General features: G+C 42.1%; 108 protein-coding genes (1 of these 108 running past the window's edge). 54 read left to right on the forward strand and 54 right to left on the reverse strand.

Features of this window, described 5'->3' with window-relative positions; genetic code table 11:
* Positions 1-326: 326 nt before the first annotated feature.
* Entirely contained in the window at positions 327-1,145 is an 819-nt protein-coding gene (locus M9194_RS03945; RefSeq protein ID WP_250611147.1) for a class I SAM-dependent methyltransferase, read from the forward strand.
* Between the two features lie 56 nt (positions 1,146-1,201).
* Here M9194_RS03945 and cysS read toward each other — a convergent pair whose 3' ends face one another.
* Positions 1,202-2,584, reverse strand: a complete 1,383-nt coding sequence (gene cysS, locus M9194_RS03950; RefSeq protein WP_250611149.1) for a cysteine--tRNA ligase — start codon at positions 2,582-2,584, stop codon at positions 1,202-1,204.
* A gap of 396 nt (positions 2,585-2,980) precedes the next feature.
* Here cysS and M9194_RS03955 point away from each other — a divergent pair, with 396 nt between their 5' ends.
* On the forward strand, positions 2,981-3,331 hold the full coding sequence (locus M9194_RS03955; RefSeq protein ID WP_250611151.1) for a cupin domain-containing protein: 351 nt from the start codon (positions 2,981-2,983) through the stop codon (positions 3,329-3,331).
* A 5-nt stretch (positions 3,332-3,336) separates the two neighbouring features.
* On the opposite strand, the gene M9194_RS03960 is transcribed toward M9194_RS03955, so the two are convergent.
* The gene (locus tag M9194_RS03960; protein WP_250611153.1) at positions 3,337-4,605 is read right to left on the reverse strand and encodes a cytosine deaminase; all 1,269 of its coding nucleotides are present in this window, start codon (positions 4,603-4,605) and stop codon (positions 3,337-3,339) included.
* Positions 4,606-5,163: 558 nt separating this feature from the next.
* Between M9194_RS03960 and M9194_RS03965 the strand changes: the two genes are divergently transcribed.
* The 3 genes from M9194_RS03965 (at position 5,164) to M9194_RS03975 (ending at position 6,938) form a co-directional block, all read left to right on the forward strand.
* The gene (locus tag M9194_RS03965; protein ID WP_250611155.1) at positions 5,164-5,778 is read left to right on the forward strand and encodes a LysE family translocator; all 615 of its coding nucleotides are present in this window, start codon (positions 5,164-5,166) and stop codon (positions 5,776-5,778) included.
* A gap of 57 nt (positions 5,779-5,835) precedes the next feature.
* Positions 5,836-6,234 (forward strand): OsmC family protein, encoded by a 399-nt coding sequence (locus M9194_RS03970; protein ID WP_250611157.1) that lies wholly within the window; start codon positions 5,836-5,838, stop codon positions 6,232-6,234.
* Between the two features lie 83 nt (positions 6,235-6,317).
* Positions 6,318-6,938, forward strand: coding sequence for a DUF1294 domain-containing protein (locus M9194_RS03975; RefSeq protein WP_250611159.1), 621 nt, complete (start codon positions 6,318-6,320; stop codon positions 6,936-6,938).
* Positions 6,939-6,960: 22 nt separating this feature from the next.
* Here M9194_RS03975 and M9194_RS03980 read toward each other — a convergent pair whose 3' ends face one another.
* Both M9194_RS03980 and M9194_RS03985 read right to left on the reverse strand, forming a co-directional pair.
* Positions 6,961-7,443: a L,D-transpeptidase family protein gene (locus M9194_RS03980; protein WP_431769392.1), complete on the reverse strand. Its 483-nt coding sequence runs from the start codon at positions 7,441-7,443 to the stop codon at positions 6,961-6,963.
* Positions 7,444-7,523: 80 nt separating this feature from the next.
* Positions 7,524-8,432, reverse strand: a complete 909-nt coding sequence (locus M9194_RS03985) for a LysR family transcriptional regulator (protein ID WP_250611163.1) — start codon at positions 8,430-8,432, stop codon at positions 7,524-7,526.
* 329 nt (positions 8,433-8,761) lie between these two features.
* Between M9194_RS03985 and M9194_RS03990 the strand changes: the two genes are divergently transcribed.
* Positions 8,762-9,499: a TerC family protein gene (locus M9194_RS03990; RefSeq protein ID WP_250611165.1), complete on the forward strand. Its 738-nt coding sequence runs from the start codon at positions 8,762-8,764 to the stop codon at positions 9,497-9,499.
* Positions 9,500-9,563: 64 nt separating this feature from the next.
* On the opposite strand, the gene M9194_RS03995 is transcribed toward M9194_RS03990, so the two are convergent.
* The 6 genes from M9194_RS03995 to M9194_RS04020 are packed head-to-tail and all read right to left on the reverse strand — an operon-like array spanning position 9,564 to position 16,494.
* Positions 9,564-11,213: a BatD family protein gene (locus M9194_RS03995; protein ID WP_250611167.1), complete on the reverse strand. Its 1,650-nt coding sequence runs from the start codon at positions 11,211-11,213 to the stop codon at positions 9,564-9,566.
* Positions 11,214-11,215: 2 nt separating this feature from the next.
* Positions 11,216-13,165, reverse strand: coding sequence for a vWA domain-containing protein (locus M9194_RS04000; protein ID WP_250611169.1), 1,950 nt, complete (start codon positions 13,163-13,165; stop codon positions 11,216-11,218).
* Positions 13,158-14,126, reverse strand: coding sequence for a vWA domain-containing protein (locus M9194_RS04005; protein ID WP_250611171.1), 969 nt, complete (start codon positions 14,124-14,126; stop codon positions 13,158-13,160). The genes M9194_RS04000 and M9194_RS04005 overlap by 8 nt, the downstream gene beginning before the upstream one ends.
* The gene (locus tag M9194_RS04010) at positions 14,119-14,601 is read right to left on the reverse strand and encodes a DUF4381 domain-containing protein (RefSeq protein ID WP_250611173.1); all 483 of its coding nucleotides are present in this window, start codon (positions 14,599-14,601) and stop codon (positions 14,119-14,121) included. The genes M9194_RS04005 and M9194_RS04010 overlap by 8 nt, the downstream gene beginning before the upstream one ends.
* A 6-nt stretch (positions 14,602-14,607) precedes the next feature.
* Positions 14,608-15,528, reverse strand: a complete 921-nt coding sequence (locus tag M9194_RS04015) for a DUF58 domain-containing protein (RefSeq protein ID WP_250611175.1) — start codon at positions 15,526-15,528, stop codon at positions 14,608-14,610.
* A 9-nt stretch (positions 15,529-15,537) separates the two neighbouring features.
* Positions 15,538-16,494, reverse strand: coding sequence for an AAA family ATPase (locus M9194_RS04020; protein WP_250611177.1), 957 nt, complete (start codon positions 16,492-16,494; stop codon positions 15,538-15,540).
* Between the two features lie 411 nt (positions 16,495-16,905).
* Here M9194_RS04020 and M9194_RS04025 point away from each other — a divergent pair, with 411 nt between their 5' ends.
* Positions 16,906-17,106 (forward strand): restriction endonuclease subunit S, encoded by a 201-nt coding sequence (locus M9194_RS04025; protein WP_250611179.1) that lies wholly within the window; start codon positions 16,906-16,908, stop codon positions 17,104-17,106.
* A 564-nt stretch (positions 17,107-17,670) separates the two neighbouring features.
* Positions 17,671-17,970 carry a hypothetical protein gene (locus M9194_RS04030; protein WP_250611181.1) on the forward strand — a complete coding sequence of 100 codons (300 nt, stop codon included), beginning with the start codon at positions 17,671-17,673 and terminating at the stop codon, positions 17,968-17,970.
* A gap of 63 nt (positions 17,971-18,033) precedes the next feature.
* Here the strand turns inward: M9194_RS04030 and M9194_RS04035 are convergent, their stop codons facing one another.
* Positions 18,034-19,257: a GGDEF domain-containing protein gene (locus M9194_RS04035; RefSeq protein WP_250611183.1), complete on the reverse strand. Its 1,224-nt coding sequence runs from the start codon at positions 19,255-19,257 to the stop codon at positions 18,034-18,036.
* 133 nt (positions 19,258-19,390) lie between these two features.
* Positions 19,391-20,419 carry a dihydroorotase gene (gene pyrC, locus M9194_RS04040; protein WP_250611185.1) on the reverse strand — a complete coding sequence of 343 codons (1,029 nt, stop codon included), beginning with the start codon at positions 20,417-20,419 and terminating at the stop codon, positions 19,391-19,393.
* Positions 20,420-20,645: 226 nt separating this feature from the next.
* On the opposite strand from pyrC, the gene M9194_RS04045 reads away from it, so the two are divergent.
* Positions 20,646-22,463 carry a hybrid-cluster NAD(P)-dependent oxidoreductase gene (locus M9194_RS04045; RefSeq protein ID WP_250611186.1) on the forward strand — a complete coding sequence of 606 codons (1,818 nt, stop codon included), beginning with the start codon at positions 20,646-20,648 and terminating at the stop codon, positions 22,461-22,463.
* 340 nt (positions 22,464-22,803) lie between these two features.
* Here M9194_RS04045 and M9194_RS04050 read toward each other — a convergent pair whose 3' ends face one another.
* The gene (locus tag M9194_RS04050) at positions 22,804-23,565 is read right to left on the reverse strand and encodes a DeoR/GlpR family transcriptional regulator (protein WP_250611188.1); all 762 of its coding nucleotides are present in this window, start codon (positions 23,563-23,565) and stop codon (positions 22,804-22,806) included.
* Between the two features lie 181 nt (positions 23,566-23,746).
* Complete coding sequence (aptA, locus tag M9194_RS04055) at positions 23,747-25,063, reverse strand: omega-aminotransferase AptA (protein ID WP_250611190.1); 1,317 nt, start codon at positions 25,061-25,063, stop codon at positions 23,747-23,749.
* Between the two features lie 164 nt (positions 25,064-25,227).
* Between aptA and M9194_RS04060 the strand changes: the two genes are divergently transcribed.
* The 3 genes from M9194_RS04060 to M9194_RS04070 all read left to right on the forward strand — a co-directional run bounded on the left by M9194_RS04060 (position 25,228) and on the right by M9194_RS04070 (position 27,395).
* The gene (locus M9194_RS04060; RefSeq protein WP_250611192.1) at positions 25,228-26,142 is read left to right on the forward strand and encodes a LysR family transcriptional regulator; all 915 of its coding nucleotides are present in this window, start codon (positions 25,228-25,230) and stop codon (positions 26,140-26,142) included.
* A gap of 32 nt (positions 26,143-26,174) precedes the next feature.
* Positions 26,175-26,501 (forward strand): hypothetical protein, encoded by a 327-nt coding sequence (locus M9194_RS04065; protein ID WP_250611194.1) that lies wholly within the window; start codon positions 26,175-26,177, stop codon positions 26,499-26,501.
* Positions 26,502-26,594: 93 nt separating this feature from the next.
* Positions 26,595-27,395 carry an AraC family transcriptional regulator gene (locus tag M9194_RS04070; protein WP_250611196.1) on the forward strand — a complete coding sequence of 267 codons (801 nt, stop codon included), beginning with the start codon at positions 26,595-26,597 and terminating at the stop codon, positions 27,393-27,395.
* On the opposite strand, the gene M9194_RS04075 is transcribed toward M9194_RS04070, so the two are convergent.
* The gene (locus M9194_RS04075; RefSeq protein ID WP_250611198.1) at positions 27,390-28,304 is read right to left on the reverse strand and encodes a M14 family metallopeptidase; all 915 of its coding nucleotides are present in this window, start codon (positions 28,302-28,304) and stop codon (positions 27,390-27,392) included. The two genes, M9194_RS04070 and M9194_RS04075, sit on opposite strands and share 6 nt — an antisense overlap.
* 151 nt (positions 28,305-28,455) lie before the next feature.
* Between M9194_RS04075 and M9194_RS04080 the strand changes: the two genes are divergently transcribed.
* Positions 28,456-29,376 carry a DUF808 domain-containing protein gene (locus tag M9194_RS04080; RefSeq protein WP_250611200.1) on the forward strand — a complete coding sequence of 307 codons (921 nt, stop codon included), beginning with the start codon at positions 28,456-28,458 and terminating at the stop codon, positions 29,374-29,376.
* Between the two features lie 32 nt (positions 29,377-29,408).
* Here M9194_RS04080 and M9194_RS04085 read toward each other — a convergent pair whose 3' ends face one another.
* A complete protein-coding gene (locus M9194_RS04085; protein WP_250611202.1) occupies positions 29,409-30,050 on the reverse strand; it encodes a DsbA family oxidoreductase in 642 nt (213 codons plus the stop codon).
* A gap of 304 nt (positions 30,051-30,354) precedes the next feature.
* On the opposite strand from M9194_RS04085, the gene M9194_RS04090 reads away from it, so the two are divergent.
* The gene (locus M9194_RS04090) at positions 30,355-31,731 is read left to right on the forward strand and encodes an alpha-amylase family protein (protein WP_431769393.1); all 1,377 of its coding nucleotides are present in this window, start codon (positions 30,355-30,357) and stop codon (positions 31,729-31,731) included.
* On the opposite strand, the gene M9194_RS04095 is transcribed toward M9194_RS04090, so the two are convergent.
* Positions 31,711-32,316 (reverse strand): AraC family transcriptional regulator, encoded by a 606-nt coding sequence (locus M9194_RS04095; protein ID WP_250611204.1) that lies wholly within the window; start codon positions 32,314-32,316, stop codon positions 31,711-31,713. The two genes, M9194_RS04090 and M9194_RS04095, sit on opposite strands and share 21 nt — an antisense overlap.
* Before the next feature lie 179 nt (positions 32,317-32,495).
* On the opposite strand from M9194_RS04095, the gene M9194_RS04100 reads away from it, so the two are divergent.
* Positions 32,496-33,599 (forward strand): 1-acyl-sn-glycerol-3-phosphate acyltransferase, encoded by a 1,104-nt coding sequence (locus tag M9194_RS04100; RefSeq protein ID WP_250611206.1) that lies wholly within the window; start codon positions 32,496-32,498, stop codon positions 33,597-33,599.
* A 73-nt stretch (positions 33,600-33,672) separates the two neighbouring features.
* On the opposite strand, the gene M9194_RS04105 is transcribed toward M9194_RS04100, so the two are convergent.
* The 4 genes from M9194_RS04105 to M9194_RS04120 form a co-directional block, all read right to left on the reverse strand.
* Complete coding sequence (locus M9194_RS04105) at positions 33,673-34,317, reverse strand: L-fuculose-phosphate aldolase (protein WP_250611207.1); 645 nt, start codon at positions 34,315-34,317, stop codon at positions 33,673-33,675.
* An 81-nt stretch (positions 34,318-34,398) separates the two neighbouring features.
* Positions 34,399-35,496 carry an S-methyl-5-thioribose-1-phosphate isomerase gene (gene mtnA, locus M9194_RS04110; protein WP_250611210.1) on the reverse strand — a complete coding sequence of 366 codons (1,098 nt, stop codon included), beginning with the start codon at positions 35,494-35,496 and terminating at the stop codon, positions 34,399-34,401.
* 8 nt (positions 35,497-35,504) lie between these two features.
* Positions 35,505-36,791, reverse strand: a complete 1,287-nt coding sequence (gene mtnK / locus M9194_RS04115) for an S-methyl-5-thioribose kinase (RefSeq protein ID WP_250611212.1) — start codon at positions 36,789-36,791, stop codon at positions 35,505-35,507.
* 156 nt (positions 36,792-36,947) lie between these two features.
* Complete coding sequence (locus tag M9194_RS04120) at positions 36,948-37,562, reverse strand: leucine-rich repeat domain-containing protein (RefSeq protein WP_250611214.1); 615 nt, start codon at positions 37,560-37,562, stop codon at positions 36,948-36,950.
* Between the two features lie 748 nt (positions 37,563-38,310).
* Between M9194_RS04120 and M9194_RS04125 the strand changes: the two genes are divergently transcribed.
* From M9194_RS04125 to M9194_RS04145, 5 genes are all read left to right on the forward strand, one after another.
* Complete coding sequence (locus tag M9194_RS04125; protein ID WP_250611216.1) at positions 38,311-38,778, forward strand: TetR family transcriptional regulator; 468 nt, start codon at positions 38,311-38,313, stop codon at positions 38,776-38,778.
* Positions 38,779-38,988: 210 nt separating this feature from the next.
* Positions 38,989-39,993 (forward strand): response regulator, encoded by a 1,005-nt coding sequence (locus M9194_RS04130; RefSeq protein ID WP_250611218.1) that lies wholly within the window; start codon positions 38,989-38,991, stop codon positions 39,991-39,993.
* A complete protein-coding gene (locus M9194_RS04135) occupies positions 39,993-40,439 on the forward strand; it encodes a PAS domain-containing protein (RefSeq protein WP_250611220.1) in 447 nt (148 codons plus the stop codon). Before M9194_RS04130 ends, M9194_RS04135 begins: the two co-directional genes overlap by 1 nt.
* Before the next feature lie 69 nt (positions 40,440-40,508).
* Positions 40,509-42,014, forward strand: a complete 1,506-nt coding sequence (locus M9194_RS04140) for an NAD(P)H-hydrate dehydratase (RefSeq protein ID WP_250611222.1) — start codon at positions 40,509-40,511, stop codon at positions 42,012-42,014.
* A 265-nt stretch (positions 42,015-42,279) separates the two neighbouring features.
* Positions 42,280-43,323: a GMP reductase gene (locus M9194_RS04145; protein ID WP_250611224.1), complete on the forward strand. Its 1,044-nt coding sequence runs from the start codon at positions 42,280-42,282 to the stop codon at positions 43,321-43,323.
* A 126-nt stretch (positions 43,324-43,449) separates the two neighbouring features.
* Here M9194_RS04145 and M9194_RS04150 read toward each other — a convergent pair whose 3' ends face one another.
* Positions 43,450-44,484, reverse strand: coding sequence for a phage integrase (locus tag M9194_RS04150; protein ID WP_250611226.1), 1,035 nt, complete (start codon positions 44,482-44,484; stop codon positions 43,450-43,452).
* Positions 44,485-44,746: 262 nt separating this feature from the next.
* Between M9194_RS04150 and M9194_RS04155 the strand changes: the two genes are divergently transcribed.
* From M9194_RS04155 to M9194_RS04165, 3 genes are all read left to right on the forward strand, one after another.
* Positions 44,747-45,517, forward strand: a complete 771-nt coding sequence (locus M9194_RS04155) for a substrate-binding periplasmic protein (RefSeq protein ID WP_250611228.1) — start codon at positions 44,747-44,749, stop codon at positions 45,515-45,517.
* Positions 45,518-46,034: 517 nt separating this feature from the next.
* The gene (locus M9194_RS04160) at positions 46,035-46,964 is read left to right on the forward strand and encodes a substrate-binding domain-containing protein (protein ID WP_250611230.1); all 930 of its coding nucleotides are present in this window, start codon (positions 46,035-46,037) and stop codon (positions 46,962-46,964) included.
* Between the two features lie 54 nt (positions 46,965-47,018).
* Entirely contained in the window at positions 47,019-47,333 is a 315-nt protein-coding gene (locus M9194_RS04165; RefSeq protein ID WP_250611232.1) for an SOS response-associated peptidase family protein, read from the forward strand.
* 543 nt (positions 47,334-47,876) lie between these two features.
* Here the strand turns inward: M9194_RS04165 and M9194_RS21760 are convergent.
* The 3 genes from M9194_RS21760 to panB form a co-directional block, all read right to left on the reverse strand.
* Positions 47,877-49,928 carry a diguanylate cyclase domain-containing protein gene (locus M9194_RS21760; protein ID WP_250611234.1) on the reverse strand — a complete coding sequence of 684 codons (2,052 nt, stop codon included), beginning with the start codon at positions 49,926-49,928 and terminating at the stop codon, positions 47,877-47,879.
* Positions 49,929-49,970: 42 nt separating this feature from the next.
* Positions 49,971-50,942: an ABC transporter substrate-binding protein gene (locus M9194_RS04175; RefSeq protein ID WP_250611236.1), complete on the reverse strand. Its 972-nt coding sequence runs from the start codon at positions 50,940-50,942 to the stop codon at positions 49,971-49,973.
* Between the two features lie 214 nt (positions 50,943-51,156).
* Positions 51,157-51,987, reverse strand: a complete 831-nt coding sequence (gene panB, locus M9194_RS04180; protein ID WP_250611238.1) for a 3-methyl-2-oxobutanoate hydroxymethyltransferase — start codon at positions 51,985-51,987, stop codon at positions 51,157-51,159.
* Positions 51,988-52,658: 671 nt separating this feature from the next.
* Here panB and M9194_RS04185 point away from each other — a divergent pair.
* The 3 genes from M9194_RS04185 (at position 52,659) to M9194_RS04195 (ending at position 56,280) form a co-directional block, all read left to right on the forward strand.
* Positions 52,659-53,159 (forward strand): hypothetical protein, encoded by a 501-nt coding sequence (locus tag M9194_RS04185; RefSeq protein WP_250611240.1) that lies wholly within the window; start codon positions 52,659-52,661, stop codon positions 53,157-53,159.
* A 73-nt stretch (positions 53,160-53,232) separates the two neighbouring features.
* A complete protein-coding gene (locus tag M9194_RS04190) occupies positions 53,233-53,700 on the forward strand; it encodes a hypothetical protein (RefSeq protein ID WP_250611242.1) in 468 nt (155 codons plus the stop codon).
* Positions 53,701-53,982: 282 nt separating this feature from the next.
* On the forward strand, positions 53,983-56,280 hold the full coding sequence (locus M9194_RS04195) for a TcfC E-set like domain-containing protein (protein ID WP_250611244.1): 2,298 nt from the start codon (positions 53,983-53,985) through the stop codon (positions 56,278-56,280).
* 58 nt (positions 56,281-56,338) lie between these two features.
* On the opposite strand, the gene M9194_RS04200 is transcribed toward M9194_RS04195, so the two are convergent.
* Entirely contained in the window at positions 56,339-56,800 is a 462-nt protein-coding gene (locus M9194_RS04200; protein ID WP_250611246.1) for an Lrp/AsnC family transcriptional regulator, read from the reverse strand.
* A gap of 152 nt (positions 56,801-56,952) precedes the next feature.
* On the opposite strand from M9194_RS04200, the gene M9194_RS04205 reads away from it, so the two are divergent.
* The 7 genes from M9194_RS04205 to M9194_RS04235 all read left to right on the forward strand — a co-directional run bounded on the left by M9194_RS04205 (position 56,953) and on the right by M9194_RS04235 (position 61,874).
* Positions 56,953-58,140 (forward strand): diaminopropionate ammonia-lyase, encoded by a 1,188-nt coding sequence (locus M9194_RS04205; RefSeq protein WP_250611248.1) that lies wholly within the window; start codon positions 56,953-56,955, stop codon positions 58,138-58,140.
* A 9-nt stretch (positions 58,141-58,149) separates the two neighbouring features.
* On the forward strand, positions 58,150-58,692 hold the full coding sequence (locus M9194_RS04210) for an amidohydrolase (protein ID WP_250611250.1): 543 nt from the start codon (positions 58,150-58,152) through the stop codon (positions 58,690-58,692).
* 18 nt (positions 58,693-58,710) lie between these two features.
* Entirely contained in the window at positions 58,711-59,316 is a 606-nt protein-coding gene (locus M9194_RS04215) for a M20/M25/M40 family metallo-hydrolase (protein WP_348772033.1), read from the forward strand.
* A 102-nt stretch (positions 59,317-59,418) separates the two neighbouring features.
* On the forward strand, positions 59,419-60,090 hold the full coding sequence (locus M9194_RS04220; protein ID WP_250611254.1) for a helix-turn-helix domain-containing protein: 672 nt from the start codon (positions 59,419-59,421) through the stop codon (positions 60,088-60,090).
* A gap of 13 nt (positions 60,091-60,103) precedes the next feature.
* On the forward strand, positions 60,104-60,844 hold the full coding sequence (locus M9194_RS04225) for a VUT family protein (protein WP_250611256.1): 741 nt from the start codon (positions 60,104-60,106) through the stop codon (positions 60,842-60,844).
* 8 nt (positions 60,845-60,852) lie between these two features.
* Entirely contained in the window at positions 60,853-61,353 is a 501-nt protein-coding gene (locus tag M9194_RS04230; RefSeq protein WP_250611258.1) for a hypothetical protein, read from the forward strand.
* Positions 61,350-61,874 carry a hypothetical protein gene (locus M9194_RS04235; protein ID WP_250611260.1) on the forward strand — a complete coding sequence of 175 codons (525 nt, stop codon included), beginning with the start codon at positions 61,350-61,352 and terminating at the stop codon, positions 61,872-61,874. Before M9194_RS04230 ends, M9194_RS04235 begins: the two co-directional genes overlap by 4 nt.
* A gap of 221 nt (positions 61,875-62,095) precedes the next feature.
* On the opposite strand, the gene M9194_RS04240 is transcribed toward M9194_RS04235, so the two are convergent.
* The gene (locus M9194_RS04240; protein ID WP_250611262.1) at positions 62,096-63,061 is read right to left on the reverse strand and encodes an OmpA family protein; all 966 of its coding nucleotides are present in this window, start codon (positions 63,059-63,061) and stop codon (positions 62,096-62,098) included.
* Between the two features lie 366 nt (positions 63,062-63,427).
* Here M9194_RS04240 and M9194_RS04245 point away from each other — a divergent pair, with 366 nt between their 5' ends.
* Positions 63,428-63,943: a VOC family protein gene (locus tag M9194_RS04245; RefSeq protein WP_250611264.1), complete on the forward strand. Its 516-nt coding sequence runs from the start codon at positions 63,428-63,430 to the stop codon at positions 63,941-63,943.
* An 18-nt stretch (positions 63,944-63,961) separates the two neighbouring features.
* Here M9194_RS04245 and M9194_RS04250 read toward each other — a convergent pair whose 3' ends face one another.
* Positions 63,962-64,690 (reverse strand): helix-turn-helix transcriptional regulator, encoded by a 729-nt coding sequence (locus M9194_RS04250; RefSeq protein ID WP_250611266.1) that lies wholly within the window; start codon positions 64,688-64,690, stop codon positions 63,962-63,964.
* A 102-nt stretch (positions 64,691-64,792) separates the two neighbouring features.
* Here M9194_RS04250 and M9194_RS04255 point away from each other — a divergent pair, with 102 nt between their 5' ends.
* Positions 64,793-65,110 carry a DUF7709 family protein gene (locus M9194_RS04255; RefSeq protein ID WP_250611268.1) on the forward strand — a complete coding sequence of 106 codons (318 nt, stop codon included), beginning with the start codon at positions 64,793-64,795 and terminating at the stop codon, positions 65,108-65,110.
* A gap of 120 nt (positions 65,111-65,230) precedes the next feature.
* On the opposite strand, the gene M9194_RS04260 is transcribed toward M9194_RS04255, so the two are convergent.
* The 3 genes from M9194_RS04260 to M9194_RS04270 form a co-directional block, all read right to left on the reverse strand.
* Positions 65,231-65,866 carry an outer membrane beta-barrel protein gene (locus M9194_RS04260; protein ID WP_250611270.1) on the reverse strand — a complete coding sequence of 212 codons (636 nt, stop codon included), beginning with the start codon at positions 65,864-65,866 and terminating at the stop codon, positions 65,231-65,233.
* A gap of 82 nt (positions 65,867-65,948) precedes the next feature.
* Complete coding sequence (locus M9194_RS04265) at positions 65,949-66,587, reverse strand: outer membrane protein (RefSeq protein ID WP_250611272.1); 639 nt, start codon at positions 66,585-66,587, stop codon at positions 65,949-65,951.
* Positions 66,588-66,868: 281 nt separating this feature from the next.
* Positions 66,869-68,449, reverse strand: coding sequence for a S8 family peptidase (locus tag M9194_RS04270; protein WP_250611274.1), 1,581 nt, complete (start codon positions 68,447-68,449; stop codon positions 66,869-66,871).
* A gap of 697 nt (positions 68,450-69,146) precedes the next feature.
* Between M9194_RS04270 and M9194_RS04275 the strand changes: the two genes are divergently transcribed.
* From M9194_RS04275 to M9194_RS04305, 7 genes are all read left to right on the forward strand, one after another.
* Positions 69,147-69,875: a winged helix-turn-helix domain-containing protein gene (locus tag M9194_RS04275; protein WP_250611276.1), complete on the forward strand. Its 729-nt coding sequence runs from the start codon at positions 69,147-69,149 to the stop codon at positions 69,873-69,875.
* Positions 69,876-70,288: 413 nt separating this feature from the next.
* Positions 70,289-71,527: a LysM peptidoglycan-binding domain-containing protein gene (locus M9194_RS04280; RefSeq protein WP_250611278.1), complete on the forward strand. Its 1,239-nt coding sequence runs from the start codon at positions 70,289-70,291 to the stop codon at positions 71,525-71,527.
* 32 nt (positions 71,528-71,559) lie between these two features.
* Positions 71,560-73,050 (forward strand): hypothetical protein, encoded by a 1,491-nt coding sequence (locus M9194_RS04285; RefSeq protein WP_250611280.1) that lies wholly within the window; start codon positions 71,560-71,562, stop codon positions 73,048-73,050.
* 9 nt (positions 73,051-73,059) lie between these two features.
* Positions 73,060-74,370, forward strand: a complete 1,311-nt coding sequence (locus M9194_RS04290; RefSeq protein ID WP_250611282.1) for a hypothetical protein — start codon at positions 73,060-73,062, stop codon at positions 74,368-74,370.
* A gap of 132 nt (positions 74,371-74,502) precedes the next feature.
* On the forward strand, positions 74,503-74,910 hold the full coding sequence (locus M9194_RS04295) for a hypothetical protein (protein WP_250611284.1): 408 nt from the start codon (positions 74,503-74,505) through the stop codon (positions 74,908-74,910).
* Positions 74,911-74,928: 18 nt separating this feature from the next.
* On the forward strand, positions 74,929-76,407 hold the full coding sequence (locus tag M9194_RS04300; RefSeq protein ID WP_250611286.1) for a GspE/PulE family protein: 1,479 nt from the start codon (positions 74,929-74,931) through the stop codon (positions 76,405-76,407).
* 81 nt (positions 76,408-76,488) lie between these two features.
* Positions 76,489-77,742 (forward strand): ATPase, T2SS/T4P/T4SS family, encoded by a 1,254-nt coding sequence (locus tag M9194_RS04305; RefSeq protein WP_250611288.1) that lies wholly within the window; start codon positions 76,489-76,491, stop codon positions 77,740-77,742.
* 78 nt (positions 77,743-77,820) lie between these two features.
* Here the strand turns inward: M9194_RS04305 and M9194_RS04310 are convergent, their stop codons facing one another.
* From M9194_RS04310 to M9194_RS04350, 9 genes are all read right to left on the reverse strand, one after another.
* Positions 77,821-78,894 (reverse strand): hypothetical protein, encoded by a 1,074-nt coding sequence (locus tag M9194_RS04310; RefSeq protein ID WP_250611290.1) that lies wholly within the window; start codon positions 78,892-78,894, stop codon positions 77,821-77,823.
* 24 nt (positions 78,895-78,918) lie between these two features.
* Positions 78,919-79,233, reverse strand: coding sequence for a hypothetical protein (locus tag M9194_RS04315; protein WP_250611292.1), 315 nt, complete (start codon positions 79,231-79,233; stop codon positions 78,919-78,921).
* A complete protein-coding gene (locus M9194_RS04320) occupies positions 79,230-80,051 on the reverse strand; it encodes a prepilin peptidase (RefSeq protein WP_250611294.1) in 822 nt (273 codons plus the stop codon). The genes M9194_RS04315 and M9194_RS04320 overlap by 4 nt, the downstream gene beginning before the upstream one ends.
* Entirely contained in the window at positions 80,045-80,440 is a 396-nt protein-coding gene (locus tag M9194_RS04325; protein WP_250611296.1) for a hypothetical protein, read from the reverse strand. The genes M9194_RS04320 and M9194_RS04325 overlap by 7 nt, the downstream gene beginning before the upstream one ends.
* A gap of 27 nt (positions 80,441-80,467) precedes the next feature.
* A complete protein-coding gene (locus tag M9194_RS04330; protein WP_250611298.1) occupies positions 80,468-81,313 on the reverse strand; it encodes a hypothetical protein in 846 nt (281 codons plus the stop codon).
* Positions 81,307-81,837: a hypothetical protein gene (locus M9194_RS04335; protein WP_250611300.1), complete on the reverse strand. Its 531-nt coding sequence runs from the start codon at positions 81,835-81,837 to the stop codon at positions 81,307-81,309. The genes M9194_RS04330 and M9194_RS04335 overlap by 7 nt, the downstream gene beginning before the upstream one ends.
* A gap of 180 nt (positions 81,838-82,017) precedes the next feature.
* Complete coding sequence (locus M9194_RS04340) at positions 82,018-82,578, reverse strand: hypothetical protein (protein WP_250611302.1); 561 nt, start codon at positions 82,576-82,578, stop codon at positions 82,018-82,020.
* A gap of 105 nt (positions 82,579-82,683) precedes the next feature.
* Positions 82,684-83,736: a type II secretion system F family protein gene (locus M9194_RS04345; protein ID WP_250611304.1), complete on the reverse strand. Its 1,053-nt coding sequence runs from the start codon at positions 83,734-83,736 to the stop codon at positions 82,684-82,686.
* A 485-nt stretch (positions 83,737-84,221) separates the two neighbouring features.
* Positions 84,222-84,872, reverse strand: a complete 651-nt coding sequence (locus tag M9194_RS04350; protein WP_250611306.1) for a LuxR C-terminal-related transcriptional regulator — start codon at positions 84,870-84,872, stop codon at positions 84,222-84,224.
* A 366-nt stretch (positions 84,873-85,238) separates the two neighbouring features.
* Here M9194_RS04350 and M9194_RS04355 point away from each other — a divergent pair, with 366 nt between their 5' ends.
* The 3 genes from M9194_RS04355 to M9194_RS04365 all read left to right on the forward strand — a co-directional run bounded on the left by M9194_RS04355 (position 85,239) and on the right by M9194_RS04365 (position 89,699).
* Positions 85,239-85,721: a type III secretion protein gene (locus M9194_RS04355; protein ID WP_250611308.1), complete on the forward strand. Its 483-nt coding sequence runs from the start codon at positions 85,239-85,241 to the stop codon at positions 85,719-85,721.
* Positions 85,722-85,740: 19 nt separating this feature from the next.
* On the forward strand, positions 85,741-86,664 hold the full coding sequence (locus M9194_RS04360; RefSeq protein WP_250611310.1) for a hypothetical protein: 924 nt from the start codon (positions 85,741-85,743) through the stop codon (positions 86,662-86,664).
* Positions 86,665-86,915: 251 nt separating this feature from the next.
* On the forward strand, positions 86,916-89,699 hold the full coding sequence (locus M9194_RS04365; RefSeq protein ID WP_250611312.1) for a hypothetical protein: 2,784 nt from the start codon (positions 86,916-86,918) through the stop codon (positions 89,697-89,699).
* A gap of 190 nt (positions 89,700-89,889) precedes the next feature.
* On the opposite strand, the gene M9194_RS04370 is transcribed toward M9194_RS04365, so the two are convergent.
* Positions 89,890-90,807 carry a LysR family transcriptional regulator gene (locus tag M9194_RS04370; protein ID WP_250611314.1) on the reverse strand — a complete coding sequence of 306 codons (918 nt, stop codon included), beginning with the start codon at positions 90,805-90,807 and terminating at the stop codon, positions 89,890-89,892.
* A gap of 65 nt (positions 90,808-90,872) precedes the next feature.
* Positions 90,873-91,742 (reverse strand): LysR family transcriptional regulator, encoded by an 870-nt coding sequence (locus M9194_RS04375; protein WP_250611316.1) that lies wholly within the window; start codon positions 91,740-91,742, stop codon positions 90,873-90,875.
* A gap of 569 nt (positions 91,743-92,311) precedes the next feature.
* Here M9194_RS04375 and M9194_RS04380 point away from each other — a divergent pair.
* Positions 92,312-93,004: an SPOR domain-containing protein gene (locus tag M9194_RS04380; RefSeq protein ID WP_250611318.1), complete on the forward strand. Its 693-nt coding sequence runs from the start codon at positions 92,312-92,314 to the stop codon at positions 93,002-93,004.
* A gap of 36 nt (positions 93,005-93,040) precedes the next feature.
* Here M9194_RS04380 and M9194_RS04385 read toward each other — a convergent pair whose 3' ends face one another.
* From M9194_RS04385 to M9194_RS04400, 4 genes are all read right to left on the reverse strand, one after another.
* The gene (locus tag M9194_RS04385; RefSeq protein ID WP_250611320.1) at positions 93,041-93,232 is read right to left on the reverse strand and encodes a hypothetical protein; all 192 of its coding nucleotides are present in this window, start codon (positions 93,230-93,232) and stop codon (positions 93,041-93,043) included.
* A gap of 50 nt (positions 93,233-93,282) precedes the next feature.
* Positions 93,283-94,134 (reverse strand): IS3 family transposase, encoded by an 852-nt coding sequence (locus tag M9194_RS04390; RefSeq protein WP_250611609.1) that lies wholly within the window; start codon positions 94,132-94,134, stop codon positions 93,283-93,285.
* Positions 94,131-94,427, reverse strand: coding sequence for a transposase (locus M9194_RS04395; RefSeq protein ID WP_250611322.1), 297 nt, complete (start codon positions 94,425-94,427; stop codon positions 94,131-94,133). Before M9194_RS04395 ends, M9194_RS04390 begins: the two co-directional genes overlap by 4 nt.
* A gap of 355 nt (positions 94,428-94,782) precedes the next feature.
* Positions 94,783-96,756, reverse strand: a complete 1,974-nt coding sequence (locus tag M9194_RS04400; RefSeq protein WP_250611324.1) for an alkyl/aryl-sulfatase — start codon at positions 96,754-96,756, stop codon at positions 94,783-94,785.
* 671 nt (positions 96,757-97,427) lie between these two features.
* Between M9194_RS04400 and M9194_RS04405 the strand changes: the two genes are divergently transcribed.
* The gene (locus tag M9194_RS04405) at positions 97,428-98,663 is read left to right on the forward strand and encodes an SGNH/GDSL hydrolase family protein (protein ID WP_250611326.1); all 1,236 of its coding nucleotides are present in this window, start codon (positions 97,428-97,430) and stop codon (positions 98,661-98,663) included.
* Positions 98,664-98,718: 55 nt separating this feature from the next.
* Here M9194_RS04405 and M9194_RS04410 read toward each other — a convergent pair whose 3' ends face one another.
* The 4 genes from M9194_RS04410 to M9194_RS04425 all read right to left on the reverse strand — a co-directional run bounded on the left by M9194_RS04410 (position 98,719) and on the right by M9194_RS04425 (position 101,922).
* Positions 98,719-100,263 carry a methyl-accepting chemotaxis protein gene (locus M9194_RS04410; RefSeq protein ID WP_250611328.1) on the reverse strand — a complete coding sequence of 515 codons (1,545 nt, stop codon included), beginning with the start codon at positions 100,261-100,263 and terminating at the stop codon, positions 98,719-98,721.
* A gap of 111 nt (positions 100,264-100,374) precedes the next feature.
* Positions 100,375-100,590 carry a helix-turn-helix domain-containing protein gene (locus tag M9194_RS04415; protein WP_250611330.1) on the reverse strand — a complete coding sequence of 72 codons (216 nt, stop codon included), beginning with the start codon at positions 100,588-100,590 and terminating at the stop codon, positions 100,375-100,377.
* A 9-nt stretch (positions 100,591-100,599) separates the two neighbouring features.
* The gene (locus M9194_RS04420) at positions 100,600-101,148 is read right to left on the reverse strand and encodes a DUF2975 domain-containing protein (protein ID WP_250611332.1); all 549 of its coding nucleotides are present in this window, start codon (positions 101,146-101,148) and stop codon (positions 100,600-100,602) included.
* Positions 101,149-101,313: 165 nt separating this feature from the next.
* Entirely contained in the window at positions 101,314-101,922 is a 609-nt protein-coding gene (locus M9194_RS04425; RefSeq protein ID WP_250611334.1) for a substrate-binding periplasmic protein, read from the reverse strand.
* 401 nt (positions 101,923-102,323) lie between these two features.
* Between M9194_RS04425 and M9194_RS04430 the strand changes: the two genes are divergently transcribed.
* The 5 genes from M9194_RS04430 (at position 102,324) to M9194_RS04450 (ending at position 109,400) form a co-directional block, all read left to right on the forward strand.
* Positions 102,324-103,064 (forward strand): substrate-binding periplasmic protein, encoded by a 741-nt coding sequence (locus M9194_RS04430; protein ID WP_250611336.1) that lies wholly within the window; start codon positions 102,324-102,326, stop codon positions 103,062-103,064.
* Positions 103,065-103,372: 308 nt separating this feature from the next.
* Positions 103,373-104,026 carry a response regulator transcription factor gene (locus tag M9194_RS04435; RefSeq protein ID WP_250611338.1) on the forward strand — a complete coding sequence of 218 codons (654 nt, stop codon included), beginning with the start codon at positions 103,373-103,375 and terminating at the stop codon, positions 104,024-104,026.
* A gap of 3 nt (positions 104,027-104,029) precedes the next feature.
* Positions 104,030-105,445, forward strand: a complete 1,416-nt coding sequence (locus M9194_RS04440) for a sensor histidine kinase (RefSeq protein ID WP_250611340.1) — start codon at positions 104,030-104,032, stop codon at positions 105,443-105,445.
* Between the two features lie 238 nt (positions 105,446-105,683).
* Positions 105,684-108,242 (forward strand): hypothetical protein, encoded by a 2,559-nt coding sequence (locus M9194_RS04445; protein WP_250611342.1) that lies wholly within the window; start codon positions 105,684-105,686, stop codon positions 108,240-108,242.
* A gap of 363 nt (positions 108,243-108,605) precedes the next feature.
* Positions 108,606-109,400: a sulfite exporter TauE/SafE family protein gene (locus M9194_RS04450; protein WP_250611344.1), complete on the forward strand. Its 795-nt coding sequence runs from the start codon at positions 108,606-108,608 to the stop codon at positions 109,398-109,400.
* A gap of 129 nt (positions 109,401-109,529) precedes the next feature.
* On the opposite strand, the gene exaC is transcribed toward M9194_RS04450, so the two are convergent.
* The 4 genes from exaC to M9194_RS04470 all read right to left on the reverse strand — a co-directional run bounded on the left by exaC (position 109,530) and on the right by M9194_RS04470 (position 113,896).
* On the reverse strand, positions 109,530-111,050 hold the full coding sequence (gene exaC / locus M9194_RS04455) for an acetaldehyde dehydrogenase ExaC (RefSeq protein ID WP_250611346.1): 1,521 nt from the start codon (positions 111,048-111,050) through the stop codon (positions 109,530-109,532).
* Positions 111,051-111,223: 173 nt separating this feature from the next.
* Positions 111,224-112,156: an ABC transporter substrate-binding protein gene (locus M9194_RS04460; RefSeq protein ID WP_250611348.1), complete on the reverse strand. Its 933-nt coding sequence runs from the start codon at positions 112,154-112,156 to the stop codon at positions 111,224-111,226.
* A 99-nt stretch (positions 112,157-112,255) separates the two neighbouring features.
* The gene (locus M9194_RS04465) at positions 112,256-113,257 is read right to left on the reverse strand and encodes a DUF2860 family protein (protein WP_250611350.1); all 1,002 of its coding nucleotides are present in this window, start codon (positions 113,255-113,257) and stop codon (positions 112,256-112,258) included.
* Positions 113,258-113,272: 15 nt separating this feature from the next.
* Complete coding sequence (locus M9194_RS04470; protein ID WP_250611352.1) at positions 113,273-113,896, reverse strand: TetR family transcriptional regulator; 624 nt, start codon at positions 113,894-113,896, stop codon at positions 113,273-113,275.
* Between the two features lie 352 nt (positions 113,897-114,248).
* Between M9194_RS04470 and M9194_RS04475 the strand changes: the two genes are divergently transcribed.
* Positions 114,249-114,953 carry a substrate-binding periplasmic protein gene (locus M9194_RS04475; protein WP_250611354.1) on the forward strand — a complete coding sequence of 235 codons (705 nt, stop codon included), beginning with the start codon at positions 114,249-114,251 and terminating at the stop codon, positions 114,951-114,953.
* Positions 114,954-115,130: 177 nt separating this feature from the next.
* On the forward strand, positions 115,131-115,343 hold the start of the coding sequence (locus M9194_RS04480; RefSeq protein ID WP_250611356.1) for an alpha/beta hydrolase. The gene runs 720 nt beyond the window's last position; the window shows 213 of its 933 coding nt (coding positions 1-213); the start codon lies at positions 115,131-115,133; the stop codon falls past the right edge of the window.

The raw sequence follows: 115,343 nt of genomic DNA on the forward strand, positions 1-115,343 counted from the left end.
TTTGTCAGCGACGCATTGATGAGTTGTGCAGAACACTAACGCAAGTGCAATGCTTTACCGTATTGTTGAAACGGTAAAAGTGATTGGCTTTATCCTCTATTATAACACTTCAATCACAGGCTCCTGTAGGGCAAGGGGTCATTGCAAATCGTAAAGAAGAGTAAACTGGGAAGACTCGCCCCCGAAGCTTCAGTTTGGTGAAAGAACCACACCCACTTATTGATACCTGAAGTTATCCGAAACTCACATTCAAAAATGGTTGACCTTACCCTTAGGGGGACCTTTAAGCTACCCATCTCTAGAAACGTGAATTAGAGGTACAAGCAATGTCAAACAAACTTGCAGTTTCAAATACATGGGATATCGTTGCAGAAGGATATACTAGTCTATTCTCGCCGATGTTTGAACGCTGGGCGCGAGACAGTTTTGACAGAGTCAAGCTAAGAAAAGACGATCATGTTATCGATATAGCTTGTGGCCCAGGAACAGTTTCTCTCCTATTGTCAGAATTGGTTGATCGCGTGGACAGCTATGATTTCTCAGAGAATATGCTTTCTATACTAAGAAAATCTATCAAAGACAGGTCTATTTCTAACATTCGCACCGAGCTATGTGATTGCCAGGCACTACACGCGGAAGACAAGACATATGATGTCGCCTTTTCACAGTTTGGGTTAATGTTCTTTCCGGACAGAATTCGAGGCTTTGCGGAGATGTACCGCGTTCTAAAACCGCATGGTAGAGCCGCTGTATACACTTGGGCTCCACATCATACATCGAGTTACAACAGACTCATCGTTGAATCGTTACAAGCAGGGTTCCCTGAATTGTTTGCTCAAAACCAAAGACAGGTGAATACGTCTGTTACTCCATTTGATAACAGCCAGACAATGGTCAGTGAGATGAGTGCAGCCGGATTCGAAAGGGTAACTGTTGAGCCCATCAAGCATTTTTTTCCGAGTACAACGGCTGAGCAATTTTGGCAAGGCATACTCAAGGGCAGCGCTTTTTGCGCAGACTTAAAGGCCAGTACAGACCCGAGGTTTTGGCACAAGAAAGAGAAAATGTGTTTGGAGTATCTGAATACGCATTTACCGGGGCAGGAGCTACATGCTACAGCGCTTTTGGCTATTGGTGAAAAGTAGGTATGCAGCTGAAAAATCAGTGTGAGTCGAAATTATGGATCTCACACTAATACGGCTCACCCACCCGTGTACGGAATGATAGTGCTTGTTCCATCGGCGCTATCATTCACGTCAAACCCTAGTCTTTGAATTTTTAGGCGAGTCTTGTCTGCTTGTGCATAATTTTGCTGACTTTTTAGCTGCTGGCGAAGCTCGACAAGTTGGTAAACTTCATCAGGAATAGACAATTGAGCCTGCTTATCCAACTCTAGCCCCAAGATAGAATCGAAGAACATGAGCGTAGATTTGATGTTAGCAGGCTGCAGGTTACTATTTATCACTTTCCATATTAATGCTAAAGCCTTTGGAGTATTAAGATCATGATTCATATAAGATATAAACTCTGTCTTATAGCGATCATTAACGCTGCCACCTTCAGGTAACTCAGAAACTTTGTTACGTAACCGATGAAGTGCTGTTTGCGCTGCCTTTAAGCCTTCCCAAGTAAAATTTAGATGACTTCGGTAGTGGCAGGTTAAGGTTAGGTATCGGTAAGCTAGCGCTTCAAAGCCTTGCTGTATTAGGCTGTCTAGCCTAAGTGAATGCCCGGATTTAGAAACCTTTTCATTATTCAGTTGTAAAAAGTATCCGTGTAGCCAGTATTTTGCTTGTATTCGGCCATTCTTTGCTTGGCACTGAGCTATCTCATTTGTGTGATGTACGGGTATATGATCTTCTCCGCCAACATGGATATCAAATACCTCTCCTAAGTACTTTTCAGCCATCGCTGAACACTCAATATGCCACCCTGGAAAACCCATTCCCCAAGGGCTCTTCCATTCCATTTGCCGTTCTCTATTTCCGCTGAGTTTCCATAATGCAAAATCTGTGTGGCTCTTTTTCTCTGCCATGGCAACGCGAATACCAGCTTCAAGGCCTTGTTGATTCAGTCGAGCCAAGGCACCGTAGTGTGTAAGCTTGGTCGTGTCGAAATAGATTCCGTCACCAGTCTGATAGGTAAAGCCTTTTTCTTCAAGAGCCTGTATGAACTGAATTTGTTCATCAATGTGTTCGGTCGCCCTACATAAGGTGGATGGTTTGCTTATATTTAGGCGTTGTAGATCTACCAAGAACGCTTTTTCAAAAAAAGTAGCGATCTCCCATGCTGACTTTTGTTGTTTGCGCGCGCCTTTCTCCATTTTATCCTCGCCGCTATCGGCATCGGAGACTAAGTGGCCAACGTCCGTAATGTTCATCACATGATTGACTTTATAACCGTTGAGAGTAAGTGTTCGCTTCAATGTGTCGACGAAAATATAGGTTCTCAAATTCCCAATATGCGCATAGTCATAAACGGTTGGCCCACAAGCATACAGCCCAACTTCTTTTTTATTGATAGCAAAAAATGGCGTGATTTTTCTTTCCATAGTGTCAAATAGCTTTAGATTTGATTCAGTCATTTCTTCCCCTTCAAATACAAAAAGGCCGCGGATGTAAACATCTGCGGCCTTGGTGGTGTTGCGAAAAATTTGTTAACTAATAGCTACACGAAAGCCGCCGTAAATCAAAAGATTACAGCAGCAACAAGGAGTTTGATTAATGGTAGCAATATATGTCATATCTAACATCCTAATCGACGGGCAAAGCAAATTCAATAAGTAACTATTGCTGGTTACCAAAGTTCAGTATTAGAAAAGGGAATCGCCAATTTGTTTGATCTGCAGCGCCGAGAATTTAGCTTAGAAAGAACGTTTGAGCGAGATTGTAGGATAGCCTGAATTATGACACTCTAAGCATAACGAACAGTAACTCGCTGAGCTCTAGATTTGGCGTTATGCGAACAGGATAAATCATCGATGATTCGAAATTTCTTAGAAACACAAAAACAAACTCAGACCTCGGCTCACGGAGGAAGAGGGGATGTTGAACTATATGAAATATGGAGTGGAGACGATTTTTTGAGTAAATGCGATTTTATTGACAGGCAAGTCATTCCCCCGGGTTCAACAGTTGGCTATCACAAGCATGGCAACAATGAAGAAATGTATATCCTTCTAGAAGGAACTGGAACGATGACAATCGATAATCAAACGGTAAAGGTAAAGAAGGGAGACATGATTAAAAACCCACCTTTTGGAGAGCATGGTTTGATCAATGATTCAAGCTCTAATATCGAGATGTTAATCATCCAGATGAGTCTGGACTGATCGCTCTACCGAAAATTGATTGCTTCGCTTTCTTGTAAATAAATTTGGCTTTGGGCCGGCTCCGTTTTCGCAATCACCTTACCTTGCCGAATTGAATAGAGTACCGGCACTTGGCGTCTCACTGCATCAAAACCTGAGTCCGCAGCTAAGATGATTAGGTTGGCGGGTTTGCCAACATCTACACCATAATGTGATTCTACGTTTAATGCTTTGGCTGAATTAGTGGAAATAAGGTCCAAAGATTGATCAATCTGCTCGTATCCCATGAGTTGGCTGGCATGTAAGCCCATATGCAGAACCTGAAGCATATTAGCGGTGCCTAAAGGGTACCAGGGGTCAAATACATCGTCGTGTCCAAAGCACAGGTTTATGCCAGCATCTATCAGCTCTTTTACTCGAGTAAGGCCCCTTCGTTTTGGGTAGTCGTCGAAGCGCCCTTGTAAATGGATATTCACCAGCGGGTTCGACACAAAACTGATGCCAGATAGTTTGAGCAGTCTGAACAAACGGGATGTGTATGCGGAGTTATAAGAGCCCATCGCTGTAGTATGGCTGGCGGTGACTTTTGATCCTATCTTGTGTTCAAGCGCGAGTGTGGCAAGGGTTTCTATGAAGCGAGATTGCTCATCGTCAATCTCATCACAATGAACGTCAACCAGACGGTTGTATTTCATCGCGACATCGAAAGCATAATGGAGGGACTCCACACCATATTCTCGGGTGAATTCGAAGTGGGGTATCGCGCCGACGACGTCTGCGCCAAGTTTTATTGATTCGTCTAATAGAGCTTTACCATTAGGAAATGAAAGGATGCCCTCTTGAGGGAAGGCGACGATTTGCAAGTCAACCCATTGTTTCATTTCGTGCTTTAGCTCAAGCATTGCTTGCAAAGCTACTAAGTTTGGGTCAGATACATCTACGTGGCTGCGTACATATTGAATGCCCTGCGCGATTTGCCATTTCAACGTTTTTTTCGCTCGTGATTTGACGTCTTCATGGTTAAGTTGCGCTTTTCTCTCTGCCCAACGCTCTATGCCTTCAAAAAGAGTGCCTGATTGGTTCCAGCGAGGCTGACCTGCAGTTTGTGTGGTATCTAAGTGAATATGTGGTTCGCAAAATGGCGGAACGGTTAAGTTGAAGCCTGCGTCTATGGTTTCATGTTTCCAGTCAATTGGGTCTTCGTTAGCTACGATGGATTGTATCTGAGCGTTTTCAATCAGTATTTGATAGTAGCCTTCTTTATTTCGTAGTTTTGCATTTTTAATACGCAGCATACTGAATCGTTCCCTTGCAAAGACACTGAAATTAAACGTTACCTTCAAAATAAAGTTGGGCGCAAGGGTTGTCTCAGGATGTTGAGTTACCGAGCAAAAAAAAAGCCAATTGCATGGGTGCAATTGGCTGAATTATAAGGTGAACAAATTGGTTCACTAACAACGTCAGTTGGCTAGGTGACCCTCGGCTTAAAAAGGGTCAATGTAAGTAATGCATCATGTGTGCCAAGTTTAATATGGCGTTTTTAGGGCGATTTATAGGGGTATTCCACTAAATTATTAGCGTTTGATTGCATAATGCAATTGCAATGTGCAAAGCGTTTGAAAAAAGCTAATTGCAATGCTGTTAGTAACAGTGGTGATGTTTTGTCTATTTTCTTCAAATAGGAACAGTCAGTTGACGCCGAATTCTGCATCATGAAGTGACTTGGGAATAAGATACTGTAATAATGTTGCACTAATTTGAAGTTTCGCTTTTTGTCCATTTTGCCTATCTCGTAGACACTCTCCTCAAGAGGTGGCTAGGGATATATTCGTTTTAACTGTCAGGGGAATGCAATGACACTCACTATTTGGTTGTCTTTATTTGTCGTATGTCTGTTGGGTGCCATGTCACCAGGTCCGAGTCTCGCCATGGTTGTTAAGCATAGCTTGGCGGGCAGTCGTAAAAATGGTTTCGCGGTAGCTTGGGCTCATGCTTTTGGGATCGGGGTATACGCATTTATTACTATGATTGGTTTGGCGGTCGTATTGCACAATGCTCCTTTGGTGTTTGAAGGGATCAGTTTAGCAGGGGCGTTGTATCTTGCTTATTTAGGGATAAATGCGTTGCGATCAAAAGGCGGCGTAGCGGCGAAATTAGAGTCGGGTGAGCGAGTGAGTGTCTCACAGTCAGCAAAAGAGGGCATATTGATCTCCATTTTGAACCCCAAGATCGCTATCTTTTTTATCGCACTATTTAGCCAATTTGTGTCAGTAGGACATGGGGTGGCGGACAAATCCATTGTAGTGTTGACGCCATTTGTCGTAGACGGTCTGTGGTATACCTTAATTACGCTGTTACTTTCTAGCCCACTTTTTATTGATAAGATGCGAGCTAAAGCTCAGCTGATCGATCGTTTATCAGGTGTGATCTTAATCTTGTTGGCGATTCGTGTTGTCTTTACCCTTTAAGCTGATATTCGCCGTTGGGTTGGTGTAATATCAGAGGGAACAATTGTTGGAGGCGTTATGCAAGCAGAAGTAAAATGGGTTGATGGGTTTAGGTTTATTGGTCAGTCTGAATCGGGACATTCCGTCGTTATGGATGGTAGCGGTGGTAAAACGGCGCCTAGCCCTATGGAAATGGTATTAATTGCCGCAGGAGGCTGTAGTTCTGTCGATGTGGTCGATGGGTTAAAAGAAGCAGGGCAGCAAGTCGTTGACTGTGTCGCTAAGCTAACGACCGAGAGAAGAGAGACAGCACCGCGTATTTTTACCAAAGTGAATATTCATTTTAAGGTCACAGGCAATCAACTCGACGAGAGCGTTGTTGAACAAGTGACGGCGAATTCTCTGCAAAAGTATTGCTCTGTCTGCTTAATGTTAGGAGAAGGCGTCGAAATGACGCACAGTTGGGAAGTCTGTTAAATTTAGGCAAATTATTTCATAAAGCCAGGCTAGCTGCCTGGTTTTTTTCTATCCTGAAAAGTATGTATTTGGATAGACTCGCTATGAAAGCTATAAAAGGAAAGATAGTTGAGCTTAGCCAGGAAAAGGGATTTGGATATATCGTTCCAACCACTGGTAGGCTTAGGGTGAGGTTCAAATTTGACGACTATATTGAATCGAAAAAGAGTATTGCCGTAGGTGAAGAAGTCTTGTTTCGAATTGTCAAAGATGAGTCTGGTCAGGGGAAGGCAATCGATATTCAGAGAGTTCGTCATTGTCGATTGTCACTTGTGGCGGCTATCTGGTTTGCTTTGGCTATGGTTGGTTGCGTACTCTACTTTCAATATCCTATTGAGGTCTTAGTCTACTACTCGGTAATTAACGTGTTGGTTTGGTTAGTTTGCTGGTTAGATAAGCGCGCAAGCGTAGCGGGCCGTCCAGTAACTGGAGAAAGTGCACTACTATTTTTATCACTTATTGGTGGTTGGGTTGCTGGAGCCATCGCTCCTTATTTCTTTAAATCTGCTCCACGAAGCGCGTTGTACAAAATGTTTTTTGTGCTGGTTATTGCCATGCAGTTTTCTTTTTTCACCTGGTCATTGTCTCCAAAAGGGGAGAGTTGGGTCAATCAGAAGATTACCCACATTTATCAAACTCAGGGCGCAGTATTTAGCAAAAGGTGACTTGGGTGTTGTTAGCTCATTGCTACCATTCAATATGAATAGGTGTGCCGACTTTAACTAAACGAAGAAACTCATCCATTTCTTGGTTAGTGATAGCGATACAGCCATCGGTCCAGTCAAAGCTTTGTACGTACTCTGGAGGCCGCTTATCTCCATTTTTTAAGCCATGGATTTTAATATTACCACCGGGAGACACTCCCAAGCGGTATGCCTTGGCGACATCGTAAATGTTCGGGTAGTTGATGTGGATAGAGCGATAAAAGGCAGACTCTTCTATGATGAAATCAAGCTGATAAAGCCCTTCTGGCGTGCGTTGATCACCCTCATAGAGTTTGTGTCCACGAGGCTGCTTACCCAAAGCAATACGATACTCTCTTACTACCTCATCGTTGTCGATTAAATACATTCTTCGTTTGGACTTATCCACCTTTACGATGTCGACTGCTGCGATGCAAGAAACGGTAAATCCAGAAAAAATCAGAGCCATTATCCAACGTGTAACCATACTTCGATAGCCGTTTTTATTATTAGGTAATCGTAAGTATGGTTGTTGAATTGCGAATAGCAAAGCTAGACGATGTAGATTTATAAAGTCTCGCTAGACGTATGGTCTTTAATGGGTGCTAGTGCCTCTGAGGTCGCCTTTTTGTTGGCAGAAGGTGAGATAAGCAAATGCTCGATTTTTTTGATCGCTTCAATTGAATTGTTCGCCCGACGATAGCTCAAATAGATGGGTTTGCACCATTCATCAATTTCGCTCACTTTGTATAAATCTCCAGAAGCAAGATATGGTTCAATCATACTTTGCGGTAAGTAGGCTGTGCCGCCTTTCTCGACGATGAAATCCAACGCGATTCTGCCTGTTGACGTTCTGAGATAGGGAGCTGAGATAGTGGGGTGACGCTCGGCATGTTCTGAGCTAAACCGCGTTCCCCAATCGACATAAACGTAGTTGTTTTCGAGGGCTTGTTCCACAGAACAGGGCTTAGATGAAACAAGGGTAAGTACTAAACTGGAGACTTTTGTACAGCACAGCTCATCATAGTTAACCGGGTCTAAGGCGAGTGCCATGTCTAGCGTTTTATCCAGCAACTTTTTGTAAATTTGTTCACGAGATAATGCGTTGGCGGTAAATGCATAGCCTTTAAATTTATCCGTAATCAAGCTCAGGCAGCTTTGCAAGTAGGCATCCCAGATATCCGGCGCTCCTCCAATGGTTAGCTGGAGTGCCTGACCGCTCTCTAAAGACAGATCAAACTTAGCCTGTTCTAAGGTATTCACCATAATATCGGCGTAGCTGATTAACCGCTCGCCGGAAGGCGTAAGTCGGATTGCATTTCTGTCTCGAAGAAATAACCGCGCACCAAAGTATGACTCGAGCTGCTTAATACGGGCACTGACTGCCGCTTGTGTAATGTACAAATTTTCTGCGGCTCGGCCGAAATGTCTCTCTTTAGCCACTTCGAGAAAAGTTTTGAAGACCTTTACATCCATAGTTTTTAATTATTGTTTTGCCACGAGCGGAGCATAGCATATTTTATTTGTTCAGCGAGAAGAATAGCAGGCTTTCATGTTAAGACTTAAGTCTATACCCCGTAGGGCTTACCGTTAAAACTCTGCAACACAGTCTGCTTGTTTTCATATTGGACTGATCTTTACCATTTATTACAAATTCCACTGTTGCGAATTGATACATTGAATGATTAACTGACTTCTCTTAAGTAATAGAGGTAACAAATTTAAATGGATGACCCCGACCCCGACCCCGGCCCCTGTCGCCGACCAATCACTACTCCGGCTTCTTCACCCGAGGAGGCTATCTTATGTTAGAGCTATTCATGCAGCCCGAGACTTGGGTTATTTTTACCACTCTTTTCGCACTGGAGATCGTACTCGGTGTTGATAACGTGGTGTTCATTTCTGTGCTTTGTGAACGTTTACCTATCCAGCAAAGAAAGCTGGCCCGTAACTTAGGGATTTCTCTCGCGGTTGCCGCTCGTGTTGTACTGGTATTTTCTATCTCATGGGTCATGTCTTTGACACAGCCTTTAGTGGAAGTGGCGTCGATAAGCTTAACAGGGCGTGATTTGATTATGCTTGCTGGTGGCGCATTCTTGCTGCTTAAAAGCCTTAAAGAGCTTTGGTCATGGTTAACGCATCATGAAACAGTGAATTCTACTCATGTGCGTACTGGCCTTGCGGTGATATTGCTCCAGATAGTGGCAGTGGATGCCGTCTTCTCAATGGATTCAGTCATTACCGCGGTTGGATTGACAAGTGACGTGCCCATCATGGTGGCAGCAATCTTGGCTTCGGCCGTTGTTATGGTGCTAACGGCAGAGAAGATCAATAATTTGGTTAGTCGTTACCCGGGATTTAAAACACTGGCTCTGTTGTTTTTAGTATTACTTGGTGGTCTGTTGATGGCGGAAGGTTTTGCTATCCATATAAACAAAGGGTATGTCTATTTTGCGATGGCATTTGGATTGGTTCTAGAGCTGTGTCATATACAGCTGAAGAAAAAGCAATCTATAGTGTCACCACGTAAAGCACAGCCTTAGCTGAACGATTAAAGAAGCTAGGTATCGAGAGATACCTAGCATGAAATTGGTTGGCGTATATGAACTAGAGCTGGGCTAACTCAGTTTCTTGAGCTTGGATACGGCGCTGTTTCTTCTCAAGTCGATGAATCATGTCTAACAATTCCTTTACGTTGACTTCATCGCCATATTTGTCCGGTTTAAATGCCTGCCTTTGCATGGACTCTAACTCTTGTTTGATTTGTTTCTCCAGCGTCTCATCACGATTATTGAGGCTGTCTAGCCATCGATTAGCAAGAAACTGTGCCTGAATCGCATTACCCGATTTGATAGCAGCAGTTAAATCATCGGTAGGAGAGGTGCTATTCGACTCTCTGTTTGTGCTCTTACGTTGCTGAACTTTCACTTTTACTAGGTATGCCAAGGTAAGTAGCCACAAAAGGCCAAATGTGAGAGTAACATACGGCCAATAGCCAGAATCTTTCACCGTAACGGTTTTTTCGGTCGTGGTTGGTAAAGGACTAGTTGGCGGTGCGACGGCATCTTGGTTGCTACCTGGAGTGACATTCAGCGAAAGGCCTGCAAGCTTAGAGGTTTGCTGTTTTTTCGAATGGCTGTTCCACCAGCGAATATTGATATTTTCTAATTGTATTTTGCCTGGTTGTTGAGGAATTAACACTTGTTTCAGAGTCATGCGAGTGACATGGTTGGGCAAAGTTTCAAATTGTGGTTTGTCGGCATACACCCGAATGGATGAAGGGTAATGGGTGACGATGTTGGGTAGCTGCTCGGCCGTAAGACCATCGACATCCATAGTAATAATTCGCGTGATTGAATCCCCAACTTGCGTATTGTATGCCTGCGCGTCGTTTATCTCGTGACCACTTTCATTTACCCATTTCTGTGTCAAAGTCAATTTCGGAGTAGGCAGCCAATACCCTGAATAGTTAGCGGGCTTTGGCTCTACGGTAAAATCGAACGATTTGGCTTTAGTATTGGCATTCAAAATGGTGGTACTGCCGGTTTTGTTGCTCACATACAGGATATTTCCCCTAAATGACGGACCGTGCAAAACAAAATGACCCGGTTTGTTCGCGGTGACTCGATAGTCTTGGTCTACCACGGTGACACTGACACCTTTGAGAATGCTTTGATATTGCTTTTGCTCTCCAATTGGGGTGAGATTTAAGCCTTTCGCCACTGGCGGAATGATTTGCGGATTTTGTAACGATCTCGGATCCGTTTTAATGATTAGGCGAGTTTTTAGGTAAGCACTTTCTTCTGGATATAAGGTGTGTTTATCCAAAGTAGCTTGCATCTCAACTAAATCTTCGGCTTTGGGAGCACTAGAGTTCATGGTGACGTGGATATTAATCGGCTGTGAGGACTCACCATTAAGCGTGAACTTCGGTATTGTTAACGTTCCCAATCGCTTTGGCGCAAGTGAGATCGTCCATGTTGTTCGCATTGATGTCTTGCCGTTGACGCTATCTTGATAAGTACCAAAGCTAGGTTGGGATAAATAAAAATCTTTGGCCAGTACGTTAAAGTCGATGGCGTTCGATGAGGCTTTCTGATCCGTCGCGATCTGCAACTGAAACATCTCGTTTTTCGCCACTTTATTTGTGTTGACGCTTGCCCAAAGGTTAGCGGCCATCACATTCATACTAGCCAGTGACAGGCATACCATCACCAATGCTGAGAACCGAGAAAGCAAAGAGTTAATAGTTTTCATAGTTACCACTTTTTACCTGTGTATTTGGGCGGTTGTTTATTTTCGGCTTGAAGCAAGATTTCTGCTCTGAGAAGAGTGGCAGGATCGCGAATCGTCTCCACTTGGTCGAGTTTTCGCAATGCTGGGTCGACATGTTGTTGATTGGATTGTGCCGAAGAAGCCTGATCGTTTATCGACGCGTTATCTTGTTGCCGGGGAGTTTGAGCATTCTGCTTAGCTTTCTCACTTGACGCTTGCTCTTGCTTTTGTTGTGAGTGTTTCTCAGTTTGATCGTCGCCTTTTAGGGGGTGTTTTGCAGACTGAGATTGTTCTTTTTGTTTGTCTTCAGGCGAGCCGGAGTCACTTTGCTCGTTTTGGCGAGACTGTTTTTCCCCTGACTTGGTTTGTTGCTGATTTTTACTCGAGTTAGCTTGAGAGCGGTTGTCAGAGGCGCTTTGCTTTGGATCGCTTTTTTGCTTTTGGTCATTGGATGAATTCTTTTGGCTGTGTTGGCCGGAATTTGATTGATTGCTTTGACCTGACTGATTTTTGTCGTCAGACTTTTGTTGCTGTTGCTGTTGCTGTTGCTGTTGCTGTTGCTGTTGCTGTTGCTGTTGCTGTTGCTGTTGCTGTTGCTGTTGCTGTTGCGCTTTTTTTACCACTTCTAGGTTGTACTTTGCATCCGCATTGTTGGGTTGCTGCTTAAGTACTTGGTTATACAATTCAATGGCTTTATCAAACTCCTTATTTTGCGCATAGGCGTTGGCCAAGTTGTATTTACCTTTGGTGGTTTGGGTATGTTTAAGCGCCTCAATGGCTTTTTGGTAATGGCCTGCATCGTATTGGGAAATACCCTGCCACTCTTTGTTCTCAAAGGTTGATGCTGCGCCTTGGTAGTCTTTATCTTGATAAAGCTTCATCGCTTGTTGATCTTGATTTAACCAAGGGCTTGCTTCTGCTGGTTGAGGTGCCATCCAAGGCAACAGAAAAAGCGGAAAGGCAAATAGCACGCCTCTTCGAAACATAAATAAAGTCGGCAGTAAAATGAGTAGCACCAACCAATAACCGTTGTTTAGCGGCTCTTTAACGTCATTGCTCTTATTTTTGTGTGCTTTAGCGTCAACAGATAGGGACTGCTTAGCGATGATATCAACATCACTGCTGTTAAGTTGCATCGGGGTGAAATACCCATGCACGTCTGCTGCAAGCTCGCGCATTTCTTTAAAGTTTGTTTTGGCCACAACGGGTTGGCCAGCGCTGTTTTGTAAGAGGGTGCCATTTTTAGTGGGTATTGGGGCTCCACTTTTGGTACCGACACCGAGAATAGACAAAGACCAATGTGTGCCTTTGAGAATAGGGGCGATTTCATTAATGTCCCTTTGGTCGATATCGTCGGTGATGAGTACGATATTTCCGGAAGACAGGCCCGCATGTTTCATCAGGCTAATGGCTAGCTTTATACCGGATACAGGATTAGAGCCTTGGTATGGCATGAGATCGGGCGATAAATTAGGTAGTAGATTTAATATGGTATTGGTATCGGTGGTCATCGGGCTGATGGTGTAGGCGTCGGCGGCGTACGCGACTAGCCCCGTCGAGCCTTCTTTCCAAAGCTTGAGCAAATCATGGGCTTTGTATCTGGCCTGCGTGAGACGATTAGGCTTGATGTCCGTAGCGTACATGGATTCCGACATATCCATCACCAAAACTCTAGCGTCCGCTAGGTTATAGGTGGGGTGCTCGGTTTTTTCAAAGCTGGGTCCAGCTAACGCCAGCATAGACAGCACCCAACTCAGTAGTACAAGCCTTATCAACCAAACCGATTGCTTGCCATGTTCAATCCCCAATGCTTTGGCAATATGCGGAGCAATAAGGGTTTGATGTTGAGTGCGTAAACGTAACCATAGATATAGACCGGCGACAGGTAATAACCCAAGTAACCATTCAGGATAGAGGAAAGTAAAATTAGACATGATTTCTCCTCAATATCATTAATATGGCAGACAATAACAATGCAACGGCAAGCGGCAATCCAAACCACTCCGTTTGAGGACGCCAGGTTTGACTAGCATTGGTGACGGGTTCTAATTTATTGATGGTATTGTAAATATTTTTGAGTTGTTGATTATCGTGAGCCCGGAAGTATTTACCGCCAGTAATATTGGCGATTTCCTTCAATGTTTTTTCATCCAAATCAGCAGATGTATTAATTTGCTGTTGGCCAAAAAATCCATTGACCGTCATCTCACCAGCGCCAACACCCACGGTATAGATTTTTACGTGATATTTGTGCGCTATCTTGGCCGCTTCAATTGGTCCTAGCACGCCAGAGTTATTGCTCCCGTCGGTAAGTAACACAATCACGCGTTGCGGCGCATCATTATCAATAAAGGTTTTGGTCGCCAGGCCAATGCCCTCACCAATGGCGGTTTGTGTACCAATGAGCTTTAAAACTACCTGTCTTAGCTGCTCAGCAACAATATTTCTATCGAACGTGAGGGGAGTCTGTAAATAGGCATGGTTGGCGAAAAAAATGAGGCCAAGCCGATCGCCTTTTCGTTCCTCGATAAATTTAGACAGCACATTTTTTACCGCCGCTAAGCGGCTGATATAGTGGTTGCCATCCTTCATGTCTTTCTGACTCATCGAATAAGAAAGATCGACGACAAGCATCAAATCCCGATGCTTAGGGTTTACCGTGATTGGTGCACCAAAGTAAACGGGGCGTGCAGCGGCCAAGATGAGACAAACCCAAATCAAACCAGCCAAGATTTTAGAGAGCAGATTTCTCGGCTGTGTTTGAGTAGTTTGGCTGGGTAAGTAGGGTAAATGGATTGCCGTATTTTTTTTAACCGCGGGTACAAGCCAGTAAACGATTAGGGGGAGTGGAAGCAAAAAGAGCATCCACCACCAGACTAATTCGAAGTTAGTCAACTTTTGCTCTCCTTCTTTTTGGCGGAAGCGCATTGTTAACCCACTGATAGCAATCTTCGACCAGTGCATCTGCATTTTGAACGGTTTTTTTCTGGTATAGCGCTTGTTGCCAAAGCTCAGAATTGTTTTCAAACAATGGCTCTTTGATTTGGGAGTCTAAAAACGCATACCAGTCTTTGCCAGTGAGGTTCGCTATCTCATCTCTTGGATAGTAGCAAAGTGCTGCTTGACGCAGCAGCTCAATGGCTTCTGAAGGCTCGACTGGGATAGGTGTGCCAGTAAGAAGTCGCAGCGCTGTTTTTTTAGGGGCAAGGCGCTTTTTCTTCCAGCGAAAAAATAGCCAACAAAACAAGATGATGACAAGTAGGGCACCGATTATTGTCCACCAACCCCAAGCCAGCGGAAACCAAGATGGTAAATCCGGAAGCTGCATGGGTTTTAGTGGCAATTGTGATGTATTGGTTGCTTGTGTCATAGAGTACTATCCTGATATTTGTTGTAGTAGTGGTGAATCACTGGACAGTGAAGAGTATTGGATTGCTAGCGAGTGGCAAAGTGATTTTAACGAGGATTGCCGCTCAGCAAATGCACTTTCTATACGCTGGCGAGTTTTTCTAGAAGAAAAGTCAAGCCATTGAGTGGATTTGCGGTCTGAAACCAGCTCTACACCCCGGTAGTGTGTATTGCCTTGCTCAAGAGGATCAGTAATTTGAATCAGTTTTATCTTGTTATGCCTGTTAAGTTGATTGATGACGCTGGTGTTCTTGGTATCCAAACGAGTGAAGTCACTCATTAGCACGATCTCACTGCCTTTAGGGCTTAGGCGATTTAACGTGCTCAGGCCATCTGCCATCGATATTGAATCGTTTACCCGCTTGATGTTAGATAAGCTGATTTGATGGGCTTCAATCATTTTTTGGATAATTTGTAATGGGCCTTTATTCCTGCTGCTGGGTTTGATTTCGACTAAAGAATGCCCATTGTCGATGACTGCACCGATACGGTCTTTTTGTGCCACTGATAGCCAGCTAATTAAGCTGGCCATATGAGCCATAACGACCGACTTAAGCATCAATGTAGAACCAAACTGCATAGAAGCGCTAAAGTCTAAATACAATAAAACGGGCTTTTCTTTTTCTTCGCAAAAGACTTTGGTATGAGTTTTTCCAGTCCGGGCAGTCACACGCCAATCTATACTGCGAATATCATCGCCAGGTTGATATTGTCTCACTTCTGCAAAATCCATCCCTCGACCAAGTCTTGAGCTATGGTGTTGCCCTTGAATGTGTGACCATAAGCTCTTCGCGGGGGGAAGCCAATGAACCGTATGTTGTTTAAAAAAAATCAACTCATCTAATGATAAGGTGACACCATCACTTGAGGGCGGTTGAATTCGCGCCATACCGTTCCCCTATGCGCTACCAACGAGTGAGAGAATGTGGTTAATCACGCGATTTGGATGAATACCTTCGGCTTGAGCTTGATAACTCAGAAGTAAACGGTGTCTGAGTACAGGGAAAGCCATGGTTTGTACGTCTTCAGGGGACACAAAATCTCTTCCAGATAGCCAGGCATGTGCACGAGCGCAACGATCTAAAGCGATGGTTGCCCGTGGACTCACGCCCATTTCTAGCCACTGGTCGAGTTTGTCGTCGTATTGCTTTGGTTGACGAGTAGACATGACTAAGCGAATGATATAGCGCTCAATGGTATCAGCCATGTGAATATCCAAAACCTGCTGGCGCGCTGCAAAGATATCTTGCTGAGTCAACACTGGTGGCGTTGATTTTTCTTCCCCTTTGGCTTCTCCGCGATTGAGTCGCAAGATCTGCAATTCGCTTTCTTCGTCAGGGTAATTGACATCGAGGTGTAGCAAGAATCGGTCAAGCTGAGCTTCTGGTAGAGGGTAGGTGCCTTCTTGCTCGATTGGGTTTTGTGTTGCCATGACAAGAAATAGCTTGGGTAACGGATAGGTTTGTCTGCCTGCGGTAATTTGTTTTTCCGCCATGGCCTCAAGCATGGCAGCTTGCACTTTAGCCGGAGCGCGGTTGATTTCATCCGCAAGGATCAAGGAATTAAAAATGGGACCTGCTTGAAAAGTAAAGTCACCGGTTTCTGGACGGAAGATATCCGTACCTGTTAAGTCAGCCGGAAGTAGGTCTGGGGTAAACTGGATTCGATGAAAATCGCCTTCTATACACTCGGATAAGCATTTTACCGCTCTTGTTTTAGCGAGGCCTGGAGGCCCTTCAACGAGTATATGGCCATCTGCAAGTAGTGCGACGAGAAGCTGCTTAACAAGGTCACTTTGTCCGATGACTTGGCTATCTAAGTATTTTTGAAGTTGCTGAACCGCTTGTGACTGCATAAATAACCTATCTATTAACAATTTTGTACTTAGAGCTTATAAAACAGAGTAAGTTCCATTTGATGTAACCGTTCAACGTAATTTATATTCATTTTCTGAATGGTTTATGTTGATATTTATTAGCCAGTTACAAAAATTATAGCCCTTTTTTATCGAATACTAATTCCATGCACGAGAATTGCAAATTAACTCGCCTTTATGCCCGTAAAAAACTGTGAACTGAGTATGTTTTGTTACCTGGTTCTCGTAGATTGTTGGTATGTCGTTCTTGTTTGTTGTTACTTATGCTGGCCATTGAAAGGCTCAAACAGGGAGAAGGGAATTACCGCTTTTCTGGCAAGGCGGCTATTGATTGGTATAGACTGTATCCTCTCCCTAAATAGGGACAGTGTTATCTCAAAGGTACAAACCATGACTGAATTCGAAAAAGAGTTGCAAGCGATAAGTGAGCAGGCAGAGAGCGAGCCTGAAGTAAAGCTTCCGACGATGGATGAGCAAAAACAAGTCGTAGCTAAATTGAAGGAGCTCGAAGCCAAAGGGGAGTTAACTCCAGAGGTATTGGAAACGTATTTTGGCAAGTTTTATGCGGATACGGACAAACCTGTTCACTAGGCTAATAGCCCTCGCACACTAAGTGGTGGAGTTCTGTTGGCCATTAAGGCCAGCAGACGTCTATGCACTGCCAGCTTACTAAAAAATCTTTCTTGTCGTACCTCTTATTTTTTTAATTCATTTCGTTTTAAATTTCTCAGTATTTTCATCAAAAATTCATCAATCTGAACAAGTCATCGACAATACTCTGATACTAGGGTGATGTGCTCTTATTGGTTAACTCATTCAGATATATAAAAAACATGGACCGATTGTCATTTTCCTGTATATTAATACAGTATTTTATTGACTGAGATCTAACATACCCCTACTTGAACACAGCCCTTATGAGCCTATTCACTTAGTTGAATATTTTCTGCAAAAAGGTAAGTTAGTGAGTTCAAGGATGTTTTTCGATACACGTTGGCGGAGGTTTATTAGTCCAGCAAGGTAGGGAAGTTAGAACTTGGCCGGGACTTTGCATCTCAATAATAGTCACATACTCGACGATCTTCGATACCCTTTTGGAAAAGGTTATCAAGGCCATGAAACGAGTCTGTGTCTATGTAAGATGGAGGAGTACTTATGAATTTAGACAACTCAAATTTTGAACTAATTGATAACCGCAATGTACTTATTCGCTTAGATTTCGACTATAAAAACTATGATCTTGTGTTAACTCGTGATGATCTTTTCCAGCTTGATTTACTGGATACGCTGACAGAAAAAGCGTTTGTGTCGAAAAAAGGAATATCCTTTAAACTACTCGATAATGCCATGTCTTTTAGTTACTCGGTGCCTAACGGCGAGCGGTTGGATACATATCCGAGCTTTGCAAAATTTAGGAGCTTAGTTTCGGGTGCATTAAGCCGTATGGGGTTGTAAGCTTCTCATTGTGCGCTCTGGTGGAGCGCGCTCCCTACTTGTGAGATTAAGATTCAACTCACATTAGCTGACTGGTTGCTCGGACACATTTCCTCTTGCGGTTAATCTTTCTTCAAATGGGTAGCAATCGCCTGTATCGGCGACAAAAACGGCATTCCTGCCATGATCTTTCGCCATATATAGGGCTTTATCTGCTCGCTCAAGTAGTTTATCCCATCCTTCGTTTAGGCTAAATTGAGCGACGCCAAAGCTGGCTGTACACTTATCAACATGACTTGGTAATAGGCTAGATTTTTCAATTAAGCGCCTGAGTTTCGATGCAACGATTGCTGCTTGATCGATTGACGTGGCGGGTAGAATCACCAAAAACTCTTCCCCGCCATATCGAAAAGAAATGTCTTCCTTACGTGTTGCTTGTAGGATTAATTTTGCCGCTTTTCTTAACACAGAATCACCGACTTGGTGTCCATAGGTGTCGTTGATTTTTTTAAAGGCGTCGATATCAATGAGCACAATGGATAAATGATCGCTGTGCCGTTGAGCTCGTGCCATTTCTTTGGGGGCTAGCTCTTCCAATGCTCTTCGGTTGTATAGCCCTGTCAGTCCATCTCGAATAGAGGAGTCGTACATGGTGGCGACCAATCGGCCTGTTATCATCCAACTAATTGAAAACCCGAATAGAATGATCATGAGAATTATGGAGATAAGTGAGATCTGGTGGATAACTTGAGCGCTAGCTTCGGGGCTTTCTCCTGGTGTAATAATGCGCCAGAATATTTCAAACATCATGAAACACCCTTCAATGGATAGCCCTACGGTCAGGATAAATTTTGCAGGCTTTAGGTCTTCTGCGTTGCCTAAGGTGTTGGCAAAGACGGCAAGCCCAGTACATAGCACAATGTATAAACTGAGCACGACGATACGTGCGCCTTCCGATGGTGATAAGTAAGAAAAATACGCTAATAAGATGACGACAATAGGCAGAATAGCATAGGAAACTTTGGCGCAATCGAAAGGAGTTTGACGAAAACGATGTATGCCATGGACTAACAAGGCGAAGGCCAGACCGACTAAGGAGCTCGCTAGCATTTCAATGAGTGGGGAGCCACTGTTTTCCGTGCCTAGTACTAGAAAACCCAAGCCAATAAAAAATAGCGAAAGGGCAAGTAAATTCAAACCATTAATAGGCTCTTGAATCCGTTGCAACAGCAATAATCCAATAAAGTAGCTAAAAGACAATAAAACCGTTACGACAGATAGCGTTTTCGTATCTAGATAGGCTTCCATACCTAATGTCGTCTTTGTGCTCCATGCATACTTTTCAGTTTAGGCTATAAATCGTATCTTTACATGGTGACTTTACCGCATGCCCGTAATGCCAAGAATCGGAGGCTAACCTCTGATTCTTGGCTACGTGAGATTACTTCACTGTCCAGTGAATCTCCTCTCCACCACGGATAGGGACCACAACTTGTTGGCCAAATGGCATCGTACTAGGAGCTGTCCAGCTTTGTTTTTCCAGTGAAACTGTGTCGCTATTGCGAGGGAGGCCGTAAAAATCCGGCCCGTTATGGCTTGCAAAGGCTTCTAGGTTTTCGAGTTTTCCCTCTTGCTCAAATACTTCAGCATACAACTCAAGAGCGGCATGAGCAGTATACGAGCCCGCACAGCCACACGCGTTTTCTTTTTTGCATTGTGAGTGAGGCGCAGAATCGGTGCCGAGGAAAAACTTCTTACTGCCACTTGTCGCCGCTTCCACCAAAGCTTGCTGGTGGGTGTTACGTTTTAGTATGGGTAAACAGTAGAAATGAGGCTTAATACCGCCTACCAACATGTGGTTGCGGTTATACAATAAGTGGTGGGCAGTAATTGTTGCAGCGACATTGTCACTGGCATTTTTGACAAATTCTACGGCATCGGCAGTGGTGATGTGCTCAAGAACGATTTTTAGATTGGGGAAGTCATTCACGATAGGGCGAAGTACGGTGTCTAGGAAGACTTTTTCGCGGTCAAAAATGTCAATATCATCGGTGGTGACTTCGCCGTGAATAAGTAACAGCATACCCACTTCTTGCATTGCTTTTAGCGCCGGGTAGACATTTTTTGCGTCGGTAACACCAGAATCAGAATTGGTGGTCGCTCCTGCGGGATACAGTTTTGCTGCCGCGATTTTCCCCGTTGCTTTTGCTTTTCTTATTTCGTCAGGGGTAGTGTTGTCGGTAAGGTACAAAGACATGATAGGTTCAAATGGCTTCTGAGGATTCTGCGCCATAATACGGTCTCGGTAAGCGAGAGCTAGCTCGGTATTGGTAACCGGCGGAACGGTGTTCGGCATAATAAGCGCTCGTCCATTGTAACGACTGATATCGCGAACGGTATCTTTTAATACATCACCATCGCGAAGGTGAACGTGCCAGTCGTCTGGTCGAGTTAATGTCATTGTCGTCATTTGAATGCTCCCACCGAAGTTAGTCTGTTTGATTGGAGCCTAAGCTGGGCATGTTTTATCCGAGCTTAGGCGTCAGGATGATAGAGTATATGGGGGAAATTTTCATCCAGTTTTTTGAGATGGGTAGAATCCTTTTGTAGAGCATATTTTGATTTGCTGTCTTTGGGAATATTAGTAACTTACTATATGATTGACACGTATATGATAGTTAACCATTGGTACTTGCATGTCCTCAGCTTCTCTTTCTCAAATTAACATCTATCCGGTCAAGTCAACGGCTGGTATTTCTCTCACGACTTCCTGGGTTGAAAAACAGGGCCTTAGCTTTGATAGGCGGTTTATGTTGGCGCTATCAGATGGAAGCATGGTCACCGCCAGAAAATTTCCCCAAATGGTGTTAGTTCATTCGTGTTTACTGCCGGATGGCATTATGTTCTCTGCAGAGGGCAAAGCGCCGCTAAAGCTTGCGTATTCACAGTTCAAACATCAGCAAACACCAGCTAAAGTCTGGAAGGATGAATTTATTGCCTATACCACAACCGATGAAGCAAACGACTGGTTCAGTAAGATTGTGGGCCAACGTGTTGAGCTGCTCTTCACTGGAGAGCAATCCAATCGAGTGAGAGCAAAGTTCGGGCATAACGTAAGTTTCGCAGATGGCTATCCATTGCTTGTTATCAGTCAAGCATCCTTGGATGAACTCAATCGCCGCAGCAGCGAAACGCACAGCATGGATCAATTTCGCACTAATTTAGTGATCGATAATACTGAGCCATTTGAAGAAGACGGTTGGAAAAAAATTCGCATTGGCGAGGTAGTGTTTGAATCTCTAAAACCGTGTGAACGTTGTATTCTAACTACGGTCGATACCGTTAAAGGTGAGTTTCGTCAAAACAAAGAACCGCTCAAAACCTTATCTCAATTTCGAGCTTTGCCTCAGGGAAGTGTGTTCTTTGGCCAAAATTTAGTTGCGCTGAATGAAGGTATGATTCGTGCTGGCGATAAAGTGGAAGTGTTGGAGTATAAAGATAAAGAGGTGTATCAAGACAATGCGCCACAACAGCAGCTATTGACGTGTGTGGAAGTGGAAGAAATCGCCAGAAACTTCGTTACTTTTTGGTTAGAGCCTCAGCACTCTCACGCGACGCCTTACCGCCCAGGACAGCACTTACCAATTGAAATCAATATGAACGGTAAAGTGATATCACGCCGCTATACGCTGTCATCAAGCCCTAGTCGCCCAGGGCGATTAGCCATTTCGGTGAAAAGAGTCGATGGTGGAGAAGTGTCGAATTGGCTGATAGATAATTTTAAGGTGGGGGACACACTAGATGCGGAAAAACCAGATGGAACATTCCATTTGGGTGAGCACCATGATCAACCGTTATTGCTCTTATCAGCAGGAAGTGGCGTGACTCCTATGTTATCGATGCTGAGGTATTTATCCGATCACGACCAGTTACATGATGTCATTTTTTACCACCAGTGCAGCAGCGTTGAGGATATTCCTTACAAGACTGAATTGGATGAGCTCGAACGCAGGTACGCTGGACTTAAGGTAATGATTGCGCTTACCCAATCCGCCCCATCTTGGTATGGGTTGAAAGGCAGGCTATCACTGACTCATATCAAGCAGATTGCCGATCTTGAGAAAAGGCAGGTTTTTGTCTGTGGCCCTGATGGCTTTATGAAGAAGGCCAAAAACCTAATGCTTAAAAAAGGGCTACCAGAAGATTCGTACCATCAAGAAGTGTTTGGCATTACTCAGGCGACTACGGCTCCAGTTAAAAAATTGCAGTTAAGCCTGAATGGCTTTTTGTTTGAAGGAGATAATCAAACTACCTTGTTAGAGCAGGCTGAAAAGGCAGGTTTATCCATAGCGAACAGCTGCCGCGCAGGGCTGTGCGGAGCATGCAAAGTCACCATAGAATCGGGCAAAGTCAATCAACCAGATGTTCCTGCGTTGCAAGAAGATGAACGGAATATGGGAATGGCATTGGCGTGTTGCTGTGTGCCAGAAACGGATATTGAAGCGATTGACTAATCAAACTTACATTTTTACTCACTAGTAAGGGAAAAAGCCCTCAAACTTAAGTTTGAGGGCCTTCCCTACCAAAAATTTATGATTTTTTCTTGAAGCGATTTTGGTATTTTACCAACTGACGGTTAGTAAACTTATGTTATTGCTCTTTGCAATAACAATAGCTTGGATGCGCTTAGTGTACTACTTCTGCCTATTATGGATTATACATTAGAGTATGTAGCTCGAAAGCGGTAAATTCGCGAACTTATTGAAAAAGTTTTGAATAAGCCTCACATTTTTAAGGAAATAAAATGCAATAATTTTACATGATGATTCATTGCGGTCTGAATTATTGACGCTGCTATACAACTTGTATATTAACGTCATTTTCTTTTGCGTATGCGGCAATATTCTTTGGTGGTAATTCATCGGTCATAATTAAATCGACGTCAGCAATTGTGCCGAGTTTGACCATCGCATTGCGGCCAAATTTGCTGTGGTCGACACCCAAATAGACACAACGGCTATTTTCTATGATGGCCCTTTTAACGCGCACTTCGTGGTAATCAAAATCCAGCAGTGAACCGTCGTAATCAATACCGCTAATCCCTAAAATCCCGAAGTCCAACCGAAATTGAGAAATAAAATCCAGTGTTGCCTCGCCGGTAACCCCACCATCTTTGCTTCTCACTTCTCCGCCAGCAAGAATTACTTTGAATTCTGGTTTAGCCATCAGTATCGTCGCCACGTTAATGTTGTTGGTCACGATTCGGAGCGTTTGATGTTTGACCATCAGAGCACGAGCTACAGCCTCGGGTGTCGTACCGATGTCAATAAACAGCGTCGCACCGTCAGGAATATGCTCAGCAAGGGCTGCCGCAATGCGTTCTTTTTCTCTTTGTTGTGATACTTGCCTTGTGTGGTAGGCGGAATTTTCGGAACTTGTGCTAATTGTAGCGCCACCATGATTGCGTCTTAGTTTATTTGCGTCGGCTAGCTCATTGAGATCACGCCGGATTGTCTGTGGACTGACATTAAAGCGATCAACGAGATCGTCTGTGCTTACAAAACCGTGAGTTTGAACCAATTCGATGATTTCTTGGTGGCGTTTTATCGCTTTCAAATTCCTACCCTTTTGTGACTAATTCGTTAATTTTGTTCAATCCTATACCCAAGTTACTCGGGTATAAGCATTCTACGCCTAGATTATGCTAATTCAATGACGAAACGGATCTAAATCGGAGATATTAGATCCGTATTAGCCTAGCGTTTGAGTCTCGCTATATAGGTAGAGTGAAGTAGTATTACGCTGTTGTATTGATGGCCTCTCCCATCGCATCGATGAGTCGGTTTATTTCGTCTTCTTGTGTCGTAAATGGTAAACCTAGCTGAAGAGTATCCCCGCCGTGACGAACGTAAAATCCCTTATCCCATAGATTCCTAGCAATTTCCGCGGGCCGGATGGTAGCGTCGTCACCACGAGGCGAAAGGCTAATTCCTGCAGCGAAACCATAATTTCGAATATCGTATATATGTTGTGTGCCCTTGAGATCATGAACGGCTCTTTCAAAGACTGGCGCCATGTCGGCAACCCGGCAAATGAGTTGCTCTTTTTCTAATAGGTCGAGAGTAGCCAAGGCTGCTGCGCACGAAACAGGGTGACCTGAGTAAGTATAACCATGAGGAAGTTCGATATTGTGCTGCGCTCCGCCAGCGTGCATAAACACATCGTAAATGTTGTCTTTAGTTAAAACGGCACCTAAAGGAATGACACCATTGGTAATTTGTTTAGCCACGCAGATCATATCGGGTGTAACGCCAAAAGCTTGAGAGCCAAAATAGTGCCCTGTACGGCCAAACGCCGTAATGACTTCATCAAAAATCAATAGGATATTGTGTTGGGCGCAGATTTGCTTTAATCGTTGCAAATAGCCTTCCGGAGGAATAATCACACCTGCTGAGCCTGAAAAGGGCTCTACAATGACAGCGGCGATGTTGCTAGCATCGTGTAGCGCGATAAGTTCTAGTAGTTCATCAGCTAACTCAGCTCCCGTTGGGGACATGCCTTTGGTAAAGGCTGCACTGGCATTCATCGTGTGGGATAGATGATCGGTTTCAAGGGTCGGTCCCCATAGCTTTCGGTTTGCGCCAATCCCGCCAAAACTCACCCCGCCCCAGCTAGCTCCGTGGTAGCCTTTGCTACGACCAATAATGCGCGTTTTACTTGGTTGGCCTTGAAGACGCCAATAGGCTCTAGCGATTTTGGTGGCGGTGTCTGTGGCTTCCGATCCCGAATTAACAAAAAAAGCTTTGTTGATATCCCCAGGCGCCAACTCAGCAAGATTTTCTGCCAGCTCGAACGCTTTCGGATGACCATGTTGAAAGGCAGGAGCATAGTCGAGTTGTTGGAGCTGCTTTGTGACAGCTTGCGTGATTTCTGAGCGATTATGCCCTGCGCCACATGTCCATAAACCCGATAGACCGTCAAAGACTTTGCGATTTTTGTCATCAATATAGTATGAGCCCTGAGCTCCAACTATCATGCGCGGATCAGATTTAAACTGCCGATTCGAAGTATATGGCATCCAGTACGCGTCAGCCCAACGATTCTCATTGTTCATAAGCCATGTTTCTCCTTAGTGCTAGTGATGTGTTGAACCCAGTCCTTTTGCATGCTGCACCTGAAGAAACCTGAGGATAACACTTTGTATTTGCGTACTTTAAGCAAGCTATAAGGTTTGATAAAGTGCAACTAATCGAACTAAAGGTGGGAAGTTAGGAAACAATGAAAGCGTTGTTGGGCCAGCTATCGGATATGGACATACGCCTACTACGAGTGTTCGTTGCTGTCGTCGAAAGTGGCGGACTGAGCGCGGCTGAAATGGAGCTAAATATTGGCCGCTCTACCATCAGTCGTCACCTTAAAGATCTGGAACTAAGACTTGGTTTAGTGCTTTGCCATCGAGGCAGAGCGGGATTCTACTTAACCAGCGAAGGCGAGCAAATCTATTCACTAGCGCAGCAATTGTTAGTGTCCATAGAAGGCTTTCGGCATGAGGTCAACGACTTACACAAAAGCCTGAAAGGCCATCTGGTGATCGCCATATTTGATACCACCATGACCAATCCTCAATGCAAAATTCATGAGGCGATTAGGTATTATTCTCAGCGTGCTCCTGAGGTTGAAATTGATATTCACATTGTGCCTGTCAATGAAATAGAAAAAGGGGTGCTAGACGGTAAATATCATGTTGGCATCATTCCTCCTCTGCGACGCTCTGCCAGCCTTGAGTATATCCCGCTGTTTGGCGAGCAAATGTCCATGTATTGCGGGGAAGGTCACCCGTTTTATATCCGTACTGATACGATAACTGATCAAGAAATAATACAGCAGCCATACGCGGGTTTGAGTTTTAGCAGCCCCAACATGGAGGTGAGCCGCACCTTGAACTTGAAAAAGAGGGCAACGGCGACCAATCAAGAAGGTATCGCGATAATGATTCGATCAGGAAGGTACATTGGATTTTTGCCTGAACACTATGCCGATATGCTGACAATAAATAGTCCAATTAAAAGAATTGATAATACAAAGTATTCTTACCTGTGCGAGTTTACTTCCATTCACCGAAAATCGCCCAAGCCCACTCGTGCGGTGAAAGAATTTTTAAATGCACTTGAGAAGACCAAAGTTTTGCAATAAATTTCACTCATCGCAGCAATTTGAGACCAATGATGCAAACCAAGAAAACTTATACTTTTGAAATTGAAATAACGGGCCGATGTTTAGACACTAATGAAGCCTTGGCTGCTTTTTCTAAAGAGTGTACTGATGCGGGGCTTGACGGGTATGAGCCGTTAATGAAGGATGGCAAAACGTATCTTCGTTGTGTTTATCAAGATGACAATGCCGACGATGCGTTGGCAAAAGTCACTCGCGACATTGAGTCATTGAATGGCGTTCATGTAAAGCGAGATGGCGACTTAAGAATAGACGCTGACGATTGGCAAAACTTGATGGAAAAACTGCAAGGTACGAGTCAAAGTTTCAAAGATAAGTGATGAATTATCGCGCTTAACGCACAGTTAAGCGCTTAAATGATATCTTCATATGTTAGGTGTTGGCCGTTAAATTAAGTGTGTTGGAAAAAGCCGATGAAGAAAAAACACAGCAGTCAATCAAGAAGGTTGCACCCCTCTTTCTCCGTCAATGCGGCCCCATCCGATGTGTTTTTTAACTTTGATGCATTTTTGCCTAATACTGAGACTCGTATCCATAGCCACCCTTGGGCGCAAGTACAGCTTATACGTGGTGGCTCGCTGGAGATTGAAGCTGAGGGAACACGTTTTCTAGCGCCACCTCATTTAGCCATTTGGATTCCGGCGAACGCAACCCATTGCAGTTTCAATCGAAAACCAATTGAATATTGCTCAATTAACATCAAAGATAGCTTAGTCAGACAGTTTCCCCAATCGACCAGCTTATTGAAGGTCACTTCGATTATATTGGCGATTATCGAAGATTTCCGCCAGCGTGATGTCGAGATAGCACAACAGGAGAAAGACAAAAGGCTGGTTCAGGTATTGCTTGATCAGTTGGAGTCGCAACAGGTGGAGCAACATTTTCTTCCGACTACCGACAACAAGTATCTTGCGCCAATACTCTCCGCCATTGAAGAAGATCCCGCCAACCCCACCTCGCTAGGGGATTGGGCTGAGAAAGTGCATACTACCGAACGCACATTAGCTCGATATTGTTTGTCAGAGCTTGGGATGAGCTTTACTGAATGGCGGTTACGTGTTCGCTACCTGCATTCACTGGAATTGTTGCGCACTGGACACTCGGTAAAAGAGGTGGCTTTGACATTAGGCTATCATCAAGCCAGCCCCTTCATTTCCATGTTTAAAAAGTATTCTGGACAAACCCCCGATCAGTATAAGAGCCGTCTTCTATAGTCTTGCTTTGACGTAATTTAGTGCACCGATAATGGCAGCGACTTGCGCATCGTTACATTCATCGTCTGTCACTTTGGGACTGTCAGGATAGACTTCAGTTGTGGTGGTGTAAGCACAGTTTGTCATGCCACCGCAGAGTCCCAACTCTTTCATAGGGTAGTTAATGACGCCGAATTGAACCATCGGGGAGCCGATGAGTTCACCGTTTTCGTCAGCAGGGGCAATATGGGTAACTCGTTTAACCGAATCAATCACGGCCTTTTGAAATTCTGGCACTGGGTTTTGGCTGTCTCCGACCGTATAGAAACCATCGGGTATCGTGCCTTCAATATAGGCTTCACCATCACGAGCTGCTAGGGCTGGGCGGAACTCTGTTTCATCTGTATCAGTGGTCTCGTGCAAGTCAATATGAACAAGTGGGTTGAGCTGATTGACACGAGCCATAAGGTAGGACGCTTCTTCCGAAGGACTGTTGCTGTAGAAAGAGCGGTTAGGATCGACCGCATTTGGATTCCAACGATTTATCGTCTCATACCCCCAAGGGCTGACACACGGTGCAATGACGATATTAAACTCATCCATATAAAGTTCGGCAGAATCTTTTGCAAACTTCAGTGCCCCTTGAACGCCACTGGTTTCGTAGCCATGTACACCGCCAGTGATTAATACTGTTGGCTTACTCTCATCCCAGTTCTTGGAGCTGAGGCAATATAAAGGGTATCTGTCTTTGTCATAAGAGAGCGCTCCATAGCTATCGACGTCAAACTGTTTATCAAGCTGATGTATTTTCTCAACGACTTCTTCTTGATAGCTACGCTTAATCGTGACGCCCTCACGCCATTGTCGTTTCTCATTTTGGCTCCACGGTTTGCCAGCTGTGCCAATAGGGTAGTGTTGTGTTGTTTGCATAGATATCACTCTTATGGGTTAGTTGTTAGGCTATTTTGAGGCACCTTAGGGATATAGGCTTTTAAAAAGTTCAGAATTGCCTGAAATAATATTGTTTTTCTAAATAGCAATGATACATTCCTTTGTGGACGATTTATATTGAGAATAGAAAATGGCTGGCTTAAGCCTGTTAACATTATTGGATGACATTACCACGGTTTTAGACGATGTCGCGCTGATGTCTAAAATGGCAGCAAAGAAAACTTCTGCAGTCTTAGGAGACGATCTGGCGCTTAATGCCCAGCAAGTATCTGGCGTTTCAGCTGAAAGAGAAATCCCGGTTGTACTTGCCGTTGCAAAGGGATCATTTAGAAATAAATTTATCCTTGTTCCTGCGGCACTGTTGATTGGCGCTTTTGTGCCTTGGCTAATTCAACCGCTGCTTCTCATTGGTGGCTTGTATCTCAGTTTTGAGGGTGTTGAGAAGGTACTCGAATCACTTCATTCGAAGTCTGCTGCCCACTCTGGCTCGCAAGCCCGGGTGGAAAGGTTTAATGGCTCGATAGAAGAATACGAGAAGAGAAAAGTGGAAGGGGCAATACGAACGGACTTTATTTTGTCGGCTGAGATTATTGTGATTGCGCTTGGAACGGTGCAAGAGCAGATATTTCCTGTCCAAATAGCTGTCGTAAGTATTATCGCGGTGATCATGACCATTGGTGTATATGGTTTAGTTGCAGGTATCGTTAAACTGGATGATCTCGGCTTTTATTTAAAAAAACGCTTTCCTCGTGAAGGCTTTATGCGCAGTTTGGGGCTTGGTCTTATTGTCTTTGCACCTAAACTCATGAGAGTACTCACCGTGGTGGGTACGTTAGCGATGTTTTTGGTCGGTGGTGGCATAGTGGTTCACAGCTTCCCTCATTTAAAAGAGTTGATAGACCCTGTCGTTATCGAACCAACACAAAAAACACTAATGCACCAAGTTGCGCCTTATATCCTAGGTGGATTGGTCGGTGCCGTTGCTGGGTTGGTTGTCGTGGCGATAAAATCAGCCGCGGAAAAACTAAAAATGCGTTTTTGGCCACGCTAGGTCAAGATACCCAATTTACTTGGGTATCAGTCCTAATGGACTTGAATAGCCACTTCTTTAATAATCGCCATCATTTGTTCACTGCTTTGCGCACCTGATATTACATGATGGCGATTTAAAACTATGGTGGGGACGGCCGTAATTTGTGCATCTAGCCATTGCTTTTCGGTCGATGACACCGTTTTTCCCCAAGATTTTTCATCTAACACTTGATGCGCGAGCTCGGTGTCTAGGCCAAGAGATGCTACGGTATCAAGCAGTACCTTATCATCACTGATATCCAGTCCTTTAGTGAAGTAGGCATCAAAGATGGCCAGCTCCAATTCGGTTTGCTTGGCCTGGCTTAATGACCACATCAGTAGCTGGTGGGCTTTTCGGGTGTTAAAAATCCGCATGTCTTCGAAAAAGTTAAATTCGAAGCCGACTTCTTGACCAAATTGAGTAATCGATTGCTGAGCTTTTATGCTTTCTTCTATTGTTGTGCCGTACTTATTGGCGACATGCTCGCGTAAGTTTTGACCCTCTAGCGGCATAGTTGGGTTGAGCTCAAAAGGATGCCAAAGCAGTTCATAATCGACGGCCATCAGTTGTAGCGCTTTTTCCAAGCGTTTATAAGCGATGATACACCAAGGACACACCACATCTGATACCATGTCAACTCGCAGTTTCAGCATAATCGGCTACTTATTGTTGTCAGCATTTCCACTAAGTATACCCAAGTTCACTTTGTAAGGTAGCGGCGAAATGCACGATTATGCAGCATCACACAAGCCGTTACGCTTTCTCTCACTTAAGCTACTCCCTTTGTCTAATCCTCGAAAAGTTGTAAAAAGGGGGAAGGGGAGCCGTTCTCGTTTATATTACGGTATAGGAAAATTTGAGACAGGCTTGTAAGTGGGCGCATTGACCATCTAAAAAATCGAGTTCAACCCGCCCACAACACGCTGTAGATAGTGGACCAAGTTTAAGGACATACATATGCAATTTAACAACTTGAGTCGTACGAAAAATACGAATGTGATACTGCATGCGTTTGACTGGCCATATCGATTAGTGGCAGAGCATGCAGAAAAAATTGCCCAATCAGGGTATAAATCGGTGCTAATTTCTCCACCAGTTAAATCAATGAAAACCTCTATTGGCACCCCGTGGTGGCAGCGCTATCAACCAACTGACTACCGAGTGATAGAAAATCAGTTAGGCGACACCTTGGATTTAAAGCACATGATTGATGCCTTGCTCCGCGAGGGTGTGTACACGTATGCCGATGTAGTGCTGAACCATATGGCTAATGAGTCGGATATGCGATCTGACCTGACTTACCCAAGCTGCGATGAGCAGCGCGCTTACCAAGATGAAAAAGATTATTACCAATCAATAAAACTGTTTGGTGATCTCAATGAGCCACTCTTTACGGAAACAGATTTTGTTAAAGCATTTGGCATTAAAAATTGGAAAGATAAATGGCAAGTTCAACATGGCCGAATCACTGGGGGTCAACAGGATCCAGGTTTGCCTACTTTGCGAGAATGTGACCATGTGACAGAGCAACAAAGGCTGTATTTGAAAGCGTTAAAGCAATTAGGGGTGAAAGGGTTTCGGATTGACGCGGCTAAACACATCTCATTAAAGCAACTGCTCGATGTTTGGCAGCAAGACATCACTCAAGACACACATATCTTTGGTGAGATCATTACTGACGGGGGGGCTACCAAAGAAGAGTATCAACTCTTTTTACAGCCATATTTGGAAAAAACCAGACTGGGCGCTTACGACTTCCCTTTATTTCAGACGATTTACCAAGCGCTTCAACCAGAAGGGTCGTTGAAATCTCTCGTCAATCCATATTGTTTTGGCCAAGCACTTTCTAAGAACCGAGCGGTGACTTTTGCAATCACACATGACATTCCAAATAATGATGTGTTTCGGGATTTGGTGATGCCCGAAGAGCTTGAATGGCTAGCTTACAGTTATATTTTGGGGCGCGATGGGGGTGTGCCGCTTATTTATACTGACTTAAACCCAAGCGGTATCTTAAATGGGCAACAAAAGCCTAGGTGGCAGGATATGTGGATGGACCCGCGTATGACAGCACGAGTTCATTTTCACAATGCTGTGCATGGCCAACCGATGGCAATGCAGCGAGTGACCGATACACTCATGGTGTTTAGCCGAGGCAATATGGGTTATGTCGCCATCAATAAATCGTGTTCAGACCATGAAATATTGCTGCATAGTCATAGCCCCTTGCTGGAGCTACTGACTGGCGAAACCTATTCTCCCACAGAGGGCCAAATTTACGCTTCTATTCCACCTATGAGCAGTGCTCTGTATCTAGTTTGTTCCGAGAATTAGTGTGTTGAGTGTCGTGAAGTCATCTTTGTTGCCGTCGAACAAATCGTTGATGACGCTTTGTTGGTTTGCTCCAGAAAGCAGGCGCTTTCGGGCTTCACGCACTTTTAATACGAGCTGGAACGGCTTAGGGATCGGGCCCTGTTGGCTTGGGCTCCAGTTGGTAATATGCTCCGATAGTGCGCTTAACGTGAGTTTGGGATCATAGGCGAGTATCTCGTGTTTGAGCACTTGAAGTAGGTGCTCAAGCTGAGCCTGTTCAATTTTTTTATCCGCTAAACGCTTAAAAATTGCACGGCTGAGCTCGGATTCGGTAACGTAGCCCGCGTTTTGAGGAAAGAGTGCTTTCAGACGGCAAGAGAAATCAATACGCTGTGTGACAGATTGAGGAAAAAAGGACAATGAGGACAAGCAATCGAATGGAATCCATATGCTTTGCCCCGGCTCAACCGCGTATTCTTTTTTTCCTAATCGCAACAGCACCAAGCCACTTTCAACTCGTATCAAAGAGTGTTTGAGCACTTTTTTTCGAGGTGTGGTCGTTAAAAATTCGAATGACTGTAGCTGGTGTTGGATAGCGTAATGCATAAGCACTCTCGTTGAAATCACAGGGCGCTAAGGATAGCTTGTGGTGTGGCAAATTCCAACAGGCTGGTAGAAAAACTATTAACTTATGGTCTGACCAGTGACAATGCAACTGCAATAATGCTGCGAACTGGCGCTTCTATGCGTAGAATAGGCCAGCTTTTTATTGTATGTAGTGAAAAATGACTTCTAAGACAGACCCATATATAGAAATACGTCCTTATAATGACGATGAAATCCCAGCGGCGATTGGCCGCCTTATTAACGATGAAGAGTTTATCGACGCGATATTGCAGCATCGATTCTCCAACCATGCGAAATGGTTTAAGGCGTTAATGGCTCCATTTGTCAAAATCTATTTAAAGCTGAAGTGGGCAAAGTTAAACTCAGTGGAATCTATCCAGTTAGAAGTCAAAAAATACCTTGAAGCGACGCTGGATTCGACGACAGATGGCCTAACCTATAGTGGCCTCGAAAAACTCGATAAAGAGACCGCGTATCTTTTCGTCTCCAATCACCGTGATATTGCGATGGACCCAGCCCTGGTAAACTATGGTTTACATATGTCGGGAATGAAAACGGTTAGAATCGCCATCGGTGATAACTTGCTTAAGAAACCGTGTGCCACCGAGCTGATGAAACTGAACAAAAGTTTTATTGTAAAACGTTCATCAAAAGGCCCACGTGAAATGATGAAAGCCTTAGGAACGCTATCCTCTTATATCAAGCACTCTTTAGATACAGGAAACTCCATTTGGATTGCGCAAAGAGAAGGTCGTGCTAAAGATGGCAACGACTTTACCGATCCGGCTATCCTCAAGATGTTCCATGTTGAAGGAAGGCGCGCAAAACTTTCGTTTCCTGAGTACATCAAATCGTTAAAAATCGTGCCTGTTGCTATCTCGTATGAGAACGATCCTTGTGATATGGCGAAAGCACTGGAGCTTTACGAGAAAGCGCATAGTGGCAGTTACGAAAAAAGTGAATTTGAAGATATCGAAAGCATTGTGCAAGGTATCGTTGGTTACAAAGGCCGAGTGCATGTTGCGTTTGGTGATGTTATCGATCAGGATTTCGAGACGCCTGAAGCGTTGGCTGAAGAGCTGGATCGCCAAATTCACGATAAATATAAACTCTTCCCAATCAACTATTTGGCGGCTAAGCAAGAGCAAGACGTTAAAGAGGGCGTCAAAGCCAAATTAGACGCCAAGCTTAAAGAATTGCCAGAAGGCGCGAAGCAATACCTTCTCGATAGCTACGCAAATCCGGTTAAAAACCAAGCTTAAACTTTTTAAATCTGCCCGCTTTTGGGTACGATTACATGTTACGAAGGAGCCAAGTAGCTCCTTCTTTTTTATCTCAGTCTTGCTTTAAGCCATAAGTGGTAAATTTGGCGAGCACGATATCCATTTCTTCTTTAGACAATGTAGGCACTGGGGTTTGAACAGTAGAAACCGTCAAATACATCTTGGCCAGCACTTCCACTTCGTTTGCCAACCACAATGCTTTTTCTAAATTGGCCTCCATTGCGATCATGCCATGATGTTGCATTAAAATCGCTTTGCTTTGCTTCATACCTTCCGCGACATCGCGAGCCAGCTCTGGTGTCCCGAAGGTCGAGTAGGGGATACACGGGATATGATCGCTGCCCGATACCGCAACCATGTAGTGAAGTGGAGGAATCGAGCGATTGAGAATCGCGACTGCCGTTGCGTTAACCGCGTGAGTATGAACCACCGCATTCAGCTCAGGCCTTGATTGATAACAGGCCAAGTGGAAATGCCATTCGCTCGACGGCAACTTGCCAGCTTCCGCATTGCCAAACTCGTCGATGAACACGATGTCATTTGGCGAAAGCTTAGAATAAGCGGCACCACTGGGTGTAATTAGCATGCCATTTTCATATCTAGCGCTCACGTTACCTGAGCTACCATGGTTTATCCCTAGAGCGTTCATTTCTAAGCAGGCATCGATGATTTCCTGCGAAAGTTGTTCTCGGTACATATATCTCCTAGCTTGTGACGCCTTTGGCGTTCATTATGATTAGGTAAAGTGGTGGTCATTCCCTTTTAGAGAATAAGCCTGTCAGCGAATAAATTTATCCGCAAACAAGGTTGCCATCGCATCTTGATTCGCAGCGCATACTCCCCGCTCGGTAATAAGCCCTGTGATGTATTTTGCCGGGGTTACATCAAAGGCGTAATTGCCGCATGGTGTCCCTTCAGGTGCCGTGTTGACCGATATTCGATGACCTTGAGTGTCTAAGCCGTACACATGGGATTGCTCGTCGCCGGATCTTTGCTCTATGGGGATCTCTTTAATGCCATCAGACGTGCTCCAATCTATGGTTGGAGAAGGTAGGGCGACATAAAATGGCACCTTGTTGTCATAGGCTGCCAGTGCTTTTAAGTAAGTACCAATCTTATTGCACACATCGCCTTTGGATGTGGTTCGATCGGATCCCACAATACAGAGATCAACTTCGCCATGCTGCATTAAGTGACCACCAGCATTATCGGCGATTAAGGTGTGTGGGACGCCATGAGCGCCCAGTTCAAATGCCGTCAGTAGACCTTGATTTCTTGGCCGTGTTTCATCGACCCAAACATGAACATTAATACCTGCTTCATGGGCTTTGTAGATGGGAGATAAGGCGGTGCCCCAATCGACGGTTGCGAGCCATCCCGCATTACAATGAGTCAGAATATTGATTGTGCTGCCTGCAGGTTTATTCGCGGCGATATCTTTAATGATATCTAAACCATGCTCGCCAATACGTTCGCACAGTTGGACGTCTTCATCGGCGATGTCTTCTGCTAATTGGTAAGCAACTTCCGTCCTCTGATTTGGCGCGGTGTCTGCCAATAGGTTGCGTACTCTATCCAATGCCCATTTGAGGTTGATGGCTGTGGGCCGAGTTTTTATCAAGGTTTGATAACAAGTGTTGAGGGCGTCATCACTGGCATCTTCTTTCATTCCCAAAGCCATTCCGTAAGCCGCCACCGCTCCGATTAATGGTGCGCCGCGAACCCACATATCTTTAATCGCGGTAGCCGCCATAGACATCGACGTTAGCTGAATGATATTGAATTCAAATGGCAGTTTAGTTTGGTCGAGTATTTCTACACTAAAACCATCTTTCGCCAGCCAAACAGAGCGGTAATGTTTATTGTTAATTATCATCGTAATCCCTAGATACTTTGCGCGAACAGGTGAACTGCATTGAGATCTTGATAGTTTTTCGCATTCACGATTAACTCTCTTGCTAACTTAAGTGCGCGCCGCTCACAGGTAGCTCGCAAATCGGCATTTGGAATGTCGTTGAAATCAGCGACGCCAGCGAAGCCGATGATGCGGCGGTTTATTTCCAAACCAGCATTAACCAAGGTGTCTTCAAATAAGGTTTCTATAAACACAGATTGAGCGTGGTGAAGGGCACGTTGACCTAAGTGGTTTTGATAAATTTCAGTTGGGAAAGCATCACCTTGGGATTTGTTATTCCAAAGTTGAAGAAAGCCCGTTGTAAATACTTTCCAAGTTGTCGAAATTTGCTCAGCCAACCACTGTTGTTCTTGCTCGCATTGTTGAAGGTCTTCTTGCCAGCCAGGACGAGCGAAATAAGCCAAAAATAAGTTGCCTATGTAGTTTCCAATATCAAACGCCATTGGGCCCATAAAGCCAAACTCCGGGTCGATCACTTTGGTATCCGTTTCTGTCACCATGATGGAGCCGGAGTGGAGATCGCCATGCAGTAAGGCCTGAGCTTCGGTCATAAATTTGAATTTATAACGCATCGCCACTTGAATCATCTCTTCATCTTGCCAAATTTGCTTGATATCGTTATCAAGTTGCGGCGATGTCCAATTATTTCTCTCCGCATCGTAATATGGCTCTGTAAAAATCAGGTCTTCAGTAATCTTACACAGTTCATGATTGGGAGCGAACCTAGATACTAGTGCCTTTTTTTCCTGGGCATTCATACCGATATCGGAAGTATGAAACAGCGTTCTCGCGAGAAAAGTGCCTATAGATTCTGCTAAGTTTGGAAATTGCTTCCCGCCAATTAACTCTTTGCGCAAAATAACATGGGGAGTTAAGTATTTCATGACGCATATGGCTTGTTCTTCATCATAGAAATACACCTCTGGCACCAAATCATAGCTGGCAAAACGCGCTGAGGTTTCAAGAGAGTGATATTCAAAATAAGCCCTATCAAGGGAGAGCTGCCAACTTTCCCCAGCCGCTCGTACATAAGGCAATGCTTGTTTTACAACAATGGATTTTTCCAGACCTTGTACGATAAAGACAAGGTTGAGATTTCCATCACCGACTTCTTTGACCGTCCAATCTTCTGGATTTCCACCAAGCTGTATATGAGCAGGAAGATTTTGCTCTAAATATAGAGGTAGGGTTTCGCAGGTTTGAGGCTGATAATTGTGGTTCTTTGAAGGACAAGGTGGAGAAGCCTGATATGACATTTCAATGACCCTTATTCGTTCTATCAATGTGATTCACTCAATACATGTATGTCAGGAGTGTATCGCTAATTGGTTGACTTTAAAGGCAGTCTATCAAATTGTGTCTGACGTTCAACTTGTGGGAGCGACTCTTAGAGTGAAAGCGGATTTACCACTTTAACGAGCCACCGCCCCCCCAAGCGTTAAGTTTGTGGGCCATTTCGATATGGGATTGCCACCTAGATAGATGTTGCCACGTACCGTCATGGTATCTGGAAAAGTGCGGATAGCAGATCCACCAATATATAAATTTCCTTCTACAACGATCCCATTTGGTAGCTCTTTCAACGGCGTTCGTATCACACTTAGATCCCCTTTGACCTGCATGCGAGCGGGTAAGCGCTCTAGTGGCGTGTCGGTAAAGTTGAGAAATCCACCAACTTGTACTCCGCTTTGCCATCGTTTAATTTTGCTTCCCAGTAAATTCGCATAACCCTTGATTTTGACGCCTGCGGGTATAGAACTTAACTCACTATTAGAGGCATTGAGGTTACCTTTGATGTCAATATTGGCGGGAAGTGACTTAATGGGAGTTTCAGATATGTTTAAGTTTCCCTTGACGACTAAGCCATCAGGCAGGGAATCAAATGGCTTGTCTCTAAGATCAAGGTTTCCATAGTTGTCGAGGTAGTTGAGCATCTGGTATTTGTCTATCCCTTGGGCAAAGGATAAAGGAGATAGGAGTGACAAGGAGAAAAAAAGAACAGTGGACAGTCTTAAACGCTTCGCCATAATCCATTACGCAGTAAAAGCCGGGTAAGGTAAGTATACCCAAGTCTGACTTTTATACCCAAAGAATAAGATTCAATGCACTATACCCAGAAGCCTAACATGAAAGATTTGATTGGTTTGCTAGCATGGATGTGTTTCTTTTTTATGACGCATTTATTAAAAAATTAGCTGGTTTGTTTGCTGTTTGACCCACAAAAGTCAAGACTTGAAACGATATCTTCATTTTTTATTACAACGCAAATTTTATTTAGTGTGCTACTAACTTCATACTACACATTGTCGCGTTTGAACATCATCAATATTGATAACCATAATTTCTATAAGGCTACTAATAGACAAAAGGAGAGTGATACTACGGGAAATGGTAAACTGTTAATTTGTTTTAAAATCAATTAGATGTGAATTTTTATTCTGCAGTTTGTTCTGTATGAGGAGCGATGGCTTGAGAGGTTAGATAAGGAATCCCGGAATAAAACTGGCAAAAAATACTCGTCATAAATCCTAAATAGAATTGTCATAATTAATCAGTTGGTTGCTATTTGTTTATTATCCGTACGGTTTCAATAAGTTTTAAAAATGAAAGCACAGATTTACCCCCTGATTCTTGCTCATTGCTAGGTGTACATTGTACGAAAACGTAGTGACTACTCTTGATGTTAAGTCATTTATATGATTCATCCAAGAGACGTCGGTACATAATCAACATCATCTGCATAAAGATGAAAGAAAGTAAAGAAGAGCCAGAACCATGCCAAAACGTAGTAAAGAAGATACCGAAATTACAATTCGGAAGATCACGGATGCGGTTGTGGACCAACTAATCAGATTGGGCTACGACAATATGTCCTACACGACACTGAGTCAGCAAACGGGTGTTTCACGGACAGGTATTAGTCACCACTTTCCCAAGAAAACTGATTTCACGGCAGCTTTAGATGGGCGGATATTCAAAATGTTCGTAGAGCATTTGGATTTTGAAAATACATTACAGGATTTTGCGAAAAGTTGGATGTCGGCTTTGAACAATAATGAGTTTGTAGCACTGCTTAAATTGCTATTCCATCATATTGTTTCAACCGGTCCAGTACACGAATTTGCGGAGAAAGGTGTCGATAGATTATACAAATCAGTACAAACACAATTTGGTGAGTTGAGCGATCAAGAGCTGGATTTGTTGCTTGGCAAGTCGTTAGTGAAGATGAGTCAGCGCTCGTAACGCCTATTACTCTTCGAGATGAAAGCCCATTTAGAGCCGTTCTAGATGGGCTTTTTGTTGTCTTAACTTAGATCTGGAGTGAGAAAACGATAGCCTATCTTTCAATCCCTTCAGAATTAATTTTACCGAATTAATGCATTCAAAAAGCGCATTCTAGCCTTTCTGTTACACTCTATTTAATGGAATGAAAAAATAATAATAGGTGGATGCATGACATACCCGGTTCTCATCTGTGACGATTCTGCACTTGCCAGAAAACAGATGGCTCGTTCTCTCCCCGACGCCTTAGGGGCAGACATCACCTTTGCTGTTCATGGATTGGACGCATTAGAACAGCTAGACAATAACGACTTTAAGCTGATGTTTCTCGACTTAACCATGCCTGAACTGGATGGGTTTGGCACTTTGGAAGAAATGCAAGCGCGTGGAGACCAAACACCTGTGGTGGTCGTGTCAGGGGACATACAACCGAAAGCCAAAGAGCGAGTGTTAGGTTTAGGTGCAAAAGCGTTTATCCAAAAACCTATCGATAAAGCGATACTGAAAGATGTACTGAAACAGTTGGTAGAGCCGCAGTCTGTTCCACAGGCAACGGTCACCCAAACGGTTCAGTTACCTGTGTTACGCAGACGCGATATCTATAAGGAAGTAGCAAACGTCGCCATTGGTCGCGCTGCTGATGCCCTGGCTCGCCACTTTGATGTGTTTGTCCACCTTCCACTCCCGCATGTGAACATCTTCGAAGTCAGTGAACTGCACATGGCGCTGCGTGACTTAGCCGAGAATGATCAAGTATCTGGTGTTTGCCAAGGGTTCAGTGGCGAAGGCATTGCAGGAGAGGCCTTAGTGTTACTCAGTGATTCGAGCGTGGCAGATCTGAAAAGGCTGATGAAAGTGCCTGCTGAAAGTGAAGAACTAGAGGAATTGGAGCTGCTTATGGATGTCTCGAACATTCTTGTTGGCTCGTTTTTAAATGGTCTTGGCGCTCAAGCTGAAGTACGTTTTTTCCAAAGCTCACCAGTGTTGCTTGGACAGCATATTTCGATTGACTCGGTTATCAACTCAACGACAGGATCATTTAAGAAAACCATGACCTTTGAGGTGAGTTATAGCATCGATAAAACGTCCATTCGTTGCGATTTGCTGTTCATGTTTGTTGATGAATCCCTGCCGTTGCTTGACCATAAACTAGAATACTTGATGGAGGAATTCTGATGTTAGATCTTCCTGCAGAATTCGAACAGTTCCACTGGATGGTGGACATGGTACAAAATGTCGATATGGGCCTTGTGGTACTTAATCGTGAATACGAAGTCCAGGTGTGGAACGGGTTTATGACCCATCATAGTGGCGTTCAATCTCACGATGCGATAGATAAAACCTTATTTGAACTGTTTCCTGAGATCCCACAAGACTGGTTTAAGCTGAAAACCAAACCTGTCTATGACTTAGGTTGTCGAAGCTTTATTACTTGGCAACAAAAACCTTATTTATTCAAGTGTCGTAACGTTCGCCCGGTGACTCAACAAGCCGCATTCATGTATCAGAACATCACGTTAAACCCGATGAGAACACCAACGGGGCAGATCAAATCACTGTTTCTATCGATACAAGATGCAACCGCTGAAGCACTGGTATCCCTGGCGGAAAAAGGCGCTTAAATTAAGCTCGCTAGCTCGGCGGTTTTCGAGATATAGTAACTCTAACAATCAATCGGTTATGAGTTAAAAATGAGCGCAGGACACTCTCTTCCGTTATACAGTGCCGAGCAGGTTAAGCAAGGCGAAGTACAGGCGGCGAAACTTGCCAACATTCCCATGTATGATCTGATGGAAAAAGCAGGCGCAGCGGTGTTTGAAACACTTCTCGAGCACTATGGCCAGCCATCCTCTATCGCTGTGTTTTGTGGGGGAGGTAATAATGGTGGAGACGGTTATGTTGTCGCCAGATTAGCCAAGGAGCGAGGCATTCAAGTCTCACTTTATCATTGTGGAGCTATCGATAAGCTTAAAGGTGATGCACTGACGGCTAAAAGAGCGTGGCAAAGCGCAGGCGGCCGTATTGTCGATATTGAACGTATCCTATCTCAACCGGTTTCTCTCACATTAAGCGAACACAATGTTGTGGTTGATGCATTGCTGGGGACGGGCCTTTCTGGTCCCGTTCGGCCACAAGCACGTCAAGTGATTGCGCTCTTGAATCAATTTAATGGCCCAGTGGTTTCAGTTGATATCCCTTCCGGCCTATGTGCCAATACAGGTCAAGTCTTGGGCGATTGCGTTAAAGCTGACCATACGGTCACATTTATTGGCCATAAACAAGGTTTGGTGACAGGTCATGCCCGTGCCTATACTGGCGATCTGCATTTCGCTGGTCTAAGCGTTGAAGAACGCTTAGAGCAAATTTGTGCGACCTCACGCTTTCTCATGGGGCAGGAGGTGTATCAATATTTACCCGAGCGCTCGCCTTTGGCTCATAAGGGAAATAACGGCAAGCTAATATGTATTGGTGGCAACGAAGGCATGGCAGGGGCTATTGTGTTAGCATCTACTGCAGCCGCTCGCTCTGGAGCGGGCCTAGTCGCAACACTGGCTCATTCAGACAGTGTGTTGCCTTTGCAAGTGCATTGCCCTGAGGTAATGGCAAGACAGTGGTGTGGAGATAAAGCCTTTTTATCTCAGCGACTGCGTTGGTCAGATGTGGTGTTAATTGGACCGGGCCTTGGTACCGATGATTGGTCTGAGGAAGCGTATCATGATGTGCTTGGTGTTGATAAAGTGAAGGTATTTGATGCCGATGCCTTAAACCTTCTAGCCCAACGGCCGAATAAAGATCCGCAGCGGATATTGACTCCTCACTCTGGCGAGGCAGCACGTTTGCTGGGTGTATCTATTGAGGAGGTTGAATCTGATCGATACCAATCTGTAATAGAACTTCACCAACGTTATGGCGGCGTGATTGTGTTAAAGGGGCCTGGGACGTTAGTTTTCGATGGTCAAACAACGACTGTTTGTCCAAAAGGCAATTCAGGTATGGCATCTGGCGGTATGGGTGATGTGCTTTCTGGTGTTATTGCCGGGTTGTTAGCTCAAGGCATGTGCCTTTTTGATGCAGCAAAACTTGGCGTGTATTGTCATAGCGAGGCGGCTGATGTTATTGCTTCACAGACGGGCCAACGCGGAATGCTGGCGAGCGATGTAATCCCACAGGTAAGAGCGTTGTTAAACAGACACTAAGTTCTGAAACAATGAGCTACAATTAAGGAAGCAGGCGTGAAGTATTTAGTCTTCGAATTTTCGATATGAATTCTTCGGCAGGATAGCATACTAAAATGACAAAAATGAGTCTTGCATGAAAAAAATCACAACCTATAATGTTGTAAACCGGAGCGTCTGCCAACGCTCCGGTTTTTTTGTGTCCGAAGTTCGAGAATGACGTCTGCCAACGTGATTTATCGAGAATGCTAAGGGCACTGACTGTAGACAATCAAGGAAATGCACAATGCGTATCGAACAAGAACTTAAGCTTGGTTTTAAAGATGTCCTGTTTCGTCCGAAACGTTCAACACTGAAAAGCCGGTCTCAAGTAAATTTAACCCGCGAGTTTACCTTCAAGCACAGTGGGCGTCAATGGTCAGGTGTGCCTGTTATTGCCGCGAACATGGACTCAGTGGGTAGTTTTGCCATGGCTAAAGCGTTGGCAGAACATGGTGTTATGACCGCTGTACACAAACATTATACAGTCGCAGAGTGGGCAGAGTTTGTTAAAGAGGCCGATGCAAAAACGCTGAATAATGTGATGGTGTCAACGGGAACATCCGATGCCGATTTCCAAAAAACACTCGATGTTATGGCGTTAAGTGATGAGTTGCTGTTTATTTGTATCGACATTGCTAACGGTTACTCTGAACACCTAGTCGAATACGTGCAAAAAGTAAGAGAAGCCTTCCCTGACAAAGTGATTTCTGCGGGGAATGTGGTTACGGGTGATATGGTTGAAGAGCTGATCCTAGCTGGCGCAGACATCGTAAAAGTGGGCATTGGCCCTGGTTCGGTATGCACCACTCGAGTAAAAACCGGAGTAGGCTATCCACAACTTTCCGCCATTATAGAATGTGCCGATGCGGCCCACGGCCTAGGCGGCCGAATTATTGGTGATGGCGGCTGCTCTTGCGCTGGTGATGTCGCTAAAGCCTTCGGCGGCGGTGCCGACTTTGTCATGCTTGGTGGCATGCTTGCCGCTCATGAAGAGTCAGGCGGCGAGCTTATCGAGAAAGACGGAAAAACCTTCATGAAATTCTATGGAATGTCTTCACAAAGCGCGATGGACAAGCATTCTGGAGGCGTTGCAGGCTACCGCGCAGCTGAAGGAAAAACCGTACTATTGCCATACCGTGGACCAGTAGATGAGACCATTCAAGACATCCTTGGCGGCGTACGCTCAACCTGCACATACGTAGGCGCGTCGGAGCTTCGCGAGCTAACAAAGAGAGCGACATTTATCCGCGTTCAGGAACAAGAGAACAACGTTTTTGGTAAAGAGTAAAACGTCAACTCTTCGGAAAAACCGAATTAATTTGAGCCGTTTTTAACGGCTCTTTTTTTGCCCAGAAATCAAAAGTGGCGACAAAGTGGCGACACTTGCGGAAAAATTTTTTGCAAAGACGAAAATTTAGAAGCCTGAAATGGGGTTTAGAGTGATTGCTTCGGAGAGGTGATCAGGGGCGAAATGTGCGTACCGCATGGTCATGGAAATATCGGCATGGCCAAGAATGTCTCTTAATACGAGAATATTTCCGCCGTTCATCATAAAGTGACTGGCAAAAGTGTGGCGCAAAACATGCGAAGCTTGTCCTGAAGGCAGCTCAATACCTAATTTGTTTTTTAATATGTAGCAGAACGGCGTATAACACTCTTCAAACAGTTTCCCTGAGGTAGGCTTGTATATTTCCTGATAAAGCGCCTCAGAGATGGGCACGGAGCGATTCTTCTTAGTTTTTGTATTGGTATAGGTCACTTTAAATGGGCTTAGCTGAGTGCCTCTGAGCTGAGCGGCTTCATTCCATCTTGCACCAGTGGCCAAGCATAATTTAACGATCTTTAGCATATCTTCGCGTTCATGTTCCCCAACAATGTTCAAGAGTAGTGCTATTTTTTCAGAAGTGAGGAAAGACATGGCTCTTTCTGACTCTTTAAAAGGTTTAATGTCTATCAATGGGTTGGGCAACGACCATTCACCCATTTCTTTTAGCTTGTTAAAAATGGCCTTAAAGCGAGCAAGTTCAGAATTGAGAGTTGAAATACTAGGTTGGCCTCGGTTCCAGCGTTTTTCGTCGACGAAAATGATTTTTCCAGCCATACGTAATTTCCTAAAATCCGTATAGTGCTTAGCAGTAAAAGTCGAAGAGATAGGGTTGCCCATAGCTTCCACCATATGCTTAAACTTTTGGTATATCACATTCCCGTTTGCAAGCGTTCTTCCATAGTGAGAAAACCAAATTTCGATAATGTCTGAAAGCCTCCGGTGATCAGGCTTATCCCCCATCCATGGTTTTTCGTCTACCTGCTTCATTATGTAGAGCTCAAACGCGCTAACTTCACCTTTGGTGGAAAAGCGTTTACGGACACGTTTGTTTCTTCGGCCGTTTGGATAACACTCACAGAGCCAAGGCCTTTTACTGCCATCTTTTAAGTTGCGAATTGACATATCGAAAATTACTTACTGTTTATTCATACAGTAATATGCTTCATCGGACAGTCAATGTTTGATATCCGTTTCGAGAAACACGAGTGTGCTAACAAATTGTATGATTTGGAGTTAGAAGTTCAGGAAGTTTCGACTTTCCTTAGCTCGTCCTAATGAAAATATGCTGTTGGATTTAAACAGAGTATACGGCCCTCTAATGACAAAATTATAACCTATACTTTTTTGGAACAGCGAGAGCTACATAAAGTAAGGAAGCAACCAGATGGAAATTCAAATGTTTTTTAGGAAAGTAATTAAAGCACTTCTTATGTGTTGTATCTTTTTAAGTCCTACATCTTTTGCACAGAGTCATTTAAATATCATGACTGAAGATTGGCCTCCATTGAACTATCGTGAAGGAAAAGTTGCAGTAGGCCCGGCAGTAGAGTTGGTTGAGCAAGCGCAAAAAATTCTCAAACAAAACTCAAAAATAGCAATCTTGCCTTGGAAGAGAGCTTATCAAGAGGTGTTGAATACAAAAAACACGATGCTATTTTCGATGTCTCGGACAAAGGAAAGAGAAAACTTATTCAAATGGGTAGGACCAATTGCCGCCAAAAAATACGCGTTTTTTGCCAAAGCAGGCTCAAACATCAAATTATCAAACATAGAGAGTGCTAAAGCGTACAGGATAGGAGTTCAAAATGGTGGGGTCACTGAGGAATATATCAAGAGCCAAAATTTTACTAAAGTCGATCCAATTCTCAAGACGAAACAAAACTTAGATAAGCTGCTGAATGGAAGAATTAATCTTTGGTATGAAGGTAGTTCGACAGTTTACGACACACTAAAAAAAGAAGGCCTCCCTGAAAATACGGTTGAAGAAGTACTAGTTGCGAAAACACAGCACCTGTATATGGCTTTTAATAAGGAAACACTGCAAAAAGAAATTGATCAATGGCAGCAGGCATTATTGACGCTTTATAAAAATGGAGAGATGGAGAAAATTTATAAAAAGTACAACGCACTGCACCTTATGCCCAACCTAGATTAATCCGATATTATAAGGCTCTGTTGCTTTTCACAACGGAGCCAACTCTTCAATATTTCAGTTAAGCCAACTGTCGCTGTATAGTATTTTCACTTATTACCCGGAGTGAATTTCGGACAAAAAAATTGCCAAGTGGATGTGTGGACTCGGCAATACACGGCAATCACAAATCAGTTTATACATTTAAAAGTCAAAACCACAATATGGTTTTTACATAAAGAATTCAGTAAGTTTTTTAGTGCAGCTTTGTGGCTTCGAGTGGCTTCATGAATAGTTGTAAATGATACGTTTCATGTTTCTATTTGTCTTGAGTGATAATTTACATTGATATAAGAGAAAACTGTTGCCAGTAACTCCAATTTTATTAAGGCATTCAGATGTGCGTCCTTTTGTTAGCATAAATTAAACTAAACTGATGAGTAGGTAGCAGAACGGATGACTACTTATGAATCTCATAGTAAAAGTTATTTTTTTAACGTTGTTGACCATACCAAACATTATATTTTCTCAAGAGCTCCGCTTGGCTGTAGTTCCAAAAGAAGAAAATAATCCATTTTTCGCGGCGAGCCGAGATGGGTGCGTAGCTGCTGCTAAAGAAATCGGCAATGTTCAATGCGTATTTCGTGGGCCCATCAGTGTTGATGTAAGACAACAAGACAAAATTATCTCAGATTTGATTAATGAGGGTGTAGACGGTATCGCCATTGCTGTCAGTCAGTCTGATTTTCTGGCTTCTAACAGCGTGCAAAAAGCGTTACGACAGGGTATCCCTGTAATTACTTATGATGCAGATTTTTCTCAAGAGTCGCTGAATAAGTATCCCAATTTGAGAGCCGCTTACATAGGAACCAACGATTTTGAACTAGGTAGAGCGTTGGGCGAGCTCTTAAAAGTCTATCGGCCTAATGGTGGAAACATTGTCATTCAAACGGGTAGGCCAGATTCTCCCAATTTGAACTTAAGAGTCATGGGTGTCCGCTCTGCTCTCTCTGGCATAAACTACGACACTCCCCCTGGAGAACGCTTATCGGGAGAACGTGGTTGGAGAGAGTTCAGTGAAAAACCATTGTACAATTTTGGGCAGAATGACCGAGCTGAGCGAGATTTAAAAAATGTCTTATCAACATATAAAAGGAAAGGGATTGATGCATTTGTTGCTGTTGGAGGGTGGACGCAATTTGTTGACTCTTATACAGAAGTTGTAGGCCCTCATAAACAAGCACTATTAAACCAAGATATCATACTTATCATCGCGGATACTGATGATAGACAACTCGATTATCTAAGAGATAATCTAGCACATGGCAATGTTGGCCAGAAACCCTATGAAATGGGTAGGCAAGCAATATTGACATTGCACAACTTGATAATTGGCGAGTCTGTTGATGAAGTTGTGCATGTACCTATGACCATCTGTACACCCAAAAATTATGCAGCCTGCACAAAATAGAAGCACATGCCCTTGTACATCCAGCCAGCAGCTAGACTTAAACCAAGAAGGTAGGTGCTGGTTGAGGTGGATATGTGTGGCAGGCTAAACGTCATTGATGACCCACTGCCGAAGATCGTGAGTGACATGCTTGGGAGCGATTTCTCGGCAGAGACGAATACTGATTTGCGGCCAACACAAAATGTGTCCACAGTGATGTGCTTGAATAATGCGTTGCAGCAAGTGGACTTGCAATGGGGTATAAAACCTGACTGGGCAAAGCGAATTATCGTTAATGCGCAAGCAGAAACTGTAGCCACCAAACCGACTTTTCGTCAGGCATTTCACATAAGTAGGGTAGTTGTCCCTTGTTCTGGCTGGTATGAATAGCGAACAGAATAAGGCAAAAAGCAGAAATATTTATTCATGAATCCTGACCAATCGCCTTTATATATGGTTGCTATAGCTTTAGAAGAGAAGACCACAAAACATACTTACTTGCCATAATTAGCAGCCTTTAAGATCCCATCTTTACCCTTGACAACTTCAACATGATTTTTAATCGTTGTTATTATTTTTGGGGTTTTCGATACTGAAAGCTTCCATAAGCTCATCTTGGAGATTTTTTGATGTCAGTTTGGGAACCAGGCTATAGTTGTGAAAATGGTATTTTTTACTCCACTGGTCTATGTTTCCAACGATTAGAAAGTGCGTAACTTTACCGCTACATTTGCTGGATACCTCTAGTAATGCTTGTAGGGCACCGGCGATATGCATGTGTAACGGGGCACCTGTACAAAACTGGTAACCGTTAGATCAAGTCTGAACTTCTACACGTGGTGCTTCTCCCGAAGGTCGCTCAACGCCTAATTTGTTTTTTAGTATCCAGCAAAACACTGTATAACACTTTTTAAACGTTGGCTCGACTTGGAATCACAACCTATTTGTTGGATTAGTGCAAACCATTTTTTTTCCTAACTTTTTAGCTCGATACATTGCGTCATCTGCTAGCTTGAAAAGTGTCTCTACATCGCGTCCATTATCAGGGTATATTGCAATTCCAATACTGGCAGATACTTGAATATGAATATTTTTTATTGTGACTTCATTAGTAAAGCTGTCCAGTATTTTTTCTGCCACAGATGTGACTTGTTCAGGTGCGGTGATATCGTCCACCAGTAGTGTAAATTCATCACCACCCAGTCGAGCTACAGTATCAGCTTTTCGTACACTTTTAGTTAACCGTAATGCGACTTCCTTCAGCACAGAATCGCCAACATTGTGTCCGTAAGTATCATTAATAAGTTTAAAATCATCTAAGTCAATAAATAACAACCCAATTTTGTTATGGTTTCTCCCTGCGTGAGCTAAGGACTGCTCAATCCTATCGTAAAATAAATTGCGATTGACCAAGTTAGTTAAACTGTCGTAGTTGGCTTGATGCCATATATTGAGTTCATTTTGTTTTTGGACGGTGATATCTTGCACTATCCCTACAACCTTGGATGGAGTAGTGTCTACATACAAGGCTTCGGCTCGGTGGACCACGTACTTGGTTGTTCCATTTTTTAGTCGCAACTTATTAGTCCATTGGATATGCCGACCTGGAAGAGGGATGGTTTTCCAGTTGTTTTCAGCGATATACCTTTCTTGAGGATCGACAAGTGCAATAATCTCACGATGTTTGAGTGTTGTACCGTGCTCTTCCAATTCGAAAATAGTAAACACTTCACTTGATCCAACAATATGATCAGATCTTAAATCCCATTCCCAGCTTCCTAACTGGGCTATTTGTTGTGCATGTTTTAGTAAGTTTTGGCTCTTTCTCAGTTTGCGTTCTGTTATTGCAACCGACTCATATTTAGCCTCTAATTCGTCGTGCATCTGAGACATTTTCTTTGCGTGTTGCTCATCTCGTGCCTTGGCTTTTTGTAAATCGGCAACCATGTTATTGAAGCTGCTCATCACAATATTCACTTCTTCAATATTGGTTTCTTTTAGTGGTTCAGGGTAATAGCCATCACTGATGCTTTTGGATGCATTTGATAATTGACGTAAAGGCATGATTACTCTTCGATTGAAGTACACCCAGGTAAGACTTGCTAATAAGACTCCAACTATCGAGACCACAGTCACTTCAACTAACAGAAATATTAAAGGTTTATAAGCTTCGTGGACTGGCTGCTCTACCCAAACCACAAGATCTAGACGATTTAGTTTCCTAGAGGATGAGTAAATAAGCGAGTGGTGACCAGATAATCCAACATCTTGTGTACGTCTATTGGTATCGATAAATGAGCTTCTCAGTACGACACTGGGGTTTTGGTGTGCGATGACCTTTCCATCAATGTTCGTCACATAGGCTTCGATACTTTTTTCTACACCGATTAAAGCTAAGGTTTCCCATAGAGATTTAAGCCTGAGCTCTGCATACAGTATATTGGTAATATCTGCTCTCCTTGGGTGCCTATAAGGGTAAACAGTCAACGCAATCGGCTCTTTTAATAAGGGATCAAATGACACCTTGCTTATCGTTTGGCTTGATTGGAGTGCGTTAATAAACATGGAGCTGGAGGATAACTTCTCAAATAGGTCAGGAGGAGTCAGTGATGTCCTAGAGACTTGAGTAACGCTAGCTTCGAGTAAATTTACTATTCCAGCCGTTTGGTATAGCGAGTCTCTAAACATTAGGCTTTGTAGTATATCCCTTTGCCCGTTAACGTCAGCTTGAGTAAGTCCAGTATTGACTATAAGCTGAAAGTCTCTTTCTGATTGGCTAAATACACTCAATACTCGATCTTCAATTGAGTTTGCTATTTTTTCGAAATGTTCAAGCCGTTGCTCTTGGAACGAGTGATAGGTTGCATGGCCAGAAATCAGTACGATGATAAGGATTGGACCAACTGTTAAGCCACAAAATAGTAAGAGCAAGTGACGTTTTAAGCTCTTTTTAGGCTTTGGTTTATCTTGTTTATAACGAAACACTGTTTGGTGTACCTTGTATTAACGCATGATTTGAATCGGTACTTAAGGTGAACGAATAACAAGCTTTGCTTGATGTAATACACTGTCTGGGACCTCTAGTCCTATGGCATTTGCCGTCACCAAATTGATACCAAGATAAGACTCGGCGGTTTCAACGGGGAGCTGAGCAACGTTTACTCCTTTTAAGACTTGATTTGCCATTCTTGCTGCCTGTTGCCCCGCTTTATAGTGAATAATTCCATATGCCATCAGAGCGCCTTTTTCGACCTGCAAATTTGTTGGCCCCGACAGTGGCAACTTTTCGTCAATAGACGTTCGTACAATGTCTGTAATTCGTTTATTCACCAGGCTATCAGGTAGGATAAAAATCATATCTGTTGACGGGGGAATATTATTTAAAGTTTTACTGATCGAGTTGTTATTTGGGCACTCAGCCAAAATGAGTTCTACCTTGAGAGCATTGGCACTTGCTTGAAGCTGAGCCAACGCGCTCATTGGTGCGGAATCATTAGGATTAAATAAGACAAGTACTCGCTTAGCATTTGGAACAAGTTGCTTCATTATGTCTAATCGCAGCGCTTGATTATTGCTGATTCGGACACCACTCATATTACCCGCTGGATTGGTAAGATCCGTCATAATACCCGCTCGAATGGGGTCGGCAACTACGCCAAAAATAACGGGGATACTTGTATGTCTAGTCGCGCGATATGCAGCTACACCAGTAGGTGTGCCTGCGGTAAAAATGAGATCCACTTTTTGTTTTACAAATCGATCCAGCTGCTTTTGCAATGCAAGTCCTGTCAACGGTTTTTGCTCGGAAATAAAGATGAGATCATCGCCCTCAACATAACCCATATCCAATAGGCCATCTTTGAAACCCTGGATGTTTCGTAGCCCATTAGGATTATTCGTAACCAGTCCGACAGTGTAGCTCTTTTTTTTGTCGCCACAGCCAACCAACAAGACTATGAGAAAAATAGCAAAAATTTTGAGTCGCATAATTTTCGACATAACCCAACCAGATCCGTAATTCACACTGTTACAGTTTATATTAGTCGCTATTGATAGGATGGACATTAAATATGAGCTATTCCATGTTCTATTTGTTGGGCGTCAATGCATGTGGGTTTGTCTTTCCGCATAAATCGTTGAGTAGTGAAATTGGCCGTGTCTTTAAAAATTTTGTAGAGTGACTAACCATTTTATGGTGGCCAACACTGAGTTTTTAGCACCTCGTTGGGTCACTTAAATAACAGTGATTTTTTGTAGGAAACTGATTGCTTTCAACGTCTCTAGCATAGTCAGTAAAAGCATCACTAATCGATCTGCTCAGATCAGCATATTGTTTGACAAACCTAGGTTTAAAAGCTTTGTTTAAGCCAAGTAAATCTTCAGTAACTAATACTTGACCATCACATTGCATAGAAGCGCCGATCCCTATTGATGGTATTTGTAAAGATTTTGTGATTTCAACAGCTGCGTGCTCATATACACCTTCGATAAGTACAGCAAATGCTCCTGCCTTCTCAAGTGCTTTTGCCTCTTTAACCAGTTTATCTACCTCGTCGTCTGCTTTTCCCTGTGTTTTGAACCCACCAAGAACATTTATTTGCTGGGGTCTAAGGCCTATGTGAGGTAAAACAGGTATCCCTCTTGCTATTAAAAATGAGATGGTATCCAGCGTTTCCGCTCCTACTTCGATTTTGACGGCGTCAGCCCCTGTTTCAGAGATGATTCGACGTGCATTGCGAAAAGCAACCTCTTTTGATTCCTCATGGGTACCAAAAGGCATATCTACTACAACTAACGCTTTGTTTGCTCCTCTCACCACTGCATTTCCATGCGCAATTATCATGTCGATCGTCACCATTAATGTAGAATCATGGCCATACGCAACCATGCCAACAGAATCACCAACAATAATCATATCTACAATAGGATCCATTAGTTCTGCCATATATGATGTGAATGCAGTAAGTGCCACAATCTTTTTATGGTTTTTTAATTTTTTAATAGTGTTGATAGTATATTTTTTATTTTTATAATGGATGCTCATAATTTCCTTCTAAATAAACGCTAGGCAACAGGACCTATGCATTAATCTAGCAGTAATTCGATTTCTTATCGTAACGAAAATCGGACAGCTAATTGATAGAATAAGACAACCACCCTCTAAAACATGGCTCTCGATTCTTATTTAACAAGGAAGAAGCATACCAATGCAATAAAATAAATAGCAATTTTCTACCTGTTTATTAGGGTCTAATTGGAATTCGTATAGTTAAAAAATAATGAAGTGCTGTGTTTACACCACAAGTTTCAATAGTGTTACTAACGAAGTTGTCATTATAATCATATATTTATATTATATATCACCTTTTTATTGTTTACTTTGGTTGATGGTTTTTGATTTTAAATTCATATTTTTTATCGATTTGTAACAATAATGGAAGGTAGGAATACATCTTAGTAATAAATAAAACTAATGATTTCATTTTCCTGGTTATTGTTATATACAGTTTTTCATACTGCAAACATGATGTGCAAGGAAGTTAGATATTTAACCAATTATATACTTTAGTATCATGGCATATTTTTGGGCTTGACAGTTTGATTGAAAATGAATTTCAATACTCTCTAATGGTGCGGTTAATATAAAAACCATAACAACACCATTGATAATAATTTTAAAACCGGATTTATAAATAAAAATGGAGTTAAATAAGAATGAAAAAACTACTCATGACAACGTTAAGTGTTGCTGTCGCGCTATCATCTAGCTCAGTATTTGCGGCTAATGGAACAATTAAGGAAAGCGCAAAATCTAAAGTGATTGTTGAATCAAAAATGATCGTTGGTGATTTAAAAATGGAAGACAGCATTACGATAACATCAGCCATGGTTGCAGAAGGGAAAGATCAAACTTTTCAGATAGCACAATTTTGTACCTACACAAACGATAAAGACGGCAAAGCGAATGTGAATGTCACCACCAATGAAGGTAAATTTGAAGTTGTTGGTACCAATGGAGAAGGAGACTTACCATACTCTTTAGCGATTGCAGGGCAAGGCGTCAAATATGGGGATAATGTCCTGACCGTCGATCCAAATGATTCTCCAGCGGGCTGCAAAACGGTTGAAACTGTATCGATGACATTCACAGGTGACAATATTAGGAACGCCAAAGCGGGCACTTATAACGCATCTTTTAACTTATCTACGAGCTAACGACTCCATTTTCTAACACTTGGCGCCAAGTACACTGGCGCCGCATTGATTTCTTTTTTCTAAGGAGAGTTTTATGATGAAAAAGTTACCTATGTTTTGCGTGGTATGGCTCTATTTTATCGTCTCAAGCTCAGCATTCTCGGCTCCTGTTTTGGATGTGATGGACCCTAGCATTTCAGTGAATGCGAGCAAACCAAGAAATTATATCACCGTACAAAATATAGGGGACAGCGCGGGTATGTTTACTGTATCAGTAAAAAATATCACTGATCCCACTCATCCTATTTTATATACCAACTCTCAATTGAAAACCCTGCCAGTTTTTATTAAGCCGATACTGATTAGAAAGTTTAGAGCTGGGCAGAAAAAGCGTATCACTCTCATACGAAACCCGAAAGCGTCTTTAGCTAAGCCCATGGTTTTAGAGCTAGCTATCAAGGAGTATATTGCACCTACAAAAGGCCAAGATGTATCCCCAAGTGATACGGGTATTCAAGTCAAAGGTTCGATTGTCAGTCGAGCAAAGGTAACGGTGAGTTAAATGTTAAGTCACGAATAATAAGAGGTAGTGTGGTGGCCACCCGCTCTTAGTATTTGTAAAAACTTACTTAAAAGCATAATGAATAACCTAACGAGGCGGTGTGTATATTTATCCGTGAGCCAACGTGTGTAAAGTAAGCGCGGTCTTTAAAGGAAAGGAGCGCCTGCTCATCTTTGTACTTATCTGTTTGTTTTTTTTTATTCCAGGCTTGCTTGCTCAAGTGATTTACTTCCGCCTGGTTTCGAGCACTATACCGAAGAAGATGAGACAACGTTAGTCACCTTGGTATTTGGAAAAGAAAAGCTTGGGGAAGTGCTTGCGACCTTTAATGATGACGAAATCAGCTTTGAAGAGCCAAACCTCGTATTAGACAAACTGAAAAGCTTTATTAAAGCCTCCTCAGAAAAGCGTTTACTCATTGCGCTTAAGAAAATGCATGAGACTCATATCGATCGTGTGTGTAAAAAAGGACCGACCTGTGGATATATTACCCCGAAAGTCTTAGGGGTAATATTTGATAGAGGCAATTACAAAGTGAATGTCTTCATTAATCCTAAATACTTAATAGATCAACAGTCCATTCCGGCCAAATACTTAAAAGATTCAACTTCTGGTTTTTCTTCTTTAAATCTGTTCAACATGGTTGAGTCAAAGGAAAACAAAAACACGCAAGCTCTACTTTTGCATAATGATAGTTACCTAAGCCATGGTAATTGGCACTTGAACTATAAGGGCTCTTACACTCAATCGTCCAATGAAAGCCAAGCCCCGCCCTATATTTTTAATGATATTGATTTGAATTGGCGGCATCACCAGTACTACGTTTCTGTAGGTCTTCAAGATACACCAGGTACACTCATTATCCCTTCTTTTAAAATGTTAGGTGGTAGTTTTACGTCCAATAATCACCTATTGATCAATAGAACAGAACAGATAGCGACGCCTATCGAAGTGAATATTTTGGTGCCAAGCTATGTCAATGTTTATCGAAACCAAGAGCTGATTGACATTCAGTACTTTCCTCCTGGCAATTACTTTCTCAATACGACAAGCTTTCCTAACGGCGCTTACAACTTGAAACTGGTTACAAGCACATTAGGTGGGAAAGAGCTAACCCAGTATGTCTATTTTGTGAAAACCCCCGCGCTTCCCTTACTCACCGTGCCAAACTATTATTTTTCGTATGGGCAGATTGTACAAAGCTCAGGGGAGAGTGTTATCCCCGAATCCGACCATACTCACTTTTTCATGGTACAAGCCAAACAGAGGCTAGCCAAATCATTGGGAACTAGAGAGAGTGTAATAGACATCAATAATGATGAGGTATTTGGAGAGCTGGCGCTGATGACCCAATTTCCACTGGTTAGCGTTAATATATCTGGAGCTGTCAGTAATTTTGGTGATTATGCTGCGTCGTTTTCAGTGCTGGGTCATTATAATGGCGTGAACTTAAATACCTTCTTTCGAGAAGTATGGGTAACTGAAGACAGTGGCCGCTATATCAGCCAGTATATAGAAGACACACAAGACAGTAATTCTGAGATCGGGAGTTCGGTGTCATATCAATGGCATAACTTCTTATTTTCTGATTCCCTTACTGTCTCTCACGTCGATGGTGAAAACTATAAGAGTATGAGTGCGAGTATTGAGAAAGGCTTTCAGCTTAACGCGCACAACCATTTGTCTTTCCTAATGAGCTTTACACACTCTCCCTCTGAGAAAACACTTTCTATGCAACTTCAATGGACATTTGATAATCTTGATGGTTGGAGCAGCAGCATTCAAAGTGATAATCAATATGCCCTTGGTCAGTTTGATGGTACGAATTCCAACCACCTTAAACTTGACTTAGATCGAGCGTCAACAATGGGGGCTGTCCATTATGATGCAGGTCTTGAAGCACTAATGACAGAGACAGGCCGATATTATTCCCAGTCTTTGCGGGCTAAAAGCACACGACTCGCTGGGCAAGAGCAGGTAAGTGCCTCAAAAATTGACCATAACCAAGAGAGCATTAGTCATAGTGTCAAGCTTTCTACCACGCTTGCGTACTCACCGCAGGCATTATGGGATTTCAGCAGCTCAAACAAGTTAAGTGGGGTGTTGGTCAAAGTCCACTCATCGGAGAAAAGCCAATATAGTATTTACGTGGATGGTAAACAGGTGAGTACCATCAATAATGGACAATCGTTATTTGTTCCTCTTACTGCCTATAGGGAGCATAATATACAAATCCAATCGAACGAGTTGACATTGAACGTTCCGAACAACGATATCAATGTTGTGCTATATCCAGGAAACGTGGAATCTGTTTATCGAGAAACCAAGAAGAGCTTGTTACTTATGGGTAATTTTGTGGATGGAAAGAATCACCCTCTTCCTTATTATCAAGTAGTGGGGGGAACAGAAACCACAGAAACCGATGAAGCTGGCTTTGCTCAAGTCGATATTCTGTTAGGCTCTCCTCTAAAACTGATAGATGCATCGGGGCATGAATGTGAAGTCAATACCACACATATTGAGGCAGAAGGAGGAGTGGCGTTCGAAGACCGTATTTTGTGTTTAGCAATAAAAGCCTAACCACTTCCTCACATTGCTCGTCGACTTCGCAATTCAGTGTCTATGATATTTTTGGTAGCTACAACGGCAACTCAAAGCCGACTTTATGTTTTGACAAAGCAACCAGAGTTTTAAAGCGTTTAACATTCGGTTTTTGGAGAAATAATTCTCGCGTCAATTCGTTGTATTGTTCCATACTTTTTACTGCAAAAATCAACACAAAGTCCCATTCTCCAGTGACGTAATAACATTGTTGTACGTACGGGCAATTTTCAAAATCCCGGCGTGTCGAGTCTAGCTCATGGATTTGTTCAGACTCGACTTCAATGTTCACAATAATGGTCAAACCAAAGCCTAAGGCTTCTTGATTGAGTAACGCGGTATATCGCTTGATCACGCCATTAGCCTTAAGTTTCTTTAAGCGTCTATTCACAGCAGCAGTAGACAAATTTACCTCTTCGCCTAATTCGCTTTGGGCGATCCGAGAGTCCTTTTGTATGGCGCTAAGTATTTTTAAGTCAAAACCATCAACGTCAATCATAGAATTTTCCAATTAAATGGCAAAACAACGCAATAAATTTGCGTCTGAAGTGTTCATTTAGATAATTTATACGATCACGCCTACCTATACTAGTCACAGTGGCTGAGTTATTAAGTCCTGCCCAGCAACAATTCGTTTTAAGAGAAGTGACTATGATATTTAAAAATCCCAATGCAACGCATACTCCTTATGATATTGAGCTGGCGAAAGTGCTAAACAAAGAAGCGGCTCAGAAAAGCAAACAGTGGCTATCCAGTTGGCCTTTACTAAATTCGAGTGCCACACCACTCTGGTCATTGGCCGGAACTGCCGATGATTTAGGCATTGAAACGCTTTGGATAAAAGATGAGTCTAAACGCTCTAAACTTGGAAGCTTCAAAGCGTTAGGCGCTCCTAATGCTCTGATAAATTTAGTTCTTAAACATTTCCCAACACTTGAGGCGGAAAAAATCCTACTGGGCGAATATCGAGAACTACTTGCAGACTTTGCTGTGGTCAGTGCTACTGACGGTAATCACGGACGCGCATTAGCAGCAGCGGCGCAATCGAGTGGTTGCCCTTGCACCATTGTGATTCATGCACAGGTAAGCCAAGAAAGGGAAGAGGCCATTGCTGAGTATGGTGCAACCATGGTTCGTATCACTGGGAACTACGATGAGTCGGTAGAAGAAGCCGACCGCATTGCGAAAAATAATGGCTGGATAGTTGTCTCGGATACGTCGTATGACGGATACACGGAAATACCAAGAGATGTTATGCAGGGTTATGGTGTTATGGCAGCGGAAACTGCTGAGCAACTAGGGGCGCTAGAGCAGAAACCAACTCATATTGTTCTTCAAGGGGGCGTTGGCGGCTTAGCAGCTGGTGTGTTCAGTTATTTCTGGGAGCAATACGGAACTGAACGCCCAACATTTATTGTGGTTGAACCAAGCCAAGCAGACTGTTTATACCAAAGTGCTATTCAGGGAAAACCCTCATCAGCAACAGGATCTGTAGATTCCGTGATGGCGGGACTTGCCTGTGGTAAAACCTCAAAAATTGCCTGGGATTTTCTACAGCCAAGCGTGGATTATTTCACTCTTATTGAAGATCAGGAAGCGATCGACAGCATGGTACACCTTGCTCATGGCAAATATGACGACACGCCAATTGTTGGTGGTGAATCCGGGGTGGCAGGGTTAGCACTACTGACCAAGCTGGCAAAGCAGAATCAGCTCGAAGCGCTGGGCCTCGACGCGGACTCGAAAGTTCTAATCGTTAATACAGAAGGTGCCACTGCACCAGGTCTATTCGAAGAACTTACAGATATTACGGTAGAAGAAATTATTGCGAAACAATAAGGAATGGATATGTCATCGAGTGAATCGTTTAAAAATCTGTTGATGGGCTGGCGTCACCATTTACATCAGCACCCTGAGACCGGTTTTGAAGAATATAAGACTGCTGAATTTGTTACTCAAACTCTATTAGATATGGGGCTAGAAGTAACCACGGGAATAGGAGGGACGGGATTAATTGCAAGTATTAGTCGGGGAGCAAGTAACAAAGCTATTGCTATTCGAGCTGATATGGACGCCCTAAATATTTGTGAGGCATCGAATGAGCGTTACTATGCTTCTCAGCATCAGGGTAAGATGCATGCGTGCGGTCACGACGGGCATATGGCTATGGTACTCGGCGCCGCAAAACTACTTACAGATAATCCTGATTTTGATGGCACGGTGCGTTTCTTATTTCAGCCAGCAGAAGAGCATGGTCGAGGAGCGAAAGCAATGATGGCTGATAGAGTGTTCGAGCGCTTTCCAGTGGATGCCATCTTTGGCGGTCACAATATGCCTGGCATCCCCTTAGGGACTATCGCGACTAGACCTGGCGGTATTATGGCGAGCTAGGATAACTTTGAAATAACCATTCAAGGTAGTGGTACTCATGCTGCACGTCCACACATGGGTAATGATCCGATGGTTATCGCGGCAAATATAGTGTTAGCTTTGCAAACAATTGTGTCTCGGAATGTGGACCCAAGCCAGCCGGCAGTTGTGTCCTGTACTGAAATCTTAACAGATGGATTACGTAACGCCATTCCGGGAAATGTGGTCATTAAGGGCGACACTCGTAGCTATTCTAAAGAGATTCAAGCGCTACTTGAAGAGCGTATACGTACGATTGTTAAAGGGGTTTGTGAAGCGCACAATGCGAGTGGAACGGTTTCCTATACTCATGAGTTTGCTCCGACAGTAAACACGCAGGAATACGTCAGCTTAGCGGTAGAGGCGGCAGTACAAGTCGTGGGGAAAGAAAATGTTGAAGACGATATCCAACCCATGATGATTTCAGAAGACTTTGGTGCTTTTCTACAAAAAGTACCAGGTAACTTTGTCTTCTTTGGTAATGGTATTCAAAAAGGCCAGGGCGGTACGCCTCTACATAGCGCTCACTATGATTTCAATGACGAGCTACTCGTTGTCGGAGCAAACTACTTCGCGACTATTGCTAAGGGTGCATTATCTACATAAGGGCTAGAGCGCTACATATGCACATATAAGCACAAAAGTATTGTAGTCGAAAAACACTTTTGTTAGCATAATCAGCCACATTCGAAACTAAGCATGAAATAGATGACCAGGATGTTAGGTGTTATCAAAGGAAAGGCAACGGAAGGATATTGTTCTACCCATGTCGCCTCGTTGCTACGCGGTATCATGCTGCAAAAGCGGATCACTTATGCCCAATTGTCTGAGATGACAGGGTTATCAGATGCTGCCATTCAAAAAATAGTCAAAGGAAAGACCACCAATCCAGGAATTGAAACGCTACTCAAGCTTGTTCACGCGCTGGGATTGAGTTTATCGGATGTAGTAAGTGTATCTACGATGGAGTCTGCTGAGAAAGTGCGCGTTGTTGAGCTCGACCAACTTCTCACCATGAGCAGCCGCCAAGAAGTGGAGGTTTTGGTTAAATCCTCTCCGATTTCAACAGATTTAACGGATGTTGATGTCGTGGCTCCGTTGCAGCATGAACTCTACTTTTCGGCCAGAGTTGATCAACGGCTGTCCGATTTCATAAGAAAAAAACAGGGCTATAGCGCGAGCCTAATGATTTTCTCCTTTACCCAGCAAGAAATAAAGGCTGGTCAGTTTGTATTGCTCCAGCAAAAAGGAAGTTGCGTATTTGCCTATATACTAAAAGTGATGGGTGATAGCTTCATTTTTGAGGAGCCTTTAAATAATGACTATGGATGCTCGGCTGCCGCTGACATCCTAGCTCATTGTGTTTCACTTAAACGTTAAGCGAGTTTGTTAAATGGAGTCTTCTCTCACACCGGATCAGCGTGCCCGTAAGCTGGAAAAAGAGTACAGCATCTACAACCTTCTGGTGGTATTTCTCATTATCCTGCAGTTGGTCTGCGATATCATTATACCAATCACATTGAAAACCCCAGTGTTGATCGCCCCAATTTCTGCGGTGTTCTTTATGTTTTCGTTTTTGGTATCCGACATATTAACGGATAATTTCGGTTTTGAGCGGGCAGTGAAAGCGACATTTTTCTCATGTGTGGCACAAGTGATATTTTGCGTGATACTAGGGCTGGCCATTTATGTGCTGCCAACCGATTTTCACGGAGAACAACACAGGCAAGCTTATCTCTACATATTTAGCTTTGTAAATATCATCGTCGTCAGCTCAATCATTAGTAGTCTTGCGTCTAAAGCACTGAATGACTACCTGATGTCAAAAATGCGTGATTTCTATTTCAACATCCATTTCATTTGGCGCTCCATCATTTCTACAGTAATCGGTGAAACGCTAATGCTTAATATTGCCTACAATATTACCTTCTTCGGCCGATATAGCTTTCTTCATATTCAAGGCATGATCCTATCTTCAATGGCAATTAAATTTGTCGGTGCGGTTATCTTGGCGGTACCTGGATACATGATTTCCAAGTGGTTAAGCCGCCATATCGAGTTACTGAAACCAGAGACCAAGCCTCGCCGATATAACTACTGGGCAGCTCTTGGTCGAGCTGTAACATTAAGGTAGGAACAGGAATGTTTAGGGTGTTGAAGAAGTGGTTAACAGACACAAAGAAAGAGGCCGGTGTTGACGCCGAACTCTACGGTGACCCACTTTTGCAAGATGGTGAACTTTACTTCGAAGTTAAGCTTGCTGGGTTAACGCAGCTACAGCGATACTCTGCAAAAGAGATTCTTACTTCAAGAGCGCGTCACTTCTCAAGGAATGATATTCGACATGCTGCCACCATTTGGGCGAATAAAAATAAACGCTGCACGATCCGAGGGACTAGCAGTGTTGGAGCGATTAAGTGCTTCAATATTTTAGACAACCTAACCGACGAAGTGCATGTTATACCTGAATTTGACCGCGAGGCGATCGATGATCTTGGCGGTATCAACAATTTTTCATCTGAAGATGCATATGCAATTGGTATGGCTCAAGCAAAATTCGAGTTTGAGCAAACTTCTGCGCAGCTTGATGAGATAATTGCGAACATGACACGAAGCAAAACCACACTAAGGATAATCAAATGACGTTTGCGATATGGGCTATCCCATCTGAACCAAGCCTGAGCAGGCTACAATCGATAATCAATCGCCTAGCAAGTGAGATGAATACGCCGTCCTTTTTACCTCATGTCACCATGTTCATCGGTGAAACCGAGCAAGCAGAACTCATAACACGCTTCACAACCGTTGTCGATCAGCTGCCATTATTATTATCTCCCTGTACTCGGGTTGATGGGGACGACTTTATATTCAAATTTCTCTATATGCAGCTGCAAAAAAATGACGCTTTGATATCTGGCAACTCTCGCTTTGCAACATTAGATGCCAATTCGGACTATGCGTTTAATCCGCATCTGAGTTTGGCCTATAACGACAATATTATGTGTGCAAAGCAAGAAAGTATTAATGCTCTAAATCTAGAATTAGAAGGACTGGAGATTGAAATCGATCGTTACCAGTTGATCCGAAGTGGTGACATCAGACCTTGTTTGCAGTCAATAGCCACATGGGATGTGATTGCCGATCAAAAAATAGACGTGATGTAACAGAGGAAGACGTGCGCCGTGGGGTATAGATATGATGAGCTGATGCCCCACGCGTTTTTAGTTTTCATGCTATGCACTTTCTATAGCACAACGTAGGAGAGTGTATAGCGCGACACTTTTGTCAAAGAGTGTCGCTTTTTATAGCCAACTTACAATTATTGCCCTCTTGCTTTTATTGGGCTTTGTCTGCCCACGGTTTCGTGGGCTTTTTTTCGCGCAGCTTACTCCTGATATTCAAATTCAGGTACAGAAATTTCAACCCGGCGGTTTTTTGCACGACCTTCAGGTGTTGCATTGCTTGCTACCGGATCACTTTCTCCTTTACCAATTACCGTTAATCGGCTGGCGTTAATACCGCGTTCGGTAAGTGCTGTTGCCACGGCTTGAGCCCGCTTCTCTGACAATATTTGATTGTAACGCTCTGCGCCTGATGAATCCGTATAGCCAATAATATCGGCTTTAGCTTGGGGGTATTTATTTAGAAGTGACACTAGCTCGTTAAGTTGACCAAGGCTCTCAGGTTTTAGTTGGCTACTATTAGATTCAAACGTGTTATTGCTCAACAAAGTAGTTTTAAAGGTTTTCATTTGCACAGGTTTAGCGGGCACTTCTTGAGCAGGCTTTTCTTTGACCTTTTCTTGGACTACCGCGGCTGGCTGTTGTCCCTCATTACCTCCAAATCGATAAGAAAACCCAACATAGGCAGTATTCGCCGACGCGCGAACAATATCATTATTGATGTCGGTTAACTTTTGATATTCAACTCGTACTGAACCTCTGTCTATGACATTAAACTCGACACCTAGAGCGCCCAAAAACGACTCATCATTTTTGTTGCCATAGTGTACGTAAGCTCCCCCAAGCTTGCCGTATAAGCTGACAGCATCATTAAGGGCGTAGTTCACTTTAGGTGCTAAGGTAAAAGCATAAACGCTATCATCTGGCAGGCCTGCACCAGTAAACTTTCCTAGGTAGTCGTAACCTGCTTCCAAGGCTAGATACTTATTAAGTTCGTATCCACCAAAAATACCCAGAGACGCTGAATTGTCGTCATCACATGTATAGCCAGTTGTGCATTCATCATTTAGCCAACTGTATCCAAGCTTGGCACCTACATATGGTAAGGCATTGGCCGTACCGCTCAAGATGACAAATGATGTAGACACTACCATTGCTAGCTTTTTCATTATCAATTCCTTTTACCAATTGTTTTTGTTTTTTGAAATCCACATTGTAATCAATTAGTTGTGCACGATACGTCGTATAGGTCTCAATTATCGTTCATGATGCTGCTGCAGTAAATCCAATTTACTTCAATTAGCTCCAGTACCTCATATCTTCTAATACGGCGATATCTTTCTCATATCAGGTCTTATCTCCAAAAAGAAAAATTTATCAAGCTGAGGGGCGTTATTACGTTGGCGTATAAACAAAGCCAGTTGGCATAATACAGGAATAACGAACAAAAAAATCCTTTTAATATAACCGCATACCAAGGTGATGGTCACTTTGGTATTCATTAAAGACCGTTTATATATTAGGAGAGAGAAAATATGGAAGCACTTTTCCACTATGCACTTCGCCCCGTTGTTGATATTGAGCCTTTGTTAGCGTTTTATAGAGATAAGCTTAAGATGGATTGCAAACTGGTCACTGTGAATGGTGATGAAAAACAGCTATATGTGGATTTTTTTGGTCATAACTTAGCGTTTGCTGAGAACAAAAAGCATGAAGTTAAGACAGCAAAATACAGTGCCGATGAACTACAACGAATGCGAAAGGAAAATTTCGTTCCTGATACGCACTTTGGTGTCTTTTTTCAAGATAACGGCTATTCACAGTTCAAAGAAATCATTCGAACTGTGGAAAGTTCGGGTATTAAATATTTGGTTCACCCAACGGTTTGTGAGCAAGGTACATCGAGTGAACAAGCATTTTTCTTCATTCAAGATCCGGAGCTGAACATCATTGAAATCAGAGCACTCACTAAACAATTTGACTTAAACAATGTGGAGAATAATTTACAAAATGATAAGACAAAACGTAATGTGCTTTTCTCTCCAAGTTAGCGGTTCCAACTAACTTCATCATTCAAAATATTGGCTGGGGGTGCTCCCAAAGCGTTTCTTAAATGCGGTGATGTAGCTGCTTGTATTATCGTAGCCGCATTCGAGAGCAACACTTGTTACTGGGTTGCCTTTAGCTAATAAGGGCAGTGAGCTAATGAGTTTAGCTTGCTGCCTCCATGCCCCAAAACTCATGCCGGTTTGCGACTTGAATAATCGACTTAACGTTCGTGTACTCAAGCCATATTCATGGGCTAACTCGGGCTGAAGGCGCTCATCATCTGGAAACGTGAGTAAAAGATCCGCGATTTTTCTCACTCGTTTATCTTCAGGAAGAGGCAAGAATAGATCGCAAGAAGGGGAATCATGTATCTCATCCAAAAGCACTTGAAATCGACGCTGCTGCGCGGTGTCGGCGATCGTAAAATCTGACAAGAGTAGCCGATTGAGTAAAGCGTGGATGAGCTCATTTGTTCGTACCAACTTGGATGAAGTTGGCAGCCCCGAAAAATGTTCAGTTTGTATGTAGAGGATGTTGACGTCCACACTGGAAATGATGCGAGCACTATGTTCAACCGATGGAGATATCCAGCCCAAGCAACCATTGGTCACTGTCCACTGTTCACTTTTTGTTTCTACTTCAACGCAGCCACGGCATACCCAATAGACTTGGGCATAATCATGTTGATGCCAATCCGCGTTTGTGGCGGAACCGTGATGTGACTTTATCCATCTTATGGGGTTCGTCATGGCGTAATATCTAAATAAGTTGTCTTGATTTGTATATTAAGCCACTCGTAAGCAAAAGTATACTAACCCCTCAATTGCATAAACGAAGTATGAGGTATTAGTATGAAAGACAAAATGAAAGTAGAGCAGCTATCATCCGTTAATCAAAAGATCGTTGCTGATGGTGAATCTCTCCCGATTGTCATGTTTAAAGATGGGACCAAACTACCCACAGGCACGGTTGCAACCATGATCCACAATATTGATCGATACAATTCAGGAGAGCGAGCAGACGTTGAACAAGAACTAGAGCTGGCTATCCCCGTCTTATATAAACTTGGATTATTCGACTTATTTAAACCGGATGAGTGGCTATCGCAGGATAATCTGGGGCGTAATTACATTGGAAAGTTAGCAAAAACTTACGCTAATGAGGCTTAATTGAGCCACGTCTTTATGTGGGCATTGCAGAAGTTCTTCAACGTAAGTGTTGAGATATGTTAAGCCAATGCCCATTGTTTCAGCTATTTGATGAAGGCGGAAATACCTTAATAGCTTCGCCTATGAAAACGTATATTGTAAACCCAGTAAAAAGCTGCTTACCACGGGCACCGTGCTGGTACCGTTGCTGTAATGAGTATCGCCAAAGTAGTGGGTATAAGTCGCTTGTAGACTCGTCTGTGAATTAAATCGATATAGAGCACCAATACCGACGAGTGGCTTGATAGCCTCATTTTTTTGGCTTGGTTTTGTGTTCGACTGAAGGTTCGCTTTCAGCAATGCCATGCCGCCTTTCCCCATGATAGACCATCGATTATTTAAGTGGTAAGAGCCTATCTCTGCTAGATCAATGGAAGTGGTGCTTGTTTTCGAAGTATTACTGGAGCTAGAACTCCCAAAATAATTGTATGAAAGTTCGCCTAAAATATCCCAAGACTGGTTGTATTGCTGCGTGTACCCCAAACTAAGGCTACTGGCCAGGCTGTTCGAGCTTTCACCCGCTTTGAAGTCTGGAGAGGTCGGCATCTTAGTTGAAGCGACACCGAAGCTTGTTGCAACATAAACATGGCCTTTGTTACTAAATGGGGCAATTGTGCCTGCTGCACCGGGAAATGTGCTGGCGTGAGCCATCTCTATACAAGAAGTATTGAAAGCAGCTGCTAGGGCAAGCAATGGGAAATATTTTGATCTTTTCATTGGACTAACTGGGTAAAGGAAATGCTAGAAAAATTGCTTTTGGCTAAAAGTGTAAATAGCCAAAAGCAACCATGTTTATACGTTAAAATTTATAGTGGACACCAACCAGAACGTTATCGATAATTGGAATCATATAAGGAGCGGATTCGTCAAACTTTTTGTCTCCAAAATAGTGAGAATAAGTCGCCTGTAGGCTCAGGTTGTCGTTAATGCTATATCTGGCACCTACACCCATAAAAGGCTTGACATTGGATATAGCAGGAGTATCTGCATCATATTTGCTTGTCATCAGTGCGGCCCCACCTTTACCAAAAATAGACCAACGGTTGTCTATATGGTAGGAGGCTAATGTAGCAATATCGATACTAGAAGTTGTGATTGTTATACCATTTCCAAAATCGCTGTCTCCAAGGAAGTTATAGCCCACTTCTCCCCCGATGTCCCATGAGTCGTTAACTGCTTGGCTATAGCCGACGGCAAATCCAAGAGAGGTAGCGTCACTATTTTTAGGTACACCATCACCAAAATTTCGAGGAACTGATGTTGTCGCTCGACCCACACCGGCATCGAAATAAAATCGACCGACTTGAGGGCTTTGGAGTTGAGGAACATTACAATTCGTTTCTGGAGTAGAACAGTTTGAAACTCCACCAGCATAGGCGGATGTTGCAGATAAAATAGATACAAAAGCAAGGCTTTTAAAGATAAGTGTTTTTTTCATATTAGTTCTCTATATAAAATATTTTTTCTATAAAAGGAAGAATATAAGTGTTAATTGTTTTTATATTGGTTATCTCTAGTCATCGATACCTAAAATAAATTTAACTTTTAGTTCTATCAACTTAATTTAATATTAAGTTCTGCTTATTATTAGTTTGAGTAGAAGTGACTAATTTCTTTAGAGAGGGACAGGGAAGGGTTATGAAAAAAGCTAACCAATATATTTTGGTTAGCTTTTAAATTTTAAAATCTAAAATATTTGTTATGAAGTTGCATTATTTGTTAATACTTTGCTTCCAATGAAACGCCACTGTAGGAACTATATCCATCAAGCATGACATAATAGCGGCCGGCGTTGGTGCTTTCGATAGTACACACTTCGTTGTTGCCATTTAAATAAGGCCGACAATCCCAAGAAGTCTTGCTAGGTTTGGTGCCAAAACGTACATATAAATCGGCGTCACCGAAGCCACCATGAATACGAACCGTTAAGCTTTTATTGGCAGGTACATCGATATAGTAGTGCTGTTGCTCATTTTTGTTGGCGCTTAAATCAGGTTTGGGAACGCCGTTGCTAAGCTCGTCATCGGGAGCTGGGTTGCCACAGTCAGGCTCACAACTACTATCGGCTAAACTAAATAGGAGCTTATTGGCGGTGCCTCTTGTATCCGTGACCTTATCGATGCTTGCCCGAGTATCAATAAGAGAGGCAAGTTGGCTGGGGGTTAATGTACTGTCTTCTTGCAAATATAATGCAGCGACACCTGCGACATGGGGAGTGGCCATCGATGTACCACTGATTGTACGATACCCGCCATCATACCAGGCGGATTTTATGCTTGACCCCGGTGCAAAGATATCAACACAGCTGCCCCAATTGGAAAAGCTTGAGCGGCCATCATTACTCATTGTAGATCCTACCGTGACACCAGTAGGTTCACGTGCAGGAGAATAATTACAGGCACTAGCATTAGAATTCCCCGCCGCTAACATAAAGCTCACGCCAGATTTTACGGCATTGGCCACCGCAATATCTAAGGCATTGGAAGCGCCTCCGCCCAAGCTCATATTTGCAACTGCTGGCTTGTTGGCGTTTGAGGCCACCCAGTCGACACCACTGATCACGCCAGAAGTGGTACCTGAGCCATTACAGCCTAATACCCGGACACCCACAATATCGACTTTTTTGGCAACGCCGTACAGCTGTCCACCAATCGTGCCTGCGACATGGGTGCCATGTCCATTACAGTCAGTAGAGTCATAATCATTGTCGACGAAATCATAGCCATTATGAGCACGCCCTCCAAACTCTGTGTGAGTTGTAGTAACACCAGTATCAATAACATAGGCCGTTACTCCAGTGCCGTCATAGCTATAGTGGTAATTGTTATTAAGTGGTAGCGATCTTTGATCGATTCGGTCTAAACCCCAGACAGGGTTAGATTGATCTGATTCAATTGCAGAGATGGGGTCGAGCGAAATGATTTGGTCTTGTTCAATAAACTCGACCATATCGTCCGAGCGAAGCATTTTGAGTTGTTCTTTTGTTAATGTAGCGACAAATCCGCTTAAAGAATGATGAAACATCTTGCCGACTTCAAAGGCATATTGGTTCGACAAGTTTGCCGCCGCTTTCTGAGTAAACAGTTGTAATGATTGCTGATCATTTTTCAGCATGGCTGGCGTTTTAAGAACGATAATATACGTGTTTTTTATCCCTATATTGGTTGGTGCGATGAACAGTGGGGCTAGCGTCGGAGCGTTCGACGCTATGCGCTCTTTCTCGTTTTGCTGTGCTAACGTCAAGGTTGAAACTAATGAAAGCGTTGAAGCGATATAGCAGGTGAGTATTGGCCTAAACATATCGATTTCCTTTTAATAGTTAAATCTTGCAAAAGTAGCTTACGACAAACAACAAGCATGGCTTTGTGAGTCACATGGGCTTCACAGTGCAAAATGTACAACAATATGAAACCCGTTTCTTAGTGATGGTTAAGTAAATAGAGTGTTTTGGGACGAGATTGCAATTCGCTGGAACAAGTAGAGCGATATCGCATTACAGATGGAACGAAAATCAAGGTTTGTATTGTACTTTAGATAAAAACTCGGTGTTACAATATTGAATATGCCCACTGATGATTACTTTTTACTTATGAATGTTACTTTAGTGTGACAATATTATTATTGATTCATATAAAATATTGCCACAAAATATCAGAGCCTTATCAATAATTATCAAATCAAGGATTATGAGATATAAAATTGATTAAATATCGAACATTGTGATGTGAGGAAGAAATTCAAGCCTCAACGTTATTTATTGATATTTGGTGAGTTTTGCATATGGACTGGAAATTAAAATGCATCAATTTAAATAAAAATAGATACCTATCATTATTTAATTAATTTTATTGATGCAAGCCAAAATACCTTGTAAAAAATTAATATGTCACTGCTTTATTATGAGATTTATTTCGTATTTTACGCTTAGTGGTGGCATGGTTTATATAGGATGAAGTCCATTAGTAATTAACTATTGCATACAAATATAGGTATTAGCATGGATAGAAAGAAAATAAAAAAAATGATGATTGTTAATAATGATGTCAGTTTAATTGATGAACTAACTGAGGTTCTCAACGCTAGACATAACGTTAACGTTGCTAGATATACGTCAGGTGAATCGGCATTAAAAGCTCTGGAAAGATACCACTTCGATTACGCGTTAATTAGCTTGACACTACCAGATACAGACGGACATCAGTTATGTAAAGAAATGCGCAAGGTGTCTTGCATTCCACTTATCATGACAACAGATATCGATGACATGTCGGAGAAGCTGTTAGCTTTTCATGTGGGCTGTGACGACTATATGGTGAAACCGATCAATGTCAATGAACTTGTTGCTAGATATAAAGTGATAGAAAATAGAATGTACCACTTTGAAACTAAGGTAAAGCATCGTAATGACATCTTCGTTTTTTCTGATTGGGAGTTAAATACAGCAACATATATGTTGAAATCTCAACTAAGTCAGACAGAAGAATCCATCTCTTCTGCCGATTTTAAGTTACTTAAAGCATTTATTGACCATTCTGGCCGAGTGTTAAGTAGAGATTTTCTTATTGAGTGTACTAAAAACCGTTCCAGAGATGTATTTGATCGTTCAATCGATGTCAGAGTAAGCTTGCTGAGAAAACGCTTAGAAATCAACCCTTCTTCACCTAAAATCATCAAAACCGTTCATAATCAAGGGTATATGTTTTTGCCCAAAGTAGAGAAAATGTAATTGAATAATAATCGTCTTGTAGTTTTGGACTTAACCCCGTCTTTTCAAATTTCAAAAGCATAAATCACGTTATTTTATCCCTTTTTGGTTGGGCTTTGTCGGTTATCGTCATTCACCCACTGAATGCTTTTGTTGTGACTGTACTAAAATATAGAAAACTCTTAATGAACAGGGCGCTTTCGCGTGCTGTTCATCTTATCTATCTCTCTAAAATTTGCATATAGTCGTAGCTTGGGTCCCTCAGACACTGGAAGTTTACATTCTGAGTTAGTCAATAAACAACTCAGTAACAATTATAAAAATTCACTTTACGCTGACTTTCTAATATCGCTGACAAATCACCAAAATAGAGTTAGTGAATAATGAAACTAAAGCACATTGTTTTCTCTATAGGGTTGGGTTCTTGCACTTGTATGGCGAACCCAGTAACCCCGCCTACTAGTGAAACGACACCCTTAACAAACAACCAGCAACCAGATAACGCTGGGTTAAGTAGCTACGATCTAATAAAGCAACAATACCAAACCTCTCAGCTTGATTATCAAAAAGCGCAACAAGAAAGTTTAACGGCTTATCAAAATGCGGAAAAAGCGCGAACCAAATATAAACAGATACAGCAGAAATATAGGCAGGCGGAAAGCGCAGAAAATGCTCGAGCCTATCAACAAGCTCAGCAGCAGTTTTTGCTCGCGCAAAAGAAATTTGCTAGTGCTAAGCAAAAGTATGAACAAGAACAAAATGTCGTAGGAGCTCAACCTAGATCGGCAACCGCAACCAACGAAGTGAGCGCTTCCTTGCAACCTTCACAGTCCTACAATTCGCCCCAACTCAGTACCGTGGCACGGAAAGTGGTAAATTTGCCTCCGTCATCACAAGCTCAAGTGAATACCTATGCTTCAGCAAGCCCAAACCCTCAGCAGCAGGTACCCCAACCATACATTGCTACAGGCATTCGATATTACCCCATTACTAACGTCCCTCGTGTTGTTGAGACGAGCCAAGTATTGGGTGATATGCCCACAACAAACAGCCGCAACGAAGGTTGTTTACTCTACCCAATGGCGGGTTCAAATGGGCAAATTGTTTACTCTATGAGGTGTAATGGGGGGCAACATCACAACCTAAAGCCAGAAAAACCAATACGCAAGCGTCATTTCAGTCAACGAATTAGCGATGATCAAATCGTTGTTCAAGCAGGTGATACGGCGGTAGGTTTGGCGTATAAATACAACATATCCTTTTCTAAGTTAATTAAACTCAATGATCTAACGCCACCGTATGATATTTATACGGGAGAGAAGCTCTATATTCGAGGGCATAAGAAAAAAAGTACGCCATTAAAAAAGCCGTCGGTATATCAAAGGAAAGACAAACAGATAGTACCTTTACAGAAGCTTACAAAACCCATTAACACTTTCTCAAAAGATCACATAGCGAGAAAAGGCAGTAGTCTTCTATACAACATCAATCAAATAGCAAAGCTTTACGGTTGGACGGTTATCCCATCAGGAAACAAAGACATTATTCTGTTTGAAGATGAAAAAATAACAGGCAATGACTTTAGCTCAGATCTAAAGCAGCTCATTAAAAATTACCCTGTATCAGTCGACCTCTATAACGGGAATAAAGTTGTAAAGGTGTCCATTCAATAAAATTACTCCAATAACTGAGAATAGATGAAAGTATGTTTAATAGAAAATGGTCTTTTTTTTGTATTTCATTGGTCGTGATGTTGTCGGGATGCTCTGAAGTACAGCAAAAGCAAAAAATCGACAATCAAGTCAATAAAGCGGTAGACAAAATCAATATGAATTTTGATAAAACGCTAAAGACAGGCGACAAGTACAATACCCATAACGGATTTTATATCGAAAAGGTAATCAGAACACCTTGGTGGCTTCAATCTCATGTTGATATTAATGGGGTGTTTTCCATTGGAGATATTCTCAATCAAATATTAGCGGGGACTGAAGTCGCCGCCCAATTCCATGGTGGGGCAAACAAAAATAAAACAATAAAATTCAGTTTTTCTGGCTCTACGAGCGAAGCCTTATCCTATTTAAGCAAAAAATCGGGTTATCAAATCCTACCTAAAAATAACAGCGTGGTCATTTCTGATGTTACGACTGAAAGCTTTAGCATTAGCTCCATTCCTGGTGATTCTGACTTTGCCATCGGTAAATCTGATGATCAGTCGATAGGCAAGATATCTAGCAGCCTTGATGATAGTGGTGGGGATGGCTCTTCAGATCAATACAGTAAAGAAGCTGGGACAGTAAGCCCATGGAAAGATCTCTCAGTAGCGATAAAAACATTGTTGTCCAGCCAAGGCACATTAGCAATTTCTGAGTCGTCGTCACAAATCACGGTGACTGACCATTATGTAAACGTCAAGAAAGTGGCCGAATATTTAAAAAGCTATAACAAAGTGTTAAGCCAGCAGGTGAGTTACAAAGTTCAACTGATTACCGTCAGCATGGACGGTAGCCATCAGCGAGGGATCAACTGGAATGAGATTTTCAAAGGTACAACCTTTAAGCAGGATGGTATTCTATCTGGCATTAACCTCAGTAATCTAAATGATCAAGCGGCGTCAAGCAATACGGCTGCCTTTACTATTAGCGGAGGGAAAGCCAACAGCTTAGTACTCACTTTCCTATCTAAGCAAGGCAAAGTGTTGGAAAAAAATGAGCCTATCATGACGACACTGAACAATCGCATGGCAGAGCTTAACGAAACCACGTCGATTGCTTACGTTCAACAGATTACCAGCAATATGATGTCAGGTGGAAGTAGCACGTCGGACAGTAGTTCCATGACACCCGGTTCAATTACCGTGGGGATGCAAGCATTTATTATTCCTCATATCCAGAATAACCGTGTCTACACTAAAATTTCACTTTCTATCGCGTCGTTAGATGCCATGCCGATGGCGACAGATAATAAGTCGGGCAATAAGATGCAGCTTCCGGTCGTGAGCACCAAGAAATTTAATCAAGATGCGATTTTGTCTAACGGCGAGACTCTGGTGTTAGGTGGGTTCAAATTCAATCGAGACGCGTACAACGCAATGAAAAACTTTGGTTCAGATGCACTTGGTGCGTTTGCAAAAGCCCACGATAACCAACAATTAGTGCTGCTGATTACGCCTTATATTACACAACACCAAGGCTAGGAGAGGATAATGGAATTTAAAAACAGTCTTTTCCGAACAAAAATGAGAACAAAGGAAAAATCGAACAAGAAAGGAAATAAAAAGGACAACAAATTTATACTCGCGAGCCACAGACTTGATTTATCCAATGAAGATATCAACACAAAGTCCATCAACCAAATGGCACGAGGCAATAGAAACCATGGAAGGTTCTATTGCGTCAACGAAAAAGAGAAACAATTAGTTTTTACCAAAGAGAAAGGTTTTCTATTAGCAGAGTCTATCGCTGAGTATAAACAGCATCCACACAAGTTTATGTACATTGAAAAAAATGAAGACACGTACACTTTAGTCTCTATCTATAATGGGAATGTGTTCTTTGATGGCGAGTTAGATCAAGAAAGCCAAATTATAGGCCAGATTGAGATATTGGAAAATTTGGATGAGATCCCAATGACCATCTCGATATTTGGCATTGAAGATGTTTCCTTTATTGATGTGGATAGTCACACCATTTCAATTGATGTGCTTGATAGTTCAATTTGCTCTTCACTTAAAGGTAATAAGCTATATCTCTCGCAAGATCCTGCGGAACGGAATAAACGAAAACGAGTGATACTGCTGCTATTTATAACGGTTGTTCTCTCAATCGTGGTTTGCGTGATCTTCTATTTACACATGAAAAAAGTAGAAAGAGAGCAAGAGCTAATGCGGCAAAATATGAAGAAAGTGGACATCTATCAAGCCTACAAAAGTGCCATGGATGACTACAGTGCAACTTATATCATCACTAACTTAAGTAAGGAGTTCACTCAGTTAAACTCACAAATACACAGTGCTTGGTCGATAGGAAGAATTCAATACCAAGGTCATAAGTTCATATTTAGTGTAATGCCCAAAAAAAGTGACAGTGTTCAAATATCCATGCTTCTACACTGTGTTAAAAGCTTAGGTGGGGTTCTTTCTTGGAATCAAAGCGACTTTGGTAAGTCTGGTGCGGTGATTACCTTCTCTCCCAATCATAAGGAAAAGAAACATAAGCTGTACTACATCACACCAATTAAACCTCAAGTTATTCATTACTTTCAAAGTATGCAAATGCTATTAAAAGGGAAGATAACGGATAGTAATTATATAACTAGAAAGTTATCAAGTTATAAAAATGTTGAGATTGATACTAGCTTCAATGATCTATCTCTGAATGTGCTGAATTACATGATAACAAACCTGGACCATTATCCAGCAAAAATATCTTCGTTAGATATAACGCCAAATAACGACAATGGATCTAACTATATTAACTTTAACGTGAAATTAGTGATTAACTTTTACGGTGAGTAGTGGATTATGAAACATAACAAATTTTTCTTGGGATTGAGTATGCTTTTCGCTTCTTCTTCATTCGCAAATAACGTCGACCACGTAAAGTCATGGCCGATAAATAATAGTGTTCAGAATACATTTGATAGTCACATGCTAACTGAACGTGCAAATAAAATCGATCAGCTTCAATATAATATTAACGTGATGACACTTGAGAATAAACTATTGAAGCTTAAGTCAGAAAAACAAAATATGTTAGATAAAAACAACGATGCTAATAATAACAACTTACAACAGATGATAGACAATGCTGTGCTAGAAAAAATGCATACCCCTCAAGCCAATCATTATGTCCCTAAAAAAATCGCTAAACCTACACATATAAAGCTACTTGGCACCATTATAAATAATCAACATAGAGCAGCGAAAATCGACCTGAATGGAAAAAGCTTGCTAGTCCAACAGGGCGGGCATTTTGATGGTTACACCGTGCGGGTGGTACGAAGAAATAGCATCAGACTATCCGGAAAAAGAGCAATGACATTATCGATTAACTAACCTTAGGTGATTACGACTATGGCTTCAGAAGAACAGTATATTGACTCCTATGAAGATATTGAATTCAGCACAGAAGTGTTTTTGCCTCTCACTTCTTGGTGCATCGACAACACCAAATCTGGAGTGGTGATATTTTCTTGTGGTAACGTCATTATTTCTGAAAATAATAGACAGCAAAAAGACATGGTCATACGTGTGATGGCCAGACACTTTCTGCCCGTAAAGAGGATTTTTTTTACCAAGAACCAAGATATTTTGGATAGCTTCTTTGATGTTATGTCAGAATTTCAAGACGACAAGGTAGAAGACAAAAACACTGATAAGTCAGAGATGACAGAAGCGCAAGAGGATTTGCGCTCCATTATAAAAAGTGCCTTTGATCTTAATGTCAGTGATATTCATATTGAAGTACGCAAGAAAATAGCGAAAATCAAATTTCGTAAAGATGGCAGTATGTTTACCTTTCGTGAATGGTCAGCATCTCGGGCCACACGGATTACCTTTGTCGCGTTCAATAAAGAAAGTGACGATGTGAAAAAACACTTTAGCAGCTCGATTCCACATGATGCTTCGATGGAAATTGTCATTCAAGGGCAGCCCATCCGAGTTAGGCTAGCTAGTATTCCTGCTTATCCATATCCTGGGTTTGATATTGTGATGCGTATCTTAACGGTGCAAAACAGTATCACGGAATTGTCGGGTTTAGGCTACACGGACAACCAACTGAATCTTCTTAAAAGGAACATGAAGCGCAAAAGTGGTGCAATCATAATTGCTGGTGCCACCGGATCAGGAAAAACCACCACACTTGCCGCTTTGATCAGCAAAATACCCAAAGATAAAAAAATATACACCATTGAAGACCCAGTTGAAAAACGTTTGGCCAACGCCACACAGATCCCTACCAATAGCGATAACAGCTTGTGTACCTTCGCAGCATTAACACGGCAAACCATGAGGATGGACCCTGACTGCATTGTGATCGGTGAGGTGAGGGATGAAGACACCGCCAGCATGATGTCGAGAGCATCAATCACCGGGCACTTGGTGTTAACCACATTACATGCCAACTCGGCGATCAATATTGTATTACGTCTGAAAGATTTGGGGCTTGATACCAGTACGTTGACCGATCCCAGCTTCTTGTCAGTGCTAGGCTATCAAACCTTAGTTAAGAAGCTATGCAGTGTGTGCAAAGTTCCAGATGATGACAGTGAGGTCATAGAGAAATTTGGCAAAAACGTATACAAAAAATCAACTGGTACGCGATGTAAGCAATGTAACGGCAGCGGAATAGATGGTCGGCTGGTGATTGCAGAGCTGATTCAATTAGGCGAACAAGAATTTCAGCATATTAACAACAATACATGGTTTGAATGGCACAAACAGCTCAAACAAAGTGGCCTTACGGTGCAAGCTCAAGCGAAGAGCTATATTTCTAGTGGTGTGATCAGCCTGCACGACGCTGAGTCTTCAGTTGGCCTGCTTGATTCCTAATATTTAAATAGTTTTCATTAATCCACATTCTAAATTTTATCCGTACCCATACTTTTTCCAACCTTTAATGGGAGCATTCCTATGCAAAAAAAATTAATGGTCAACACCAGTGGTGCGCCATTACCTGAGTTTATTCGTGTCGTAGAATACGCTTTAAATAGTAACGCCTCTGATATTCATATTCATATTGGTGAGTCGGTCAGTACGATCTACTTCCGTATTTATGGCAAGATAATAAAAGCAGCGGTGGTTCATGCTGAGTACATTAATAAAATGATTGCTTCGTCGTTCAATAAACTCTCAATATCCGGCACCACCGACGGAGTATTTAACTCCACCGTAATGCAACAGGCGATTTTAAACCTTGAGCAATGCAGCTTAAGGGTGCAAACGGTCAATAATTACCCCAATGGCTATTCGGTGTTCTATCGAATTGTTCATCATGAAATGCAATATTTCTCATCTGGGGTGTCAGGGCTAGGGTATAGCCAAGAGATAGACTATGCGTTAAAAAAAGCGCTTATCAGTAACGGCGGACTTATCGCCTTTTCTGGTACCATGAACGCCGGTAAATCCACCGCGCTTCAAGCTTGTATTCATGAGATATTAGAACACTCAGAGTCGAACAATATTCTCACCATTGAATCTCCACCTGAAAGGGTGATTGAAGGCGTGACGCAAATCCCGATTCATGAGTCTGCCAAAGATACCGAAGAACAAATTGATGCCCATTATAATAGTGTGTTCAAAAGCCTACTTAGGGTCGATGCTCAAGTCATCATCCCAACAGAGGTGCGTAACAGAACCTCACTGATGTTACTGGAAAAGGCAGTAACTACAGGAAGTAAGGCCATCACCACTATTCACTCAATGGGTGTAGTTAATACCATTTCGAGAATCATTAATATGGGCGTTCACCCTAAAAACTTGGGCTCTCCAGGCTTTTTGAGCTTACTGGTTCACCAAAAACTGGCACCTAAGGTCTGTTCACACTGCGCACTGCCAATAGATGCGGAAGACAAAAGTGATATGGTGTTAGCATTGCTTGATGAAGCATTGTCGATAAGCCGCCAGTATAGTAATACAGATAAGGTCAGGTTTATTAATCCAGAAGGCTGTGAACATTGTTTGTATATGGGAATTGGTGGCCGAGCTCTGAATGCGGAATATTTAGAGCCAGATGAAGATATATTACGATCAATATTTTTACACGGTGCAGATGAGCTTTTACAACTGTGGCAAGATAAAGGCTATAAAACCATTCGAGAAAATGCGATTGACAATATGCTGTCTGGGTTGATTTCACCAGAAGTGGTGTTGGCAAACTTTCCTTAGAATAAATCAATTAAAGAAAAACCTCGCATTATATAGGCGAGGTTTTTCTGTGTATTAGGCTAAAGGGCTTCTTTATTTTTAAAAGTGAGCAAGTCGGTACAAAGTCATTTGACTACTGTCAGATAATGCACCACCGCCAGTTTTATCGCTTACAGTTTCCGTTGCAACAAAATGTTGCCCTCGATTACCAGTATCGAATTTGTGTGGGAATGTATTCGCGTCTAATTCTATGTTTCTTGGTTGGGGTTTAGTCCCTTTTATTAGAACCGAATTATCGTATTTCTTGACTAGAGTTCCATTCCGCCATACGCTGACCTCAACATTTATATTAAAAAAGCTCTGATAGAAATAACCTGGATCCCAGTACGTTAGAGTAACTTTGTTTTGAGGATATCGAAGTATGGGCATGTCATTCTTATCGTGGGGCAGATATAGCCTATAGAAAGGGTTGTTAGTATTTGGATCCAAATGTTCCGTATCTTTTCCTGAACCATATACGTATTCGGCACTAGTCATTTGGATTCCGTTTTCATCGTACGCTCGATATCCAAGTTGTTTTTTGCTGTATATTTTTAAAGAGACTTTAAGATGCCCTTCTACGAAGCATATAAGGGGTTTTGGTGGGCCTACACACCTTCTATGTTTCTTTAAGGGACCTGCTGGGTAGCTGTCAAGAAGCTTAAATGCGCCATTTATCCCCATTGTATTTCCTGGGGTTATCCAGTTTGAACCAAGAGTATTATTTTGAATGCTTGGTTTACTTCCATCAGTGCTATTAGCCATAATACCATATACGTCTCTATTGCCAAATTCAACACCCTCTTTTAGCGGTATTTTCGGATTATGATATTTAGTATCGTCTTTAATATTTTGAATATAGCGGCAATACTTAAGGGGAGCAAGACCATTGATGCCCTCGCTATATGATTTTATCATAAATATTCCTCCTTTAGGTATGGTCATGTTTTGAAGCCCATCCTGGAGTTGAAACGTTTTACCATGTTGAGCACCGCATAGGGTATTCCTCCAGTAAATCCTGGTTGTAAATGGTGCAGTTTTCCTCGCTCCATAATAAAGGTTTCCAGAAAAAGCAAAACTTGGCTGAATAAAATAAAATAAAATAGTAAGAAATAAGTATTTCTTTCGATTCATATATAATTTCCTAATATAAAGTGTTTATTTAAACCTATAGAATTTTTTTTCTAGATTTCCATCAGAGGAATAAGTGCACTTGATCTGAGCACACTCTATCTCAATAGGAGAGCCTTGATTGGATTTAATACCGATCAGCACTTCATCTTTGTCAGAGCAACTTGCTTTGCCATCTACGAACTTAGGATTGCTTTCCTTCCCGTATTGATTGCAAACTATGTTTAGATCATGAGTTGTATCTAAGGAGCCCCCAGTAGAGTCTGTGTGGCTAGCAGTGGGAGCTGCGAATGAGGCGGTGACGCTACATAGACATAGAGCTATAAATATAATAACACTCATAATGTTGCGTGTCCTATAAAAGTGAGTAGATTGGAAAGTGTGATAACAGAAAAACTTACAAATAATAAAAATGGACCAAAAGGAACTTTAATGTTGAGTGCTCTTTTCTTACTATTCATTGTGTATAGATGTGAGTATATTACTAATACTATAGATGAAATAAATAGAACAACTATGATGCCTCTTAATCCACAAAATAGCCCTAGCACACCGATAAGTTTTATATCACCAAAGCCAATGCCATTTTTTTTCATATAGATCTCATAAATAAAGTTGACAACGTATAAATAGCTTGGCGCTATAACCATACCTAATACGGCCTCTTTGGCTGAGACAAACACTCCAAAATAAGATGAGGCTATACCGACAATAAACAAAAAAAGGACTAGGAGATTGGGAAGTAAAAAGAAATAGGCATCGATTACAGATAGTGCAATTGCGAGAAAGCTAAATAGAGCTAATATCACAAACTTAATAGTTAAACCATAATAAAGAAACAGAGCAGTAGTTAATAGGGTATAGCCAATTTCAATGCTAGGATAAAGGCGATGGATCGTTTGCCCACAAAATAGGCACTCTCCTTTTGAGATAAAGTAACCTAAAATAGGTAGCTTGTTTTTCCATGGAATCGTTTCAAGGCAGTTCGTACAGTGCGAAGGTGGTGAATACAGCGTATATTTAGTTGTGGTTTTTAATCTACTCATCATTATTGGTAGGCGTGTGATCACCACACAAAGTAGGCCACTGGCAATCGCACTGCTATAGATAACCGATATCAGTATTAGGATAAATGGAATAGAATGATGCATAGTTAACATGAGGCTCCAGTAACGAGTTCTTTTCCGCAGTTTTTTTTCCATACTTGAAACTGGGAAGGAAATTTGATGTTATTGTTCATCTCATAATAACTTTTAGGGTTAATGGCTATACCAGTGGGCAGAGGTACCGGGTCTTGAGTGTCAGCGTTGTTTTCAATGCTAATGCTCGAGTTATTACGATAGTCTCCAAAACCGTTAGCGGTTCTTGCTTTCCCCTCATGATATATGCCAATCGGAAGTGTTGCCTTACTTTTGGAGAGACTCAAATTTGGTTGAGTACTACTGTCAACGTCGCCACATTGAAACTCTCCATCTGAACACCCCGCCCAAGCGAAATGACAAGTGGTCAGTAATACAATGGGTACTAAGAGATACTTGTATACATACATGTAATAATACCTTAATTAAGGAATAGTCTATTGAGCTTTGCAATCACGAATAGCAATCACTGAAGCATGTGCTAATGCAAGATCTGGTTTTTTTGTTGGGTCAGCTGTATCAGTCATAATGCCTTTACTCGTAACGGCTTGAATATGTGCAATCCAGCCACTACCATCTGAGGTAGCCTTCGCGTAAGCGGATACTCCACTAACAGCGTAACCATCGGTATCATAGACGGCAGGCATCACATAAACAGTAGGTATGTTTCTCGGATAGGTACACTTAGGCTTAGGGATTTCGGCAATGCCTTGGCCGCGGGTTGTCATCGAATAAATACCAATATCAAAGGTGAAACGTTTATCTCCTGATGCAGTAGTGATCCGAGTTGCGATAGCTTGGTAATCTCTAGGACAAGTGAGAAGGTTTTGGGCTTTTTCGCCATATGGAACGAGAGTTTGTAGCTTGTGTGCAACATAATCGGGCACGCAAGTTGCTACCTCAAAATCCGGTTGACTTTGGTGCATACCGGGAACAGATTCTGCTTTATATAGTTTACCCCAAGGGTTAATACCGTCACTTTTTGAAACACCTGGTTGGCCAACGATATATCCATCCTCAATAAGTTTTTTTATGGCTCCAGTGGGGCCGCTATCGTCGGGCCACTTTTCGTCATGATCATGATAATAAGAGACCGCCGCGGCCAATAACCCATTCATTTCCTGCGCGGTACGCTGCGCCAGGTTTTTCTCCTGTATCTGATTAGAAATCATAACGTAGGTGGTTATCAGCAATATGACAATCGCACTGGTCAATGCCATTTCTACCATGGCCCAGCCTGCTTGCGACGAGTGGCGATGATTTAGGCGTGTTTCTACTAACATGTGATGCCTCCGGCTGGTGGGGAGTAAGGCGTAATAAAAACGGTATTATTGGTCGATAAATCCACATTGTTGACGGCATAGGTAGGGTAGAGTACGCGTCGTTGTATCGTGAATTTATCAGAACTGGAATACTGAGCATGGATGCCATGGCGTAAGCGTTGATTTTTTCGGCTGTTAGGATTACCTTTCAGCTGACCACTAAGGGTGACTTGTACAGATTTTGTTGTCGTTCCCTGCCCAGAGTGACTGAAATCATTGTTAAATCTAATGCGGATATTTTGTATATCAATGTCTTTTTGAGCGCTTTGCATTTGGTCAGAATCTGTTTTCACATTGAAAAAATGTTTATTCTGTAATCGAGAAAAATTAACATTGCCATTACTTGTTGTTTTACAATAATAAGCATAACGAGCCGCCGCGTTAAATAGGTCATTCAGTGTGGATTGGTCATAATTAAGAGCAATCTCATTTTTTGCATGGTGGTATTGCTCGGTAATAAATATAATGGCGGCGCTTGTTATCACTACTGAAATGGCTAGTGATAAGGAAAAGGAAATTAGGGAAGAGCCTTTTTGATGGGATCTAATTGATAAATATGTGTTGAGATTTCTTATCATGATATATTACACATAGAACAAATATACGACGGGCATATTGCCCTGCGAGGAAATTTCACCAGAGCAATATGATGTGGTACTGAATATTTACAGGTCTATTTTTATAGAGAAAGAAGTTTTGCCTTTACAGTCTGCGTAGTTTTTCGTTGCCGGTGGAGTATCATTACCGCTCGCTTGCACATTAGAAGTGCCTACTGCTCCAAGTTTGCCCGCAAAACCATTCAACGAACCGCAAAGAGCACTGTCATCGGGCATGCTGCCTCCTATAGTTATTGTTGCAGGAGTAGTAGCAGTACCTTTCTTTGTGGTTATTCCATATGGGCCTCCAAACGGGTCGGTCATATTTGTAGGTAACCCTAAGGCATCTAAACCAACTGCACCATCCACAATAATTGAGGGATCGTTTACATTGGCTGCTTTGGCTGCTGAAAGAATACTGGAGATGTCACTTTGTACCGCTGCGAGGTTCGTATTTTTGCTGCTGACATTATAAGCGGTAAATACAGCTGAAAGAATAATTACGCCTAACACCACGGCCATACCAACTTCCGCAATGGTTAAACCTCGTTCATGTTTACGTTGCTTAACGCTAAAAATACGTCTTTGCCACGATAATGACTTATCAAGTTGAATAATAGAATTCGACATTTTATTTCCTTAATGTGTTTTATGTCTTAAAAAATATATTATTGGGAACTAGAACTTAATAGTTGTCGATATTGTTAACTCCTTAAAAATGCTTTTATAAATCGTCTATGACATTAGTGTGGTTTGTACAAAACCAATAGTGGCGTACATGGATTCGATTGACCAAGCAATATTCATTGCGCCATAAAACAACAAAATTAAGCCCACAAGTTTGCCTGATTTTGCTACAGTTTCTACCACTTCTTTGGTTAATAAAATGGAATAACTGGCACAGTTATCTTCAATTTTATTTACCTTACCCATGGCTTTCATTACCGACATCACTGAGTTATCGAGCAGACCCGTATCGAACGCATAGGCCACATTACTGACACCATCTTCAATATTGCTCATCATTTTATTGCAATGCATGGACACGTATCGCGATGGCGATGCATCGAGGATATTTTGTAGTGCGGCATCCAGTAAGATATTGGATTTAAAATAAAACCCAAGTTGCCCAAGTAAATAGGCACCAGCCGACTTTCTATAAATAGCAAATATAGGCAGCTTATCGAGGCTGGGCCTTAACGCTCCTGTATAATTATGTACCACCAGAGTAATGGCTATGCCGATTAATAGAATGAATAGAGCTAGAAGAATAAACCCAAATCCTGTCATAAATTTTGCGTAGGACAGATAGTTGGCAATATTCGGTGGAAGTGGGGTGGATTTTAATAATGTTAATATGCTTGGAAAGAGCTTTATTTTCATCATTTCAATCACCACTAACGACATCATAATGGCCACGATTGGGTAAATCAGTTTGTTGGCAAAAATGGGCAGTAGACTGGCTTCTTTTGCCGTAGATTCAGCGGCAATTTTTAACGCCGAATAGAGTGAATCAGACGCTTCGCCACTTTTTACTGTGGCTGAAACCTTTTTGCCAAACCAAGGGAGCAATGCATCGGACAAATAAGCACCATCAGAAATCCTCTCGAAGATATCATCAATAACAAAACGCACACCGCCTTTGGGGTACATCTCAGGCAACAGTTCGCTAAATATCGCGTGCATAGAAATGCCGTATTCTAAAAACTCGCTAATGGAGTCGAGTAATTGCCTTTTTTGTTGAGCTCCTAACTCCATTTTCGCTAGGAAGGTTTGTAGACGGCTCATTGGTACCACTTAAAACACTGATTAAGATTGATGGGGAAATCATAGGTTAAGGGTGCTTGACGGGAATGTAGTTTTGTTATGAATTTGTTTCGATTTGTCTATATACGTATCTATTAAAAAGTAGAACAAGATGTTTTTTGAATTGAATTCAAGAGGTGAAAGAATGCCGATTAAATAATGCAGGAAATAGGGAATTGATATTGGGGAAAAAACCCCACAATCCGTTGTGGGATCTCAAATGAGATTGATGAATAAAGTTCGATTGCTGGACTATAAAATAGTGGATGTCGTCTTTCAAAAATGAGTAAAGATACCAATGAAGGTGTGGATGTAGGGCACCTTACTCTTATGAAAGATAACGGAGTACTAGTATGTTGACCTCCTCATTTAGCTCTGAACACGTAGTTAGCCTAACTAATGAATGTTATCGATATATTGATAATTATTAATTTATCACTAAGATATGTTTAATTCTGTTAAATGGGTTAATGTAAACCAATCCTTCTTGCCCAATGCACCAGTTGTGCTGCATTGTGAGCTTCTAGCTTTTTCATTAAGTTAAGTCGATGTGTTTGCACGGTTTTTAGGCTAATTGTTAGAAGGTCAGCTATTTGCTTATTTTTGAAACCTTCGCTAATCAGCTTTAATATTTGAATTTCTCGTGGAGTTAGACCTGAAGGACGCAGGGCTTGCCGAAGTGATGTGGTGGTTACTGCATTTAGTTTAACTGATGGGTCAATAAATCGTTTGTTTTTTAACACTGAATGTAATGCTTCGAGGATAACGCTAGGGCTGCTGGTTTTGAGTATATAGCCTTTGGCACCAGCGCTCATCGCTTCAATAATTTTGTATTCTTCAAATATAGCCGTGTGGCAAAGGAAAATCGTGTTGGGCCAGCGGCTCAAAATAGTTTTTATAACATCGATGCCCCGCATTCCGGGAAGCTGTAAATCGATCAAAATGACGTCTGGCTGATAGGTTCGGTAGCTGGAGCACGCGTCTAAACCACTTTTTACTAGGCCGATGACTTCAATCTGCTGAAATGTAGAAAGTAGGCTTTTTATTCCGTGATAGTTTAGTGGTTGTTCATCCATGACTAGAAGCCTGACTTTTTTGGTTTTATTTACCAATGACATGAGTAGCCTCTTTGTCAAGTTGCTTTGGGGTTAGAGAGTGGAGCGCATAAGTATTATCTTTCTCTCCATACTTTAGAAAGATGAATATTATTCAAACGAGTTAATGTAAATAATGAAACTTTACTTATTGTTTAAATCTTCTTTTATTATGTAATGGTTTATTTAATGATGTTTCTTGTTTCCATGATGGATTATAGATGTCAACGAGTATTCTTTATTTAAGGTATACATATTATAAAGTGACACTTGCTTGCTAACTAATGTAAGTTTACCTAGCGTCTTGACTATTAATTGTTCGTTTTAGTCTTAGGCGAATACATTAGCCCTAGTTTCAAAAATCACAATATTAGTAGGGAGTCATGCAGTATGAAAACTGAAAACAGCGTACCTATAGATTTAGAAACCTTGCAAACGTTAATTCATGAAGTGTTGATTGAGCATAAGACGCTGGCACAATTTAAGCAGATGTCTTCTTTTGAGTTGGATGATACTTATCGGCAAGCGCTCATTTACTACCAAAATCACGACATGCCTGAAGCTTTGAGCCATTTTACCTATCTAGTGATGCATGACCCATGGCAGTTTGAATTTATGTTTGGACTTGCATCCACGCTGCATGCGCTAAACCAGTTTGAGAGCGCACTGGTTTTTTATGGCTACGCGACGTTGATGAACGCCTGTGACGCGGGGGTGACGTTTAGAATTGGCCAATGTTATTTATCACTTGGTAAAACAGAGCCGTCAATAAGCGCCTTGCAAACCAGCATAGAGCAGAGCTATCTGCCTCCAATACAGCTTGACGTTCGAGTACTCGCACAGTCTTTATTAGACGAAATAGTTCAATACTAGTGACGATGGAGGAATGCTTATGTCTTCGCAACTATCTATAAACGCAAGCAAAAGATTAGATTATTTGGATATTGCTCAGCCTAAAGGTACGGAAAAGGAAAGTTCAGCGGACTTTGCCATCTCTCAGGTGCCTCTAGTTAGCCCAAAAGAGGCGACTCAACTTTGGGATGATCCGCTCAAGAAGGCTCAAGATAAACAGACTGAACGAATTAATGAGCTACAAGATAAAGCGAAACAAGCGGGTATCATTCTGGCCAAACGTACGTTTTTTAAAGAAATTTTTAATGTTGGGATTGCGACACTAGGCTTTGGGCTTTCGATTGCAGCCAGTGTTCTTACAGGAGGAGCAGGGCTTCCACTCGCAGCCGCAAGTGGTGTTGCTTTTGTGTTAGCCGTGTCTGATGCAGGTTGCGCCTACATGGATTGGCAGGATAGAAAACACGGAGGAGAAGGGCTTAAAATGGGCAGTGATAGCATCTCAAACGTGGTTTACCAAACATTATCGAAGATGGGGCTAAGGGATAGCCGAGCCCAATGGTGGGCAAAAGCCACATCAGTGATATCACGAGTCGGTCTCACTATCGGCACGCTCTACTCCGGCACTGTACATCCTGCTTCGTTAACTGGTGCGGTTGGGAGTGCACTCGCTACCGCTAAAATGGTCAAACTCGACTTAAGTTCAGCAGGTGACAAAGCGTTTGGTTTCGTGTTGGGCAACACTCAGGAGGCGAAAGAACGAACAGAAAAAAAAGCTGACCAAAGCAAACATAATCTCGACAAGCTAATAGCGAACAAATTGCAAGCAGATAAGATGCGCTTGATAGAAGAAAAACAAAAAACTCAGCAAAGCATGGAGCAATTTACCCGAAATTTTGAAGAATTGATTCGCTCTGGACAAGTGGGAGAAGAGCTTAAACAGCTTGGAGATTGTACACCTTTGTGAAGTTTTCTCTGACTACAGAGAGAATAGTTATGTTCGGGCGTATAACAAACAGATTTAGCCTTATTTTAGATTAAGTATTAGTTAATTTGTATGTAACTTGATATTAATACTTCATTTGGATAGTTTGTGAAAACTACGACTGAAAGTTAAATGTTTTAGTCTGAGGCTATTTATAGAATATTAAAAATAAATTATTCACCAGAAACTTTAGGTAGTGTCCAGAGTTATATAATTTTTTTAAAGAGGTCATTATGTTTCTTGATAACAATCGATTTGTTAAAGGGGTGACTATTAGTATGTTATTCCCTTTAGGAGTAACGTTCTCAGCAGGGAGCTTTGCTCAGACTGTACCATACCCGACTTCATCGACTTTTGTTTTCCCATTTGAAGGTTACAGTGATTGGACACAAAAAGTAGATGATTTTAAAGATCCTAACGCATATGCGTTATTGGATGCAGCTCAAGTTAAATATGCAATACGGGTGTTCGATAATGAGAACGCTAAGGTGAAAGACGGTTGGTCAATCGATTTGGACGAAAGTAAATGGACAGGAAATGGAGTGCCTATATATAACAAAGACACAGGTAATATAGAGTACGAAGCCTCTTCAGATTTTAACTTAAGACATATCTCATATTTATTCGATGTTATGAATAAAGCTAAAAGTGTATTTAATTCTACGTTTGACGTTACTAGTGATAATGATAACGTGCAGTTCAAAACACCAGACAATGTAACAAATAGTGAACTTTCTGATGCCTTTTATTTACTAGGTGTTATGGGTTATATGAATAACTCTGCGTCTATCAATTTTGAACAAGTAAGTAGAACGATTTTAGGGATTACTGGAAGTACTACTTGGGAAATTGAGAGTAAGTTATTCGGAAAAATTAGTGATGTTGTAGCTGCTGCAATGCGCTTGCAGTGGGGGAATGGAGAGGCTGCCGCCTTTAATGCGTTCATGGGTAACGCCGTGTTCTGCGGAAAGTTATTCTTATATGGCCTTTCAGTATACGATAGTGTGGATAAGTTAAAAGGAAACCTCTCTCCTGAAGAGCGAGCTAAAATAGAAGCCACGTTAGCGTCTAAGTCGTTAAATGTATTAATGGGAATCGCTAAGGGCTCCCTTGGTTCTGGAGCTAAATTGTTAAACAAGCTTGGTGTTATTTCTATGGAGACTGAAGAGCTGGATGCAGCAGTAAGTGAATTTAGCTCCATTTTTGGAGGGATAGCGGGAGCAATAGGTGCGATTGCTAGTGCCGTTATTCCTTTGGCTGAAAATCTTGTTCATAATCATCAAGTCGTTAAAGATTCTGGGTTATATTTTCAAAAAGATCTAGACAACTTTAATTACCGCAATGTTTCTTCCTCAAATGGCATTACAGTGGATTACTCTGCCGCTGATAAAGTTGTTTCAAGCATAGACTTGAATAACTATGACTCCTATACCTTAGGTGATTATTATATATGGGGACAGTCGAGGCCTTCGCATATAAGCCCTAGTCAGCCAGACCCGAATCAAGAAATACAAGTGTATAATGCTTATGTGGCAGAGAAGTATTTAGTACCAGCTGATTTTACTGATCAAACTACTCTTTGGAGGAACGGCTATTTAACTATAAATCCTAACGCCAAGTCAGTTGACGCCATGATACTGCCGTTTCATGATAAGACACATTTAATTTTACACATGATTGAAGATGCCACAGCGCCAAGTTCGTCTTGGGATCGAGGTTATGAGGCGATTCATCGTTACACATATAATGTTTCTTCCGATAGTGGAATAAAACATTGGGATTATCATCAGGAACCCTTTGGATCTGGTTTTAGACCAGGCTTCAATATTGTGGATGGTTCAATACCTTATCAGTTCTACCCAACAAATGTTGATATAAAGCCTGCGTCAATGTCTATAGAGAAATCCCCGGTTCTTGTTGTACCGAGTGCAGGTAGTAACCCCGGACAAGGTGTGGAGAGCTTTATACAAACTCAGCTTAACAACATTACATATAAATTACACACAAGTGATCAAACTGGAACACTAAAATACCATACTCAAAGAACTATACTACTAGGAAAGGATGGTGGAAATTTTGAATTGAATAAAGATCAAGCGTCGGATGATGTGCAATGGACATTTATTCTTCCCAGTGAATATACAAGTGTAAGTTATACCGATTCACACTTTACTGTAAAGTATAACACAGGGGTATCGAGTAGTATTAGCCTTAATGGTGTATCAGAGAATAACGTACGGTTTTTATATGAAGCGTCTCCATCGAAAGGTGATGAAGAAAATTACTATGTCGCTAGTGTGGTAGGTGATTCGGAAAATAAACATTTCTCTATAAGTGCAGCCTATTATAACGAAACAATAGACAGCATTAGATCCGATGCGGATTCAATTATGGGCAAGTTTAGTTATAACGGTAACTCTCAAGACAATGCTTTGACATTTACAAGGAATGGAAGTGATGAACATTCATTTAGTGGATATCTAAGTACAAACACTGCTCTTACTATTACATCTGAAACAAATCGATTGAAGCCAAATAAATCAGGCGCGTGCTCTTTACTTGTAACAACACTCCCTGGAAGTAATGATCATTCAAGCTTAAAATATGTTTCATATGATCCTAAGAATGATGTTGGAACTGCAGGTTGTTCCATGGTTATTGCAGATAAAGACTTGTCTCAAGTTGGGACAGACGTTGAGAATACAACAGGCCCTGACTTTAATGTTGTAGTTGACGCCACTCATAAAGAGATTAATGATCTTGAGTATGATTTTACCTTGAAGAATGTTTCATATCTTGCAGTGCTGTCTAATACGGATAATCTTACTGTCAAGTATCCGGCTGGCTTTATAACCAATCCTAGCTCGGAAAAGGAATTTCTTGATGATTCAATTGAAGCGAGTGATCTAAACAGACAAGACGGGTATTTACACATGTTTGTTTTTCCAACAGACACTTATGGTAGAGATTTCAGATACCATCAAGCACACTTTATTCCTGACGGGAGTATAGAATAACGAATACCCCACGGTTAGTTCGGGGCTGACCTATCTAAGGTACGGCCCCCATTACGCCTAACACTCAACGATTTGTCGGTGAAAAATTACCTTAAACGCGCTTCTTATCGACTTGTTGCCCTCATCTAAAGGCCAAAAATTGACAACTTGAATCAGAATAAATTTTTGGCGTAGAGTTCATCTAGTATAGCTACTCACCCAAAGTGGATGATAGCTGACCAGAGATGATAATCAACTGCTGCTTTAACCATAAAAATCCAGGATCTTGTTCCATGGCTTGGTGCCATGTGAGATAGATGGGCAATTGTTCGGTTTTAAATGGAATTGGCGAAAAGCACAAGTGTTTTGATTCTAGATAGGGTTTAGCATGAAGCATTGTGGTGACACAAAGCCAGTTACTATCACGGCAAAGTGTTAGCGATGTTGCCATGGAGCTTGAATCATACACGCAGTGGCGCTCTGGTAGCACCTCTTCGGTTAGTGATTGCAGTACAGAGCGAGTGTAACGCTTGGGTTGCCATAAAATATGTTGTTCAGAGAAAAATTGCTCCACACTGATGCTTTTGCTGTCTTGCAGGCGCGGATGATCTGGGCGATATGTTACAACGAGAGGAAGTCGGCATAGCTCTATTGAACGCAGGCTTGGATCCGGCTCAGGAGCGATAGATAGCATAGCCTCATATTGCCTAAGGCGCAGGTTAACCAACTGCGCCTCTTGTTGGCATGAGTCAAAGCAGACTTTGACTCCGGGTGCGATGACGTTGACATGCTTTACCAATGGCGCAAATAGCAATAGATCGATGTCAGCATGACTGGCCAATCGAAAGGTACGGTTGCTGTTTTGTGGTTCAAACTCTTCGTCTCGGTTGAGTAGGCTAAGCACTTGGGCTAAAGAAGGCTCCATTGAACGGTATAACTCTTCTGCCACTTGAGTTGGCACCATGATGGCTCCTTGGCGCACGAACATATGATCGTTGAAATGCTCTCTTAGTCGATTCAAAGATTGGCTGACTGCCGATGGGGTCATACCTAGTATTTCTGCGGTTTGACTTACTTTTCGGGTATGCATCATTAGGGAAAAGGTACGCAATAAGTTCAAATCAAACATAGTGATCCTATTTTAAGGAATTTCAGTCGTGGCTGAGCCATTTATGATTCAAGATAGCAAACAACCTAACACAACGCACTTTGGTTGATATTACCCACAATGGTTTCCGTTAGATTAGCCGAGACTTTTTTATCTAACCCTACTTTGTTGAGTAGGACTATACGAGCATTAAATAAACCTTGCTCTAATGGTATCGATTCAAAGATTGAATTGAGATAATTGCTTTCTGGTTGGATAAATACCCCTTTGCCATTTCGAGCATTCATTAGCACTCGATCAAAATCCGCGTCGCTTACCATCTGAAGCTGTGATTTCCATTTAATGACTTTATGATATTCGTCTTTAAAGATCCCACCTTTAATGGTAGGTACATACAAGTTGACGTTTCTCTTGTTTAACAGACTGATATCTTTTGCATAGATTTTCATTTTTAGCGCACTGGTGTAAGCGATTTCTGTTTGTTTGGGAAGCGCATATTTTTTGGGTGTATGAATTAAGGCGCAGTCTATTTCGCCGTTGATCAATTTGACTATCTGGCACTCTGAATTGTCGTGGCACACCTCATAGAAGAGGTTTTCTGGAAGGTAGTGGTAGTCTTCAAAATGAATGAACGAAATATTGTAAGGAATGCCTATTTGTATGGCTGTTTCCTCACTGATATATGTTGAGAAAAACTGCTCAATCAAGTAATTACATTCACGATATAAACTATACAGCTCATCCCCGAGTGCGGTGAGTTCGATTATTCCATCGACCACATGATATAGCTTGGTCCCAATCCTACTTTCTAAAGCCGATAAATGATTACTAATGTTAGATTGCACCGTGTTCATTTTTTTAGCGGCCAAGACAATCTTGCGCTCTTCAGCGACGGCGGCGAACGCCAAAAGTTGTTTCGACAATAGTGTTTTTGCAAATGTATTTTTATTGATCATATGTTGTGCTGCTTAATACTGGTTACTAAATTCGGTTGGTTACGACGATACTATGCCTGGTTTTTATTGTGAGGGGAGTAGTACGAGTAGCCGGATGGGTGGTTGAGTGTAGAGTCGACGTTAGAACGGCTCGGATGTTTGATCAACTGAATTGCCCATTAAGTATCACTTAATGGGGTCTACAATAGTTGAATGTCGTGTCGAGTTTGAAAAAGAGCCACGACGTCCGTGGCTATCCAAATACGCTGGATAAAATAACATTGCTATACCTGTTAACGTTCGACCTATTTTATTGATGAGTGACACGCAAAGTTGCGCATTGTACATTCAAAGAACGGTCATGAGTGTGTAACTACATGCTTGCCTCCAGCTTGTTTTTTTATCAGCGTAATGTATTTAATTATTGTTAATAAAACGTGTATTTTTGTGTTTTGAATAATAAGTTTCGTATTGGATTATTAAATATGATAAATGGCGATATTTAAATAAACGACTTCTTGATTGTTACCCTATTTACTATGGCATAATGAGAACAACTAACGTTAGATCTATAGTCTTAGAGTAATTAGATGAAAGCAAGATTAAGTAAACGAAATACAGCATTAATATCAGCATGTTGTTTGCTTGTTTTTTCCGTTGTTTTAATTGGAGTTTCTCTCACTAATATGTCAGCCGGTGCGAAAACTCACTATGAAACCTTGTTGCTTCATTTACATGTTGTATCCAACAAACCCACGGTCAACAGCAAAGTGACGGTGAAAAATACAGAACATTCAAACTTTGCGTTGAAGGGAACTAAGATCACCAGTGTTGCAGCTCATCTTGAAAGTAAAGTTAAACCTACCTTGATTGATTCTTCTACAGAAAAGCTTAAATCGTATTCTTTGGATAGCTATACTGTTCAATTGGCTGCGTTGCCTACACTCGATAAAGTCACTCAATTTATTCAGCGCTATAGTTTGGCCAATAAAGTTTTGGTTTACAGAGGGTGGGCTGATCATCATCTGCGCTATATCGTTACTTATGGAAACTATTCGACGTTTCAACAAGCTAATAGTGCCAGAGCATTAATGGAACAACAGCTAAAACACGTAAAGCCATGGGTTAAGCCGGCTAGCTGGGTAATGAAAGAGCTACAAGGTAAGCCTAAATCAAGCGATGCAGCCACATCTAAAGTGGAGCCGTTGCCGAGTGTACCTAAGTCAAAAGATATGCCTGTAGCGCAGGTTCACTACCATTCAGGCAGTTATATTGAGAACTAAAGGCATATCAATACTGAGCAAGTTATATCATTCTTATCAAGCAAACTTTGAGAATGCGATAGGCTTTTTCACTCCATAATTGAGTAGATGGCTGTTGTCTTGCTGGTCATGTGGCTGGTAAAAATAGAACGCATCGCCTCCATCTGGAAGCTGTTTATGCATCATTTGTATCCCGATGCCATTCATGAGAATGCTAGACTCCATTAGCACTTTACGAGCGTCTTCCACATTGTCACATTTAAAAAAGGTGTAACGATCAACTAAAATTGGATACTGTTTTAGGCACTTTTGAGTAATTCCATCTCGTATTGTGCAGGAGAGATGTTTCCCAATTTGTAATGTCGCCGTTTTTGGTTATAAAACGGTTCAATATAGTCAATGATATCGGAAATAGCTTGCTGCCGACTTTCGTATCGGCGGTAGTGCACTCGTTCCGATTTCAAGCTTCTAAAAAATCGTTCGGTTACCGCATTATCTAAGCAGTTTCCTGCTCGACTCATGCTTGCTTCAATACCAAATGCTTTCAGTGAACGTTGGTAAGATTCACTGGTGTATTGACTACCTTGGTCGGAATGAAAAGTAACTCCACTAAGAGTTTTCCGTTTTTGTACCGCCAAGCGTAGCGCTCGAGTCGTTAATTCACTATTGGGCTTATCAGAGAACGCCCAACTAATAACACGGCGTGAGCATAAATCCATAATAACAGCGAGATATAACCAACCTTGTTGCGTTCGGATATAGGTAATGTCACCGGTCCAATATTGATTAAGTTGGTCTGGATTAAACTGACGGTTAAGTTTATTCGGTGCGATAACCGACGCCATACCTCCTGATGGGTAGCGATGCTGTTTTGGACGCTTGGCGACTAAGTTAAGCTGCTTCATCCAACGGCGAACCTTATCAATACCAATAGTAAATCCCATGTCCAGTAATTCAGAGAGCATTCTACGCTTACCATAAGTGGCATGCATATCATGATGAATTTGCTTCATAGCCGCTCTTAGCCGTACACTTTCCACATCGATAATTTTGGGCTTTAAGCGATAGTAAAACGAGCTAGCAGCGAGCTTTAAGCAACGGCAAATCTGCTGTACTGGGTAGCCTCTCTTCTTTAGATTTACCGCAACTATTTGTTTTTGTTCATTTCCATAGCGAAGAAGGCCGAAGCTTTTTTTAACAGTTCATTGTCACTTTGCAGCTGTTTGACTTGTTTTTCCAGCGCTTGAATACGTTGCTGCTCTGCAGTAAGTGCACTGGCTTTTGGTGTGACACCCGATTGCTCTTGCTTATATTGAGTTACCCACCGTTGAATAGAGGACAAGCCGACCCCCATAGCAGCAGCGGCATCCTTGTGTTTATAACCATGAGTGAGTACTAATTCAGCACACTCTCGTTTAAACTCAGTAGTAATATTTTTTGGCATAGCTAACCTCATTTAGTTGTATGAAATCATACCTCTAAACAGGTCTCCAATTTAAGTCTACCCTTACACTGAAGTTGGTTGTGGGATATTTGTTGATGTAGAAGAGATTCTAGATGAAGATATACTTTCCATAATTGAAGTCCTTAGATTTTCTAAAATATTGAATGGAACAATTGAAGTGCTAATAAATCAATTCAATTTTCATAAAACTTTGTATTTTTAATATTTAACGGAAGTGTAATTCTGTATTTAGAATGTAATGAAGAGGGTGGCCTGTGGATGATAGACCACCTAAACAAATAAAATGAGGGTTAATGTCTTAAATATGACTAAATATACGATACGTTATGAACGTCTAAGGTGTAACAATACCAAACCAACGGTCATTATGCATGGTATCGAACACTCCCATAAATTTATCAAACTTCTGGATATTTGATACTTTAACATTGCCTTGCTGTATCTCCTGCTTGAGAGTTGTCTTCTTAGCCATCATATTCTTATACGCTTGTTCACTTAGTGTGACAGTAATATCTGGGTGTGAATAGTGCTTGTTCACATACGATTTAAGTACAGAATTAGACAAATGTAGGGCATAGTCTTTATCTCCTGATACTTTGATGTTCACCCGTGTATCCATGCCCATTGCTTTAGTTGGTTTGACCGTTACTGCCAAATACGATAGGAAGTCTTTCATAGGAAGGTTTGCGGTCATTTCTGTTGTGTCAGGAGTCGGGCCTGGCTTGATGCCTTCACGTAGCTCTTTTGCGCCAGTAAGATATTCATTTCGCCATAGAGCAGACTCAGCCTGATAACCTAATTGCTCCATTGCATCAGCCTCAAGGTAGCGACTCTGCATGTTATGTGGATCGGAAAAGGTGACATTGTTAAGTAGGGTAACTACCCAACGATATTGGCCTTTGTTATAGGCTTTTTTAGCAATCTCTATGGCTTTTTTCTCACCGCCTACCGCTTTCACATAATGTGCGCCTAAGGCAGTTGGAGTCAGCGGATTTAAATTAGCAGGGTTTCCATCCCACCAAGCCCCAAAGTAGTAGTCATAGGTGGCTCTTGCGTTATGAGAAATAGTGCCGTAGTAACCCCTGTTATACCATTGATTGGCAATAGAGGCTGGAACATGCAATTTCGCCGGGATTTCATTTAGCGTGTAGCCTTCATCAGCAAGATGTAGAGTTTGGTCATTGACATATTTGTACATATCTCGAGTGTTTGCCAATCTCTTATCAATGTTTTTCTGTCCCCACGTTGGCCATTGATGAGAAGAGAACATGACTTGTGCTTTGTCACCAAACATTTGTAGCGCTTGATCCAAATAGTGCGCCCAAAGATTAGCATCACGAGTTTGAGCGCCGCGCAATGTCGAAATATTATGGTAGGTATGAGTTGCCACTTCTGCGGCCAATAGTGCGTGTTGTTTAGGGAAATACGCCATAAATTCGACTGGTGCTTCCGATTTATTAGCCATTTCCGCTACAAATTTAACACCATCTACGGTATAGGTTTTTCCCGTGGTATCGACTTCAATGGTTGGTTTTACAATGCCTGGTTTACCAGTAGAGGTCGTTTTACCTATTCCTGCGTCGACTAGCCCCTTGGCGTTGATAGGCAACAGGTTACCATATGCGTAAGATGCCCGGCGACTCATGGCATTGCCAGCTTCGACATTTTCTGAAATAGCGTGTTCAAAGAAACCTTTTGGAGCAACAATAGGGACCTTGCCGCTGGCTACTTGTTTTGGTGTGATCACTCCCCAAATACCGCCAAAATGATCCACGTGGGAGTGAGTGAATATTACTGCCGATACTGGTAAGTCCGCCACTTTCTCTCGAAGCAGCTTTAGACCTGCTGCGGAGCACTCTGGCGAGATTAGTGGGTCAACCACTATCCAACCATGTTTCCCTCTAATGAAGGACATCACACTTAAGTCGAATCCACGGATTTGATAGATGCCTTTGGTAACCTTGAACAAGCCTGCTTTATTGTTTAATTGAGCATTACGCAATAGAGATGGGTTGATAGTATTGATATCGTTGTGGTGATTTAGGAAGTTGAATGAATCGAATCGCCAAACGACATGACCATGACTGTCCGTGATGGTTTTGTACGGCCAACTAGCAATAAAGCCTCGGCTAGCATCGGTAAAATCCTGTCGATTTTTGAAGTCGAGCTGTTTTAACACTTGCTCTTGTTTGTGGATTGTGAATGGTGTCGCTGGCTTTGGCGCAGAAGTAAACGTGGACGCTGAGCAAGATAAAGAAGCCATACTAATTAGGCTTAGTGGCAAAATATAATAGCATTTTTTATTCATGGAAATTACCTAGTAATGTAAGTTGGATAGGTTATATAGAGATGACTGAAGTATTATTGCCTCCAAAGTTGTTGTTTGATTTAAGTTCTCACATGCTATTCAATAAGAATGGCGCTATGCATTATTATTTATTGATATGTCTTTAGGGGAATTATCTTGATGCGTAAGTGGGTTTTCAACTGAATGGTATATTTAGCGTGAGTTAATGACTTAGTAGATAATCGAATGTGATATAGATAGTTTTTCTGTTTCTAATTGATCAAATGCCCAATGAGTGGAATAAACATCAAAAAAACCAAGAGTCGTCATTGCAGAATATTATGTCATTAAAATATATGTTAGATAATTTTGAAGCTTATCACGGAGAATAAGATACGAATTTATAGTAAATGATACAATTATCCATATGAATAATTTATCTATCTAGAACCCTTTAAATAACTGATGATTAATTATAATTTTAGCTCTTTAATATCAATGGTATACATTGCTTTCTTTGTGTAAGTTAGAACTTCCTCTCACTCTGTTTGAAAATAAGTGCATGTGGTTGAAATAATGATAGTAATGAGAAGGCATATCACTATCAATTTTAGTGTTATGACAAATTATAGAATCCAATAACAACAATGGTGTTCTATATGCCTGCATTACTCATACGGAGGTTGTATGTCATGAAATTACTATCATTAATAATGGTCGGCTTATCTCTTTCAACCAGTGCTTTTGCCTCACAAACTATTTATCCCAATAATCCAGATATTATGCGGCTTGGCCGTGTTGGGGTATCAGATAGTGGTTATAAAGTGATGAATTGGTCGGGAAGTACGATAGCTCTCAATATCAAAGGAAGCGGATTTGATATCAAGCTGTCACCGACAACGGGAACGTCAAAATATACCGACATGTGGTATGAAGTGTATGTTAACGATACACTCTCTAAGGTGGTGCAGTTAAACACAGGGAGTTATGCGAGCGCGTTTAAAGTAAGCAGCCAGACTGGTTATGTCACGATAAATTTAGGTGCAGATAAAAATATAGACACGTCGGCAATTAACCAAGTGAAGATCGTGCAGCTAAACGATGCAGCGATTGCGCCACCGCCAGTGAGGCTAGAGTATATCTTGCTAAAAGACGGTACGACGTTACAGCCAGCCAGTAAGTTTAACTATAAGCTCGTCTATTATGGCGATTCGATCACCTCTGGACTACAGGATTCAAACAATGATGGTGGTGATCCCGCTAACGATCATTACGCGAATATATCCATATCTTACGCGTTTCAAACTACTCAAAAATTAATTGCCAGTTTGAAGAACTATGCCGTGTCAATTGATCCGCAATATATTTCTCTCTCTGGTATTGCCTTATCTAATAGCCCTTATTGGGGAGGGGCGACAATGTTTAACTATTACAATCAGCTGGCTTATGGCGCTTCTAACACACTTGACTCAGAAAATGCCAATACGGTAGTGATAAACTTGGGGACTAATGATATTGCAGGTGGAGCGACGAAAGCAGGGTACCTAAACAGTTTGAGAACGTTTGTCCACTTAGTCCGAACATTGAACCCGGATGCTAAGATTGTCTTGGCGTTATGGGGAATGGCCGACCCGATAGTTCAGCACAAAGATATCTACATGGCTCAGCAAGATCTCGTCAGGGAAATCACTGGTGATAGCAGCTACACTTGCTCGGTGCCCGCGACTTATGACGGCAATGGGAATGTCGTTAATTCTGGAGTCAATCCGCTCGATTACCGTCAAAATATTACCTGTTTTTATGAAGGAGAAGATTACTGGCCTTATACTGGAAATGCGCCGGGTCACCCTACCAAAACGTTTGCTGGTGAGCATGCCGCTAGGCTTTCATATTACCTCACCAAGTTATATTTAAACTCGACGAATTAGTGACCAACCATTGGCTAGGTTACGTGTATAGCCTAGCCTTCACTTGGTTCTTCGTTTATTTGATTTGAAAGGACAACGTGAGCGAAGCAAGTGAGTGGGATTGTTCATCGATCAGATTGGCTTTGGATTCCACTTCTTTTGCTTGATGTAGGTTACTGTCGGAAACATTACGTATATTGACAATATTTCTACTGATTTCCTGAGAAACCATACTTTGCTGTTCGGCTGCTGTTGAGATTTGGGTTGTCAAATCTGAGATATCAGTAATGGCATCGTACACTTTAGTAACCAACTCTTGCGTTTCCTCCGTTTCCTTAACACAGACCTCAGCCGCCTCTTTACCCGAGACCATGGTTTTTGACCAATCAGTTAGTGTTGACTGAATGTCGGAGATTGATGTGTAGATTTGCTTTGTTGCTGTACTAGTGCGACTGGATAGCGCTCGTACTTCATCCGCGACCACAGAGAAGCCCCGACCATGTTCCCCAGCTCTCGCGGCTTCAATTGCAGCATTGAGCGCTAGCAAATTGGTCTGCTCAGAAATACCTTGAATTTCTTGCATAATATTGCCAATTTTTTCTGCTTCTTTGGATAGTTCGATGGCCGAAGAAGCGGACTCTTCGACTTCTTTTGCTAGGGCACTCACCTCTCTCATTGTGTGGCTCATAGCGGTTTTCGCTGAGGTACAGTAACCGTGTGCATAGTCCACCTTTTGACTAGAGGTTATAGTATTTTGTGCCACTTCGTTGATTGTTTGTGTCATTTCCTCTGCTGCTGTGGATATCTGAAGGAGTTCCCCCGCTTGCTGTTCTGCACTTTCTTTTAAACAGTTTACCGACGTTTTCAACGAAGACGAGCCACGCTCAAGAACTTGGCTAGAGTCGAGAATACGTCCGATAATGGTGCGATTCTTGCCTTGCAATAGTTTGAAATGAAAGTCGCAGATACTGTTCGGATAATCAGATGAGAATATGTGTCTAGAGACACTATCGTAGTCTTGTTGCAGCATGCCGGTGTAGTTTCCCATGCCAAATATTTCACTCCAAAACCATAATAGTGGCAGCAGTAGGAGTCCAATAGAGAATAAATATGATAGTGAGGATAAGTAGACAAATGGCAGGCTGCATAGGATGAATAATGGGCACTTGTACTTTACAAATGTTGCAATTGCCATCGGTTGAATAGGTTTACCTTGATTAATACGTTTATACAGTTTGCTAGCGCGAGTTTTATGATTACCATTGAGCTTACGTCTTACTGATTGGTAGCCCGTTATTTGTCCATTTGTATAGATAGGGGTTACAAAGGCATCAACCCAATAATATCGTCCATCTTTACAGCGGTTTTTGACCGCACCTCTCCAAGGTTGCTCTTTCTTTAAATGATCCCATAGGTCAGCAAACGCGGCTTTTGGCATATCAGGGTGGCGAACTATATTGTGATTCTTGCCTACCAATTCAGATCTAGTAAAACCTGATACTCTTATAAATGTATCGTTGGCATAGGTGATTACTCCTCTCAGATCCGTGGTTGAAACCAGCTCTTCGGAGTCTTCAAAAGTGACTTCTTGATCAACGATGTTTTTGTTGTTCCGTCCCATTGTAATCACCTGCCACTATCAATGTTGCTTTGGTTTATATCTCACATATTAGATGAACAAATTACTCGCCCAAACACTTAAGTAAACTAAATGATATTAACTTGATTTAAATCAATCATCAGTATTGGGACGAAATTCGAGTAGATCCGCTGGCTGACATTCAAGTACTTCACACAGTTTGTCTAGTGTTGATAAGCGTATGGCTTTGGCCTTACCATTTTTCAGTACCGATAAGTTGGCTTCTGTTATTCCAATGGCTTGTGCTAACGCCTTTGAACGCATCTTTCGCTTGGCAAGCATGACATCCAGGTTTATTTCAATAGTCATCTCAGCTCCTTATATGGTATGACGATTTTCATCGGCAATCATGTAGCCTTCTTTCATTACCCATGAAATGATCATAACCATTAGGCCAAACAATAAAGTGAGCAGATCTGCACCACCAAAACTGATGCTGAGCAACCGCTGCCCCGGGGGATTGTTAAAAGACAAAATCAATATGATAACTGTTTTGTAAACAACCGAGCCAATAACCCAATAAAATACGCTGTAGCCTAATTTCTGGTAAAACTTCGCATTTTCTAGCGAGAAGATATCACCTTGTTCGTAATGACGAAAAAGTTTCACAAGTGTCCATAGTGCGTAAATCAAAATACTACTTAGCGCCAAGCTCGCAATGATAGCAAGTAAGCGTGTGGAGAGTGAAAGTGGCACTTGGGTAAAATTGTTGATATCAAAACTTAGTTGGATGATTCCAAAGTTTGTTAGGTAATCTGCAGGCGTGTTAACGGTCAACCAAAAATAGCAAACCATAATAGGTAGCAACAACATAAAGCATTGCAAGATAAGACGTACGCGACGGCTTTGTTTTTGGATGTTGGGCATAAATAGTTCCTCTGATTAAGTGATGGGCAGAGATTAATCGCATTTATTGCCTTTTGCAATAAAAAATTATCGAAATACGATAATTAATTTCTGTTTATCGTAAGAGAACAACCTGTGGCAGTACAGAGCAGTTACGCTAATGGCAACATAACTTGCTTGGAAGGATCACTTTTGTGAAGGAGGTGGAAGGCTGTATTTATTGAAGATTTTGTCTACTTCTCCATCAGCTCTCATTACTTCAATTTGTTCCTTAAATTGAGGCCAGTACTTAGCCATTGGTGATTTGATCGGGATGCTGATGTAGCGTCCGTTGTAGAATACGTCTACATAATTGGCTTGGCGCAGATCTGTTTCGGCGCGAAATTTTTCCTCGTGGTGATTTGAGGAGGTGATGGCAACGTCTATCCGGTTGCTTTTTAGCATTTTTATAATTTGATCTGTGTTGTTGAAATAGAGCTTATTAATATGTTGTGCGTTAGCGAAATTTTCAGAATAAAAACTTCCCCTAATTGCGCCGACTTTTAGCCCATCGAGATCACTAAGTTCATTAATTTCAGTGTCAAGTTGGGGTGACATCATGTAGTACACGTTGCGTGTTTGATAGCCATAGACAACCGCGTTTAGAAAGGCTTCACGTTCGTGGTTCATCGAGTGTCTTGGGATGATATCAACGCCACCATATTCGGCCACTTTTATGGTTCTGGCCCATGGTACTGTTATCCAGGACACGTCAAGACCAATGCGACTGGATGCAATATCAATAATTTCAGCCACAGGGCCTCCACAGCCTTTATGAGTGGGTATGATCTCTGGCGCTCTGTCTCTGCAATGGGCGACGAAAGTTTCAGCATTACTTAAATTTGAAAATAATACCGTCAATATCAATACCCATGTCTTTCTATATCTTCCCAATCTAAATGCTCATTCAGTCCACACCGTCTTTCTATTATAGAAGACTCACCGCTACCAAGAGATTTAATGCAACTGTCATGGTGTCAGCCTGAATATGGATAGGTGACTCAATTATGACCTTCATTGCTTATCGAACATCAGATTTTTCCATTAATAGAAATATCAGCATCGCTCAACTATTCTTTGAATTACGAATAAAACAATGGTTTTGGTTTTTTATACCAAAACCATTCATTGGCAAGTATATGGAAAGGGAATGTGTAATGAGACTTTTGCTTCTTAGTTTAGTATTTATTGTTAATATCGCTAACGCAGAAACCTTCGTCGCGCACTGTCGAGACAGAGCGCCAGAATTGGTACCCACCGCTGATGGCGGATGTGAAGGACCAATCGCAGAGATCATTGAAGTAGCGGTAGGCAAGCTCGGCCACAATGTCGATTGGAAAACAGCCCCTTGGGCCAGAACCATAAAAGTGGCAGAAACAGGTGGCGTTGATATTGTGCCTCGTCATTCAATGAATGAAGAGCGTAAAGCATTTTTGCATCCTACCCTTTACGGTTATCAAACTCGAAACGTTTACTATGTTATTTCTCCCAAATCTACCGTTGAAATCAAAAGCATGGACGACTTATCAGGGTTAAAAATTGGGGCTTTGCGCGGCAGCTATTATTCAAAGAATTTTAATGAAAATAATGCGTTGACCAAAAAGCTATATAAAGATACCGATCAAATTGTACAAGTATTAGGGGCGGGTAGGGTCGATGTAGCTATTACGTCTTCATCACATGGTATTGATCAGCTAATGGCGATTCCGGGTGTACGGAAAGCGGAATATATCGATACTTTTTATAATGGGCGATTTATTAGTATTCCTAAACAGTCTTCAATGGCCAAATATCACCCTGAATTCATTAAAGTTGTTAACGACATGAGAACGAATGGAGAGATAGACTCGATATTCGAAAAATACAACTTGAAACCTCTGGTGCAAAGCCAAAATTAACTTATAAATTAACCTCATGGCTCCTTAGGGATGTTATAAGGAGCCAATAAATACTATACCAATAATTATGAATATGGTTGAAAGAAATCATATTCGTATCACCCAATAAGAATAAATATTAATACTCAAGCTTAGGAACATCTTTAACTAAAGGTCATTTAATTTTCATATCTAGTAGAATTTAACCAAATTCAGTAAATAGAATGACAGGCTTGTTAGAATTATGAAAAAAACATCGAAATTAAGGGAAACTTAAGAAAATTTCGTTATATTCCGCTGCAACAGAAAAACAATAGAACATAGTATCAATGCGTATTTTAGTAGTGGAAGACGACATGATGTTGGGGGAAGCGATCCAAAGTTTCCTTGAGAAACAAGGTTATACTGTTGACTTAGTGAAGTCGGGTGAAAAAGCATTGAACATCATTGAGGTGATCGATTTTAGCTTAATTTTGCTTGATTTATGCTTACCTAACCTAAGTGGTGAGTCGGTGTTGAAAACCATTCGGTTGAATGGCAACCGTGTCCCTGTTCTTATCGTGAGCGCTAAGAGCAGCACAGCTGAATGCGTTAATGGGTTAGAGCTTGGAGCGGATGATTATATATATAAGCCATTTGATTTATCTATTTTGCTGGCAAGGGTTAGGGCGCTAATAAGACGCAGCACAGGAGCCGTAGGCGATGATGTGTCTGTTGGCAATGTGACCTTATCACTTGTTAGGCGAGAAACCTTGGTTAATGGTGTGCCGATTGATTTGACTCCGAATGAATTTAGTATTTTGCATTACTTAATTTTGAATGCCGGCAAAGTGTTGAGTAAGGAAAGAATTCTTAGCAACATGCATGGTTGGGATAAAGCTGCGGGCACCAATCTCATCGAAGTTCATATCCATAATTTACGCAAGAAACTGCCAGACAACATGATAAAAAATATACGTGGGGCTGGGTATACTATCCAATAACTCATGACTTCTTCAATTAAACATAAACTGGTTCTATCTTGGGCGGTATTGTTACTGCCTGCGGTGATTTCTATAGGATTGATTCTATACACTACCGTGCATGCTATTGTGAGAGATGTGGATAACGCACGCTTAAGGTCTCTCTATGCCGCGCTAGAGCAAGTGATACGCATTAACCCAAACTCTGGTGGTGATCTCAATGGACGATATAGTGAACGTTCTCTAAAAGCGTCCAAGCAAGCGACATACTTGCAATTGGAGTCAGTCAGTTCGAGCAAAAAATTTAGTTACGTTATTATCGATTACAATACCCATCAAGTTTGGCAGTCTCAGCATGCACCTCCTATTAGCAAGGTTGAAAAGCTATCGACTGGGTTTGCCAATTTTAAAACTGATGACAATAAATGGCATGGCATCACCATGTTTTTTCGATTCAAAGGAGAGAAGAAACCTGCGCGGTTTTGGTTTGGTGAAGATAAACATGTACGAAAAGCGCTGCGCAATAAAATGCTTGTTTCAGTGGTCATACCCTGTTTTATCGCGCTTATTCTTGTGCTTTTATTTGTGTGCTTTGTGACTAAGTTTATAACCAATCAGCTTCATCGCTTAGAGCAAGATATCAAAGAGACCAGCGGTGAGAATTTGTCTTCACTTAGGGCTCAAGATCATCCAGCAGAACTGTCGAGTTTGATCGCAAATATCAACGGAGTTTTTGGTCAGGTGCAAAGCCTTTGGCAGAAAGATAAAGCAGTGTCGCAAGATATTGTGCATGAGCTAAAAACACCGATATCGATTTTGAAAATCTATGTTCAACAAGCGCTGTCTTCTAATGGTGCCAGTTTAAATGAGTTGATTAAAATTGAACGTGTAGTATCGCGCTCTGAGAGAATGATTGAGCAAATATCAATACTACATAAGTTGTCGAAAAGCGCAGAGATTAAATCCGAGCAGCTGTATCAGCAATGTGATTTAAAAACTACCGTGGTTAATGTGATTGAAGAATTGTTACCTGTGGCATTGCAGAATGAGCAAGACGTTTCTTTAGACGCAGAAGGTGAGCATTATATAGTGATGGGAGATGAAATTCTTATTTTCTGCTTGTTTAAGAACTTAATTGACAATTGCATTCGTTATTCTGGATTGAACTCAAAGATTAAGATTCAATTAATAAAAGAGCAGCAAGGGATAAAAGCGGTGATCTCTGATAATGGGAAAGGTATGTCAGACGAAGATTTAGTGTGTGTCTTTGATCGATTTTACCGCAGCAAAGCCAGTCAGATGATGCATTCGGGGGCGGGGCTAGGTATGAATATTGCCAAAACTATCACAGAAGCGCATTTAGGTGAAATATCTGTCCAGCATCAACAAGTGGGCACAGGAGTTAAATTTACGGTATTTTTACCTTATTCTCAATCGTAATTGTCACTTCATTAAATTTTTAATGATCTCAAGTATATTAGTTTAATATTAAATGAACTAACCAGAACAGTTTTAATAACAATTTATTCTCAATATTCGGATTGCTTATTTATATAAGCTTTTCACGTATTTTTATAATAATTTTAAAGGTGAGTTAATAACGCGTATGGATAAGGTATGCGTAAAAAGCACGTGTAATTATAAATAACAATATTCTTGCAAATAAAGGAAACGCTCAATGCGAATAAAGTTAATATCCCTATCGATTGCTTCGTTAGTCGGGCTTACTTCATATGGGGCCTATGCAAATACAACGGAATCTTTACACTTTGTGAAGACACCTAGCTGTGATAGTAGCCAATATTATTGCACCTACCAAGCTAAGGTATCAGACATATCACCACTATCAGGTTATAAGGTCTCACTTGATGACTCTACAACCCAGACCTTGTCTGACCAAGGGCTATATTCTAATGGTGTGTGGACGAATTCGGATATGGTCGCTATCAGTGTACTGCCAAAGGCGGGTACGACGGCGAAAAGTTGGCCAGATTTGGATCTAAAAGTACAGTTTTCCCAAGGTGATGATCCTGACCCAGGCCCAGGTCCCACACCGCCACCCAAACCTTCTAGTGACAGCACGTACTTCACTTTGGATTTGCCTCAACTACCTAAGGATTCGGATTCCAAAGTCATTATCGTTCCAAAGGATGAAAATGGTGCAACCATAAAAGATGGCGCGGGCAATCCAATTGTCTTCAGCGCCACCCAGTCGAATCAGCAAGCCAGCTACTACATGTGTGCAGACTGGAATGCGAAAACGATAAGATTGCAGAACTCTTCTGAAGGGTGTGGCGCACTCACTTGGTTTAGCGCTATTAGCGCTAAACCAACCAATGTAAGTGTTCGTTTACTCTCGACGCAATCTGATGCCCAGCAAACAACGGTTGCCTTGTACGGAGAAGATCAGGGCGAGTTTGGTATAACGCTAGAAGTCGAGCCAATGGGCTCACAAGCCAACATTCAGCTTACGGCGAAGGATGATTCTTCAGACGGAGCGTTGAAAGACATCGCGTTCTACAATTTGCAGTATACGGATAAAGCATCCAATGCGTCGTTGGACTTTCCAGTCAGCTTTACGTTAAATCCTGAGCATATGTTAAATATCTCTGTGCCAAATAGTAACGAGGGCCAGTACAAGTTAACACAGGGTGTCGCCGTGACAGGATTTAGGGATGCTACAATTAATGACGATGTTATTAATGACTCTCACCTTGAACCTCGTACCATTACTTTTAAAAAGCACGTTGTGCCGCCTCAGGTAAATATCCAACATGGTTGGCCTGAGAACCGTATTGCGATGGGATCGGTGACAGACTTCAGCAATAACAAAACACTGGCTGAACGGACAAATGTCGATGCCATATTTAAATACGCGGACAACGATGGCGCTGGTGATCGTGGCATCGATCCTAAAACGGTATGGGTTCCGAGCAAAGTCGCGAATACCGCGACGGCTAAAACCGTGGCGTTAGCTCAGCAGTTGTCGCCAATCTATAATCACCCAGTTGTTCCTGTGTTAGTGGAATACACGGCTCAGTCTTCCGGTGGCTCTGATACGGGTAAAGATGACCTACTCAATGATCAAGACTTAAAGTTCCACTATGAGAACTTGTTGCTGATGGCTCGATACCTGCAAAACCACCCAGATCCTAAATTCAAACAAACATACGGCACGCTTGTGTTAAACCCTGACTTTCTAGGAGAAGTGTTTAAAGACCGAGGCTATGTAGGTATTCAGCCGCATGTTGCGGAGCAGCTAAAAGCCGCCATTGATGAGCTTCACAAGGCAAAAATGATTACTGATGCGGAATATCAGCAATACAGCAAGATCCCACAAGGCCTAGCGAGCTCTTCAGCCGATACCTTAACGGGTTTTGTACAATCCACCAACTGGCTGGTGAATACTGTCGCGCCTAGCGTTCCGTTTGGTTGGAGCCTGAATATTTGGGCTGGTGATACATCAGGACACGGCTGGGTGCATGATGCTTATAATGACCCGTCTTCGGTGATGCGCCACGTTGATAACTCAAGCAGTAGTCAATGCAATTTGTCTCAAAAAGGTGTGAACTACAACTGTGGTGAAGTGCCGTTCCTGCGCTCTGTTGGTGCTTACGGCAATGCTAACGCGAAGTTTAATCCGACCTTTATCGCCTTTGATAAATACGAACGTGATACTTTGCTCAGCAATGGTCCACTTAACCCATACTTATACAATGCCAATGATTGGTCTGTCTATGTCCAATATGTTGGTGCGGTAAGTCATAAGCTGAAAGATGTACCGGTCATGATGTTCCAAATTCCGGGCGGGCACATGATTGGCAAACATAACCAAGACGCAGCATATCCTGTACCACTAGATGGCGCGACTGCTGTGGATTATATCTTAGGTAATCCAGCACTGGCGAATCATACGACGAAAGATGGCATTGACTTGGGCGTACCATACCAGAAGGGCTTAAGTAGTAAACTGCCAGCAGCCTATCACTTCCCTGATGCTAACGCGACTTATATCGATTACCTATCGGCTATGCCGAAAGTGGCTTCTGCAGACAATTATTCAGCCACTAAAAAAGGCTACTATGACTGGGGACAGAATCATATCAACGATCTTCGTCGTGCCAATGTGTTCTCTATCTTATGGGGTGGTGGTAGCACCATGAGCATGGCGGGCCCAGGTTCCAATGATGATGGTGGCTATCTAAACGATTTGGTTGGTAAGTATAAGACACAATAAGATTTAGCCTCAAAAGGTCAACACGCCCTATTACATTTTAGCTAAGCCGAGTTAGTGGATACTCGGCTTTTTTAGTTATATCGAGGCGTGTAGATAAAGTTGGTTCAACTCCGTGCGGTGCAATAATTACTTGAGTTAATTACAAAGAAATGAGAGAGGAATGGGATAAATGTAAGCTGGAAAGATGTGCACATTTACAGCCCCAAAGCGATTTTATACATTGGCGCTCGGTTGGGCTTAAAAGTGTTATCACTCAGATAATGCTCCCAATTTCATCTTGCTTTCAACATACGTAAAACGGTGTATCTAAATCGTTTTTCGATTCTTTTCGTTAAAGAAATCTACTTGTCAGGTGTCATCATAGTGAATGATTTGATTATTGTTGCTGGAGTTGGTTTTTTGTCCGGCATTACCACAGTTGTTTTTGGTTTTGGTGGCGGGTTTATTGCGGTGCCTTTCGTTTACCATTTTATATTGTATACCGCTAATCTATCTCCAACGGAATCAATGATTATTGCCGTAGCGACATCCACTGCGGTGATGATCGTGAACACGGGGTATGCTTCCTATAAAAGTCATCACGGTCAATTGATAAAGAAAGAAATTATTTTCCCGCTGGTGATCTTTATTGGCTTAGGGGCGATATTTGGCGCTTATACATCAACGCTTCTTCATGGCGATAAACTAAGGTATGTATTTTTCGCTTATATTTTGTTCACTATCATTGATTGTGTATTTAGGCCTGGTTTTATCACAGAAGCAACAGATGCCAAGAAACTGAAAGTGAAGGAGTCTGCGACACTGGGCCCAATCATTGACTACATCGCAGCCATGTTAGGCGTGGGTGGAAGTGTTATGACGGTACCTTTATTAAGGCGCAAAGGATACGACATGAATGTGTGTGTCAGTTCTGCCAACCCGCTAGCCATGCCTGTGGCCATTGTCGGCACTATCATGTATGCCATTTTGGGCCACAGTCAGTCTTTTGGTGCTGACTATGTAGGTTATGTAAACATCCACATATTTTTAGCTTTAACGGTGTTCGGGTTTCTAGGAATTGTTGCATCCAAGAAATATTTGCCAAAAATAAAAGATTCAGTGCACGCCAAAGCCTATATTTGTCTGCTGTCCATCGTTTTGATTTCTATGATGGTATGAGGATAGATTCATGAAATTATTACCCTTATTTTGACGAGCTAATTGATATCCCGCAGCACGCTTAGCGGATCTCGATGAATAAAAAAGAAGGCGAACGGGTCGCCTTCATAATCGGTTGAAACCTTACTCTTAGAAGAACCCAAGTGGGTTGGTGTCGTAGCTAATCAGTAGGTTTTTGGTATTTTGGTAGTGATCTAGCATCATTTTGTGAGTTTCTCGACCGATGCCAGACTTTTTGTAGCCGCCGAATGCGGCGTGGGCTGGGTAGGTGTGGTAGCAATTGACCCAAACGCGTCCTGCTTCGATGTTTCGTCCCATACGATAAGCTAAGTTGCTGTCTCGGGTCCACACTCCCGCACCCAAGCCATATTCCGTATCGTTAGCAATGGCCAAGGCCTCTGCTTCATCTTTAAATGTGGTAATTGCAATGACAGGGCCGAAGATCTCTTCTTGGAAGACTCGCATTCTGTTATGGCCTTTTAACATCGTAGGTTGGATATAATATCCGTCATTCAAATCTCCAGACATTGATTCGACGTCGCCGCCCAGCAGTAGTTCAGCGCCTTCATTTTTGCCGATTTGGATGTAGCTGAGAATTTTGTCGTACTGCTCGTTGGACACTTGTGCGCCGACTTGCGTGTCTGTGTCCAGTGGGTTGCCTTGCTTGATCGTGTTAGCGCGAGCAATCACTTTTTCAATGAATTTGTCGTAGACGGACTCTTGAATCAATACTCTTGAAGGGCAGGTACAGACTTCGCCTTGGTTGAAAAATGCCAATAGAATGCCTTCAATGCATTTATCAAGGTATGAATCTTCGTGATCAAAGATGTCTTCAAAATAAATGTTAGGCGATTTGCCGCCAAGCTCGACTGTTGAAGGGATCATATTTTCAGCCGCGCATTTTAGGATATGTTGGCCTACTTCAGTTGAACCAGTAAATGCTAGCTTGGCGATGCGTGTGCTTGTTGCGAGCGCCTGGCCTGCTTCACTGCCGTAACCATTGACAATGTTGATGACACCAGGAGGAATAAGGTCTTCAATGATCTCCATTAAGACTAAAATCGAGGTAGGCGTTTGTTCTGCTGGTTTCAACACCACGCAGCAGCCTGCCGCTAATGCAGGAGCCAGTTTCCATGCCGCCATTAAGATTGGGAAATTCCATGGAATGATTTGGCCGACGACCCCAACAGGTTCAGGAAAATGATAGCTCGCTGTATTTTTGTCTAATTCGGCCGATGTTCCTTCTTGTGCTCGAATACAACCTGCAAAGTAACGGAAATGATCAATCGCTAAAGGGATGTCCGCTGCCATGGTTTCACGTATTGGTTTTCCATTTTCCCACGTTTCTGTCAGTGCTAGACGCTCTACGTTCTCTTCAAGGCGATCCGCGATCCTTAACAATAGCGTTGAGCGATCAATGACACTGGTGGTCGCCCATTTATCACGTGCTGTGTGCGCGGCATCCAGTGCTAAGTCAATATCACGTTGTGTTGAACGTGGCACTTGGCAGAAGGATTTGCCGTTCACCGGTGAGATGTTGTCGAAATATTCTCCATTGACAGGTGCAAGCCACTGACCACCAATAAAGTTGTTGTATCGTTCCTTAAAGGAAAATGCCGAGTCACTGGTGTTAGGTTGAGCGTAAATCATGGTATGTCCTTAAATTCGTGCGTTAAAATTAGTATGAAACTGGCTAAGGTATATAGGCAAAAAGCAACCACGAGAATACCGCCCCACATTATAGGCATCAAGGTTTATATTGGGCATAACATCTCAGAAATTGAAGAAAAAACTTATGTAAGTTCAGTGGGTTAGTAATAGGTTTATTGACAAGATTTATGTGATAGCCAAGTATTTATATTCGCTTGGTTTTGCTCAAGCCAAGCGCTTGCCGCATCGGCTAAAGAAAGGTTTTGATCGTCTACTAACATAGACGCTAAAGCGATTTGATGATTGTCTAGCGAGAATGAGCGTATAATATCAGCGGCACATTGGGATTTATCCGTTAAACGGTTTGAGATTGCCGTCTTTAGCCACCCTCCCACAGGGTTACCACAATCCCATTTAAACTTTGGGTTTACTCCCCATGATGGGTTGTCTTCGCATTTTTTGTCGTAAGCAGGGAATTCAACAAATTTACCTTTATATTTTGCTTCGACCCAATTTGGCGACCAATTGAAAATAAGAAGCGGACGATTTTCGGCTATGTATTGGCGAATTTTTTGGTTGATCTCGTCTCCACCTTTGAGCTGAACAACGTCAAACTCAAGCCCTAATGCTCTTATACGCGCACCATCAGGCTTCTCCCATGGGCCGGTATAATAAATGCCGCGTTGTTTTCCCTCGGCAAATACTTTGGGGCAACGCTTGAGTGCTGTCCAATCAGGCAGGCCTTCACACATCTGCTCAACATATTCGGGGTACCACCACTCTTCTCTGGTTTTAGCAAGGTGGGTCGCACCTTCCTGGACATGACCAGAGTGAATCAACTGAAGAAAACTCGTTGCCATGGTGCCTTCCCATACCTCGATTTGCACGTCTCCCTGACCGTGAGCAAGCTTGTACCATTGAGACGTGGCATCGGTATGCACATATTCAATCTCAATGTTTTTCTGCATAAGAAGCTCGCCTAAAACGCGGGTTAGCACTTGCTGGCTGCTCCAATCTAAGGAAAGTAGCTTCACAGGCTCATTACTAAGTGCGATTGGGCTGTTGGCTAAAAGCATACTGGTAATAATACATGCGGATAACTTCATACAGATCTAGTTACGGTGAAATTCAGTCTTACACTAAAGCTAGAAGATCAAACCGAAATAGCAACGTTTGGCGCTGGCGACTAACCTTAGGTGAATTGCCTAAAACGAGTAGGATACATCTAGTGTCATCAGAGATTCGCTGGCACTGTAAAACTCGATATTAGAGTTGGTTCTTTTGTAACCGACAAGCGTGTTGACCTTCACATGTTTTACGTCTAGTGGATGTTTCCATGAGAAGAATAACCATGTGTTGTAGAGGTTGTCTTTCTGGGTTTGGTTAAACACGGGGTTAACGGCATCGTACTTACGATGGCCAAGTACACCTATAAGACCAAAATCATAGTCTTTGTCTGAGTATCCAGCGATCATTCGGCCTCGGTATTCGTTAGAACTCATCGCATCGCCTTTCGCGATAGTGAGTGTGTCTGAAACCTCGGTCATAATATAGGTGTTTTTCCAAAATAGAGGCAGGGCAAATTCAACAGCACCATGGTGATAGTCGGCATTTCGGTTTAGTGAATCACGCTGAGACTGGAGCAGGTTTTGACTGTTTCCGCTGTTTTCCGTATCGAGTTTACGGGTACCAAATCGATATTTTAGTGACAAGGGTAATCCGTCGATGTTATCAAGCTGTACCTTGATTGCTTGCTCTTTTTCATCGGTTTTCTGTCTTGCTTGATTGGTTACAAATGGATCGGCCCAGGTTTGCTTTTGTGTTAGGCCTAGGTTCGGGACATAGGCAAGGGTTAAGACGGTGCTGTTGGAAAATTCACCTCGCCACCCTAGTTGAAAATCGTAGTTTTCTATTTCCATGTCACTAGGCATAAAGCCGATAAATGTCTGATTGGTTAAGTTAGAGCCAGTATACGTCACCGCGCCGTAAAAGTAGGGCTCAACATCATTGGTTCGTTTTCCTTTGGAGGTTAAGCTTGGCGTGATCGCATTGTCTGAATCGGTATTAAATTGAGACTGTTGATTTTGATTCATTGCACCAATACCGACGATGCCTTTGAATCCTGACTGTTCAGCCAACACTGCATGTGCGAAAGGGCTCAATGTGATCAACGATGCTGCCACAATTTGAAGATAAGATTTTTGCATATCAAATACCTGCTTTTACCTATTGGCTGAAAGGCCAGAGAAATAAATATCAAACAGTTGCCTGGCTTGTTCAGTCAAAACCTGCGCCTCTGGTGGTTGGACGACATACTTTTCTAATAGACCAACCAGATAACTATGGCAACCTAACGCGGCCAACTTTGGTTCAATTCCATGTTTTAGTTCTCCAAGCTGTTGAGCTCCCTCAAATAGGTGGGTGAGTAAATCAAGATCGTCTCGGCAGTCTTGTTCGTATCGTTCCCAGATAGGCTCAACTTCTTGATTACGCTCTAGCTTTTCGTACATCACTAAAAAGATTTGCCTTAAGTATGTGTCTTGAACAATCTTAATTAGCAGTTGTTGGCAAAGGTGATTTAGAAGCTCTAGAGGGGTTTTCTCGCTAGACTGGATCTGCTCATCTACAAAGCTTGCTAGCGGTGACATGATGTCATCATAGATGGCTTGTAACAGATCGATTTTATTTTTGAAATGCCAATATACTGCCCCCCGAGTCACTTGAGCTGCTTCACCAATTTCGGCTAATGAACTTCTAGATACCCCCTTGTCTGAGAAAACGTTTAACCCAGCTAACATGATGTTCTTTCGCGTTTTCTCAGCTTCTTGTTTGGTTTTCTTTGCCATGCATTGCCTACTCATTTATCGGGAAATTTGGGGAAGGGGTTATTCCTTCGACCTAGTTCGAAATTAATCATACATACATGTATGTATATTTACAAATAAAAAAGATCAATTTATGATCAAATTATGAGGATTTGGTTTGAACTGACATGTGCCCTAGTCGCTTTTTGTCTCGGCTATTCGGTGGGTATCCTATACTTATTGAGCAAGGAGAGGCGGTTTAATTCGCCATTAGCATGATTGCTTTCGAGAGATAAATGAACATGTTTGATAACCGGAAAAACAAGGGTAGCAACCAATGACAAGGATGATTAGGTTTATCATTTTTTCATTCATTGCATTGAGTGGTAGCGCTATGGCAAGTAATAGTTGTGTGCTGACCATGGGGTGGGACCACTGGCCTCCCTTTATGTATCAAGATGATAGTAAAAACATGACAGGAACGCATATTGAGCTTATCAGGGAAGTGGTGACAACTATGGGTTGTGAAATTCAATTTAAAGAGCTTCCTTGGAAACGATCATTGTTAGAACTAAGGAAGGGCAATATTGATTTAGTGGGTGGCGCTTCATGGACGCAAGAGCGAAGCGTTTGGGCGCATTACACCGATCCTTATGTAAATAATCAAATCTCCTTATTTGTATTGCGTAGTGAGCTTGACAAACTTGGTGATATCAATTCCTTGCAAGATATCAGAAACTCTCGTTTTCAACTTGGTATGTTGAGAGGGGCATATCACGGACCTGAGCTAGAGAAAATGTTAGAGGATCCTGAGTTTATGAGCCATGTTCAAATTGCAAATACGGAAACCCTGAATGTTAAAAAACTAGTTCTAAAACGCATCGATGGTTTTTTTATGGCTCGTGAAGCAGGGGAAGCGCTATTACGCTCGCTGAATATGCAAGATGAAATTATGGTTCATCCGTATACGCTGATGGTGGATAAGCACTATGTCATGATGAGTAAGAACTCTGTGCCTCTTGAGCTGGTGGAAAAATTTAATGCTAGCCTTAATCAACTAAAAGAAAGTGGACGTTATTCCGAGATTTTTAGTCAATAGGTAATGGTCTCTGCTTTGAGTATATAAAACATCATACGCAATGTTATTTTTCATTGTTTTTACAATACTTAATACCCATTAAGGTAATTGGAGGCTTGGGTATAAGTATATTCGGGCTCATTTTACTCCACTCCTGAGCCTTTCAAATCTCGCCTTAACTTATAAGAAGGATACGCCATGCTTGAAGTTCCATCTGATATCCAAAAAATGATTGATCAAATTCCTGACTTGAAAGCTAAGTTCGAAAAAGCTTCGGATGAAGAAAAGGCATTAATGATCAGTAAAATGACCGATGTCCCAAAGCAAGTTTGGGTTAACCCACACAATCATGTCTTGGAGAACCTTAAACACGGTCAATATGAAAGTCAGCTAATGCAAACGGACATAGGA

The organism is Vibrio sinus (genome assembly GCF_023634645.1).
GTDB classification, from domain to species: Bacteria; Pseudomonadota; Gammaproteobacteria; order Enterobacterales; family Vibrionaceae; genus Vibrio; species Vibrio sinus.

Excerpts from the sequence above, each read along its gene's own strand:
- M9194_RS03985 (WP_250611163.1), bottom strand. The coding sequence starts at position 8,432 with ATGGATGTAAAGGTCTTCAAAACTTTTCTCGAAGTGGCTAAAGAGAGA.
- M9194_RS04340 (WP_250611302.1), bottom strand. The coding sequence starts at position 82,578 with ATGTCGAATTCTATTATTCAACTTGATAAGTCATTATCGTGGCAAAGA.
- M9194_RS04065 (WP_250611194.1), top strand. The coding sequence starts at position 26,175 with ATGCAAACCAAGAAAACTTATACTTTTGAAATTGAAATAACGGGCCGA.
- M9194_RS04260 (WP_250611270.1), bottom strand. The coding sequence starts at position 65,866 with ATGAAAAGATCAAAATATTTCCCATTGCTTGCCCTAGCAGCTGCTTTC.
- M9194_RS04465 (WP_250611350.1), bottom strand. The coding sequence starts at position 113,257 with ATGCAAAAATCTTATCTTCAAATTGTGGCAGCATCGTTGATCACATTG.
- M9194_RS04000 (WP_250611169.1), bottom strand. The coding sequence starts at position 13,165 with ATGTCTAATTTTACTTTCCTCTATCCTGAATGGTTACTTGGGTTATTA.
- M9194_RS03960 (WP_250611153.1), bottom strand. The coding sequence starts at position 4,605 with ATGCTGCGTATTAAAAATGCAAAACTACGAAATAAAGAAGGCTACTAT.
- M9194_RS04120 (WP_250611214.1), bottom strand. The coding sequence starts at position 37,562 with ATGGCGAAGCGTTTAAGACTGTCCACTGTTCTTTTTTTCTCCTTGTCA.
- M9194_RS04175 (WP_250611236.1), bottom strand. The coding sequence starts at position 50,942 with ATGTCGAAAATTATGCGACTCAAAATTTTTGCTATTTTTCTCATAGTC.
- M9194_RS04235 (WP_250611260.1), top strand. The coding sequence starts at position 61,350 with ATGACGTTTGCGATATGGGCTATCCCATCTGAACCAAGCCTGAGCAGG.
- M9194_RS04315 (WP_250611292.1), bottom strand. The coding sequence starts at position 79,233 with ATGAGTGTTATTATATTTATAGCTCTATGTCTATGTAGCGTCACCGCC.
- M9194_RS04420 (WP_250611332.1), bottom strand. The coding sequence starts at position 101,148 with ATGCCCAACATCCAAAAACAAAGCCGTCGCGTACGTCTTATCTTGCAA.
- M9194_RS03955 (WP_250611151.1), top strand. The coding sequence starts at position 2,981 with ATGATTCGAAATTTCTTAGAAACACAAAAACAAACTCAGACCTCGGCT.
- M9194_RS04015 (WP_250611175.1), bottom strand. The coding sequence starts at position 15,528 with ATGGCGCGAATTCAACCGCCCTCAAGTGATGGTGTCACCTTATCATTA.
- M9194_RS04325 (WP_250611296.1), bottom strand. The coding sequence starts at position 80,440 with ATGTATGTATACAAGTATCTCTTAGTACCCATTGTATTACTGACCACT.
- cysS (WP_250611149.1), bottom strand. The coding sequence starts at position 2,584 with ATGACTGAATCAAATCTAAAGCTATTTGACACTATGGAAAGAAAAATC.
- M9194_RS04265 (WP_250611272.1), bottom strand. The coding sequence starts at position 66,587 with ATGAAAAAAACACTTATCTTTAAAAGCCTTGCTTTTGTATCTATTTTA.
- M9194_RS04130 (WP_250611218.1), top strand. The coding sequence starts at position 38,989 with ATGACATACCCGGTTCTCATCTGTGACGATTCTGCACTTGCCAGAAAA.
- M9194_RS04135 (WP_250611220.1), top strand. The coding sequence starts at position 39,993 with ATGTTAGATCTTCCTGCAGAATTCGAACAGTTCCACTGGATGGTGGAC.
- M9194_RS04030 (WP_250611181.1), top strand. The coding sequence starts at position 17,671 with ATGAATTTAGACAACTCAAATTTTGAACTAATTGATAACCGCAATGTA.
- M9194_RS04125 (WP_250611216.1), top strand. The coding sequence starts at position 38,311 with ATGCCAAAACGTAGTAAAGAAGATACCGAAATTACAATTCGGAAGATC.
- M9194_RS04435 (WP_250611338.1), top strand. The coding sequence starts at position 103,373 with ATGCGTATTTTAGTAGTGGAAGACGACATGATGTTGGGGGAAGCGATC.
- M9194_RS04370 (WP_250611314.1), bottom strand. The coding sequence starts at position 90,807 with ATGTTTGATTTGAACTTATTGCGTACCTTTTCCCTAATGATGCATACC.
- M9194_RS04470 (WP_250611352.1), bottom strand. The coding sequence starts at position 113,896 with ATGGCAAAGAAAACCAAACAAGAAGCTGAGAAAACGCGAAAGAACATC.
- M9194_RS04075 (WP_250611198.1), bottom strand. The coding sequence starts at position 28,304 with ATGCAAACAACACAACACTACCCTATTGGCACAGCTGGCAAACCGTGG.
- M9194_RS04345 (WP_250611304.1), bottom strand. The coding sequence starts at position 83,736 with ATGAGCCGTCTACAAACCTTCCTAGCGAAAATGGAGTTAGGAGCTCAA.
- M9194_RS04380 (WP_250611318.1), top strand. The coding sequence starts at position 92,312 with ATGAAAGCAAGATTAAGTAAACGAAATACAGCATTAATATCAGCATGT.
- M9194_RS04285 (WP_250611280.1), top strand. The coding sequence starts at position 71,560 with ATGTTTAATAGAAAATGGTCTTTTTTTTGTATTTCATTGGTCGTGATG.
- M9194_RS04475 (WP_250611354.1), top strand. The coding sequence starts at position 114,249 with ATGGCAAGTAATAGTTGTGTGCTGACCATGGGGTGGGACCACTGGCCT.
- M9194_RS04255 (WP_250611268.1), top strand. The coding sequence starts at position 64,793 with ATGAAAGACAAAATGAAAGTAGAGCAGCTATCATCCGTTAATCAAAAG.
- M9194_RS04360 (WP_250611310.1), top strand. The coding sequence starts at position 85,741 with ATGTCTTCGCAACTATCTATAAACGCAAGCAAAAGATTAGATTATTTG.
- M9194_RS04245 (WP_250611264.1), top strand. The coding sequence starts at position 63,428 with ATGGAAGCACTTTTCCACTATGCACTTCGCCCCGTTGTTGATATTGAG.
- mtnK (WP_250611212.1), bottom strand. The coding sequence starts at position 36,791 with ATGTCATATCAGGCTTCTCCACCTTGTCCTTCAAAGAACCACAATTAT.
- M9194_RS04250 (WP_250611266.1), bottom strand. The coding sequence starts at position 64,690 with ATGACGAACCCCATAAGATGGATAAAGTCACATCACGGTTCCGCCACA.
- M9194_RS04415 (WP_250611330.1), bottom strand. The coding sequence starts at position 100,590 with ATGACTATTGAAATAAACCTGGATGTCATGCTTGCCAAGCGAAAGATG.
- M9194_RS04070 (WP_250611196.1), top strand. The coding sequence starts at position 26,595 with ATGAAGAAAAAACACAGCAGTCAATCAAGAAGGTTGCACCCCTCTTTC.
- M9194_RS03990 (WP_250611165.1), top strand. The coding sequence starts at position 8,762 with ATGTTAGAGCTATTCATGCAGCCCGAGACTTGGGTTATTTTTACCACT.
- M9194_RS04085 (WP_250611202.1), bottom strand. The coding sequence starts at position 30,050 with ATGCTGAAACTGCGAGTTGACATGGTATCAGATGTGGTGTGTCCTTGG.
- M9194_RS04300 (WP_250611286.1), top strand. The coding sequence starts at position 74,929 with ATGGCTTCAGAAGAACAGTATATTGACTCCTATGAAGATATTGAATTC.
- aptA (WP_250611190.1), bottom strand. The coding sequence starts at position 25,063 with ATGAACAATGAGAATCGTTGGGCTGACGCGTACTGGATGCCATATACT.
- M9194_RS04150 (WP_250611226.1), bottom strand. The coding sequence starts at position 44,484 with ATGTCAATTCGCAACTTAAAAGATGGCAGTAAAAGGCCTTGGCTCTGT.
- M9194_RS04185 (WP_250611240.1), top strand. The coding sequence starts at position 52,659 with ATGAAAAAACTACTCATGACAACGTTAAGTGTTGCTGTCGCGCTATCA.
- M9194_RS04155 (WP_250611228.1), top strand. The coding sequence starts at position 44,747 with ATGGAAATTCAAATGTTTTTTAGGAAAGTAATTAAAGCACTTCTTATG.
- M9194_RS04350 (WP_250611306.1), bottom strand. The coding sequence starts at position 84,872 with ATGTCATTGGTAAATAAAACCAAAAAAGTCAGGCTTCTAGTCATGGAT.
- M9194_RS04400 (WP_250611324.1), bottom strand. The coding sequence starts at position 96,756 with ATGAATAAAAAATGCTATTATATTTTGCCACTAAGCCTAATTAGTATG.
- M9194_RS04280 (WP_250611278.1), top strand. The coding sequence starts at position 70,289 with ATGGCGAACCCAGTAACCCCGCCTACTAGTGAAACGACACCCTTAACA.
- M9194_RS04205 (WP_250611248.1), top strand. The coding sequence starts at position 56,953 with ATGATATTTAAAAATCCCAATGCAACGCATACTCCTTATGATATTGAG.
- M9194_RS04310 (WP_250611290.1), bottom strand. The coding sequence starts at position 78,894 with ATGAATCGAAAGAAATACTTATTTCTTACTATTTTATTTTATTTTATT.
- M9194_RS04275 (WP_250611276.1), top strand. The coding sequence starts at position 69,147 with ATGGATAGAAAGAAAATAAAAAAAATGATGATTGTTAATAATGATGTC.
- M9194_RS04295 (WP_250611284.1), top strand. The coding sequence starts at position 74,503 with ATGCTAACTGAACGTGCAAATAAAATCGATCAGCTTCAATATAATATT.
- exaC (WP_250611346.1), bottom strand. The coding sequence starts at position 111,050 with ATGATTTACGCTCAACCTAACACCAGTGACTCGGCATTTTCCTTTAAG.
- M9194_RS04320 (WP_250611294.1), bottom strand. The coding sequence starts at position 80,051 with ATGTTAACTATGCATCATTCTATTCCATTTATCCTAATACTGATATCG.
- M9194_RS04440 (WP_250611340.1), top strand. The coding sequence starts at position 104,030 with ATGACTTCTTCAATTAAACATAAACTGGTTCTATCTTGGGCGGTATTG.
- M9194_RS03970 (WP_250611157.1), top strand. The coding sequence starts at position 5,836 with ATGCAAGCAGAAGTAAAATGGGTTGATGGGTTTAGGTTTATTGGTCAG.
- M9194_RS04210 (WP_250611250.1), top strand. The coding sequence starts at position 58,150 with ATGTCATCGAGTGAATCGTTTAAAAATCTGTTGATGGGCTGGCGTCAC.
- M9194_RS04095 (WP_250611204.1), bottom strand. The coding sequence starts at position 32,316 with ATGCATTACGCTATCCAACACCAGCTACAGTCATTCGAATTTTTAACG.
- M9194_RS04365 (WP_250611312.1), top strand. The coding sequence starts at position 86,916 with ATGTTTCTTGATAACAATCGATTTGTTAAAGGGGTGACTATTAGTATG.
- M9194_RS04200 (WP_250611246.1), bottom strand. The coding sequence starts at position 56,800 with ATGATTGACGTTGATGGTTTTGACTTAAAAATACTTAGCGCCATACAA.
- M9194_RS03980 (WP_431769392.1), bottom strand. The coding sequence starts at position 7,443 with ATGGTTACACGTTGGATAATGGCTCTGATTTTTTCTGGATTTACCGTT.
- M9194_RS04460 (WP_250611348.1), bottom strand. The coding sequence starts at position 112,156 with ATGAAGTTATCCGCATGTATTATTACCAGTATGCTTTTAGCCAACAGC.
- M9194_RS04395 (WP_250611322.1), bottom strand. The coding sequence starts at position 94,427 with ATGCCAAAAAATATTACTACTGAGTTTAAACGAGAGTGTGCTGAATTA.
- M9194_RS04145 (WP_250611224.1), top strand. The coding sequence starts at position 42,280 with ATGCGTATCGAACAAGAACTTAAGCTTGGTTTTAAAGATGTCCTGTTT.
- M9194_RS04230 (WP_250611258.1), top strand. The coding sequence starts at position 60,853 with ATGTTTAGGGTGTTGAAGAAGTGGTTAACAGACACAAAGAAAGAGGCC.
- M9194_RS04090 (WP_431769393.1), top strand. The coding sequence starts at position 30,355 with ATGCAATTTAACAACTTGAGTCGTACGAAAAATACGAATGTGATACTG.
- M9194_RS04045 (WP_250611186.1), top strand. The coding sequence starts at position 20,646 with ATGTCCTCAGCTTCTCTTTCTCAAATTAACATCTATCCGGTCAAGTCA.
- M9194_RS04225 (WP_250611256.1), top strand. The coding sequence starts at position 60,104 with ATGGAGTCTTCTCTCACACCGGATCAGCGTGCCCGTAAGCTGGAAAAA.
- M9194_RS04105 (WP_250611207.1), bottom strand. The coding sequence starts at position 34,317 with ATGTACCGAGAACAACTTTCGCAGGAAATCATCGATGCCTGCTTAGAA.
- M9194_RS03965 (WP_250611155.1), top strand. The coding sequence starts at position 5,164 with ATGACACTCACTATTTGGTTGTCTTTATTTGTCGTATGTCTGTTGGGT.
- panB (WP_250611238.1), bottom strand. The coding sequence starts at position 51,987 with ATGAGCATCCATTATAAAAATAAAAAATATACTATCAACACTATTAAA.
- M9194_RS04405 (WP_250611326.1), top strand. The coding sequence starts at position 97,428 with ATGAAATTACTATCATTAATAATGGTCGGCTTATCTCTTTCAACCAGT.
- M9194_RS04020 (WP_250611177.1), bottom strand. The coding sequence starts at position 16,494 with ATGCAGTCACAAGCGGTTCAGCAACTTCAAAAATACTTAGATAGCCAA.
- M9194_RS04430 (WP_250611336.1), top strand. The coding sequence starts at position 102,324 with ATGAGACTTTTGCTTCTTAGTTTAGTATTTATTGTTAATATCGCTAAC.
- M9194_RS04010 (WP_250611173.1), bottom strand. The coding sequence starts at position 14,601 with ATGACACAAGCAACCAATACATCACAATTGCCACTAAAACCCATGCAG.
- M9194_RS04035 (WP_250611183.1), bottom strand. The coding sequence starts at position 19,257 with ATGGAAGCCTATCTAGATACGAAAACGCTATCTGTCGTAACGGTTTTA.
- M9194_RS03975 (WP_250611159.1), top strand. The coding sequence starts at position 6,318 with ATGAAAGCTATAAAAGGAAAGATAGTTGAGCTTAGCCAGGAAAAGGGA.
- M9194_RS04060 (WP_250611192.1), top strand. The coding sequence starts at position 25,228 with ATGAAAGCGTTGTTGGGCCAGCTATCGGATATGGACATACGCCTACTA.
- pyrC (WP_250611185.1), bottom strand. The coding sequence starts at position 20,419 with ATGACGACAATGACATTAACTCGACCAGACGACTGGCACGTTCACCTT.
- M9194_RS04240 (WP_250611262.1), bottom strand. The coding sequence starts at position 63,061 with ATGAAAAAGCTAGCAATGGTAGTGTCTACATCATTTGTCATCTTGAGC.
- M9194_RS04100 (WP_250611206.1), top strand. The coding sequence starts at position 32,496 with ATGACTTCTAAGACAGACCCATATATAGAAATACGTCCTTATAATGAC.
- M9194_RS04080 (WP_250611200.1), top strand. The coding sequence starts at position 28,456 with ATGGCTGGCTTAAGCCTGTTAACATTATTGGATGACATTACCACGGTT.
- M9194_RS04140 (WP_250611222.1), top strand. The coding sequence starts at position 40,509 with ATGAGCGCAGGACACTCTCTTCCGTTATACAGTGCCGAGCAGGTTAAG.
- M9194_RS04355 (WP_250611308.1), top strand. The coding sequence starts at position 85,239 with ATGAAAACTGAAAACAGCGTACCTATAGATTTAGAAACCTTGCAAACG.
- M9194_RS04220 (WP_250611254.1), top strand. The coding sequence starts at position 59,419 with ATGACCAGGATGTTAGGTGTTATCAAAGGAAAGGCAACGGAAGGATAT.
- M9194_RS04330 (WP_250611298.1), bottom strand. The coding sequence starts at position 81,313 with ATGTTAGTAGAAACACGCCTAAATCATCGCCACTCGTCGCAAGCAGGC.
- M9194_RS04410 (WP_250611328.1), bottom strand. The coding sequence starts at position 100,263 with ATGGGACGGAACAACAAAAACATCGTTGATCAAGAAGTCACTTTTGAA.
- M9194_RS04305 (WP_250611288.1), top strand. The coding sequence starts at position 76,489 with ATGCAAAAAAAATTAATGGTCAACACCAGTGGTGCGCCATTACCTGAG.
- M9194_RS03945 (WP_250611147.1), top strand. The coding sequence starts at position 327 with ATGTCAAACAAACTTGCAGTTTCAAATACATGGGATATCGTTGCAGAA.
- M9194_RS04445 (WP_250611342.1), top strand. The coding sequence starts at position 105,684 with ATGCGAATAAAGTTAATATCCCTATCGATTGCTTCGTTAGTCGGGCTT.
- mtnA (WP_250611210.1), bottom strand. The coding sequence starts at position 35,496 with ATGATAATTAACAATAAACATTACCGCTCTGTTTGGCTGGCGAAAGAT.
- M9194_RS04375 (WP_250611316.1), bottom strand. The coding sequence starts at position 91,742 with ATGATCAATAAAAATACATTTGCAAAAACACTATTGTCGAAACAACTT.
- M9194_RS04190 (WP_250611242.1), top strand. The coding sequence starts at position 53,233 with ATGATGAAAAAGTTACCTATGTTTTGCGTGGTATGGCTCTATTTTATC.
- M9194_RS04290 (WP_250611282.1), top strand. The coding sequence starts at position 73,060 with ATGGAATTTAAAAACAGTCTTTTCCGAACAAAAATGAGAACAAAGGAA.
- M9194_RS03995 (WP_250611167.1), bottom strand. The coding sequence starts at position 11,213 with ATGAAAACTATTAACTCTTTGCTTTCTCGGTTCTCAGCATTGGTGATG.
- M9194_RS04025 (WP_250611179.1), top strand. The coding sequence starts at position 16,906 with ATGACTGAATTCGAAAAAGAGTTGCAAGCGATAAGTGAGCAGGCAGAG.
- M9194_RS04270 (WP_250611274.1), bottom strand. The coding sequence starts at position 68,449 with ATGTTTAGGCCAATACTCACCTGCTATATCGCTTCAACGCTTTCATTA.